This is a genomic window from Lentisphaera araneosa HTCC2155 (genome assembly GCF_000170755.1).
Lineage (GTDB): Bacteria > Verrucomicrobiota > Lentisphaeria > Lentisphaerales > Lentisphaeraceae > Lentisphaera > Lentisphaera araneosa.
Genome location: NZ_ABCK01000017.1, coordinates 1 through 115,343, shown reverse-complemented (window position 1 = coordinate 115,343; position 115,343 = coordinate 1). Strand labels below are relative to the sequence as shown.

Annotated in this window: 91 protein-coding genes, 3 tRNA genes and 2 pseudogenes (1 of these 96 running past the window's edge); 43 read left to right on the top strand and 53 right to left on the bottom strand. The window is 42.1% G+C overall.

Annotated features, from left to right (window positions below; all coding sequences use genetic code 11):
* Positions 1 to 361, top strand: partial view of a type II secretion system protein gene (locus LNTAR_RS28365; RefSeq protein ID WP_007279893.1) — the 3' portion only. The gene continues 26 nt to the left of window position 1, outside the view; only the last 361 of its 387 coding nucleotides appear in the window; its start codon lies off the left edge, out of view; its stop codon occupies positions 359 to 361.
* A 210-nt stretch (positions 362 to 571) separates the two neighbouring features.
* Complete coding sequence (locus LNTAR_RS16565; RefSeq protein ID WP_007279892.1) at positions 572 to 1,864, top strand: Gfo/Idh/MocA family protein; 1,293 nt, start codon at positions 572 to 574, stop codon at positions 1,862 to 1,864.
* Here LNTAR_RS16565 and LNTAR_RS27265 read toward each other — a convergent pair whose 3' ends face one another.
* From LNTAR_RS27265 to LNTAR_RS16540, 6 genes are all read right to left on the bottom strand, one after another.
* A complete protein-coding gene (locus LNTAR_RS27265) occupies positions 1,865 to 2,035 on the bottom strand; it encodes a hypothetical protein (RefSeq protein WP_007279891.1) in 171 nt (56 codons plus the stop codon).
* A 159-nt stretch (positions 2,036 to 2,194) separates the two neighbouring features.
* On the bottom strand, positions 2,195 to 4,519 hold the full coding sequence (locus LNTAR_RS16560) for a discoidin domain-containing protein (RefSeq protein WP_007279890.1): 2,325 nt from the start codon (positions 4,517 to 4,519) through the stop codon (positions 2,195 to 2,197).
* 55 nt (positions 4,520 to 4,574) lie between these two features.
* On the bottom strand, positions 4,575 to 5,117 hold the full coding sequence (locus LNTAR_RS16555; protein WP_007279889.1) for a discoidin domain-containing protein: 543 nt from the start codon (positions 5,115 to 5,117) through the stop codon (positions 4,575 to 4,577).
* A 48-nt stretch (positions 5,118 to 5,165) separates the two neighbouring features.
* Positions 5,166 to 5,864, bottom strand: a complete 699-nt coding sequence (locus LNTAR_RS25965) for a type II secretion system protein (RefSeq protein WP_083800069.1) — start codon at positions 5,862 to 5,864, stop codon at positions 5,166 to 5,168.
* 38 nt (positions 5,865 to 5,902) lie between these two features.
* Positions 5,903 to 8,182 carry an FAD-dependent oxidoreductase gene (locus tag LNTAR_RS16545; RefSeq protein ID WP_007279887.1) on the bottom strand — a complete coding sequence of 760 codons (2,280 nt, stop codon included), beginning with the start codon at positions 8,180 to 8,182 and terminating at the stop codon, positions 5,903 to 5,905.
* 4 nt (positions 8,183 to 8,186) lie between these two features.
* Complete coding sequence (locus tag LNTAR_RS16540) at positions 8,187 to 9,908, bottom strand: sodium:solute symporter family protein (RefSeq protein WP_007279886.1); 1,722 nt, start codon at positions 9,906 to 9,908, stop codon at positions 8,187 to 8,189.
* A 119-nt stretch (positions 9,909 to 10,027) separates the two neighbouring features.
* Here LNTAR_RS16540 and LNTAR_RS16535 point away from each other — a divergent pair, with 119 nt between their 5' ends.
* Positions 10,028 to 10,912, top strand: coding sequence for a helix-turn-helix domain-containing protein (locus LNTAR_RS16535; RefSeq protein WP_007279885.1), 885 nt, complete (start codon positions 10,028 to 10,030; stop codon positions 10,910 to 10,912).
* A gap of 758 nt (positions 10,913 to 11,670) precedes the next feature.
* Here LNTAR_RS16535 and LNTAR_RS16530 read toward each other — a convergent pair.
* On the bottom strand, positions 11,671 to 12,480 hold the full coding sequence (locus tag LNTAR_RS16530; protein ID WP_007279884.1) for a transposase: 810 nt from the start codon (positions 12,478 to 12,480) through the stop codon (positions 11,671 to 11,673).
* Between LNTAR_RS16530 and LNTAR_RS16525 the strand changes: the two genes are divergently transcribed.
* From LNTAR_RS16525 to LNTAR_RS16450, 16 genes are all read left to right on the top strand, one after another.
* Positions 12,379 to 12,993 (top strand): NAD(P)-dependent oxidoreductase, encoded by a 615-nt coding sequence (locus LNTAR_RS16525; RefSeq protein ID WP_083800068.1) that lies wholly within the window; start codon positions 12,379 to 12,381, stop codon positions 12,991 to 12,993. The two genes, LNTAR_RS16530 and LNTAR_RS16525, sit on opposite strands and share 102 nt — an antisense overlap.
* Positions 12,993 to 13,838 (top strand): sugar phosphate isomerase/epimerase family protein, encoded by an 846-nt coding sequence (locus LNTAR_RS16520; RefSeq protein WP_007279882.1) that lies wholly within the window; start codon positions 12,993 to 12,995, stop codon positions 13,836 to 13,838. The genes LNTAR_RS16525 and LNTAR_RS16520 overlap by 1 nt, the downstream gene beginning before the upstream one ends.
* A 149-nt stretch (positions 13,839 to 13,987) precedes the next feature.
* Complete coding sequence (locus tag LNTAR_RS26710) at positions 13,988 to 14,788, top strand: type II secretion system protein (RefSeq protein WP_007279881.1); 801 nt, start codon at positions 13,988 to 13,990, stop codon at positions 14,786 to 14,788.
* A gap of 62 nt (positions 14,789 to 14,850) precedes the next feature.
* On the top strand, positions 14,851 to 15,888 hold the full coding sequence (locus LNTAR_RS25960; protein ID WP_007279880.1) for an SGNH/GDSL hydrolase family protein: 1,038 nt from the start codon (positions 14,851 to 14,853) through the stop codon (positions 15,886 to 15,888).
* 26 nt (positions 15,889 to 15,914) lie between these two features.
* Positions 15,915 to 19,841 carry an FN3 associated domain-containing protein gene (locus tag LNTAR_RS16505; RefSeq protein WP_007279879.1) on the top strand — a complete coding sequence of 1,309 codons (3,927 nt, stop codon included), beginning with the start codon at positions 15,915 to 15,917 and terminating at the stop codon, positions 19,839 to 19,841.
* Between the two features lie 14 nt (positions 19,842 to 19,855).
* Positions 19,856 to 24,550: an SGNH/GDSL hydrolase family protein gene (locus LNTAR_RS25955; protein ID WP_007279878.1), complete on the top strand. Its 4,695-nt coding sequence runs from the start codon at positions 19,856 to 19,858 to the stop codon at positions 24,548 to 24,550.
* 86 nt (positions 24,551 to 24,636) lie between these two features.
* Positions 24,637 to 25,767, top strand: coding sequence for a sialidase family protein (locus tag LNTAR_RS16495; protein WP_157473635.1), 1,131 nt, complete (start codon positions 24,637 to 24,639; stop codon positions 25,765 to 25,767).
* Between the two features lie 46 nt (positions 25,768 to 25,813).
* The gene (locus tag LNTAR_RS16490; protein WP_007279876.1) at positions 25,814 to 26,323 is read left to right on the top strand and encodes a dihydrodipicolinate synthase family protein; all 510 of its coding nucleotides are present in this window, start codon (positions 25,814 to 25,816) and stop codon (positions 26,321 to 26,323) included.
* The gene (locus tag LNTAR_RS16485) at positions 26,320 to 27,444 is read left to right on the top strand and encodes a sialidase family protein (RefSeq protein ID WP_007279875.1); all 1,125 of its coding nucleotides are present in this window, start codon (positions 26,320 to 26,322) and stop codon (positions 27,442 to 27,444) included. The genes LNTAR_RS16490 and LNTAR_RS16485 overlap by 4 nt, the downstream gene beginning before the upstream one ends.
* A 253-nt stretch (positions 27,445 to 27,697) precedes the next feature.
* Positions 27,698 to 27,871: a hypothetical protein gene (locus LNTAR_RS16480; protein WP_162026416.1), complete on the top strand. Its 174-nt coding sequence runs from the start codon at positions 27,698 to 27,700 to the stop codon at positions 27,869 to 27,871.
* Positions 27,872 to 27,921: 50 nt separating this feature from the next.
* Positions 27,922 to 29,280: a sialidase family protein gene (locus tag LNTAR_RS16475; RefSeq protein ID WP_007279873.1), complete on the top strand. Its 1,359-nt coding sequence runs from the start codon at positions 27,922 to 27,924 to the stop codon at positions 29,278 to 29,280.
* Positions 29,281 to 29,337: 57 nt separating this feature from the next.
* Positions 29,338 to 29,895 carry a glycoside hydrolase family protein gene (locus tag LNTAR_RS16470; RefSeq protein WP_007279872.1) on the top strand — a complete coding sequence of 186 codons (558 nt, stop codon included), beginning with the start codon at positions 29,338 to 29,340 and terminating at the stop codon, positions 29,893 to 29,895.
* 335 nt (positions 29,896 to 30,230) lie between these two features.
* Positions 30,231 to 30,812, top strand: a complete 582-nt coding sequence (locus LNTAR_RS16465; protein WP_007279871.1) for an RNA polymerase sigma factor — start codon at positions 30,231 to 30,233, stop codon at positions 30,810 to 30,812.
* 179 nt (positions 30,813 to 30,991) lie between these two features.
* The gene (locus LNTAR_RS16460; protein ID WP_007279870.1) at positions 30,992 to 33,316 is read left to right on the top strand and encodes a PSD1 and planctomycete cytochrome C domain-containing protein; all 2,325 of its coding nucleotides are present in this window, start codon (positions 30,992 to 30,994) and stop codon (positions 33,314 to 33,316) included.
* Positions 33,317 to 33,326: 10 nt separating this feature from the next.
* Positions 33,327 to 34,760: a DUF1501 domain-containing protein gene (locus LNTAR_RS16455; protein ID WP_007279869.1), complete on the top strand. Its 1,434-nt coding sequence runs from the start codon at positions 33,327 to 33,329 to the stop codon at positions 34,758 to 34,760.
* A 2-nt stretch (positions 34,761 to 34,762) separates the two neighbouring features.
* Positions 34,763 to 36,160, top strand: a complete 1,398-nt coding sequence (locus LNTAR_RS16450) for a c-type cytochrome domain-containing protein (protein WP_007279868.1) — start codon at positions 34,763 to 34,765, stop codon at positions 36,158 to 36,160.
* 15 nt (positions 36,161 to 36,175) lie between these two features.
* On the opposite strand, the gene LNTAR_RS16445 is transcribed toward LNTAR_RS16450, so the two are convergent.
* A complete protein-coding gene (locus tag LNTAR_RS16445; protein WP_007279867.1) occupies positions 36,176 to 38,824 on the bottom strand; it encodes a DEAD/DEAH box helicase family protein in 2,649 nt (882 codons plus the stop codon).
* A gap of 28 nt (positions 38,825 to 38,852) precedes the next feature.
* Positions 38,853 to 40,796 carry a BRCT domain-containing protein gene (locus LNTAR_RS16440; protein ID WP_007279866.1) on the bottom strand — a complete coding sequence of 648 codons (1,944 nt, stop codon included), beginning with the start codon at positions 40,794 to 40,796 and terminating at the stop codon, positions 38,853 to 38,855.
* 210 nt (positions 40,797 to 41,006) lie between these two features.
* On the opposite strand from LNTAR_RS16440, the gene LNTAR_RS16435 reads away from it, so the two are divergent.
* Together LNTAR_RS16435 and LNTAR_RS16430 are read left to right on the top strand one after the other, a co-directional pair.
* Positions 41,007 to 41,951, top strand: a complete 945-nt coding sequence (locus tag LNTAR_RS16435) for a serine/threonine protein kinase (protein WP_007279865.1) — start codon at positions 41,007 to 41,009, stop codon at positions 41,949 to 41,951.
* Between the two features lie 184 nt (positions 41,952 to 42,135).
* Positions 42,136 to 45,324: a phosphorylase b kinase regulatory subunit alpha/beta gene (locus LNTAR_RS16430; RefSeq protein ID WP_040915156.1), complete on the top strand. Its 3,189-nt coding sequence runs from the start codon at positions 42,136 to 42,138 to the stop codon at positions 45,322 to 45,324.
* On the opposite strand, the gene LNTAR_RS16425 is transcribed toward LNTAR_RS16430, so the two are convergent.
* The 3 genes from LNTAR_RS16425 to nagA are packed head-to-tail and all read right to left on the bottom strand — an operon-like array spanning position 45,321 to position 49,304.
* Positions 45,321 to 46,772, bottom strand: a complete 1,452-nt coding sequence (locus LNTAR_RS16425; RefSeq protein ID WP_007279863.1) for a hypothetical protein — start codon at positions 46,770 to 46,772, stop codon at positions 45,321 to 45,323. The genes LNTAR_RS16430 and LNTAR_RS16425 overlap by 4 nt on opposite strands.
* Complete coding sequence (locus LNTAR_RS16420) at positions 46,769 to 48,106, bottom strand: class II 3-deoxy-7-phosphoheptulonate synthase (RefSeq protein WP_007279862.1); 1,338 nt, start codon at positions 48,104 to 48,106, stop codon at positions 46,769 to 46,771. The genes LNTAR_RS16425 and LNTAR_RS16420 overlap by 4 nt, the downstream gene beginning before the upstream one ends.
* Positions 48,099 to 49,304 (bottom strand): N-acetylglucosamine-6-phosphate deacetylase, encoded by a 1,206-nt coding sequence (nagA, locus tag LNTAR_RS16415; RefSeq protein WP_007279861.1) that lies wholly within the window; start codon positions 49,302 to 49,304, stop codon positions 48,099 to 48,101. Before nagA ends, LNTAR_RS16420 begins: the two co-directional genes overlap by 8 nt.
* Positions 49,305 to 49,610: 306 nt before the next feature.
* On the opposite strand from nagA, the gene dnaA reads away from it, so the two are divergent.
* The 4 genes from dnaA to LNTAR_RS16395 all read left to right on the top strand — a co-directional run bounded on the left by dnaA (position 49,611) and on the right by LNTAR_RS16395 (position 51,785).
* Positions 49,611 to 51,023, top strand: a complete 1,413-nt coding sequence (gene dnaA, locus LNTAR_RS16410) for a chromosomal replication initiator protein DnaA (RefSeq protein WP_007279860.1) — start codon at positions 49,611 to 49,613, stop codon at positions 51,021 to 51,023.
* Positions 51,024 to 51,145: 122 nt separating this feature from the next.
* Positions 51,146 to 51,219 (top strand) — tRNA-Ala (locus LNTAR_RS16405).
* Positions 51,220 to 51,242: 23 nt separating this feature from the next.
* A tRNA-Ala gene (locus LNTAR_RS16400) sits at positions 51,243 to 51,316 on the top strand.
* A 106-nt stretch (positions 51,317 to 51,422) separates the two neighbouring features.
* Positions 51,423 to 51,785 (top strand): putative quinol monooxygenase, encoded by a 363-nt coding sequence (locus LNTAR_RS16395; protein ID WP_007279859.1) that lies wholly within the window; start codon positions 51,423 to 51,425, stop codon positions 51,783 to 51,785.
* Here LNTAR_RS16395 and LNTAR_RS16390 read toward each other — a convergent pair whose 3' ends face one another.
* The 3 genes from LNTAR_RS16390 to LNTAR_RS16380 are packed head-to-tail and all read right to left on the bottom strand — an operon-like array spanning position 51,786 to position 54,414.
* Entirely contained in the window at positions 51,786 to 52,991 is a 1,206-nt protein-coding gene (locus LNTAR_RS16390) for a cytochrome P450 (RefSeq protein ID WP_007279858.1), read from the bottom strand.
* 5 nt (positions 52,992 to 52,996) lie between these two features.
* Positions 52,997 to 53,608 carry a PhnA domain-containing protein gene (locus tag LNTAR_RS16385; protein WP_007279857.1) on the bottom strand — a complete coding sequence of 204 codons (612 nt, stop codon included), beginning with the start codon at positions 53,606 to 53,608 and terminating at the stop codon, positions 52,997 to 52,999.
* Positions 53,609 to 53,640: 32 nt separating this feature from the next.
* Positions 53,641 to 54,414, bottom strand: a complete 774-nt coding sequence (locus LNTAR_RS16380; RefSeq protein WP_007279856.1) for a sulfite exporter TauE/SafE family protein — start codon at positions 54,412 to 54,414, stop codon at positions 53,641 to 53,643.
* 315 nt (positions 54,415 to 54,729) lie between these two features.
* Between LNTAR_RS16380 and eno the strand changes: the two genes are divergently transcribed.
* Positions 54,730 to 56,016, top strand: a complete 1,287-nt coding sequence (eno, locus tag LNTAR_RS16375; RefSeq protein WP_007279855.1) for a phosphopyruvate hydratase — start codon at positions 54,730 to 54,732, stop codon at positions 56,014 to 56,016.
* A 60-nt stretch (positions 56,017 to 56,076) separates the two neighbouring features.
* Here eno and LNTAR_RS25950 read toward each other — a convergent pair whose 3' ends face one another.
* From LNTAR_RS25950 to LNTAR_RS27260, 7 genes are read right to left on the bottom strand one after another with little or no spacing between them, the layout of a single operon-like run.
* Complete coding sequence (locus LNTAR_RS25950) at positions 56,077 to 58,191, bottom strand: protein kinase domain-containing protein (RefSeq protein WP_007279854.1); 2,115 nt, start codon at positions 58,189 to 58,191, stop codon at positions 56,077 to 56,079.
* Positions 58,184 to 59,665 carry a sensor histidine kinase gene (locus LNTAR_RS25945; RefSeq protein ID WP_007279853.1) on the bottom strand — a complete coding sequence of 494 codons (1,482 nt, stop codon included), beginning with the start codon at positions 59,663 to 59,665 and terminating at the stop codon, positions 58,184 to 58,186. The genes LNTAR_RS25950 and LNTAR_RS25945 overlap by 8 nt, the downstream gene beginning before the upstream one ends.
* Positions 59,662 to 60,231: a SpoIIE family protein phosphatase gene (locus LNTAR_RS16360; RefSeq protein ID WP_007279852.1), complete on the bottom strand. Its 570-nt coding sequence runs from the start codon at positions 60,229 to 60,231 to the stop codon at positions 59,662 to 59,664. Before LNTAR_RS16360 ends, LNTAR_RS25945 begins: the two co-directional genes overlap by 4 nt.
* On the bottom strand, positions 60,228 to 60,623 hold the full coding sequence (locus LNTAR_RS16355) for an ATP-binding protein (protein ID WP_007279851.1): 396 nt from the start codon (positions 60,621 to 60,623) through the stop codon (positions 60,228 to 60,230). The genes LNTAR_RS16360 and LNTAR_RS16355 overlap by 4 nt, the downstream gene beginning before the upstream one ends.
* Positions 60,610 to 60,969 carry an STAS domain-containing protein gene (locus tag LNTAR_RS16350; RefSeq protein WP_007279850.1) on the bottom strand — a complete coding sequence of 120 codons (360 nt, stop codon included), beginning with the start codon at positions 60,967 to 60,969 and terminating at the stop codon, positions 60,610 to 60,612. Before LNTAR_RS16350 ends, LNTAR_RS16355 begins: the two co-directional genes overlap by 14 nt.
* A gap of 7 nt (positions 60,970 to 60,976) precedes the next feature.
* Entirely contained in the window at positions 60,977 to 61,603 is a 627-nt protein-coding gene (locus LNTAR_RS16345; protein WP_007279849.1) for an STAS domain-containing protein, read from the bottom strand.
* Positions 61,604 to 61,625: 22 nt separating this feature from the next.
* Complete coding sequence (locus LNTAR_RS27260) at positions 61,626 to 61,769, bottom strand: hypothetical protein (RefSeq protein WP_007279848.1); 144 nt, start codon at positions 61,767 to 61,769, stop codon at positions 61,626 to 61,628.
* Positions 61,770 to 61,926: 157 nt separating this feature from the next.
* Between LNTAR_RS27260 and LNTAR_RS16340 the strand changes: the two genes are divergently transcribed.
* The 4 genes from LNTAR_RS16340 to LNTAR_RS16325 all read left to right on the top strand — a co-directional run bounded on the left by LNTAR_RS16340 (position 61,927) and on the right by LNTAR_RS16325 (position 65,202).
* Positions 61,927 to 62,535, top strand: coding sequence for a 2'-5' RNA ligase family protein (locus LNTAR_RS16340; protein ID WP_007279847.1), 609 nt, complete (start codon positions 61,927 to 61,929; stop codon positions 62,533 to 62,535).
* Positions 62,536 to 62,668: 133 nt separating this feature from the next.
* Positions 62,669 to 63,904 (top strand): argininosuccinate synthase, encoded by a 1,236-nt coding sequence (gene argG / locus LNTAR_RS16335; RefSeq protein WP_007279846.1) that lies wholly within the window; start codon positions 62,669 to 62,671, stop codon positions 63,902 to 63,904.
* Between the two features lies 1 nt (position 63,905).
* Positions 63,906 to 64,565 carry a phosphopantothenoylcysteine decarboxylase domain-containing protein gene (locus tag LNTAR_RS16330; protein WP_007279845.1) on the top strand — a complete coding sequence of 220 codons (660 nt, stop codon included), beginning with the start codon at positions 63,906 to 63,908 and terminating at the stop codon, positions 64,563 to 64,565.
* A 202-nt stretch (positions 64,566 to 64,767) separates the two neighbouring features.
* A complete protein-coding gene (locus tag LNTAR_RS16325; protein WP_007279844.1) occupies positions 64,768 to 65,202 on the top strand; it encodes a hypothetical protein in 435 nt (144 codons plus the stop codon).
* 75 nt (positions 65,203 to 65,277) lie between these two features.
* Here the strand turns inward: LNTAR_RS16325 and cimA are convergent.
* Together cimA and LNTAR_RS16315 are read right to left on the bottom strand one after the other, a co-directional pair.
* Positions 65,278 to 66,838, bottom strand: a pseudogene (gene cimA, locus LNTAR_RS28470) (citramalate synthase).
* Between the two features lie 99 nt (positions 66,839 to 66,937).
* The gene (locus LNTAR_RS16315; RefSeq protein WP_007279841.1) at positions 66,938 to 67,660 is read right to left on the bottom strand and encodes an AraC family transcriptional regulator; all 723 of its coding nucleotides are present in this window, start codon (positions 67,658 to 67,660) and stop codon (positions 66,938 to 66,940) included.
* A gap of 143 nt (positions 67,661 to 67,803) precedes the next feature.
* Between LNTAR_RS16315 and LNTAR_RS16310 the strand changes: the two genes are divergently transcribed.
* The 9 genes from LNTAR_RS16310 to pheT all read left to right on the top strand — a co-directional run bounded on the left by LNTAR_RS16310 (position 67,804) and on the right by pheT (position 78,593).
* Positions 67,804 to 68,946: a Gfo/Idh/MocA family protein gene (locus LNTAR_RS16310; protein WP_007279840.1), complete on the top strand. Its 1,143-nt coding sequence runs from the start codon at positions 67,804 to 67,806 to the stop codon at positions 68,944 to 68,946.
* A gap of 19 nt (positions 68,947 to 68,965) precedes the next feature.
* Positions 68,966 to 70,003, top strand: coding sequence for a sugar phosphate isomerase/epimerase family protein (locus LNTAR_RS16305; protein ID WP_007279839.1), 1,038 nt, complete (start codon positions 68,966 to 68,968; stop codon positions 70,001 to 70,003).
* A gap of 120 nt (positions 70,004 to 70,123) precedes the next feature.
* Positions 70,124 to 70,282: a hypothetical protein gene (locus tag LNTAR_RS27255; protein ID WP_007279838.1), complete on the top strand. Its 159-nt coding sequence runs from the start codon at positions 70,124 to 70,126 to the stop codon at positions 70,280 to 70,282.
* Between the two features lie 39 nt (positions 70,283 to 70,321).
* The gene (locus LNTAR_RS16300; protein WP_007279837.1) at positions 70,322 to 71,080 is read left to right on the top strand and encodes a DUF805 domain-containing protein; all 759 of its coding nucleotides are present in this window, start codon (positions 70,322 to 70,324) and stop codon (positions 71,078 to 71,080) included.
* A gap of 174 nt (positions 71,081 to 71,254) precedes the next feature.
* Positions 71,255 to 72,373 (top strand): recombination-associated protein RdgC, encoded by a 1,119-nt coding sequence (gene rdgC / locus LNTAR_RS16295; RefSeq protein WP_007279836.1) that lies wholly within the window; start codon positions 71,255 to 71,257, stop codon positions 72,371 to 72,373.
* On the top strand, positions 72,374 to 72,829 hold the full coding sequence (gene dtd / locus LNTAR_RS16290) for a D-aminoacyl-tRNA deacylase (protein WP_007279835.1): 456 nt from the start codon (positions 72,374 to 72,376) through the stop codon (positions 72,827 to 72,829).
* Positions 72,830 to 72,837: 8 nt separating this feature from the next.
* Entirely contained in the window at positions 72,838 to 74,865 is a 2,028-nt protein-coding gene (locus LNTAR_RS16285) for a tetratricopeptide repeat protein (RefSeq protein ID WP_007279834.1), read from the top strand.
* 266 nt (positions 74,866 to 75,131) lie between these two features.
* Positions 75,132 to 76,154 (top strand): phenylalanine--tRNA ligase subunit alpha, encoded by a 1,023-nt coding sequence (gene pheS, locus LNTAR_RS16280; RefSeq protein WP_007279833.1) that lies wholly within the window; start codon positions 75,132 to 75,134, stop codon positions 76,152 to 76,154.
* A 12-nt stretch (positions 76,155 to 76,166) separates the two neighbouring features.
* Positions 76,167 to 78,593 (top strand): phenylalanine--tRNA ligase subunit beta, encoded by a 2,427-nt coding sequence (pheT, locus tag LNTAR_RS16275; protein ID WP_007279832.1) that lies wholly within the window; start codon positions 76,167 to 76,169, stop codon positions 78,591 to 78,593.
* 59 nt (positions 78,594 to 78,652) lie between these two features.
* Here pheT and LNTAR_RS16270 read toward each other — a convergent pair whose 3' ends face one another.
* The 4 genes from LNTAR_RS16270 to LNTAR_RS16255 are packed head-to-tail and all read right to left on the bottom strand — an operon-like array spanning position 78,653 to position 84,344.
* The gene (locus LNTAR_RS16270; RefSeq protein ID WP_007279831.1) at positions 78,653 to 80,617 is read right to left on the bottom strand and encodes an alpha-1,4-glucan--maltose-1-phosphate maltosyltransferase; all 1,965 of its coding nucleotides are present in this window, start codon (positions 80,615 to 80,617) and stop codon (positions 78,653 to 78,655) included.
* Positions 80,586 to 82,916, bottom strand: a complete 2,331-nt coding sequence (locus tag LNTAR_RS16265; RefSeq protein ID WP_007279830.1) for a serine/threonine protein kinase — start codon at positions 82,914 to 82,916, stop codon at positions 80,586 to 80,588. The genes LNTAR_RS16270 and LNTAR_RS16265 overlap by 32 nt, the downstream gene beginning before the upstream one ends.
* The gene (gene hemW / locus LNTAR_RS16260) at positions 82,913 to 84,040 is read right to left on the bottom strand and encodes a radical SAM family heme chaperone HemW (protein WP_007279829.1); all 1,128 of its coding nucleotides are present in this window, start codon (positions 84,038 to 84,040) and stop codon (positions 82,913 to 82,915) included. The genes LNTAR_RS16265 and hemW overlap by 4 nt, the downstream gene beginning before the upstream one ends.
* A gap of 1 nt (position 84,041) precedes the next feature.
* A complete protein-coding gene (locus LNTAR_RS16255; protein WP_157473629.1) occupies positions 84,042 to 84,344 on the bottom strand; it encodes an FtsB family cell division protein in 303 nt (100 codons plus the stop codon).
* A 111-nt stretch (positions 84,345 to 84,455) separates the two neighbouring features.
* Between LNTAR_RS16255 and LNTAR_RS16250 the strand changes: the two genes are divergently transcribed.
* From LNTAR_RS16250 to LNTAR_RS16235, 4 genes are all read left to right on the top strand, one after another.
* Complete coding sequence (locus LNTAR_RS16250) at positions 84,456 to 85,121, top strand: hypothetical protein (RefSeq protein ID WP_007279827.1); 666 nt, start codon at positions 84,456 to 84,458, stop codon at positions 85,119 to 85,121.
* Between the two features lie 79 nt (positions 85,122 to 85,200).
* Complete coding sequence (locus LNTAR_RS16245) at positions 85,201 to 88,503, top strand: protein kinase domain-containing protein (RefSeq protein ID WP_007279826.1); 3,303 nt, start codon at positions 85,201 to 85,203, stop codon at positions 88,501 to 88,503.
* A 135-nt stretch (positions 88,504 to 88,638) separates the two neighbouring features.
* On the top strand, positions 88,639 to 92,232 hold the full coding sequence (locus LNTAR_RS16240; protein WP_083800062.1) for a protein kinase domain-containing protein: 3,594 nt from the start codon (positions 88,639 to 88,641) through the stop codon (positions 92,230 to 92,232).
* A 192-nt stretch (positions 92,233 to 92,424) separates the two neighbouring features.
* Complete coding sequence (locus tag LNTAR_RS16235) at positions 92,425 to 92,991, top strand: transposase (RefSeq protein WP_007279824.1); 567 nt, start codon at positions 92,425 to 92,427, stop codon at positions 92,989 to 92,991.
* A 72-nt stretch (positions 92,992 to 93,063) separates the two neighbouring features.
* On the opposite strand, the gene LNTAR_RS16230 is transcribed toward LNTAR_RS16235, so the two are convergent.
* The 25 genes and pseudogenes from LNTAR_RS16230 to tuf all read right to left on the bottom strand — a co-directional run bounded on the left by LNTAR_RS16230 (position 93,064) and on the right by tuf (position 115,278).
* On the bottom strand, positions 93,064 to 93,921 hold the full coding sequence (locus LNTAR_RS16230) for a DUF1670 domain-containing protein (protein ID WP_040915133.1): 858 nt from the start codon (positions 93,919 to 93,921) through the stop codon (positions 93,064 to 93,066).
* 140 nt (positions 93,922 to 94,061) lie between these two features.
* Complete coding sequence (locus LNTAR_RS16225; RefSeq protein WP_157473611.1) at positions 94,062 to 95,042, bottom strand: IS3 family transposase; 981 nt, start codon at positions 95,040 to 95,042, stop codon at positions 94,062 to 94,064.
* A 35-nt stretch (positions 95,043 to 95,077) separates the two neighbouring features.
* Positions 95,078 to 95,383 carry a transposase gene (locus LNTAR_RS16220; protein ID WP_007279822.1) on the bottom strand — a complete coding sequence of 102 codons (306 nt, stop codon included), beginning with the start codon at positions 95,381 to 95,383 and terminating at the stop codon, positions 95,078 to 95,080.
* A 68-nt stretch (positions 95,384 to 95,451) separates the two neighbouring features.
* Positions 95,452 to 96,318, bottom strand: coding sequence for a DUF1670 domain-containing protein (locus tag LNTAR_RS16215; protein WP_007279821.1), 867 nt, complete (start codon positions 96,316 to 96,318; stop codon positions 95,452 to 95,454).
* 330 nt (positions 96,319 to 96,648) lie between these two features.
* Entirely contained in the window at positions 96,649 to 96,918 is a 270-nt protein-coding gene (gene rpsS / locus LNTAR_RS16210; RefSeq protein WP_007279820.1) for a 30S ribosomal protein S19, read from the bottom strand.
* A gap of 3 nt (positions 96,919 to 96,921) precedes the next feature.
* Positions 96,922 to 97,749 (bottom strand): 50S ribosomal protein L2, encoded by an 828-nt coding sequence (gene rplB, locus LNTAR_RS16205; protein WP_007279819.1) that lies wholly within the window; start codon positions 97,747 to 97,749, stop codon positions 96,922 to 96,924.
* Between the two features lie 13 nt (positions 97,750 to 97,762).
* Positions 97,763 to 98,044: a 50S ribosomal protein L23 gene (gene rplW / locus LNTAR_RS16200; protein WP_007279818.1), complete on the bottom strand. Its 282-nt coding sequence runs from the start codon at positions 98,042 to 98,044 to the stop codon at positions 97,763 to 97,765.
* A 1-nt stretch (position 98,045) separates the two neighbouring features.
* A complete protein-coding gene (rplD, locus tag LNTAR_RS16195; protein WP_007279817.1) occupies positions 98,046 to 98,693 on the bottom strand; it encodes a 50S ribosomal protein L4 in 648 nt (215 codons plus the stop codon).
* A 15-nt stretch (positions 98,694 to 98,708) separates the two neighbouring features.
* Positions 98,709 to 99,341: a 50S ribosomal protein L3 gene (gene rplC / locus LNTAR_RS16190; protein WP_007279816.1), complete on the bottom strand. Its 633-nt coding sequence runs from the start codon at positions 99,339 to 99,341 to the stop codon at positions 98,709 to 98,711.
* 12 nt (positions 99,342 to 99,353) lie between these two features.
* Positions 99,354 to 99,662: a 30S ribosomal protein S10 gene (gene rpsJ / locus LNTAR_RS16185; RefSeq protein WP_007279815.1), complete on the bottom strand. Its 309-nt coding sequence runs from the start codon at positions 99,660 to 99,662 to the stop codon at positions 99,354 to 99,356.
* A gap of 37 nt (positions 99,663 to 99,699) precedes the next feature.
* A pseudogene (gene fusA / locus LNTAR_RS16180) lies at positions 99,700 to 101,755 on the bottom strand (elongation factor G).
* Between the two features lie 41 nt (positions 101,756 to 101,796).
* A complete protein-coding gene (gene rpsG / locus LNTAR_RS16175; RefSeq protein WP_007279812.1) occupies positions 101,797 to 102,267 on the bottom strand; it encodes a 30S ribosomal protein S7 in 471 nt (156 codons plus the stop codon).
* Positions 102,268 to 102,272: 5 nt separating this feature from the next.
* Positions 102,273 to 102,650: a 30S ribosomal protein S12 gene (rpsL, locus tag LNTAR_RS16170; protein WP_007279811.1), complete on the bottom strand. Its 378-nt coding sequence runs from the start codon at positions 102,648 to 102,650 to the stop codon at positions 102,273 to 102,275.
* Between the two features lie 97 nt (positions 102,651 to 102,747).
* Entirely contained in the window at positions 102,748 to 107,019 is a 4,272-nt protein-coding gene (gene rpoC, locus LNTAR_RS16165; RefSeq protein WP_007279810.1) for a DNA-directed RNA polymerase subunit beta', read from the bottom strand.
* 8 nt (positions 107,020 to 107,027) lie between these two features.
* Positions 107,028 to 110,819 (bottom strand): DNA-directed RNA polymerase subunit beta, encoded by a 3,792-nt coding sequence (rpoB, locus tag LNTAR_RS16160; RefSeq protein ID WP_007279809.1) that lies wholly within the window; start codon positions 110,817 to 110,819, stop codon positions 107,028 to 107,030.
* A gap of 105 nt (positions 110,820 to 110,924) precedes the next feature.
* Positions 110,925 to 111,323: a 50S ribosomal protein L7/L12 gene (gene rplL, locus LNTAR_RS16155; RefSeq protein WP_007279808.1), complete on the bottom strand. Its 399-nt coding sequence runs from the start codon at positions 111,321 to 111,323 to the stop codon at positions 110,925 to 110,927.
* A gap of 12 nt (positions 111,324 to 111,335) precedes the next feature.
* On the bottom strand, positions 111,336 to 111,851 hold the full coding sequence (gene rplJ / locus LNTAR_RS16150; protein WP_007279807.1) for a 50S ribosomal protein L10: 516 nt from the start codon (positions 111,849 to 111,851) through the stop codon (positions 111,336 to 111,338).
* A gap of 2 nt (positions 111,852 to 111,853) precedes the next feature.
* Complete coding sequence (gene rplA / locus LNTAR_RS16145; protein ID WP_040915132.1) at positions 111,854 to 112,546, bottom strand: 50S ribosomal protein L1; 693 nt, start codon at positions 112,544 to 112,546, stop codon at positions 111,854 to 111,856.
* Positions 112,540 to 112,965, bottom strand: a complete 426-nt coding sequence (rplK, locus tag LNTAR_RS16140; RefSeq protein ID WP_007279805.1) for a 50S ribosomal protein L11 — start codon at positions 112,963 to 112,965, stop codon at positions 112,540 to 112,542. The genes rplA and rplK overlap by 7 nt, the downstream gene beginning before the upstream one ends.
* Before the next feature lie 37 nt (positions 112,966 to 113,002).
* A complete protein-coding gene (locus tag LNTAR_RS28465) occupies positions 113,003 to 113,152 on the bottom strand; it encodes a hypothetical protein (RefSeq protein WP_420798221.1) in 150 nt (49 codons plus the stop codon).
* A complete protein-coding gene (locus tag LNTAR_RS16135) occupies positions 113,113 to 113,565 on the bottom strand; it encodes a transcription termination/antitermination NusG family protein (RefSeq protein ID WP_007279804.1) in 453 nt (150 codons plus the stop codon). The genes LNTAR_RS28465 and LNTAR_RS16135 overlap by 40 nt, the downstream gene beginning before the upstream one ends.
* 49 nt (positions 113,566 to 113,614) lie before the next feature.
* A complete protein-coding gene (secE, locus tag LNTAR_RS16130; RefSeq protein ID WP_007279803.1) occupies positions 113,615 to 113,803 on the bottom strand; it encodes a preprotein translocase subunit SecE in 189 nt (62 codons plus the stop codon).
* Positions 113,804 to 113,830: 27 nt separating this feature from the next.
* Positions 113,831 to 113,906: transfer RNA gene (locus LNTAR_RS16125), tRNA-Trp, on the bottom strand.
* 13 nt (positions 113,907 to 113,919) lie between these two features.
* The gene (gene rpmG, locus LNTAR_RS26705; protein WP_083800061.1) at positions 113,920 to 114,072 is read right to left on the bottom strand and encodes a 50S ribosomal protein L33; all 153 of its coding nucleotides are present in this window, start codon (positions 114,070 to 114,072) and stop codon (positions 113,920 to 113,922) included.
* Positions 114,073 to 114,081: 9 nt separating this feature from the next.
* Positions 114,082 to 115,278 carry an elongation factor Tu gene (tuf, locus tag LNTAR_RS16120; protein WP_007279802.1) on the bottom strand — a complete coding sequence of 399 codons (1,197 nt, stop codon included), beginning with the start codon at positions 115,276 to 115,278 and terminating at the stop codon, positions 114,082 to 114,084.
* Positions 115,279 to 115,343 lie beyond the last annotated feature (65 nt).

Sequence of the window (115,343 nt, the reverse complement as noted above, 5' to 3'; positions counted from 1 at the left end):
GCTGGTAGCCATAGCTATAATTGGCATCTTGGCCAGTCTCCTGCTGCCGACCTTGAATAAGGTGCGGGGTACAGCCAAGCGGATCACATGTGCCAATCAGCTTAAACAATTCGGGATGGCATCCGTAATGTACGTGGGTGACAATGAGGGTTTTAACACCTGGAAAGTTGTCTGGAAACCGACGGAAAAAGGTTACGGAACTGTTGAAATATTTGTCGGCAACGAAAAAATTGCCGGACCGATCAATTGTGCTAAGTCCCGCAGTAAAATTCCGCACATTGCAATTGGTTCATTACTCCCTCACGGGAAAAAGCGCACAGGTAAAATAACAGTTAAGAATTTGTCGCTGAAAGCGACTTAAATAAGTACATTGATTTCACATGCATTACAGCCTTGCAAGTAATCACAGGGCTTATTTTTTTATTTTTTCACATTTATGTATAATATTAAATCAGATGAACATAAGAGGACATATGTTGAGTTTTGAGTGACCTGAGCCATTCGCTTTATCAAAAGATATAACTCTTGCTGAGAGTAAGTACTTAATTTATAAATATAAGGAATTAGAACGATGAAAAAACTTAAACTTGCTTGTATCGGTTGTGGCTCGAGAGGGCGCACTTATCTGGGGCTAGCTTCAAAAATGGCTCAATATTATGAGATCGTAGCAGCGGCAGAGCCATCAAAAGAGAGACTGGAACATGTAAAAAATCTCAGTCATAATCCAGACTTTCAAGGGTTTGAAAACGATGATGAGATCTTTGCACAGCCAAAGCTTGCCGATGTAATGATCATTGCGACTCAGGATTCGATGCATATTAAATCCTGTTTGACTGCTCTTGAAAAAGGTTACGACATTCTTGTTGAAAAACCTATTGGTACAAATTTGAAAGATATTATTAAGGTTGAAAAATGTGCAGAGAAACTTGGACGTAAAGTTCTTGTTTGCCATGTTCTTCGTTATACTCCTTTTTACCGCAAGGTAAAGGAACTTGTTGAGAGTGGTGTGCTGGGTGATATTGCGAGTGTGAATATGTCCGAGGGAGTTGGTGCTTTTCACCAATCTCACTCTTATGTGAGAGGTCATTGGGGTGTTAAGGAAAAATCATCACCAATGCTGATAGCAAAAAGTTGTCACGACTTGGATATCCTGTGCTGGTTGGTTGGACGCTCATGCAAAGAAGTTTCCAGCTTTGGCGATTTGATGCATTTCAATAAAAAGAATGCTCCTGAAGGCGCACCAGCCAGATATACTGATGGTTGTCCTGCAGGTATAGAGTGCCCTTATAATGCGACTAGATACGCATCGTCAGAGCGTAGCTGGTTACCACATGTTTGGCCTGTATATGATGAAAACAACCCGGCGCCAGATGAAGATGTCATTGAGTGGCTGAAGGAATCTCCTTGGGGAAGATGTGTTTATCACTGTGATAATAATGTTGTTGACCACCAGGTGGTTAATATGTTGTTTGAAGATAATCTCACCGCATCATTTACTATGACGGCATTTGACCATGGACGTAATATCGAGATTTTCGGAACGAAGGCATGTTTAAGAGGCGGAGAACTTATAAAACAGGCAACAGGATCGGATATCATTATAAAAAGTCAATTCGATAGTGAAGAGTCATCTTATGTAGTTGATCCAATGGTTGGAGGTTATGGCGGACATGGTGGCGGAGATCCTGGTTTAGTTAATGCTCTTTATGATGAGATGGGTAAAGATGATCCAAAGGATATGTATAGTTCCGTACATGTATCGGTTCAAAGTCACCTTATTGGATTCGCCGCTGAAGAATCTCGGGTCAGCGGGAACACTATTGATATTGAATCATTTTATCAGAGCAATTTGCCCAATGATTAATTAGTAGGGATGGATGTTAGGCTCTTCATACAAATGATTTGGCGCCTTGACTAATTTTTTTGATATAACGACACTCACTGCAATCATTATCGCAATATAAGCGGCAAACACTGTTAAAAATAAAGTAGGATTTAAGCTTGCCGATTGGCTCGCAGAAAAGAGTGCACTCATTATTTTTTAGTCCCTAAATTTCTTCTGATTAGCATCTATATGGTGTAGATATCATAGCCCCTGTACTCAGAAGTAGGAAATGTCTAAATGCGCATTTTAATTGCCATATACGCAAGTATATAAAAAATTTAGTTTTACGCTTTAGTCAAATATTTGCACTCATTTTATTTTTATACTTGCCGTAGTCTCCATGTAACCAAAACCATAATTTACTTTAAGTGTATCTCCAGGCTTCAAAGCTAAGTCACTAATTTTTAACTTAGCGATATAATAAGGTGATTCCGCCGACTTTTCTGTAAGCGTAACTACTTTTGAAGTCTTGCCATGAACCGTCAGAGTAATCGCTTCATTTTTTGTAATATCAAAATTCAGTGGTGCTCGTAAACTGATCGTAATCTCATTTGATTTCTGAGTGAGTTCGATTTTGGAATCAGCTTTCGCCATATAGGCCAAGCTGACATTAAAGGCTGTATTAAAATTGACCCAGCCTTCACTCCAGCCATAATTGCCTTTTTCGGGATGGTAGGGATAATGAACATGCTTGGGAGCGCCATCAAAAACGAATCTCGCATTTGCAAGCATGCCTATACCACCTTTATAATAAGAAAACCAGCCGTGTTCTACACCTTCAATTTCACGCGGTGCATCATACGAAAAATGGCGCCCTACAGGATTACGGCCAAAAGAATTATCCATATGGCTCCAAGCAAGTTCATGTAAGCGTTCTTTGCTAGCAGAATCTTCGATGAAGGGTTCCGCCGCTAAAACTGCTGCAGGAAAACCGACCACATTACCAACTTCGTTCCACATTGTGCGCTTTTCTCCATTCGGAGTCCAGATGCCATCGTCAGTCAATTTTCGAAAATCCCACATATTATTGGAACGTCTAATCATAATTTTGGCCCATTGCTGAATCTTGCTTTTAAGTCCTTTGGGAGATTTAGTCGGACAAAGCTGTAAAAATGCAGCTAAACTCGTCATGGTTAAATGCTCACTTAAGCGTTGGCCCTTAGTGTTTACAGGGTTTTCCCAATCGAGATTTTTCACTATCCAGTCCACCTGCTGATAAGCCGCATCAAAGTAATGCTCTGCGTTCTTTAATTTATCGCGTTTTGCCACTTCATACATCAATAAATTAGGCATAATACTATGACCAGGTGGCAACTCACCTTTTGCACTACCAATCTTTATTTTGAGTTCAAATAAGTTATGATTCCCTGATTTATCATAGGGGTACTTACGATTGGCCACTTCTTTTGCCCATGTACTTTCAACAAAAGCTAGAACCGCATCGTAATTTTGCTGGGGAAGCCATTGTTTAAGCATTGGCCAAGCATAGAGAAAAAAAGCTAATTCACCTTTGAGAAACTCATGATCAGTTTTTTGTGTCACATTGACATCCGCACCCCAATGAATCAATTTTACGATATCTGGAGCATTATTTTTATATGGTTTTAAAGCACCCCAAAAATCAATTTCTGAACTCTCATACTTGATCTGCTTTGGCATGCGATCATATGCACTGGGATTCGACAAATACTGGGGAACTAAGGTACGTAGTGCCCAAGCGAAATGATGATCATCACGCCAACCGAAAGAACCTCGACAAGCTTTTTTATAATTGCCCACATAATGACGACTATCTACCATGAAATCAATTGAATTCTGATAGGTAATTCTTTCGAACTGCCAAAGACCGATAGTAAAAGGTACTGATGTGTGATCGCCAGCTTTAATAACATATTCATGATTATCATTGGGTTCAAAAGCTGAAAAATCCCCTATTTTTTTATTGATAAGCCCATTAAATAAAGCTGGTCCACCTTCGGCAGAATGAATACTAAAGACTGTATTGTCATTGAGCGTTGGAACCGTAAAGCGTTTAGGTTTAGTAGTATTAAAACCACTTTGATTGATATAAATTTTGGGTATAACTACTTTGCCATTAAGTTCTGAGGGCGGCGTAATTTTTTTCACTGGGGGCATAGGCTCATTTGAAGCAGGCCAAATAACTACTTCCTGAACACGTGCGATACGACCTTTTGTGTTGGTAATTATAATACGTAAAGCATTTGTTTTGACATCGATGGTCGTATCAAACGGAATGTCGAGAGCCGTACTAGTATTAGCTTCAATTCTAGCAGAAGGCACAGAAACCCATTCACCATTCTCTTGACGAAATTCAATAGTTAAACCTTTAACGGGATCTAAACCGGCATAAGCACTATAGAGATGAATGCCTTGGATTGACCTTATTATATCCCACTCTAACTGTAACCAAATATCACCTTCCTGTGTAGGGGCATTAAGCCAACGTGATTGATCCGTTATCTTATTGTCCACTGCATTTTTTGCTAAGTTTGTTTGGTATACAGAAGAGGCACTCACCTTGGTGACTTTGATAGGTCGCAGACTTGCCGCGCTTAAAGTACTGGTTAGATACAAAGCCATTAAGAGGTAGATCAGACTTGAATTGAAATTCATGGGTTTCCTATTGTATAAATAATTGATTAGCTTGAAATAAAAAGGGTCGCAGTTTTCAAATGTAAATATAATTGCCTTCTTTGACAGGCTCCGTCACTTTAACTTCGCTAGGTAAAATCACTACTTCTTTAATACGTGCAATACCACCCTCTGTCTTTGTAACTGTAATCCGTAAAGCATTTGTTTTAATCTCATTTTTTGAGTCAAAGTATATTTTGAGCGCTGCATTAGTATTTCCCTTCACCATGGCAGATGGAATTGATCGCCAAGTTCCATCAGGCTCGCGAAATTCAATACCTAAAGCACTGACTATACTCTCTTGCTCCTTTTGGAAACCACTGAAAACTTGCACACTATGCAGGGTGCGAACCTCGTCCCACTCCAATTGTAACCAAATAGCCCCTTCCTGTGTAGGGGAATTAAGCCATCGCGAGTCATCTGTAATTTTATTGTCGACAGCATTCTCAGCTCGATAATGTTTAAATACTGAAGAGGCACTTACTTTTGTTACTATAATGGAGTCAGTATTTTCAGCATGCAAAAGCGATGTGAAAAATAAACTCAGACAAAGATAGATGGTACTAAGAAATAAATTCATGTTCTTCCTATGTTTAGAATAGTTAATCAATATCAAATGAAGCGAGTACTAATCTACCGGTAAATAATATGTACTATTATAAGAATAGGTGGGTGTAGCTCTAAGTTTGCTCGACCACCTCGCATGGCCATCCATGTACACACCGTGCACGCCCTCTGCATAGCCATCGGCAAACATGGCGAGGGAAGGGTTGAATGAAAAGGGAGTCCATAAACGTCCGCCTAGTGAATGATTAGTACGCCAATCACTATTCCAGGTGTATGCGGAATCAGTCATTAATAGATCTCCTCCATCGTTTTCATTTAATTTTCTAGCAGTGTCCCCTACTTGTTGACTGCCCGGTAAATATAAATAATTAAAGCGCCATTCACTCGTGTTGGCGGGGTCGTTTATGGGCGTGCTAGTTGATACAGAGGGACACATCCACGTTTCAAAATTATCGTTCAAATATGATCCTAGTTGAGTGCGTAGGTCGTAGCCTGGATTAACGTGATTAAACCTATCCGGCGACGCAGAGCTCCAAGTTTTGGCTGCCGAATAATCATTATCCTCTGCATAGATATGAATAACTGTTGCACATTGTTTTAAATTATTAATACATAAAACACGTCGAGCTGTTTTTCTTGCCTTAGATAGTACGGGGAGCAGCATTGAAGCTAATATTCCAATTATTGCAATAGCTACTAATACTTCGATAAGGGTAAACGCTCCCCTAATTTTTTTTACTTTATTGCCATGCTTAGGCATTAAGGATTTTAATTTTTCCATGAGTTCTCTTTTCCTAATTAGCTATACACATTAATTGAATTGACTGCTACTGCAGCCCCGTGGCTCTCTAATAATTCTAAGATCAGACCATCTGTTTCAATACTTTTCTCCAAAGTAATAAGGATATGATCATGATGATTATTGGCATCTTCTTTTAAAATATTACCTGAGAAATCGAGCAAACGGTAGGACTTGATACAAAAAGGCATCGCTCGATCAAAGTGGCCAAACTGCACACTCTCCATAGCGTGATCAAAATCACTATCAAAACTCAAGGTGATTCGGCTAATAGATTGTTTTTTATTCCACTTTAAGATGAGCTTGGCTTCTGGGTCATTTTTGTCTGCGACCCAGGTATTTGATTCAATAAAGGGACGTCTATAAGGACTGATAAGTTGATCTTTAGAGTAGACCTGAAGAGGTGGATTAAAACTAACTGCTGGCAATTGCCCCCCAGGGCGACGCTCTGGAATCCAAAATTCAAAACTATCGAAACCGCTTTCTTCAGGTGCGTATTGCACTGCATTTTTTGCAACTTTTGGATCGGCAATATGGGAAACGGTCATCAGTCCACTAATTAATTCATCACTAAGAGCCAGTGAAACTCCTTCGCAGGGCATGACACAACAGAAAGCATATTGAGCCTGATCAAATTGATGATCAAATTGAACTGTAACTTGCTGATTTTGACCCGCTGTGATCAAAATACACTTACTTTTTAGTTTCGTGTCTGGAGTAAAATTGCCGAATACTTGCGATGTTCGCAATTGGAACTCAAGTTCACAATCATTATCCGCATTGACAACAAAACTCATTTCAGCTAATTCACCTTGTGGTGCGGGGAAGAGCAAGGCTCTCGCAGCATTCAAGTCAGCCTTTTTTGAGCCAGGAAGGAGAGTGTCTAATTCACGAGTACTCGATACTTGAAGCTCTGCTTTTAAAGCCAAGTTTTCACAATCGCTGATTTGATGGTGAGGAATAAAGTGCCCGGTACGTAAAAGACGAGTTTGCAGTGTGCTCATTTTATCTTCCAACAAAAGATCTCGAGGATTTAAATCCTGCTCGTGACAAATGGCCGCGGCCATACCCACTGCTTGAGCATTATGAGCTGTGGTCATCATCACGCGAGTTGAACCAAAGGCAATATGTGAAGCGGAAATCAAACGTCCCGCAATGAAAAGATTATTGATATTGCGACTATACATTGTACGATATGGAATCTGATAGACACCTTTTGAGTGATATTGAGTACATCCAGATTTTTCACTATAAACACCATCTGAAGGGTGTAAATCGACCGCCCAACCACCAAAAGAAACAGCATCCTCATGTCTTTTTTGTTCAATTACATCCGATTGACTAATCATGTAATCACCTTCAAAACGACGACTCTCGCGTTTGCCTGGGATATTGCCCATCCATTCCAGAGTATGATTCACCATTTCTGGGAACTTCCCAGAGTTCTTCAGATAATTCCATACACCGTAAGCCACTTTCCATAATTCCCATTTAATCGCTTCGGTATCGTCAATTGTATTAAGCCGTCCACCGTATTCCAACCACCAGAGTGAGCAACCGTGGGATTTGGAAGTGATTTGATCATAACGTGGAATTTGGGTGATATCTTTCAACGCAAATTCAGGCGCTACAAAGTCTACGGGCTTTCCCGTATCTTTCGAATAAAAATAAATTGTGTGACCCAAGAGTTCACCATAATCTTGGTCTGGTGCAAAAGGCTCCCCAAATTCTTCGGCACCTTCCGCACCCACACGAAAGGCCGCACCCGAAAGGTAGCCCAGAATGCCATCTCCAGAGGCATCACAAAAACGTGGTGCACTCACATCATAGAGAATAAAATCTTGTGTACTATAAGCACGTAGGCCTGCAATCGTGTTTTTATCCTTTTTGTTCATACTAATAACACTCGTATTCAGCAAAAGGGTGATATTTTCTTCGAGGCGTACTTTCTCTAAAAGTAAGGCATCAAAAAGCAGTGGATTACCTTCTTTATTTCGCCAAGTATTTTCTATCATAAGTTCATTAATGAAACCGCCTTCACGAGCCCAACGGTTATTATTACCTTGATGAGATGTCGCTCCTAAAGCCCATAAGCGGACTTCTGAAGAAGCGTTACCTCCAAGTACGGGACGATCTTGGACCAACACCACTTTTAACCCATGACGTGCAGCAGTTATCGCTGCACTTACTCCGGCCAGACCACCTCCGACCACAGCAAAATCTGTTTGTAGTGCAATTGTTTTTAAAAAACGTTCGTTTGTTGCATCAACTTTAATCATCGCCTTAAGCCTGCTTCTTTTTAAATTTCAAAAATGTAAATATACCGCCAGCGATCGTTAAGAGTATGATGCCAAATGCTGCTAGGAGTCCCCGGTCAGTCTTGTTATACATAACTAAGCCAAACATCATGATGCCTAAAATAGCTAGGCAAGCAGAGACTATTTTTGCGGGGAGATCACTTGCTTGAGTTACTTTGGATTCTTCTTGAGTTGTTTTATATAAGCTCTCAACTTTGTTCCATCCCTCGGCAGTCGATTTCTCCAGTTGATTCATAATGATGAGTACTATAATGGGGACAATAACGCCAATGATTAAGTCGACTGTTTTACCGTTATTATTTGCCCAATCCGCAATAGCTTGAGTCGACTCACTCACTAAAAATCCATCCCCAGCTAAACCTATTTTAAAAATCACGCCCAAGACAAAACTGATTCCCAAGGTTACCCAAACGGCTGTAATATTAATTTTTTTGGTAAACAGTCCCCAAATAGTCGGTGCCAGTAAAGGTCCCACCATCAAACTCGTAATTGAGACCACCACTTTTTCAGCTCCTCCAAGATAGGGAATCGCCAAAGAAACAGCCACAACTATTGCCCCTAGCGCGATCGTAAATATGCGACCAATTCGAACGAGTTGACTCTCCGATGCGTCAGGTTTAAATAAGCGCTGATAAAACTCTTCGGTCAACACTCCCGCAAATACATTGAGCTGAGAACTCACCATACTCGCAGTTGCCGAGAACATGGCAGCTACCATAAGACCGAGCATCCCGGCGGGAAGTACTGCTCGACAGGCTAGAATATAAGCTTCTTGAGGGTCCGCATTAGGATCGATGACGCGATATACCAAGGGGGGCAAGAGCCAGAAGAAGGGGCTAATTAGATAAAGCCATCCAAAAAGGTAGGTACTCTTTCGGGCATCTTTTTCGTTGGGTACGCAGATAAAACGTTGGACAAAAGCCCATTCGGCACCAATCATGAAAAAATGAATCAGAACCCAGCCTAGCATGAAAAACCAACCATACTTATCATTGGTCAAGGCAAAGAAACCATCTGGTGCACGTTCAATAAATGCACTGACCCCACCCGCTTTGTTAAATATAAGTGGGATTATAAAGAGTACGGCTAAATTCAGAACAATAAACTGTAGGACATCCGTCATTAATACCGCCCAAAGGCCACCCGCCATCGTGTAGATTACCACAATGCTACCAAAAATAATAATCGCCCAAGTCAGAGATAAATTTCCTGTAGCTGCATCACGTAAAAAATTGCCTTCTTCGAGGGGCATCATCGCTACTAGAACTACTGATAAGGCATAGAGTGAGACGGCTACGCCAACAATACGAAAAACCATCATTGCCCAAGTGTAAAATTGTACGGCAGCACTCCCAAAACGCAACTCAATAAACTGTGCCGGTGTATTCACTCCCAAAGCTTTCCATTTGCCCGCCACATAGTAGCCAACGGCCAAGGCCGCTATGCCATAACAAAAGTTGATGACAATGGCCACTACTCCGTATTTGTAGGCAATCCCACCCCAGACTACAAAGGTGCCCGCTGAGAACATCGTCATAAAAGAACTCAAGCCAGACGTCCACCAAGGCGACTCACCGCCGGCCGCAAACATATCTTCGGCACTATTGTTTTTACTCGAGAGAAAAAAACCTACGGCAAAAATACCCAACATGTATAAAGTAAGAATAATGTAATCAATAGGAGCCATGACTTGTCCGAATTATTTTGAATATGCAAGACTATATAATGAGCGTCATGCCCTTGCAAGATTCTATACTTACATTATTTATATATAAACTTATACAATATCATTAAGTCACTTATTTTATGAACCGCCCTACTGAAACTCGAACAACTTTATATGATGACTGGCTTAATCTTCGTCTTCACCTTTTCTGGTGCTACGAAAATAAAATTGGGCAAGATCAATTTCCTAGTAATAGCGTTCAAACTTTCAGTCAGTATGATAACAGTGGGGCATGGTTAATCCGTAAAGGTTGGGCTAAAGTTGAATACGATGGCCAGCAATTTATTGCTATGCCTGGACAGTGGATGATCTTAAAGCCCTGTAAACGAGTACAAAGTTTTGCCCCGGGAACTGAAGGCATTTCCATTTCTTATCAAGCTTGCTGGCCAGACGGATCTCATCTATTTGATAAGGGTTTATGCACAGTTATTGATGCCGATGATTTCCCTTCTCTTGAAAAAAAGGCACGCCCTATAGCAAAAGCTGTCAAAAAATTTGCCCCCAATAGTTGGGATGCTCGCACCCATGTCACGGATCTCAAGGGCTTTTTAAATATCCAAGCACTCTTGTCTAATTGGCTTATTGAACTAGAAAAATGCTTGAAAGACAAGGCTATTGAACATTCAGGTCAATTTGGTATTGATGAGAGAGTCATGAGCGCTGTACGAATTCTTAATACCCAGAAATTGAGCCAATCATTTAATATCAATGATTTAGCTGAAGCCGTTTTCTTGAGTCCAAACCACCTCATTCGATTATTTCATGAAAATCTTCAGAAAAGCCCCGCTCAATATTATGAAAAAATCCTAATTGAGGAAGCAAAAAACCGCCTTCAGGTCCCTGATTCTCGTATTAAGGAAATATCTATCGAGCTTGGTTTCCGCCATCTATCCCACTTCTCAAAATGGTTTAAAAAGCATACAGGTCAATCACCACGAGAATTCAAAAAGCCGTTAAGTCAGTAACTTTCGAATGATTTGATCTTTGTATTTGTCATCATTTCAATCAGAATTGAAATCTCCAATATAAGCTTTCAAACTCAAAGATTGAGTCTTCACAGTCAAAATATTATACACCTAGCTATAAAGTATCTATTTATTAAGTTCGGAGCGATTAACAATTGCGTCTTTTGCGTGATTAATATACTTATTGCGTGTTTTGAGCATTAGTTTTAATTGCTAAAGCGCACTAGGATTATAAGGGTACTGCTCAAGGCTAAGCACATTAACATATTCCGAATGAGATAATAATTTACACGATTAACCATCCATTTAGCCATATTTGTCAAGTAGACAATAATCTATTGTATCCGTTTTTTGTTATTTTTGCTTAAAACGAAGTTTTGTATAAGCTGTTTACCTTGTGCCTATCTTGATTTCAACTCTGCGGGTGTGGGTCTTCACAAAAGTGAAGCCCTCCAGCCATCCATATAAGGTCTACGGTTTTAAAGGAACCGTGTTGATCTGTCCAGCTTTTTCTTTTAGCTGCGCTCAACGCCTTAGAAACTCCTAACGGTCATATCCTTGCCGTCCCATTCATAGGATGTTAGGGCTCAGTTCTTATTTCTTGAACTGTCCAGGGTTTTACGGGCTCGGGAAGGAGTGGGTCATCATCAGTAAATTGCTTTGATTAAAGGTGTACACTCTCCCATGTCCTAATCATACTAACTGACTCGACGGTACAAGGGTAATCACTAGGTTCATGAGAGAGGTACGAAAGTTATTTAATGAACTTTTTGTGTGAGTCGTTCATATTTTTGTCTGCCGAAAAACTCGATGTGGTCAAAAGGTTGTTTTCGCAAAAGCATAAAGTAAATCGACCGGCAGATTTTATGAGTGAAGATGGATCTGCCTTTTCGTTTACCGTGACGTTGCTCAAGATCATCTGCAAAAAACTTCATTACTGGATCTGATTTAGATAATAGAGCAATTTCTCCAAAGGCCCATTTTAAGTTAGGGTTACCCATTTTTGTGCCACTGTAGCCATAATTTTTACCTGCACTTTCCTTTTTGCACTTAACAACACGACAATAACTTGCATAATCACCAGGGGTTTTAAACCGCGTAATATCATGAGTTTCATAAACTAAAGTCATCCCCAAAATATCACCGATGCCTTTCATTGATTTAACGATTTCAAACTCTTCTTTGAATTGAGAGTCAAGAGTGAATTTTACGAGATCTTTATCGATTTGTTTTAATTGGTCTGTAAATAATTTTAGTAAATCAGCGTTGAGTTGATAGTTTCGAGCCATGGCAGCATCTTCAGGAAGGAAGCTTTGTAAATCCATGAATTGTAGTGACGATTTGACATTTCTCCGTAAGTCTGCCGAACTATGTTTTAAGTTATTTTGGTCTTCGAAGAGATTAAGATAAATTGAAATACCAGAACGAATACTCACCAATTTGATACGTCGACGAAGTAAATCTCTATGTGCACGAAATTGACGTGGCAACAAAGTCAAATGACCGTAGGGAATGGTGTTTATGGAGAAACCATTGCCCTTATAGGGCTTGGTGCTGTAAGTAAACATTTGATTAAATTATTGAAGCCTTTTAACCTCAAGATTATTGCTTGTTGTAACTATCACGATAATAGTACTGAAGAGGCAAAAAAACTTGGTATAGATGAGTTCGTGACTTTAGAGCAAGCGTTTAGCAGGGCTTATGTCGTTAGCAATCACTTAGCTGATAAAGAAAATAATAAAAAAATTATAAGTAAATTTCTTTTTAATTCCATGCGTCAAGGAGCGACTTTTATCAATACAGGTAGAGGTGCTCAAGTAAATGAAGACGATATGGTAGACGTTTTTGAAACAAGAAAAGATTTAACCGCATTACTCGATGTACAATATCCCGAACCGCCCGCTCTTGGCAACCCTCTCTATACCTTAGAAAATATACACATGACGAGTCATATAGCAGGCAGTGCTAATGATGAAGTTAGACGTTTGGCCGATTTTGTTATAGCCGATTTTCAGCGCTGGTCACGTGAAGAAGCCCTACTTTACTCAGTTGAGCCAGCTTCTTTAGCCTGGAGAGCCTAATGATTAAGATAGGCTTATGTTCCATTACGCTCGCAAAACATAGTGTAGAGGAAGTTGTCTCTTTAGCTAAAAGAACAGAGCTAGCCTGTGTCGAGTGGAATGCTAAATGCCACGTCAAACCCGGTGATTATGAACAAGCTCTGTACGTAAAAAAGCTTAGTAAGGAAGCTGGTTTAGAGATCGTTTCTTATGGAAGCTATTACAGAGTGGGTTCTACAGATGTTAATCAAACAAGTTTTTCAAAAGTACTCTTGACTGCGGAAGTTTTAGAAACTAGAAGCATACGAGTTTGGGCAGGCACAAAAAACTATGAAGATTCTTCACAAGAGGAGATAGCATCTATAGTTGAAGACACACTCAAAATTGCTGAAATGGCTGCCGAAAAAAACATCGCAATTTGCTTCGAATTCCATGATGGGACTCTGACAAATAATAATTATTCGGCACTCAAATTCTCCAACTTAGTAGTCCACCCCAATGTCTTTTTCTCGTGGCAACCACCTCATGGCTACAAAACTTCATATGCCCTGCAGGGTTTAAAAGAATTACTCCCACGTTTATACACAGTCCATATCTACCACTGGACAGTCGGCTCAAAAGATAAAAATAAGGTCAATGGAACTGTGAGAGAATTAATTTACCCAGATGATTATCATCGTCATCCCTTATCGCAAGGAGTGTCCGATCTAGATTTATATTTAAAATGCTTATTAAATGAAGGAAAAGAAATCCCCATCTTGATAGAGTTTGTTAAGGGTGATTGCCCTGAGCAGTTTATCGAAGATGCTTTATTTCTAAGTCATCTCGTTAAAAACATAAGTATAGACCTATCCCACATTCGATAATTTCCAATAAATACAAAAATCGTAAATACTTTATTTACATTACTTTATATTAATGTATTCATAGATGATAACAAAGCAATATTGTGAAATAATCAAGTGATAATATAATAAATAAGATCGTTAAAATAAATACTTTGGAGATTGCTTAAGTGAAAAAATTTACACTAATAGAATTACTGGTAGTCATAGCTATTATTGGCATCTTGGCTAGCCTGCTGCTACCTGTGCTGAGCAAGGCAAGAAAAAGGTCAAAACAAGTCGTCTGTATAAACCAAGTCAAGCAAATTGGTTCAGCGACTTATATGTATACTTCCGATAACGATGGCTATTATCCGCTAAATCCTCCCCAGCATCGTTTAGCAACTTATTTGGGAGGGAACCCTACTGATGCGGACATGACCAAAATGCAACTTAGAAAGTCCGTTCCTTCCGAAGTGGCAAGTGCTAGCCGTTTGGCCGCCCAAGTATGGGAGTGCCCCACCGATATCTTCAACAACAATAATCGCAAGCAATTTGGCAACAGTTATTCTTTAAATGGATTTTATAACGCCAATGGCCCCGAAACCGGTGGTACCGATGACCAAACTATTATCTATGGCGGGTATAACTTACCTTGGTATACGCGCCAAGTTACTGATGTAGCCGGGCCCACTATCCTACTTGGCTGTAATATCTATTCAGGTCCTTCTCCTATGCGTTTCAATTCATATCCATCTTCAGCTTATATCGCTGTCCGACGCTGGAGAGTAGTCACTGGCTTACTAGGTGGAGCCCCTTGGGATGCAGTAAAAAGCTCTTGGTCCAAAAGTTATCATAATAAGAATAGCTTTAACGCAGTATTTACCGACGGCCATGCCGAAAATCTTACTGCGCCTAGTACCGTCAATGGCAACATCAACATTTGGGTACGTGGTGGTCGGCAATACTCGATGTGGGCCATTAATAAGTAAACCATCAAAAATTAAAAACTATAAATTACTGAGATAAGATATTGATTTATAAGGATATTGAATTGCATAATGCCCTTGAACTCCTACCGACAATTGGTGGTGGAGTTCATATGATCCGGATCCCGGAAGCCGTGCGTAGCACCTTGAGTCCTTTAGGTCGTATGGTGGCTCAAGAATCTGCTGGTTGCGAAATCCGCTTTGTAACGCAAGCTAAAAGCTTTCGGGTGGCATTATCGGTGCTGCCATCGACACTATTTCCCTATGAAATCCATAATTTAAACATACAGATTTTCAAAGGCGCTTTCTTTCACTCAACGGTACAGCTGGAAGCCGGTAAAATAAATCACATCAATATTACAGACATTATTGAAAGTACTCATAATAGTTTTCAGATGCTCAAACCCGAAGTACGTGATACGGATTATTTTGATCATACGGTATGGCGTATCATGCTTGGTCGTTACCCCACTGTGTTCCACGAAATCGATACTTATGGCTACCCAATAAGACCTCCAAAGCCGGAAGAGGTTCCGTCAAAAAAGATTTTGTTTTATGGTTCGTCAATCACTAATGGAGCCAGTCCGACTTCATACCATCTCTGCTATGTTCAGCAGGCGGCACGTTATTTAAAAGTTGACCCCCTCAATCAGGGACTTTCCGGTTCATGCCGCATGGAAAAAGAGATGGCTGACTACCTAGCTAATCGTGAAGACTGGGATGAGATATGCCTAGAACTTGGGGTGAATGTCAGACTCGATTACTCACCGGAAGAGTTTAAAAAGCGTAGCCGTTATCTGATTGAACAGCTTATAGCTAAGCACTCGGAAAAGCCCGTTTATTTAATTACTATTTATCCGAATGGACAGAGCCCAGCTAATGCACTGGAAGTGTGTGATATACAATGCAACCAGGAGGCATTTTCGCAGGTTCTTCGCAATCTACTTGCTGAATTACAGCATCCACATCTTCACTTGATTGAAGGTGCTGATATTTTAACAGACTACACAGGGATAACAACAGATCTTATTCATCCCGGAGACTACGGTCACTCAGAAATGGGGATGAACCTCGCACATATAATTAATACTATTAGAAAATAAATATATTTAAAGGACATGACATTAAGATGAAAAAAGGGCTTTTGAACTTGGCGTTATTTGGCGCACTAATCTCTACTGCATCAGCGCAGATTACGCTTAATGGGAATACAGACCACAGCGAGCAGGGGTGGGAAAAATATGGAAAACAAGAGCTTTCTATTGCTGAAGGTGTAGTCGGTATAAATGATCAAAGCACTGAAGATACGGCATCATTGTCACACCCTATTGATCCTGCCTTGCAGAGTTTAATTAGGAAACACGGTTTTGAACTCGCATTTACCTCAAGAGTTAGTGATGCTAATCCCAGTGGGACTGGGATTGAACTGCATGTAGCCAAAGCCGTGCGGCTTGTGTTAGGGCTCAATTCATACCAGAATAAGCAGAATATCTATTTCTGGGATCCAGTGGCAAAAAAGCAGCGATCGCATCAAATTGATAGCGAAGACTTTGTCCACTACCGCGTTGTTTGGACTCCGGATGCTGACGGCGGAAAAGTGTCCGTGTTTACTAACGGAGAAGAAGTTATTTCTCAATCCCACGCTATCAAACTTCAAGGTTCTGCCTCCAGTATAAAAATAGGTGGTTTGAGAGCGGGCAAGGCGCGAACTGGTAAACTTGAGCTTAGAAAGCTGACCCTCAAACCACTGGGTGGCAATTACGAAGTAATGCTCAAAGCATCCAAACCAACTGTTAAAACGGCAAAACTCAATAAGCAGGCTTTTGCTCGAGAATTCCTCGACGGCTTGTACAGCTCATTTGAGGAGATGCATTTTAACGGCTTGAGAGGTAACAAAGATTATCAAAAATTAATAAAGTTGAAGAATGATGGGGATTATGATAAAGCCTTGACTGCATTTCGTGATTATTTCCTGACAAAGCTTCGCAATCCACAAAGCTTCGGGCTTACCACAGCTGATTTAAGTGTCTATTCCAACGGAAACACAGGACTTGGTGCATGGGCCGGACCGCAATTTGATGTGAGAAGTGAGCCAGCAAGTATTTTAAAACTGGCTGATCAAATATTGGCAGGTAAGTTAGCCGGAAGAGATATTGGGAAACCAGGAACCGTCAACTGGAATTATCCGCATAAAAAAGGTGCCGTTCTTGATTACATGTCTGTACCGGATAGAGGACTTTACGATTTTTCCGCTTTTTCTCCACTAGTTCAAGCTTACCTCATCAGTGGAAACAGGGATTATGTAGAACAATACATGGCATATCTAAGTGATTGGACGGATAATGCCGATTACCTCATCAATCAACATCCATGTAAAATACCGCACTCGACCAAAAATGATCCGACAAGAGCCTTTATGCGTTTATTCGCAGCAATCGTCAATACTCCAAATAGCGACGAGCTTATAGAACCGGAACTGTTTGCTCGAGTAATTGACAAGTTACTCAAGTACACTTATTCACAAATGGCCTACCTACGCAGTAACACTCATAACTGGACTCCATCCATGGCCATTGTTATTAAAGCTTTATTATTCAATGAGTTCAAGATCTCCAGATCCTTATTTCGTGAAGGTGTTCGCCGTAATGTCGAGGACAATGCCGTTACTCAAAACCTTCGGGACGGTACTGAGAATCAACAGTGCCCGTGGTATAATGATAATTACCTACAGGTTTATCAATTCCTGCGCCTAATCGAAGCACGCTCAAACTTACCGATCTGGCGGGAAAACCTTTGGCTAAAGGAATGGCGTACCAACCCGCGCCGGCAGAACGATATTCGCGAACATCTGATGGCTAGAATCAACTACACAATCAAAAATCGTACACCCCAAAACCAATGGCCCTCACCGTGGCGTGGTGGCGATAAACGACATATGCATTTGACAGAAACCCGCATTGCCATGAGTCCGGAGGCCTTCAACGAACCGGAAAATGCCAAGATCTACCAGGCAATGACGAATCCGGGATCAGGTGTGCGGCCAGATTTAAAAGCCAACTGGTTCCCGTACGGTGGTTATAATACAATCTGGGAAGGCTGGGAAAAAGATAGCGCTTACGGTGCTCTGTTTTGCTCCCCTGTTCCAGGAGCATACGGGGCTTTTCGCAGTCGTTCCAATAATAATGTTTTTGGCCTTTCAGCATTTGGAGCAGATTTGCTGATCGATGATACAGTGGGTCACTATATGTACCCGTCAAGTCCGGTACAAGTAGATGGTAAGGATCAGTATTTCCACAAAGGGATACACAGAGTCAAGCCCCCATCAAGTCACAAGTCCTATCAGGTAAAGGCCTGGCTGGAGCCTTCTGATTTCCGTTGGCACAGTTCAGAAAAATTCAACTTGATGGAAGGTGTTTATCAGGGCAACTGGTATTCTGACGCTAAAGTTAAACACCAGCGCTTAGTCCAGTATATCCGCAACACTCCCATCTGGATTGTTACCGATCGCATGCACTCGCTAGACAACAAACCCCATGAATATAAGCAAATATGGCACATCCCCACAAAGCCGTCAAAATATGCAGCATATGCCAATGAAGATATAGTTGTTGACGCAAAAAACAACAAAATTACAGCTACCGGCAAAGGTGAAACCAACGAAACCGGCACGATGATCAAACAACCTTCGTTCTCTCTGTACACATTTAGCAATGAGCAACTTAAGTATGACAGCAAGCTGCTTGCAAATAACCCCAAGAACCACTATCAGATCTGTGCGCGCAAAGAGGTGTACCTGCGCTGGAAGGGAACTGATAGTTCCCAGCTTGTCAGCCTGCTTATCCCTCGCCAGCAGGGTGTAAGTGAAGCTGAGGTCTTTTCAGAACTGAAAATGATAAAAAACGTCGACTCAACGGGCTTCAGTGGGAAATTGGCAGACGGGCGCATTGTGGAGTACCTCTCTTCTGCTGATGACACTGTAGAGCTCTCATTGAGTAATGTCGTAGCAAATGCTAAAAGTCTTCTTGTTGTACGTACCGACAACGGATCCGTCAACCTGGTGGTTTTGGATTGTAAGGCTCTGTCTGTCAATGGGAAACTAATTGCTCTGAAAGAGAAGAATGTAGAAGTATCTGTATCTGATGACAAAACAGAAATCATCAATATCTACCGCCCAATTAAGCCTGTGGAAATATTCCCGCAGCGCAATGTGTTTATGGATTCTCTTGAAGTATCATTGCAGAGTGAAACACGAGATGTGGAAATCCGTTATACCCTCGATAATTCTGAACCAACACCTCAATCGACCTTGTACACAGTCCCATTTACGATAAAAGCAACGACAACTGTTAGAGCCCGCGCCTATCGCAAAGGTGTGAAGAATAACCCAGTAGTACTCAGCGGAACATACGCTACGGTTGTGAGCAAGGCTCATTTTGATAAGAAGACAGCTGTGGAGCCACAGGCAGATGGGGGCACTACAGTAGGGCTAAAATGCAGTTATTACGAAGGACAATGGCAACAGCTATGGATGAATCTGAATGCACTTAAACCAAAGCGAACTGGTATAGCCAAAGATGTTTTTGACTTATCTTTGATTCCGGAAAGTAATCCTAAGCTTACCACGGCGGAAGCCCCGCGTCAGAAATACTATGCTCTGAAATATGAAGGGTATATTGAGGTCCCGGAGGATGGTGTTTATACCTTCCATGCTCCAAGCGAGTATATTTACCCTAATGTTGATCAAGGATATGAATTAAATGTTTCCGTGGGAAATAGAATGCTTCCTTTTGGATGGAATAGCACAAGGAAATCTGGTCTCAACTTGTGGTATCCAGCCACAAGCCTTCATGCCTACGGGAACTGGTCAATTGCCTTAAAAAAGGGACTGCATCCAGTGAAAGTAACCTACGCCGATTGGCGCACCAATGCATCTGAACTTCTCAACGAACCCAATACAAATAAATATATCTGGGACGGAGTAAAACCCAAGCTCCTCTTTTCCGGTCCGGGCTTGAACAAACAAGCTATTCCAGCCGAATGGTTGAAGCATAAATAAAGGAGAACTTAATAGTGAAGAAACTCATTATAACAATCATATCAGGTCTGATTTTTGCGACAGCTTTGTCGGCAAAAGAGACCCCTGTATTTAAAGATGGGGAACGGGTGCTCTTCCTCGGTGACAGTATTACCCGGGCGGGCGGTTGGCATTCGCGGATCGCGCTGTTCTACGAGACACGCTATCCGAACCGCCGTGTCAACTGGCTTAATGCCGGCATCAGCGGCGACACCTCGGCCGGCGCGGTGAAGCGCCTGCAATGGGACGTATTCGAGCGTAAGCCGAACAGCGTCGTGATCATGCTCGGTATGAACGATGCGGCACGAGGGGACCTGCCCAAGGAACTCGGCATGGGCGAGATTGGCAGTGACAAGCGGGTCGCGGAGTATGCGAAGAACATGCGTAACCTTGTTGAAAAGCTTCAGGCCGCCAAAGTGGGCATCATCCTCTGTACGCCGAGTCCCTACGACTCCACCGTCAAGCTGAAGACGCCGGGCAATCCGGCCGCCAACGAAGCACTCACCAAGATGGCTAGCTTCTGCCGCGAACTGGCGAAAGAGTTTGATCTACCCCTGGTCGATTTTAACGGTCCTATGAATGCCATCAATACAGCCTACCAGAAGACAAAACCGACCTTCACGCTGATAGGTGGCGATCGTGTCCATCCCGGGGCACTGGGCTGCACAGTCATGGCTCACCTTTTTCTTAAGGCGCAAGGAGCTTCTGGTCTCATTAGCGAAGTGATGATCGATGCTGCTGAAAATAAGGTCACAAAGGAGGAAAATGCCAAGGTCGCCGACTTGAAAGTCAAGGACGGTGCGGTCTCATTCTCCTTAACTGAGAAAGCCTTGCCAATGCCGTTTGAAGGGGATTCCCGTCAGGCCCTGAAACTTTCCCCGGAGAATGAATTACTCAAGGCTATGGCCAAACTCGAGCGACCGGCTGATGCCCATACCCGCATGGGGGCAACCCTCGGCGCTGCCAAAAACGGGGTGGGGCTTGAGTTTGATCCGGCCAACAGTACTGCTTGGGACGACATCTACTGGCGCGACCACCTGCACCGGCAACTGTTCTCCGTACGCGGGTTGCCGGAGGGCGAATACGAACTGAGGATTGATGATAAGCTTATTGGTCGTTGGTTCAACGACGATCTGGCTATGCGGATCAACCTTTCCGGTCTGCGCACGACACCACAGTATCAGCAGGTGAAAAAGGTATCGGAATTTCACGACAAGCGTCATAAAACAGCTTCCTATGCCCCCCGCATGATAGCCTATACCCGGCACTTTGCTCTTGACCCATTCAATATTGACACATCTAACGCGGATGCAGTTAAAATCTATCTTGAAAAGCTGATTGCTGATCCGACAGCCAAAGACCGCGTCGAGCTGGGTGGCTACACCCAGTCCATGGCTAAACAATACCTAAAACACAAGCCTAAGGAGGAGAAAACCGTTAATGAAATAGCCTCCGTCGACGATGAAATTTACAGGCTGAATACGCCTACCATTCATCGTTACGAGTTACGCCCTGTGACCCATCCTATTAGTTCTGAAGCACGTCAAAAAACCTTTGATCAACGTCGCACACCTGAGCAACTTGCGAAGCTTGCAAAGGACTTTTGCAAGCTTCTAGTTCTTGACAATGCTGGATTGCTGCGTACCAACCTACGCCGCAGACCTGGACTGCAAAAAGTAGCTAAGCTGGCCAAGGGTGGAAAACCCGTGGAAGCGCTCAACTCCTATCGTGATTACCTTTTCGATAAACTACGCAACGCTGCCGCCTACGGACTACCTGGCGAGTTATTGGATCCATACAAGAAATTGATCAAGCTCAAGAATAAAGACAAGGTTGTGGCTCGAGCTCAGGAGTTACTGGCAGGCAGAATTCTGCCCGACACGGCTCCGATGCAGCCAGGAAGCGTCTGGCTACCACGGCCGAAGGAAGCGGGGACCGGTGCTTCTAATCCCTGGACGCCCAAGACATTTCAACCCCTGGCTGAGGCTTACCTGATGACCGGTGAGGCCCGTTACCTTCAAAAATGGATTGACTACCTCGACGGCTGGGCCATGTTCGAAGACACGGACGACCATATTCGGGGCACCGACATCTCCGACTCTGACAGCCATTCCATAAGTCAAGTTCTGGCCATCTACAAGATCCTCGGCGGCATCGCCCGGATGCAACCAGCGGCTCAAACGGAGTTTCCCGCCGACAGTCTGGCCCGGATCCTATCCAAGTGCATCCGTGTTTATCTTCCGCTCTCCATTGTCTACCACGATAGCAATCCACAGAACTGGACACCGGGAAATACAGCTTACCAGATGAAGGTCGCCGCGCTCATGGATGAATTCCGGGCCGCAGAAACCATCTTCAACCGCGCTCGCCATCGCCACGAAAACTACGGCACCATCCAAAATCTGCCCGATGGCGGCGAGACGGAGCATGCCCTCTGGTACAACGCGCACTACTTCCATGGCGCCATAGAACCGATCAAACTTGTTGATTCGCGGCGCCATGCTACGGCCATCAACAAGGCTTTCTGGGAAGCACCAATTCTCTCTGCCGATTGGAAGTTCATGCAGAGAGACAAAATCATTCAGCGCGCCCGTTATTTTCTGCAGATGTTAAGCCCCCAAAGCAAATACCCCATCGGCAACCGTAGTGATAACCGTACATTGCCTGACTGGATGTCTGCAGCACTGGTGGAATACGCCCTGCTCAACGGTGCACCCGACCTTCAAGTGTTACTGAATACCTTTCGCGGCAATACCGCCTCTGGCCTACCGGACTTCACCATGTCCGGTTTCCCCTACAGCGGTAGCTGGATCATGCGCAAGGGCTGGGGCAAGGAGGACGGCTACGCCCACTTCTTCTCTTCACCCTATCCCGTTGGCGGCCACGCTATGCGTGGCATGAAAAGCAATAACGGCTTCTGGCTCTCCGAAGCAGGGCAGGACCTGTTGGTGTCCGGTAGTTTCGGTGCTTATAGTAACGATCGTTCCCCCCTACGTGTTGACGGCAGGGAACAGTTTGCTCTCGCCGGCATCGGCAACCCCGGTATCAACAAAAATCACAAGGGCTTCAGCGTTGCCTACATCGACCCCCAGCCCGCTGACTGGCGCTCGCACTCGAGTGTGAATTTCGACTTCGCCGAAGGTGTCTATTCAGGGCCCTACGGAGATTCCATCGATGACCATCACGACAACAAAGACTACCGCTCCGGATTTCTCGCGGAGCGTGCCCGGGAGGTCATTACCGGGGTTACCCACCAGCGCCAGGTCTTCCACGTCAAGAACCCCGACCTGTGGATTGTGGTTGACCGCCTGAAGAGCCAAGGTCCCCACGAATACACCCTGGACTGGTATCTGCCGGCTCCCTTGACCCAGAAGAGCAAGAACCGCTATAAGCCCAAAACCTTTGCCGCTAGCAACATCTTCATTGATGACGCTTTGCAGACCGTGACTACCAGCGCAGCAGACATGCCCAACCTGCGTATCCGCCACTTCGGCCCAAAACTTAATTTGAGCAGAAATCTAGTGAATGGCGAGGCCGTTAAGAATGACTACACCTACAAGTACAGAATGTATGACCTCTGGCGCCTCAGCGGCACTTGGCAAAGCAGTGGCAACGACGTCATCATTTCCCTGATTGAAGCTTTGCCCAAAGGTGGTACCACGAAGATTAAAAATGCCCAGAATACAGAGTCTGGTTTTGAAGCAACATTAGCAGAAGGACAACGGCTGCAGTTTAACGCTACTGAAGCCAATGTAACGCTGACTATTGACGGCCGAATGCTGGTACTTGGTGAGGAGAGCTTCGAAGCACAGGGCAAGCAGCGCACTCCGGTTTACCGCCCGATCGCACCGGTCCGAATCGACCCGGTCCGGAATGTCATCGCCGGCGCCACGCCCGTTACGTTGGCTTGCCCCACGTCCGGAGTGGATATCCGCTACACCCTCGACGGTTCTGAACCGACCATTCACTCGCCACTCTACACTGCGCCATTTACCATCGACAACAGCGTCACCGTCAAAGCCCGCGCCTTTCGTAAGGGGTTAACCGCTACCCCGACGAACCTGGCCGGCACGCACGCTACCGGCACGCGAGTTGCGCATTACAAACTTGTTAAAGCGCTCGATCCAGTCGCACCACTTAACGATAAGCGCTACAAAACGGGGCTCAAGGCCGACTACTATGAGGGCGACTGGAAGGATCTGGCCTTCTTTCCGGAACGGGTGAAACCTAAACGAACCTTTAACGCCCGTTGGCTCTTCGACCGCTGCCAACCCAGCACCGACAAGACCTTCGGCTGGACTTATTCGGGATATATCAGCATCCCTGAAGACGGCATTTACACCTTTTATGCTCCGGAGGAGATGCTCACTTCGCCGCAGGAACCGGGTTATAATCTTCGCCTGTTTGTCGGCCAGGAACTGCTCTGGAACAATCGCCCCAGCGGCCAGCTCAACGAATGGTATCCGGCTACCACCCGACATGCTTACGGCACCTGGAGCATCGCTTTGAAGAAAGGGCTGCACCCTGTCAAGGTCAGCTATGTCGATTACCGACAGGATGCGGTTGAACGCCTGAACCACCCAGGTTTAAGGCTGAACACTATTTGGGTTGGCTCACTTCCTAAACTTAAAGTTTCCGGTCCGGGATTAGAATTACAGCCTATACCAAACAACTGGTGCTTTAAAAATTAGTTCTCTGAACTCAAACAAAAATATTTTAATAACAAAAAAAGGATAAAAATATGAACATTTATTTTACCAGTTTTAAGGAGATCAAGATGAATAAAGTTGAGTATCGTAGTAACAGATTGAGTCATATGAAATTATTAAAGATATTATCATTATGGATGTTTATTGGAACAGCATCATATGGTCAATCAACCCCTGTTTTTACAAGTGGGCAAGAGGGATATAAAAGCTTTCGTATACCAGCCATTATTAGTACTCATTCCGATACATTATTAGCTTTTTGTGAGGGACGTGTGAATGGCCTTAGTGATACAGGGAATATTGATATGGTGATGAAGCGCTCAGATGATGGTGGTAAGACCTGGTCTAAGCTTGAGGTGCTCTGGAATGATGAGTCTAATGTCTGTGGAAATCCATGTCCTGTCGTTTTGGAAAGTGGTGAAATTTTATTACTAATGACCTGGAATCATGGTAGTGAACATGAAGGGCATATAAAGAGTGGGACGTCAAAACATGGCGGGCGAGTTCCTTATGTTATGAGTTCCAAAGATAATGGTAAGACCTGGTCAAAACCACGTGATATATCAGTCATGGCAGACAAAGATAGTTGGGGCTGGTATGCAACAGGACCTGGTAATGCAATTCAAATGCAACATGGTAAATATAAGGGGCGTATAGTCGTGCCATGTGCAGATTCGGATCTTAAAAATCATTATGATGCACATGCAATTTATAGTGATGATGATGGTAAGACCTGGAAATATAGTGGCCAAGTTGGAGCAGGAGCAAATGAGAGTTGTATTCTTGAACTAGGCGATGGAACACTGGTTTTGAATAGTCGTCAACAGACTAATAAATCTGGTAGTCGCGGTCAGGCAATTAGTAAGGATGGTGGGGTAACTTGGATTAATTTTACTAACAAAACACCGTTAAAGGACCCAACTTGTCAGGCAGCATTCATCAGCTATGATCATAAGAATACATTATTATTTATGAATCCACAGGGCAGGGGACGCAGTGATGGTATTGTTCAACTCAGTAGTGATGCAGGTAAAACCTGGAAACCACTGCTGGTATTACCCAAAGGTTTCTTTGCTTATTCCAGTATGACCGTAATGGGCAATGGTGATATTGCACTGATCTATGAAGCAAGTGGCTATCGGACTATTCCATTTACACTCATTACTGCAGATCAAGTTAAGCAGGTTCTAAGTAAATAATAAAAATTAAAGCAATTTGCGATGGTATAATGAAAGGTAAAAAATAATGAAATTGTCAGGATTAATATCAGCACCTTATACGCCAATGGATAAAGATGGAAATATTTGTTTTGATCGGATACCAGCCTATGCAGAATCACTCAAGCATAATGGCATTACGGGAGTATTTGTGAATGGCACTACAGGAGAAGGGATGGATCTGTCCCTCGATGAACGAAAAGCAGCCGCAAAATGCTGGATCTCACATAAATTACCTGATTTCAAAGTAATCATTCATGTTGGTGAGAACTCTCTTTTAAATGCATGTCATTTAGCAAAACATGCGAATGAATCTGGGGCTGATGCAATCGGTGTGATGATGCCTTTGGAGTCAGGCAAAATGACTTTAGAAGACTCTCTTCAGACCGAGAGCTCCCCTTTGAATGGGATGGAAAACAAGTGCCGGTGGAGGTTCCCGTTGAGTTGTGCTCTTCGTTTGGGGATATTGCGGCTGTTGAATTTTCTGAAGCGCATTTCATGTCGCGAACCTGCAGTGAGAAAGGAGAATAACCTATGAATTATCGTCATTTTTGCATTGGAATGGTGTGTTTGCTGTTTTTAATGCCAACGAGCGTTTATTGCCAGCAACCATACGAGCCGTATCTTGACTTTTCCAAAGATACATCAAAACATGTGGTGATCGCGGCGGGAACACCCACGGTTTATCAGGGGCATCCCACCAGTGTGCTGCTTGCGGACGGGAAGACCATGTTCTGTGTTTGGTGTCAGGACCACGGCGGCAACTGTGGTCCATTTGCCTTGAGTAAGGATGCCGGAAAAACATGGAAGCGGGTGGACGATCGCCTGCCGAAAGAATTCAGGAAATCCAGAAACTGTCCTACAATTTTTCGCATGCGGGACATGCGGGGAAAAGAGCGTCTGTTCATTTTCTCACAGGGGAATTGGAATAAAGAGAAACGTCGTTATACTGAACTCATACGGGTTATGAGTGAGGACCAGGGAAATACCTGGAAGATGATGCCGACCATTCCCCTAACCGCGGTTATGCCGTTCACCACAATGATAAGGCTGAAAGACGGTTCATACCTTGCCCAGTACAACGACCGTCATTGGGAGACTGGAAAGCTATGGAACCGCATCTTCCAAATCAAGTCTTCAGATGGCGGAATTACCTGGGGCAAGTCACGTTGCGTTGCCCAAAGCAATAAGATGAATCTTTGTGAACCCTTTCTACTGCGTTCACCGGATGGGGAAGAAATATGTTCGATACTACGCGACAACGTAGGTGGGGCTTTGAGCAAACTAATTTTCAGCAAAGATGAAGGCAAAAGCTGGAGTCCTATGGAGGAATCGTCCTGGGGACTTACCGGTCACCGTCATCATGGTGTGCAGCTGGAGGACGGACGCTGGATAATCGCTTTTCGGGACAGAGCTCCACACAGTCCTTCAATGAATAACTTTGTAGCCTGGATCGGAACCTATGATGATATAAAGAACAAGCTACCCGGTAAACGCATCAAGCTGTTGCACAGCTTTCAACATAGTGATTGTGGATATGCATCACTTTCCCTTCTGCCGGACAAAGGCATTTTTGCCGTGACCTACATCAAGTATAAACCGGACAGGGATAAGCATTCTATTGTCGGCGTACGATTGAGTCATACTGATCTCAAATAGAAGGGCTGGAAGGTTCCCGATATTCGCATCTCGGGTCCAGACCTCGGTAAACAGGAGATTCCCAGAGAGTGGTACCATCAACCACGCTCTTGAACCCTAACCCTTGGAACTGAACTCGGGACGGTTCACACTGGCAAAATGTTGAAACAAGACTAAGTAAGTTATGGGGGACAGGATACTTTTTAAGTTATGGGGGACAGGATACTTTTTGAAAATGATGAGTGTTTTTGGGTTTTCTTTGACGATCTTAGTTATGGGGGACAGGATACTTTTTGATGTCGACTACCGCCAAGATGCCGTCGAGCGCCTGAACCACCCAGGTTTAAGGCTTAACACTATTTGGGATGGTTCTCTTCCTAAACTTAAAGTTTCAGGTCCGGGATTAGAATTACAGTCTATACCAAACAACTGGTACTTTAAAAATTAGTTCTCTGAACTCAAACAAAAATATTTTAATAACAAAAAAAGGTTAAAAATATGAATATTCGTATGATAACAACACTATTAGCGACCGCACTACTGTCAAGCGTCTCCGCACAGGTATCTTTGACCGGATCTAAGGACTTGGCAAAACAAGAAGGGGATATCACCATGGATGAAATGGTCGCCAGAACACTGGTCATCTCCGCAGCCGAAAAGGAACGGCTGACCGACTTGGAGGTCAACGGCATCCTGACGGTAAAGCCTGTCGCACTTCCGGTAGGCCCACACCTCAAAGGAAAGAATCATCATCTTGGCTGGCCGGTCGGAATCAAGATTGGCAAGACACTGCTATGTGCCTACCATCAGACGCTGAGACATCATGGTGGTGGGCCGAGTCAAGATGCCAATAGTAGTGATGCGGTAATTGTTCGTTCAACTGATGGCGGCAACACATGGTCGGATCCCATCGATATTAGACAATTCGGCACAAGTGAAAAGGCAATGGTTCTGAACTTTGGAAACTGCTTCGGTATTCTAGATGGGAAGATCTTTCTCGCCACCAAGTATGGTTTGTACCGCTCAGAGGACGAAGGCAAGAGTTGGACGCTCCTCCCGGATGCTTTGACCCAGGATCAGACGGGACACAAGTACACGGAGAACTTCGGGCCGCGCATGATTGTTCATCCGGACAGAGGGCTCGTCATACCAGTCGGAGTCGAGCGATCTCCGTACATCGACATGTACTCCTCCAAAGATGAAGGCCTAACTTGGACCCATGAGAGGGTCACACTCTCTGACAAAATACATCCGCTGGAGCCAACAGCCATCTATCACGACGGCCGGCTCATCTTCCTCACAAGGAATCATACACTTCCATTCAAGTGGCATCAGCAATTAAGAGAAACCCAGCGGCCTGCCATGCTGGTCTCAGACACGGGCTGGTTCCCGATGACGCATCAGCAGTTGACCAACATATCTTCCTACCGTTGGCCTGACACGACCGATGTCGATTTCAACCCCGTGACCAAGCGGTTCGAGGCAGTGGTTACGAACAGGAGCGGCGGAGCCGAGAAGGATGAGAAGAACGAGAGGCATGAACAAACGGTTAACCTGTGGTCGCTCTCGCAGGAAGACATGTACGCAGGACGTGCCGACAAATGGCGGTTCGAAGGAACACTCCTGCGATTAAAGTCGGGTATGCTTGGCATCGCTGCTGACGATATCGATGCCGCTCACCCTGGCGGAGCAGTGATTGACGAAGATGAAGGCGTGCAACACATATTCATCTACTGCGGCCGGTACTCAACTCCTGCAGGGATCTACAGGATTTCACGGACCCTTGACACCAACAAACTCAGAGAAGCCATGAGCCAACAAGGATCTGAAGGCGACACGGTAAACCGCGCGCCTTAGCTCAGGCGTTATATTTTATAAAATTTTGGAAATATTCATACAAAACGGACAGTACTAATGAAAGACATGACATTGAACTATCACTTGATGCATCCCGGCGGAGACAGTCGCCCGGGCGACCCCAACGCAGCCTTCTACCTTGATGGAGTTTACCATCTGCATTATATTCTCAGGCACCCGTGGCAGGATGACTATTCCTTCAGCTTCGTGCATGTTACCAGTCCCGATATGCTGCATTGGACTTGGCAGACTACAAAACTCCAGCCCTCATTCACAAGGCATGGAATGTTCAGTGGAACCGGATTTATTACTAAAGAAGGACAAGCGGCAGTCATATACCACGGGCAAGGGTCGGAGCGGAACCATATTGCTATCGCAAAAGACCAGGCCCTTTCTGAATGGGAGAAACCCTATCCGGTCGAGGTGCGCAATCCCGACAGCAGCGAAGCAAAGATCGACAGTCACTGGGATCCTGATTGCTTTTTAATCGGCGATACCTACTACTCAATCTCTGGAGGACAAATGCAAAATTTTACCTGTCCCCCAAATCTTCTAAATCTTCTCCGTCCCCCAAATCTCCAGTCCCCCAAATCTCCCCAAATCTCAAAAATATAAAAATTGTTTTTTATTAAGCTAGATACGACGACCACGGCTAATCACGTGGATGAATACACAATCTTGCCACAAGGAGATTATTGTGAATATAATAAATCGCTCTTAATAAATCTCTTTCATCACGCAGGAAACGAAACCAATTCTCATGATTCCATAAATCATTCTCGCTTAATAGAAGGGCTATCGATTGTAAACCGGCGGACCAGTTTGATAGTTAAAAAGAAAAAATAATAATTTTTATTGTTTAGTGAAAGATTTCATAAGCAGGCCCGTTGATAATAGTATAAGCCCTAAAAAAAGTCATTATAAAATTAGACTAAAAGAAATTTTGAAATATGAACAATACATTACACACACACGAAACTTTGCTCATGCGTCTGCAAAAAAACATGGATTCATGGGATGAATTTACACTGGCCTACGAACGCTATATTTACCTCATCATTCGCGCCATGAGAATCAATCATCACGATGCCGAAGACCTTACACAGAATGTTTTACTCAAAGTTTGGAAAAATATTTCTGAATACCAGTACAACCCTGACCACGCTCGCTTCCGGACATGGCTTTCCAGAATATGCCGCAACCAAGTTATTGATTTTATCAGAAAACAAAAAACTGAAAAAACGAAGCGCGAAAAAAACTATTCTGAGATCGAAGAAATCACTCAGCCTCAAGTAGAAGCACTCGCAGAAGAAGAATGGAAAGCCCACGTCAGTACTGCTGCTTGGGATAATATTCAAAAAGACTTCAAGAGCGAAGCCACCACCTGCTTTGAAATGATCAATGACGGTCTAGCGGTTGCGGAAATCGCAAAAAAACTCAATCTCTCCGAGAGTTCAGTCTACGTCTACTCAAAACGAGTTCGTGATCAACTTGTCTCCGAAGTTAGACGCTTAAACAACTCCTGGAATTAAGCGCTCACAAAAATAAAATTTACAAAAAAATCAAAATACAAAAACTTCAATCAATGAAAAAATGTCGCATTTCAACAATTCATATTGTTTAGAATTAACAATCTAATCTCAGAAATGAAGTAATATCATCCTCAACTCCGCACTTATAAGCTTAACTTAAAAAAATAAATCTAGAACTTATGAATAAACTCTTCAATCACATTTTAATAACTACAAGCCTTTGCTTGAGTGCTTATGCAGAAATTGACTTCAACCGCGACATACGTCCTATCTTTAACCGTTCCTGCACAGGCTGTCATGGAGGAGTCAAAAAAGCTGGGGGGCTCAGTCTCATCACCAAAGAAGAAGCTTACGGCAAAACCGAGCATGGCATTGGCATTGTTCCCGGTAAAGCTGAAGAAAGTATGCTCTACAAACTCATTACTCACGAAGATCCCTCCAGACGCATGCCCTTTGAAAAGACTCCTCTCACAGCAGAAGAAATCACCCTCATCCGTGACTGGATCAACGATGGGGCTCAATGGGATGAACACTGGTCCTATATGCCTATTAAAAACTTCACTCCTCCTGCGAACTCCGCAAAAACTGATATTGATAAATTCCTTAAACGCAAACTCGACGAAAAAAAGCTTCTGATTAATACTGAGGCAGATAAAAATACACTCATTCGTCGTACTTTCCTCGACCTCATTGGCATGCCTCCCACTGAAGAGGAATTTTTGCGCTTCCAGCAAAGTTCTCATAAAGAGATGGTGGACTACCTCTTGGCTTCTCCAAAATATGGTGAAAAGTGGACTTCTATGTGGCTCGATCTCGCACGCTATGCTGATACCATGGGCTACGAAAAAGATCCCCACAGAAACATTCACGACTACAAAAGCTGGTTGATCAAAGCCTTTAACAAAGACCTGCCCTATGACCAGTTCATTACTGAACAACTTGCGGGTGACATGTTAGCAAATCCTAGTAACGATCAACTCATTGCCACCGCCTATCACCGCAATACCCAAACCAATACCGAGGGTGGCACTAGTGACGAGGAATTTCGTACTGCAGCCGTCATGGACCGAACCGTCAATACTTGGGAAGCCCTCATGGGAACTTCATTTGGATGTGTGCAATGTCACAGCCACCCCTACGATCCCATTGATCACAATGAATATTTTGAGTTCATGAGTTTTTTCAACAACACCGCTGATAATGACCAGCAAAATGACTTCCCCACCTTGCTGCTTCAGAGTCAAGAACAAAAAGAACTCGTGGCTAAACTTCAGCCAGAGCTCAATGCCATGCGCCAGAAAGAAAAAGAACTTGATAATAAGATCAAAAGCTTGGAAGTCGAAAAAGCTACAGAGAAAAATGACGCGGCAACAGCTGCCCAAAAGGAAAAAGTCGACAATCAGAAAGATCTCCTTACTCAACTCAAAAAAGAGCTCGCTGAACTTAAAAAGAAAAGCAAACAGGTTCAAAACCGTATTAATCATGCGAAGCGAAATAAAGTTCCGATTATGAAAGAGCTTGATAAGCCAAGAGAAACACACGTTTTCATTCGTGGCAACTGGGAAGATCATGGCGAGAAAGTTTCCCCTGGAGTTCCAAAAATCATGAATGAATTTCCTAAAGGTGCTCCGAAAAATCGCCTCGGTTTAAGCCAATGGCTTACTGCACCAGAGAATCCCCTCGTCAGTCGAGTTGCCGTTAATCGCATCTGGGAGCAACTCTTTGGCTACGGTATCGTCGAAACTTTGGAGGACTTTGGTTCACAGGGCAAAAAGCCTTCACACCCTGAATTACTCGATCACTTGGCCTATAATTTCATGGATCAACATAAGTGGTCAATAAAATCTCTTATCAAAGAAATTGTCAGCACTGAGGCCTACAAAAGAAGCTCCCATGTGAATCCACAGGACTTAGAGAAAGATCCGCGCAATATGTACTTGGCCCGTTTCCCTAGAGTGCGCTTAACCCCAGAGCAAATTCGCGACCAAGCTCTTCGTGCTTCAGGTTTACTCAGTGAAAAAATGTATGGTCCTTCAGTGATGCCCTACCAACCCGACGGCGTCTGGCAAACTGTCTATAGTGGCCACAAATGGCAAACTCCACAAAATGAAGATCGCTATCGCCGCGCGCTCTACACCTACTGGAAACGCACAAGTCCTTACCCGGCCATGGAAACCTTTGACATGACTCCTCGCGAGAACTGCACAACTCGCCGCATTCGTACCAACACTCCTCTCCAAGCTTTGGTCACACTCAATGACCCTGCCTTCATGGAAATGGCTACTGAATTGGGCAAAAAAATGGGAGCTCAACAAGGTGATTTCTCGGCTAAAATCAACAAGGGCTTTCACTTACTCCTAGTTCGTCAAGCGACGAAACAAGAAATTGAAATTCTCCAAGAAATTTTCACAGAGACAAAAAAATCCGGCAAAAAAGATCATGAGTGCTGGGCCGTCATTGGCAACATCATGCTTAACCTCGATGAAACAGTCAATAAAATTTAAGGAGTCAATGATGAATAAAAAAACGACTTTAAACCGCCGCTCCTTTCTTGGAGCCTCAGCAGGACTTATGGGCGCCAACTCCCTCATGGGTCAATCCATTGCCGATGGCACACGCAATACAAATAACCCGGGTGGCACTCGCGCCCCTCATTTCCAAGCAAAAGCCAAGCGCGTTATTTTCCTGCATATGGCTGGTGGCCCTTCTCATTTAGAAATGTTCGATTACAAACCCACCCTCAAAAAATTTGATGGCAAGCCCTGCCCGCAAGAACTCCTAGAAGGTAAAAAACTCGCCTTTGCCAAAGGCACGCCGAACATGCTAGGTCCACAAGCTGAGTTCAAGCAATATGGCCAAGATGGAACTTGGGTTTCTGAACGCCTACCCTACTTCAGTAAAATTGTTGATGAAGTCACCATGATAAAATCCATGACTACGAGTCAATTTAATCATGCTCCTGCTCAAATTCTCATGCATTCAGGTTATCAACTTCTTGGTCGACCTAGTTTAGGTTCATGGTTATCTTACGGCTTAGGATCAGAAAATAATAATATGCCTGGCTTTGTGGTTCTCACTTCCGGCGGGAAAAACCCCTCTGCAGGTAAAAGTGTTTGGGGGAGCGGTTTTCTCCCAAGTGTTTATCAAGGCGTAAAATGTCGCAGCACTGGGGAACCCGTACTCTTCTCCAAAAACCCGAAGCATATTGACGATATCTTACGCAAAAAGACCATAGGCACCATTAATCGCCTTAACAAACTTCAATACGATCAACACAATGACCCCGAGACTCTCACGCGCATGGCTCAATACGAAATGGCCAACCGTATGCAACAAGTCGCGCCTCAAGTCATGGATCTTAAACAAGAACCCCAATACATCCGTGACCTTTATGGCATTCAAGAAGGAAAAGCTTCTTTCGCCAACAACTGCCTTCTCGCTCGTCGCCTCATTGAAAACGACGTACGCTTTGTTCAACTCTACGATTGGGGTTGGGATACCCATGGCAATGCCAAACAAACTGATTTACACAATGGCTTTGTCGACAAATGTCGTGATATTGATCGCCCCATTTACGCCCTACTCAATGACCTCAAAGCTCGTGGACTTCTAGAAGACACCCTCGTCGTTTGGGGTGGTGAATTTGGTCGTACTCCTTTCCGCGAAAATCGCGGTGGTAAATATGGCCAATGGATCGGTCGAGATCACAGTCCTAACGCTTTCACCATGTGGATGGCAGGCGCCGGTGTTAAAAAAGGTTTCAACTACGGAGAAAGTGACGAAACGGGCTACAACACCGGATCTGATCCCGTGGAAGTCTACGACCTTCAGGCAACGATACTCCATCTCATGGGTTTTGATCACGAGCGACTCACCTACCCCTTCCAAGGACGGGACTTCCGTCTCACCGATATCTTTGGTCGCGTCATCCATAAAATTTTGGCTTAATCATGAAGAATTTACTTTTTACCTCACTCATTCTCGGTATCAGTTCATCTCTTTTTGCCAGTAGCGAACATTCCAATCGCAAGCTCACTTATGGCGATGACCTCATCCCCCTCTTTGAACAAAATTGCATCAAATGCCACGGGGGTCCTGACTTGCGTCGCAAAGGTCGTATCATGAAAAAAGGTGGCCTCGATCTCACCAAAATTGATTCCGTCAAGGAAGCAATCGAAGCTGGCAAACCCAAGGACAGCTTACTCTATTCGCTTACAGTAACTGATGACGAAGACGAAATCATGCCTCCCAAAGGCCGCCACCTAAGTACTTCAGAGGCTCAACTCATCTATAAATGGATTGAACAAGGTGCGGACTTCGCAAACTTTGTCTACGTTCCCAAAGAACAATCCCGCTATGCTATCCTCGTGGATAAGGCCAAACCTGCCCCAGAGGAACTGCTTAGCGAACTTAGCAAAACTGGAGCTATTATCACACGAGTAAGTGATCAAGGAGCTTTATTGCGCGCCAACTTAAGAACATTAAATCTCAGCGAAAATTTAAAAGTCCTTTTAAGCAAAGCAGCTCCTTACATTTCTGATCTCGATTTAAGTCATATTGATGGAGAAATAACTGACTTAAAATTTTTACATGAAGCCAACAACCTTACTGAAATCAATCTAAGTTCATCTAATATTTCAAATGAAGCTATTCAGTCCATTAGCCATTTGCCAAATTTAGAAAAAATTAATCTTTATAAGACTAAAATCAGTGATGCAAAAATGTTTACGGACTTCGCAGCCTTAAGAACTCTCAACCTTTCCATGACTCAAGTACGCCAAGCTGAAGTCAAGACTTTAAAGGAAAGTAAGCCTCAACTTAATATAAATTATATGAAGCTACCACGCTTAGCTCCCGTTAAACCATTGGCGAGCCCCGCTCCTAATAAAGCGGTAAACCCAATTAAAAACACAGTCATTACTGCTGACTGGTCATTATTACGAAAAGATGATTTTGGCACAAAGCAATCCAATACTCTAATAAATAGCTCATTTGAAAATTACACCTGCCCCAAACACTTTGTGAAAGACCCCAGAGTCAAAGATCATGACTTCCTGATGATTTTTGATCCTAAATCACTCAGTATCACCTACGATAAACTTGACCAAAGTAAAGCTCATAAGCTCACCCTTCATCTTGTTTCGCCTGGGGGTAATCGCAACATAAACGTATTGATCAATGGCCACACTATTGAGCAAAACTTTGATCTACCTAAAAATCAGCTCATCATCAAAGATCTTTACATAAAATCAGAACACATCAAAAATAATCAAATCAAACTCGAAATCCAGAAAAACAGCGGTGCCAACGCCGTCCTATCTTACACAGAACTTTACGAGAAAAAATGATCGCCTCTAGCTAAGTCATTGCCACAAGTCTTGGCGCTCAACTTCTTCGCTAAAGTTGGATGAGAAAGTTTTGGTCTTGGCTTTCAAGAGGCTTCTTTGTCCCTCGGAAGTACGAGTATAAATCAACTCACTTGTGCCGAGATATTTCTCCCAACTCTCCAAAAAGCTGGTTGCTAGGTTTTTTCTTGTTGCTAACTTCAATGGAACCGTATGATAATCAACTCGATTAAAAAATAAGAACTTTTCTTTTCTAGATATGAGATACCTAGGATTATCAACACAAGAAAAAATTTCATTTAAGGCATCGGCAAATAAGGAAGACTCATAGAAACTGACGCCTTTTAAAGCCATCGTAAAACTCCCATCAGGTCTCTTATTGACGCTAATAACTTGATCTTGACTTGGTGTTTTTATAAAGCTTTCTTTACTTAAAGCTTCAGCTAAAGCTTTTCCAATTGATTTTAAGGAACCATCAACGGGTAGATGATAAAAAAGAACCTTCAATATTTTCCAAGTTTGAGGAAGTTTCCACAAGAGTGCTCCGATAACAACAAAAGCTATAAAGCCCTTGAAACCCAACTCTCGTTCCAATAGCATGCGACTTTCGTATAATGCCCAAAAAGCTGCACTTATTTGAGTCAATAAATAAGCAAAACTATAGCGTAAATGATATGTCCTTATTTTAGGAACTTGAGTAAAACGGAGTGATGGCACCACTCGTGCAGCTTCGTGCGTATCCAAGGCTTTCTTCCAACGTTCAGCTTCACCTTCAATATTTTCTAGCGCCTGAACCATCTTGCGGTTACTAAGCTTTAAATTCCATGATTCTTTAAGACCCGTCGCATGATTGAGCGTAAAAGCGTTTAACCTGCCAAAGCCAGTCTCAATTTTGAGTTCCTTACTATTTAAACCTGGAAATGTTTTAAAGCGCTCCTTTAAATCGAAAAAATCACTCCAACCAGAATAAGATTTTGGGTTAATCGCCACTAGGTGCCAAATAGAACTGATTTTATTAGGAGCTTTTAAATCGCGCCTTATGGCTCGACCTCGCATTTGATTAGTTTGCATAAACGAACCCACCGTACTGGCTAAAACAAGTGAATTCACCACTGGTGCATCCCAACCTTCCCCCAATAAAGAGCGTGTTCCAATCAAAACTTTAATCTGTCCCATCATTAATAAATGGGTGTAGATTTTACTTATTGTTTGTAGATTTGTTGTGAGCTCAAAGAAATCAGCTGCTAAGCTACTTTTTTGATAATCACCCTCGCCAAGAGAAAACTTATCTTTGAGAAAATCCATTTTTGTCATGTGGACTAAGTTCAAACGTCCACAGATTAAAGCCAATTCATTCGGGCAAGGGCTGCTACTTAGTAAGTCCTTAAACAGGGGCACCACCCCCAAACAGGGTTCAGCGAACTTTTCTCCATTCGCTAATTCCTCATCTCTAATAAAGTCACAGAGGATAACTTGCCTCAAGTCATTCCCTCGTTTATTAAATTCAATTTCATGAATGCGACGAACCCCTTCTACTTTTGCGGAACTTAATGATAATGAACGCTTTAAGTCTTGAGAAAATTCAATGAATAATGTATTCCTTTGTAAAAGTCGGTGCGAGCGTAATAAACGCTTTAATTCAGATCTATACTGATCTAAATGGGAACTCTCTTTTATATATTTTGAAAAAAGCAGTGTATGGATCAACACTTGCCACCACTTCCTCCCTAACTTAGGTATGAATTCTTGTTTTAAATCCAAGGCTAGCAAAAATTCTTGATCTATGGCTTGTCCTTTAGAATTCAAAAAAACGAGGATAGCGATCAATTCTTCTGGCACTCGAAAAAGCCCCTCCCAATCAGCTAGATCATGAAACATTTGATGGTTTTTAAGTAAGGCTTCAAATTGACTATCGTCGTATAAACTTTTGCACAAGTCTTCCACGCATTTGTCGTAGGCTTGAATCTTTTCACTCTCACTCTCGGTCGCATCACATGCCCAAACAAAATCCTGATGAGGACATAGCGTACCCGCTTTCACTAATTCAGGAATCGAGATTTCTTCATCTATGGTTCCGCAAAGCGATTCATACCTTATCCATTCATGTCCCTTTGAATCGTAAGGAGGCGTTGCCGTCAAAGACACAATTGTCAGATCTTCTTTAAGTTGCATAAGCTCATCAAGAACTTTGTACCACTCAGATCTTAAATGATGTGCCTCATCCAAAATAAGAGCGCCAATTTTATGTTTCTCTAATAAATCAACAAAATCCTTTACAGCAGTTTCTGTGAGTTTTATTGCTCCATCGACTTCTGAACCTTCTTCTCCTGCACCTCGCAGCTTACTGTAGAGAGCTTGGTAAGTTACGGAATTAAAGCTCGCCAATTCATCAAGTGAACGACTCAGCCAAGGTAGATCCATAGAAAAGTCACAGAAATCTTCTAGTCGATTAAGCCATTGATCTCTAATAATTCGCGTTGGAGAAAGAACTAAAGCGTTTTTTTCCAACTTTCTAAAAACTTCAATTCCCAAAGTTGTTTTACCTGCACCAGGAGCTGCCACAATATGCAGTTTTTTGTCATCAAGGTGCTCTTCTAAAGCGTCAAGAACCCGTTGCTGATATGGTCGCCATGTAAAACGAAACTCTAATTTAGGAAATCCCTTCATCTCACCTCTCCTCCTCTAGAAAACTTGTCTAAAACAAATCTGGTTGAATGAGCTCACCTTGTTCTTCTGGATCTGAGGGAGCTTCGATGCCGATCATTTCTTCTGGCTCATCTTCCGCGGAATTGAGTTTATTCTCTAAATCATCGCGTCCCCAAACTTCTACACCTAGGTCTATGGCTTTTTTCTCTTTTGAAGAACCCGAACCCTTGGCTTTCACCACGAGTACAGAAGTTTTTTTACTCACTGAACTACCGATCTTGCCACCTTCAGTTTTCACTTGTTCTTCTAGCTCAGGTGAACGAAAGCCAGTAAACACCAAGGTTTGCCCCGCAAACATACCACCCTCATTAACGAGAACTTTTTTGTACTTGAGCCCAGGTAATTCAGCTGCAAACTCCCAGTAAGCATCAATCGAATCTAAGTAGGATTTGGCGCTAATTTCTGAATAGCCGTCAACCTCAAGTAATTCTTCAAAACTCGGCTTAATCCCAGCTTGATCATATTTCTGTAAGAGTTCGAGTTTCTTTTCTCCTAGCCCCTTAAATAAATTGCTCGCATGTTGCAAGCGTGGCAAGGGAACGTCAACAACTGAAATCTTAATCGAATCAAGGACTTTTTTAGCTTTACGCTGCTTAAACCCTTCGAGTTTGAGCAGGTCTTCCATTGTTAAATTAAGCAGGTTTTTCACACTCTGGTAACCGGCATCCCACAAGGAAGTGATAATCCCTTCTCCGACTTCATCTGCTTTAAGTGTCGAAAAGAAATCAATTAGTGCAGCCTTATTCGTCGCTGGACAGAGCTTGTTTTCACAAACTATATCAACGCGATTTTCATTCCAGACTAATTCCGATTCACAACTGGGACATTGCTTAGGCAAATCAACATTTTCAATTGCATTGGGCACACCGATTACTTTAGGAATCACATCGCCTGAACGTATAATTGTAACTGTTGCGCCTTTCGCAATGCCACTATCTTCTATGAAACGTGCATTAATCCCGGTAACATTAGAAATCGTCACCCCTGCTAAGTCGATCGGCTCAATGCGAATCACTGGTTTAGCTGCACCATTTTTTGATATTTGCCAAACCACCTCTTTTACAATGGAAGGCAATGAGTCGTCGCTCTCGGGCTTCCAAGCACGAGCGGCACCAGGATTAAGAGAGTTGGTTTCTTTACCTATTTGGTGGAATAAGTCGCTATCATTAATTTCGAGTACTAAACCATCACATTGAAAACGAGTTTCTGAATCATAAACTTTTTGTAATTCCGCATCTTTTAAATCTTCTAGTTTATACAGAGGGCAAAGAACTTTGTACTTCCATTGAGCATTAATATAACGATTACAGAATTCAACCTGATCTTGTTTATGCGCCATTTGCGCACTCCGCACTCCATACGCCACATAGCAGACATCCGCCAATTCTCGACTCAGAGTCTTACGGCTTAAAAGTCCTGCCACCATATTGCGAGGATTCTTAAACTTTTCGCTATACTTCGTCTGAAATTTCGCTTCGTCCATAATACATTCGCCGATGAGGTAACCTGTGAAATCTTGCGGAAGTCGCAAATCACACAAAGGGTTCACTGTGAAGTGTTCACCCACATCTTGACCGAACATGCCGTCCCCGCGGGTGTAAGCGCCTTTATAAATTCCATCGACAAAATATACCAGAAGTGATAGCCCATCATATTTTGGAGTCACACAAATCTCAGTATCTAAGGGAATGCTTTTGGATTTACTCCAATCAAAAACTTCGGCCTGAGTTTTAATCTTATTTAAACTGCCCATGGGCACAGCTAATTCGACTTTATTTTTTTCGATTTCGTAGCCCACTTTATCGCGAAATTTTTGATCGTTCACTTGCTCTAATAAGTAATCGTACTCTGCATCACTTAAAGGACTCTCTCCCCCCGTTCGATAGAGTTGATTTGCTTGATCCAATTTTGCTTTGAGAGCGTCGATATCCATAGTTTGTAGGGTCCTTAATTTTCTTTAATCCTATACTACACCGAGCTAATTTTTATGAAAATGTTAGCAATTGATAAAAAACTTAGAATAATCGTTAAATTTTTATGAATAGTGTGAGCATTCTATACTTTGACTGCATTTAGTACTTACAGAGGGATTAGATTTTAACTACACTTATCTACTGAAAATGGGTTAAAAGGAAGCGTCATTATGAATAAAAAAATGCCAAAAGTTTTGAAGTCGAGTACTAATTACAAGATTTTAAAACTCATTGCTGCTGGCGGTATGGGAGAAGTTTACGAAGCAGATATACTCGGTGCGGAAGGCTTTTCGAAAAAAGTGGCGATCAAAACACTTCTCGCAGAAATGGATGCAGACCAACGCTTTATTGATATGTTTATTTCAGAGGCGAAATTGGTCTCCAACTTGGTTCACGAAAACATTGTGCAAATTTATCAACTCGAACGCGCTCCTTTCGGACACTTTATTGTAATGGAACTTGTCGAAGGCATTGGCCTACACGATATGATTGACCGCTTGCGCGAAGACAATCTCGCATTGCCTTACCCACTCGCAGTCTTCATTGCAAGTCGTATTGCTCGTGGATTAGCTTATGCCCACAACCGTTGTGACAATGAGAAAAACAACTTAGGTATTGTTCACCGCGACATTTGCCCCAACAATATTTTGGTAACTAAAGAGGGCTTGCCAAAGCTCACTGATTTCGGTATTGCCAAAGCTCTCTCCAATTCCATCACCAGTAACGATCAATGCCTTATGGGTAAGCTGGTTTACATGGCTCCCGAGCAAGCACGTAAAGAACAAGTAGATAAACGCGTCGACATTTATGCTTTAGGCATGGTTCTCTTTGAGCTACTCTCGGGTAACTTTAGTCGCGATGCCGAAAATGAATCTGAACTTTTTGAATTAGCTTGTGCAGGCGCAGTTAATATGGATGCCCTCCCCGACGATCTACCACCTGAACTCGAAAATATCCTCTTCCGTTCCATTCAAGTTGAACCCTGTGATCGTTTCCAAACTGCCGACGAGATGTGTACAGCACTTGAGTACTTCATCTACAAAGACGGCTATGGCCCCACAATTGTTTCTCTAGAAAATTTCATGAAGAAGTTCTTCCCTGATCTCTACGATTAATATTAATTCATAGCTTTTTTCTAATGACGAATTTTGTAAAGAAATTCGTCATCTTTTTTTCTATCGAGCAGGCTTGAACACAAGCTTCAAAAAAAGCTTTTATTTTTGTAAAATATTCATACCCAAAACACAAACCTCATCTATCATTGATAAAATAATTTTAGTTAATAACCCACTGCGAATCATGAGTCAACAAAACACCGAAGAAACTCTCGACAAATTCTACCAAGAAGTCTACCAAACAATTTTAGTCCGCCAAGACCCTCTAACTGGCCTCTTCCCTGCTAGTACCGACATTAATGAACACGGGGATTATACCGACGCTTGGGTAAGAGATAATGTCTACACTATCCAAGCCGTTTGGGGTTTGGCCATGGCTTACCGCAAATCTAATATCGACAAATCTCGTGCCTATTCGCTTGAGCAATCAGTCGTCAAGCTCATGCGCGGTCTTCTACAGGCCATGATTCGTCAGTCACATAAAGTCGAAAAATTTAAACATAGCCAAGACCCACTCGATGCGCTTCACGCAAAATACGATACTCAGAGTGGCCAAACCGTAGTTGGTGATGATCAATGGGGGCATTTACAACTTGATGCAACGTCAATCTTTTTATTGATGATTGCCCAGATGACCAAATCGGGGCTCAGAATCATTTTCAGTCACGATGAAGTCGACTTTGTTCAAAACCTTGTTCACTACATTGGTCGCGCTTATCGCACACCTGACTTTGGCATTTGGGAACGAGGTCACAAAATCAATAATGGCATGGCAGAAGTCAACGCCAGCTCTGTAGGTATGGCGAAAGCTGCCCTCGAAGCTATGGATGAAATGAATCTCTTTGGCGAAGATGGTGACCAATCATCTTTAATCCACGTAATGGGAGACGAGATTGCTCGTTCACGTAGCACACTGCAAGCCCTTCTTCCACGCGAGTCCTACTCTAAAGAAGTGGATGCCGCAGTCCTAAGTATTATTGGTTACCCTGCTTTTGCCATCGAAGATCGTGAACTTCGCGACCGTACTCGTACTGAAATCATTGAAAAACTTGGTGGTCGTTATGGTTGCAAACGCTTCCTACTCGATGGTCACCAAACTGTCATGGAAGATGAGCACCGCCTTCATTACGAAACGAGTGAACTCAAGAACTTTAAAGATATTGAGTCGGAGTGGCCCCTATTCTTCACTTACTTAATGCTCGATGCACTCTTCCGAAATGATCAGACTGAAGCCCATAATTACCAAGAAAAACTCGAAGGCTTATTAGTCGAAAAAGATGGCTTACAGCTCCTTCCTGAACTCTTCTTTGTGCCCTTTGATGCCGTTGAAGCTGAAAAAGCTGCACCTCACTCACAAGAACGCGTGGCGAATAATAACTTGCCACTCATTTGGGCTCAAAGTCTTTTCTTGCTCGGCCGAATGATTAAAGAAGATCTTTTAAGTCTTAGTGATTTAGATCCATTAAATCGACATGAAAATTGTGATACACAAAAGCCCAAAGATGTTCAGGTCTGTGTGATTGCCGTTTCTCAGTCAGTCAAAGATCAACTACAGGAAAAGGGAATCCCCAGCCAAACTTTAGACGAAATTGAGCCAACCAAGATCATGTACCCAAATGAACTTGCACAGGTCCTCCACAAAATGGGTGCCAACGATAAGCTCGGACTTAGTGGTCGCCCCAAACGCCGCTTACGTGCCATGGCTACTTCGCGACTTTATCATATCAATGGTAAACCGGCCTTATTTCTGCCTCAATGTCAGAATTACCAAGATTTTTATCTCGAATTAGACAACCGTATCTTGATCGAAGAAATAAAATCAGAATTCTCTTATATTAGTCGTCACTGGACCGACGAAGGTCACGCCATTCAAGCGCTACTCGTTCGACAAAACATGCTTGATAATGAGAACTCCTCTGAGCTCTTCGAATTCTTACGCGATTTAAACTCTGGACAAATAGATTTTGCTAAAGCTACAAATTTTAATGAAGCGATCCAAAACACCAGTATTAAATCAATTGTAAATGTCCCCGACCTTCCTTCCTACTGCCCAACTTTAAATTCAAAAGTTAAACCGACTTTCTTCCTCAATAATAGTCCCGAAGAAACTGTTGAGCTGTCACAAAATATTATGGAGCGCTTGGCACAGGACCCACATGAAGATGAACTCTTAGATGAACTTTGTTTGAGCCGTAACCTTTATCGACAAGCCAAGATATTAGTTCATCTAGCGAAAAAACACCCCCTTTCTTATTCTTGTTACTTGAGTAAATACGATAAATCGCTTGCGCTCGAAGTCCTCCTTGAGGAAGTTTATCAAGATGCTGGCGAACTTCGCAAATGGTCCATTGTGCGTAGTATTGCGGGAATCTTAAGCAAATCACATTTTGGTCTCGATGATGCCGTGACCGAGCTCATTGTACGCCGTAAAGTCGTCATTGTAGGTCGATCCTACAACAAAAATGGTCTGATTCAGCAATCGACCAACAACCAAGAAATTATTCAAAAAATCAAAGAATCTTGCGGGGACGACACTCGTGAAGAACTCATTCACCAGGAAGTCCTCATTTTCCTCAGTTACGCTTTAAAACAAGACCCCGAGCTCTTCAACAACATGATTTCAATTCGAACGAGCGAATTCATCCATTTGATTGTGGCTCAAATTGCATCGGAATTAGAAATTTCTCAAGGTCAAGCCTTCGATCTCTTAGTCGCCATGTCGCCTCAAGCTATTCAAGAACGTCTTAAACTCGTGCTATCGACTTATAAAGAAATGAAGAGCAATATGCAGAGTCTGGAATTCATCAAAAATACTTCTGGAAGTTCAGATGCTCATTTTGTTGAAGGTGAAATTGATCAGGAATTCCAAACACGCGTCTCTAACTGGAAGAAATGGCGCTTACAAAATGGTGCCATCTGCCACCTACCTAAAGACTTTTATCCAAAAATTCGTACTGTTTTGAAAAGCTGCAAAGGTATCATCCTAGGTGATAAGTTTAATAGCTCGAATTGCATCGATTCGTCTTTAGTTTTAAGTTCTATGACCACAGGCGAGCCCGCTTTTGAGTTCCTCACCGAGAATTTGCTCAACGATATCCCCGCAGCAGACTATCGTCATTTATGTATCGAGGCCTTAAGTGCGATTGGTGCTTTTACAGTAGCTAACCCCAATCTGAAAATTGATGATTACTTTGTTATGGATGTCATCATTGGTCACGCCGTTCGTCTCAACTGGTTACATAAATACCCTGCACAAGCTCAACATTACCAAGAACGCAAAGCGCAAGCCTGGGAACTGATTTATCAAAGTTCACCTCAACGCGTTGCTGCAAGTGTGAGTGATGCGCTTAAATTCTTATTGGAACAGAATTAAGCTTTGAGGGCCTTTTCGAAGGCCTTAATTGTTTGCTCTAAAACTTGAATACGGGCATATTTTTTATTATTGCCCTCAATCACGTTCCATTTAGCACCTTTGCGTGAAGTACGAAAAATCATTTCGTTAACGGCATCATCGTATAGTTCCCACTTCTCACGATTACGCCAATCTTCTTCGGTGATTTTCCAACTTTTGTGTTCCGTTTTTAAACGTAAATCAAAGCGTTCTTTTTGAACCTCTTTATCTATATCAACCCAAAATTTAACGAGCACAACACCTTCTTCATTAAGGTGTTTTTCTGTTAGAGCAATTTCATCATAGGCTCTTTGCCATTCTTCCTCTGCGCAAAAGCCCTCCACTCGCTCAACGAGAACACGCCCATACCAAGTACGATCGAAAACGAGTAAATTTCCTAAATCGGGAAACTGAGTCCAAAAACGCCACATATAATGATGTTTCTTATCTTCACTACTGGGTGCCGCAATGGGACAGACTCGGTAATTTCGTGGATCAACGTAGCGTAGAAGACGCTTTATTGCCCCGCCTTTACCTGCGGCATCCCAGCCTTCAAATAAAATAATGGCCGAGCGCTTTTTCTTATAGAGTTTAAAGCTTAATTCCTGTAGGCGTTTCTGCAGCTTGGGCAATTGCTTTTCATAATCTTTTTTACTTATATCCAAACTTTGTAAGTTAGGACGCTTTGGTATTTCACAGCCATCTAATGATGAAGAAAATGATAAGACTTGCTTGTGCTCATTAATAAATTTACTGATCGAATCAACTAAGTATTCCGACGCTTTTAAAAAGGCATAATGAGGATTATCCGCAGGAATAATTGCCCAAGGTGATTCAGGAAAATCGGATCGTTCAATCATCTCATCTGCTGCATTTTGGTACTTAGTAAAGTTTTCATTCTGTTCAAAATCGTGCTTATCGACTCTCCAAGAAAGTTTCTTATCATTTTTTAAAGAGGCTAAGCGTTCTGACTGAGTATCATGTGAAATATTTAAAAATATTTTAATCACAAGCGCGCCATTAAGCAGGTGTTTTTTCTCAAACTCGAGCGCTTCGTCAAAATAAGTGCGACCACCACCTTGCTCAGCAATTTCCTTTCTAAAGGGAATTCGATACCAAGAACGATCAAAGAAACTAATACTGCCTTTTGCGGGTCCCGCATCCCAGAAGGGTTGCAACCATGAAATTTGATTCTTTTTCTTAATCCCAGAAGCAACTCTGTAGAAACGCGGATCAAAGGCTTGTACTAAATGACTAATACAAGCGCTTTTTCCCGCAGTTGAGAGGCCGTCAATAAGGATGAATACCGGTATGCCTTCATCGGCAATTTGCCTCTGCAAGTTTATTAACTGAAGCTCGATCGATTTAATTAACTTTGCGAGTTCCGCGGAACTCAAGTCAAAGAAGGTATCTCGCTCGGCTAATTTCATTTTTGCAACATCTCAGCTATGTCGTAGGCCAACTCTAGACTCTGTTGACAATTGAGGCGAGGGTCACAATTCGTTTGATAATTATTGCCCAAATCTAAATCAGAGATCTTTTGAGCTCCTCCACAAATTTCAGTTACATTGGCACCGGTAAGTTCAAAATGTAAACCGCCAGGCACCGTTCCTGCTTCACCATGTGTATCAAAGAAACCTTTGATTTCATCTGTAATGAATTGGAAGTCTCTTGTTTTGAAACCTGAATCAGCTGTGAAAGTATTCCCATGCATAGGATCACAACTCCAAAGTACATTGCGACCTTCATCTCGTACGCGCTTCACTAATGGAGGCAACATCGATCCAATTTTCCCATGACCGAAACGACTGATTAAATTGATTCGTCCTGCTTCATTATTAGGATTGAGGATATCTAGAATCTTTATCAACTCATCTGGATCCATAGTCGGACCAACTTTCATGCCCACGGGATTATTGATACCACGGAAAAACTCCATGTGTGCTGCATCAATTTGACGAGTTCGATCACCAATCCACACCATGTGTGCCGAACAATCATACCAACGCCCCGAAAGTGTATCTTGACGCGTCATAGCTTGTTCGAAAGGGAGAATCAAAGCTTCGTGTGAAGTATAGATATTTGTTCTCTTCAACTGAGGAACTTGCGTTGAGTTAACCCCACAAGCTTCCATGAAGGAAATCGCCGAGTCAATCTTCGCGGCAATTGATTCATAACGTTGACCTTCAGATGAGTTGGCAACAAATTCTTTATTCCATACGTGAACTTTATGTAAATCTGCATAACCGCCCTGCACGTAAGCACGCAACAAATTGAGCGTCGCCGTAGAATGGAAGTAAGCTTGCATGAGGCGATCTGGGTTTGGCGTGCGCGCTTCTAAAGTCGGCTCTGGACTATTGACGCAATCACCCCGGTATGATGGAAGCTCTAAACCATTGACCATTTCTGTATAAGATGAACGAGGTTTTGCGTATTGACCCGCAATCCTACCAATTTTAACGACATTTTTATTGGCCCCAAAAGTTAGAACTACCGCCATCTGCAAGAGGACTTTCATGGTCTCCCGAATATAAGTTGCATTACATGAACTGAAATCTTCTGCGCAATCTCCACCTTGTAATAAAAAGGCATCTCCGCGAGAGGCCGCAGCCAACTGTTCCTTCAAGGATTCAATTTCGCCGGCAAAAACTAAAGGTGGCAACTTAGCGAGTTTGGCACATGTCTCATCTAATTTATTGACTGGCCACTTGGGTTGCTGAAAAATCTCTTTCGTTCTCCATGAGTCGGGTGTCCATTCAGTCATTGATCTTCCTCAAGTTATCTTGGTTTTTAATGTAGGCGATATCGCCATTAATAAGTGTTGCTTGTAATTCATGATCTTTATTGAAAATCGCTATATCGGCTTTTAAACCTGGTGAAAGTTGGCCTCGATCACTTAGACCCAAAGATGTGCTCGGTGTCGACGTAAAACAAGCGATGGCTTCTTTAGGGTGCATATGAGTAAAGTTAATTACATTCTGCCAAGCCTGCTCTAAGGTCAACATTGAGCCTGCAATTGTCCCATCAGGCAGGAGCAAATGCTGATTTTCAATAATGTATTCATTATCATCAAATTTATATTTCCCGTCAGGCAAACCAGTCCCCTGATTTGCAGAAGAAACGGCCGCAATGCGATCTCCACCCTTGGCTCTACAAGCTAGGTCTAGCATTTGTGGGTGAATGTGGTAACCATCAAAAATGAGCTCACAAGTTAAGTTCTCATCCACTAATGCCGTAGATGACAAACCCATTTCTCTTTGGTGAAGTGGCTTCATACAGTTATAGAGGTGAGTCACATTACGTGCTCCCACTTTCATAGCGCTCTGTACTTGTTTTTCATCGGCACTACTATGTCCCAAGGAGGCTTGAATCCCATGCTGAGTCAGTATTTCAATAATTTCTTCCGCTCCTTCTACCTCAGGGGCGAGAGTCATCACCTTCAAAGTTCCCTGAGCTGCCTCAATAATTTTCTCTAACTCTTCCTTAGTATAGGGACGAATGCCTTCATCTCGCACTAAACCATTGAGTTCTGGATTAATGAAAGGACCAACTAAATGAATACCTAAGGCTTCAGCTCCACCATCTTGATTGAGTATGTGATCGCTTGTGCGTTTCAGAGCTTCAATCAATTTGGGGCGATTTGTGGATTGTAAAGTTGCTAGAAAACTACTAACGCCATGTGCAGGGAGTTCCCGAGCCATAACACCTAAGGCATTTATATGTGTTGTATCTAACAAAGAAATTTTACCAAAGCCATAGATATGGCCATCCAAAAAGCCAGGGACGGCATAACAATCTTTTAAATCTAAGCAATGCTTGTAGACAGCTTCTCTAAATGATGATGCACCACCAATAGCATATATTCGTTTATCGCGACACAATATGGAACAGTTATGGATCACCCGCCCGTTCGTAAGACCGTAGTCCACATTGATTAATAAATTATCCGTTTTAATCATCATTTTCTCTCAATTTTTTGACTCTTGATCAATTTAATCCTCGGCTCGCTTTTTTTCATGGCTCAGTTTGAGAAAAGCATCATAAAAAGGGATAAAAAGAAACAAAATAAAATTAAAATGTCTATTTGAATATTACAATTTTGAAAAGCTCCTGCGTGTCAAGAGCTGAATGAAAAAAAAGCCTGAAAATTAACTTCAATTTTTCTCGTTTTTTTCACTTGAAGAGCGCTTCTCACGAACCTAGTGTAAAAGCCTAGCTAATGATGGCTCGACACTTAAGAACAACGAACGAGAGAGTAAGAAACACTTATGGAAACTATTGAATGCCAAGCGGTTTGGGATATTTTATACCCCGTAATCAGCGCTCGTATCAGCAGCCCCGGCTTCAATAAATTCTTCCAAGAATCATTTGCATCTATCGATGAATCAGGGACTTTCAAAATCAGTCTCAACAAAGGCTACAACGTCTTTATCGATCACATCCGTGACAACTACTTAAATTTACTTCGTGAAAGCCTAAAAGAGTGCAAACACGACCTGCCTGAACAAATCAAGGATATTTCCATTGATGCACTTGGTCAAGGCGAAGCTCTCTATACCGTTGAGGGCCAAAAAGAAGATAAAATATCTCTCAAACCCATCATTGATAAAACAAGACGCAGAAGCACCGAAACTCCAAAAGAGTTAAAGGCTCCTAACAATTTTCCTAGCTCTGATCGTTATTCATTTAAAAACTTTGTCGTTGGCGATTCTAATCGTTTAGCCTTTGCTACTTCAAAAGCTGTTTCTGAATCTCCTGGCTTTAGCTTCAACCCACTTTTTATCTATGGTAGTTCTGGACTGGGCAAGAGTCATTTGCTTCACGCAATTGCTCAAGAAACCCTCTCTCATAATCCCTACCATAGAATCGAATACTTGAGTGCCGAAGAATTCTCCAACATCTTTATTGATTCAATTAAAAATCAAGACGGCCATAACTTCAGAAAGAGATTTCGCAATGTCGACATTCTCTTGCTTGATGATGTCCAGTTCTTAAAGAACAAGACAAAAACACAAGAAGAATTTTTCCACACTTTCAATGCACTCTACTCACTCAATAAACAGATCGTTTTAACTTCCGACTGCCAGCCACATGAGCTCGACGGTCTCGAAAAACGACTTGTTTCTCGCTTTGAGCATGGACAAATTGTCGATGTCTTAAAACCTGAGTTCGAAACTCGTGTAGCGATACTTAGATTAAAGCGCGATTCGATGAATGTGCATATTCCAAATGAAGTTTTAGATTTCATTGCTTCCAATATTAAATCACACATCAGAAAACTAGAAGGCGCCCTCGTTCGCTTAGTAACTTACGCCTCAACAATGGGCTATGAAGTCAACGTTTCTCTTGCTCGTGAAGTTCTTGGTGGCCAACTTGAAAACACTTCTGACCGCAATTTAGACATCACCGTGATTTTACGTCAAGTAGCTGAATATTTTGATGTTGGCATCAAAGATATTTTAGGTAAAAAACGCACGCAATCCATTGTCACACCACGACAAGTTGCCATGTACTTAAGCCGTAACTTAACGGAAGAGTCATTCCCCACTATTGCTGATCAGTTCCGCCGTACACACGCGACTGTGCTCCACTCCTGCAATGCGGTTAACGAACAAATGGAACTCGACCAAGACTTTAAAGATAAAGTCTTTTTCCTCAAGAAACGTTTAGAAAACCTCTAAACTTCAAGGCTCTTTCTCTAAAAGAGCTTCCTTGTACATTTCTCCCCTCATTATTTTGACTTTTCAGTTTATTTACCTCTTGCAAATCAGCTATCACTCTCTAAAGTGAGCACATTCAAAAAGGGGCATTAGCTCAGTTGGCTAGAGCGCGTCGCTGGCAGTGATGAGGTCAAGGGTTCGAGTCCCTTATGCTCCACTTTTTGAATCACCCTATAAAATGGGGCATTAGCTCAGTTGGCTAGAGCGCGTCGCTGGCAGTGATGAGGTCAAGGGTTCGAGTCCCTTATGCTCCACTTTTCTTCCCTTACATGACTCCAATTCCCTATGCGAGATTGAAATTACTTTCAAGTTTAATACATTAGTTGACTTACTAAACAAAACTAATATGGAGTCATCCTCATGGCCACTACTGATAAATGCTGTTCAATCGTCCCTTACTTCAAAGTCCAAGATGGAAAAATGAATGACTTTAAAAAAGTCTGCGAAGAGTTCGTTGCTCGTACCAGCAGTGAATCTGAGTGCCTCTACTACGGCTTTGTATTTAATAAGGATATTGCCCATTGCCGCGAAGCTTACACGAATGCCCAAGGCGTTCTAGCACATATCGCAAACGTAGGGGACATTATCGAGAAAGCTCTCACACTATCGGAACTCGTTCAGTTTGAAATCCATGGCCCCAAAGAAGAGCTAGATCAACTCAAAGAACCTCTTAAAGATCTCGACATCACCTATTTCGAGCTCGAATACGGTTTTAGGAAATAATTAAGCTTTGAGTATGAGGCTTTCCATTTGTCGGAAAGCCACATTGCGCACCCATTCCACCTCTTGCTTCTCATCGGCAAAACGTAAATCAGGAAAAGCCTGCAAGAGCTTCTTTACCGATACGGCGCCCTCCATGCGAGCTAAGTAAGCCCCTGAACAAAGGTGCTTCCCGAAACCAAAGGCAAGGTGCTTATTGGGGCTTCGATCAATCCTAAACTCATCTGGCTCTTCGAAAGCTTTCACATCTCTATTGGCGGCATTCACAAAAGGCACCAATTTTTGGCCTTTTTTAATTTTTACACCACCTAAAACATAATCCTTTGTCGCAACTCTGGCTAAATTCTGTACCGGTGACTCATAGCGCAAGACTTCTTCTACGGCACTTTCTATCAAGGAATAATCGCTTGTTAATTTTTCCTTCTCGCGCGGGTGAAGCAATAAAGTATAGATCGTATTGACTATCAACTGTGTCGTTGTTTCATGACCTGCCACAAGCATGAGAGTCATAGTTGATATGATTTCTTTTTCATTTAAATCACTGACCACTAAACTCTTAGCCAATGTCCCCTCAGCTAATGCCTCTGGCTTAGATAAAATATCTTTTAAAAACGCGGTGATCTCCAAAACGGCAAGCAAACATTTTTTCGCACATTCAGGATCGGGGTTACTCGCTAGATTAAAGACTTTGCTTATATCTCCCGAAACACCTTTAAACCACTCAATCTTATCCTCTGGAACACCTATAACCCAAGCTATCAATGTAGCGGGCAATGGATAGCCAAAATCCTCTACCAAATCAAAACTTTCTTTTTTCTGCATCTCAGTAATCAGCTCATCACATATCTCTTCGATACGTCCACGCATACTTTCACTAAAGGCCGCCGTAAACGTTTTATTGAGAACCGTACGAATACGTTTATGATCATCGCCATCCAACATAATCGCCCAATAACGCATATTCTCCAGCATGGGCGACATCGCCTCCTGCTGCTCAGCACTCAAACGATTAAAAAGTAAATTAAGCTTATCCGAAGAAAACACATTCGACATACTCACTTCTTTAACTAAGTCATAGGAAGTGATGACCCAACCATCGAAAGCATCACTCCAATGCACCGGCTCATTTTCTCTCAGACGATCAAAGAAAGGGTAAGGATTATCAAAGAACCCCTCTTCCCAAGGGCTAAAACTCTGCAGTTTCATCATAACAATTAATTACTTTTCTTTAAAAAGCAGGTCTTCAACACAATCTTTGTTCCATTCACGCGACCTTCTATATGCTCGGGATTACTACATAAATGAATATTTTTAACTGCCGCTCCTCGCTTGGCAGTAAAACCTGCACCGCGAACATCAAGATCTTTTATCACATGAACTGAGTCCCCCTCAAACAAAGGGTCCTTATTACTATCAAAGTGCGTGGCTTTTTTGTTTGTGCCGTCATCTTCAGCCCATTCAATCACATCTTCTTCTAAGTAGAGCTGATCTTTTAAATCCTGTGCCCAAGCTTCCCCTTTTAAATGATTGAGCATGCGCCACACTAAAACCTGCACTGCTGGCTCTTCAGTCCAAGCCGTTTCGTTGAGACAGTGCCAATAGTTTACATTGATGCACTCAGGATTCTCGAGCTGACTTTTGCATACTTCGCAAATCATTGCGCACTTCGCAAATTCGGGATCGGCAACTGGAGGAACTTCAAAAATCTCTAAGCTGGTACTCTCTCCGCACAATTCACATTGAGATTTACAGCGACGCGCCAAATCTTTCCCAAATTGACTGACAATTGCTTTACGAGCTTCAAACTCATCTTTTCCTTTAGCCATGTGAACTATCCTTTAATAATTTTTCTTTGAATCTAAGCAAAGATTAGTTTTAAACAAGAGGCAAACACAAGTATTTGAACCATGATACGGAATTTATCTTCAGGGATAATATTCACCAAGCGCACACCTAAAAAGCTCCCCAACAAAATAGCGGGAATAAGTTTAGCATTCAGCATTAAGGTTTGTTGATTAATTGAATTGGCACCCACAATCATCAAGGGGATTTTAACATAGTTAATAATCAGAAAGAACCAGGCTTTTGTTCCTATAAAAGTCTTCTTAGGCAACTTCATCATAAGTAAATAGATAGCCATAATCGGTCCGGCAGCATTGGCTAACATACTGGTAAAACCCGCTGCCACACCAGCAATCCCAGCTGAGGTCTTCCCCTTCGGAACTTCTTTATGATTTCTTCTCCATAAGCCAAAAGCCTGTACCAACAAAACAATAATACCCATAGTGGGTTTCATGCTTGTCCGTATAAAATCGCCCATCATACTTCCTTCTTGGCGGCCGAAATAATAAATTAGCGTGGCACTTAATAAGCCCACGGCAACCCAAGGCATTAAACGCCAAATCTGCTTCCAGTCGGCATGATTTCTATAATAAAACACCGCTACCAAGTCAGCGACGCACAAAACAGGAAGCAAAATCCCAGCTGATTTTTCAGCGGGAAATACCATCGCAAAGAGTGGCACTGCAAGGATCCCGATACCAGTAATCCCTGTTTTGGCAAAGCCCACAATTAAAGCACTTATATAAAGCAAGGCCCAATCAGTGCTTGTTAAACTTTCAATAAAAGACATAAATCCCCATTTTTGATCCCCATAATGACTTCGCCTAAGATTTTTTCAATTGATACTTATTATGAGAAAATATTTATACCCCCCTAACCATAAAACATCGAGGATCAGCCTATTTTTAATAGAAGGCCTATAGCTTTTTTTTTGTAGTGCAGCGCTAATCAACAAACTTTAAAATTTTTATCGTAATATTCATAAACTTACGCAAGAAAAGCTTCTTTAAGACACGCTAAGCGGACTGATCAACACGACAATTTATAAATGAGCTCTATTATAAGGCTGATTTTAACAAAAAAACTAGATTAAGGAATAATAATTATGTCAACTATTATCGACATTATTGCTCGCGAGATCCTCGACTCACGCGGTAATCCTACAGTAGAAGTAGAAGTTATCTTAGAAGATGGAACAGTTGGCCGTGCCGCTGTACCTTCAGGTGCATCAACTGGTGAACACGAAGCTATCGAGCTTCGCGATGGCGACAAAAGCCGTTACCTCGGCAAAGGCGTTCTTAAAGCCGTAGAAAACATCGAAGACACTATTGTTGAAGAGCTCGTAGGTTACGACGTAACTGACCAAGCTGGTATCGACAAAGCAATGATCGACCTTGATGGCACACCAAACAAATCTAAGCTTGGTGCAAACGCTATCCTCGGTGTATCACTCGCTTGTGCACACGCTGCAGCTAACTTCCTCCAAATCCCACTTTACCGTTACATCGGTGGATCTAACGCCAAAGTACTCCCTGTTCCAATGATGAATATCATCAATGGTGGTTCACACTCTGACGCGCCTATCGCTTTCCAAGAGTTCATGATCCGTCCTATTGGCGCTAAAACTTTCAGCGAAGGTCTTCGCATGGGTGTTGAAGTTTTCCACAACCTCAAAAAAGTTCTTCACGATCGTAAGCTTTCTACTGCTGTTGGTGATGAAGGTGGTTTCGCACCAGCTCTCGACGGTACTGAAGATGCACTCGAATCAATCATCAAAGCTATTGAACTCGCTGGGTATAAAGCTGGTCGTAAAGAAGATGGTGCTGACGTATCAATCGGTCTTGACTGTGCTGCTTCTGAGTTCTTCGTTGATGGCCAGTACAACTACGCTAAGTTCGAAGGCGAAGGCGGAGCTATCCTCTCTTCTGAAGAACAAGCTCAATACCTCGCTGACCTCGTTGCTAAATACCCAATCGATTCTATCGAAGATGGTATGGACGAAAACGACTGGGATGGCTGGAAAGCCGTTAACAACCTTATCGGCGACAAATGTCAGCTCGTAGGTGATGACCTCTTCGTAACAAACGTTGACTACCTTGCTAAAGGTATCGAACTTGACTGCGCTAACTCAATCCTCATTAAAGTAAACCAAATCGGTACACTTACTGAGACGCTTGACGCAATCTCTATGGCTAACCGCAATGGTTGGACTGCAGTTGTTTCTCACCGTTCTGGTGAAACAGAAGACACAACTATTGCGGACATCGCAGTTGCTGTTAATGCTGGTCAAATCAAAACTGGTTCAGCTTCACGTTCTGACCGTATTGCTAAATACAACCAACTTCTTCGCATCGAGCAAGAACTTGGTGACCTAGCTGTTTACGGTGGCTAAGAGCTAGAAGCTTAAAGCCCACAAAAAAGCCACTTCATTTTGAAGTGGCTTTTTTATTGTCTATTCAGAATCAATCAACATAGTTTTGAAGTTTTCTGACATCGTCTTGCTAAACTTCTCATTCTTATCTAAATCGACATGAGACACCCACCAATCTTGCGCTTCTTGGCAACCCCATTCATTCTCAAGTTTATCTAAGCGTTGATACAAATCCAATGCTGAACTCGGACGATTAGCAGGCTCTTTGTCCATACAGGACATCAAAACATCTGCAAAGCCCTTAGGGGTATCAAACTTAGCTACTTCTTGAATATTCGGCGCCTCATCTTGAATGTGCTTTAGCATAACCGCCATAGGTGTCGGTGCATCAAAAACATGCTCCCCAGTCAAAGCCATATAAAAAGTACAAGCAAGTGAGTATATATCGGCCAAACCAGTCAGTTCTTTACCCATAGCCGTTTCGGGAGCCATAAAACTAGGCGTACCAATCGGCTGACCCTTGGTTAAGTCTATATCTTCTGCCTGAGAATTTGAAACGATACCAAAATCAAGAATTTTTAAGAAGTCGTATTCAGCGCCTAACTTCGCTATAAATAAATTATCTGGCTTAATATCCCGATGAACCATTCCTAAATCATGTGCCTCGGCCAAACTACGACAAGCTTGCTTCATGAGGTAGAGCGCACGACTTGGTTGCAGAGGTCCAAAATGCTTAATAAGCTCGCCTAAACTCAAACCATCCAAAAGCTCCATCACATAATAAAACTCTCCTAAATCAGTCACGCCGTAGTCATAGAGCGTCACGGTATGCGGAGACTGCAGATTTGCCGTGGATTTTGCTTCACGATGGAAACGTTGAGTCAAATTATCCTTACTCAGAAGTTTAGAATCCAAATTCTTTATCAATTTAATCGCTGCTGGACGAGCTAAGAGCTGATGCATTCCGCACCAAACCTCACCCATGCCTCCATCGCCGAGCATGCCATCTAGTTGATAGGCTCCAATTGTCTGTTGTCCTTCTAAGCTCTGTCGGCTAATTTCAAGGATCTGAATATCCGTTTTAAAAACTTCTCGTTCAATTAAGTTCTCTAACTCATTGAGATCTCCAGGCCAAGAATACTGCTCAAGGTTTTTGACACTCGCTTCGCTAATCCCATCAATGGTTTTACTGAGCTTAAGAGCGTATTTCTGAGCATAATAATGCGCAATATCACCTATATCTGCACTGCGTTCATGGAGGCGAGGAATTTGAACAACATTTTCACAAAGAAAATCCAAGAGGCCAGCATGCAGTTCATTTTTCCCATAGTCTCTATTGGCGTGAAAAATGACCAATCCATCTTCCTTACCATCGGTCGACCAATGTGCCTTAATATAATCAACAATTGTTTCTTGCTTATCTAAAGCCAACTTATTAAGCTGCTCAAAATAAAGACAACCACCTCGCGCTAAATCGAACTTCTCAATCAATTCATTATCACTCTTTAAAACATCTGCGTGATTTTGGTAGAGAAGTGCACAATTCACCTGTACGAAAGCGCGCTCACTAAATCTTGAAGCTTGATGTATCTCTCGTGCCACAGCTCCCTCACCACAACCTGGTTTACTGAGCAACATTAAAGGTTTTGCCATCACTCCTGAATGTTCAATCTTTTCTTGCAAAAGATTTAAAGAATCACTGGAACCGAGCAGTGGTCCACTCATTTCTCGCTTGGCTTCTTCTCCCAAATACTGAACTTTTTTAAGTTCAGCTTCGAGCAATGCATTTTTGTCTTTTAAGCTTTCACTCAAGCGCTTTAAACGAAGCTGAGTTTTCACCCTAGAAACAACCTCTTCTGCTTGGAAGGGTTTAGTAATAAAATCCACTGCACCTAGATCTAAGCCTTTAACTTTATCCTGTACTTGCCCTAAGGCCGATAAAAATATAATGGGAATATCTTTGGTCTCTTCATTCTCCTTAAGCTCTGCACAAACTTCATAACCATCTTTATCTGGCATCATAATATCCAAGAGAATCAAAGAAGGCTTTCTTTTTTCTACTGTGACTAAGGCTTGAAGCCCACCTTTTGCCACCAAAACTTTCGCATCTAAAACCGCTAGAGTTTTAAATAAAACCTGTAAATTATTCGCATTGTCATCGACAATTAAAATTAGGTCTTCACCGAGCTCACTCACTTTGCACCTCGTTGTATTTTTCGATTAATTGCTGAACTCCAGAGAAATCAAAAGCGTTCGCTTTATCCAAAATTAAATCTTTCAATTTCAATTCATCTGCTTTACCACCAAGCTCATTGGCTAAACTTTCCAATTCACTAAAATCGCCCAAGTCAGCTGCATCGGCCAAATCTTTCAGCCATTCTTCATCCAGAGTTAATTCCTGCCATATTATCTCGAGCGACTGCTCACTAGATACCGGCTCTGATGATTCTGCCGTTTCCACTTTTTCTTGAAGCTTCACTTTCACGCCATCAAAATTTGCGGGATGAGTGAACCAAAAAGTACTTCCTTTACCCTCTTCACTTTCCAAGCCAATCTCGCCACCAAAAGCTTCAACAAGTTTTACACAAATGGCGAGTCCTAAGCCCGTCCCACCTTCTTGTCGACCGCCTTCATCTTGACGAAAAGCTTCGAAAACGTGACTTTGCTTATCTTTAGGGATACCAATCCCCGTATCAATAATTGAGAATTTAATCATATCCCCAGACTTCTTTAGCTTTAATTCCACACCACCAGATGCCGTATACTTCACCGCATTTCCCACTAAATTTACAAGGATTTGACGTAACTTTGTCGGGTCTGATTTAATTGATTGAGGGATTTCTGGATCAAGTGAATGATTTAAACTCAAACCCTTTTCCAAAGCTTTGTATCGCAAAATATCTTCTGTGTCACTCACGACTTTAAGCACATCGACTTCGTCATAAACTAAATCGAGTTTTCCCGCTTCAATTTTAGATATATCCAAAATGTCATTAATCACCGTAAGCAGGTGCTCCCCGCAGTTCATAATCCCCTTGAGACTTCCCTTATATTTATCTTGAAGATCAGAAGCATTTTGAAGAACTTGCGTATAGCCAAGCACCCCATTTAGCGGAGTTCGCAATTCATGACTCATGTTTGATAAAAATTGGCTTTTTGCCACATTTGCTTTCTCGGCATCTTCCCGAGCGCGTTCAGCATCTCGTGTACGTCGAATGACTTTTTCCTCTAGCAAGGTTCCGTGATTGGCTAGTTCTTCGTTTTTTAATTCGAGCTCATGCAAGAGTTGCTCAACCGTTTTCTCGCTAAATTTATGCCGCATATTAGTAATATCTTGATTGCTAAAATTGAACTCATTCACTAAGAAATCTTTGAGAATCAGCTTTCCATCTAGTTCCGCAACTTCCGTGAAATAATCTTTTAACACTAACGGAAGCGACATATCTCGACTCAACTCCAACCGTAAAAAGGTCCCTTCAAATTGTTTTTCAATTTTGATTTCAACTTCACTATTACAGTTTAAGGAACGCAACAACTCCGACAAAAAACTCACTTTTCGTACGCAGACGACATCGTCTAATTCGAGCATTTTAAAAAAAGCATAAAACTTCTTACGCAGTGCCAAAAGACAGATCTCGGACTTTACTTTTATATGGCCTAATTCAATCATATTTTTATCCCCAGACATCCCATATCATCAGTCATTTTTCCACAATCGCGCACGAGCCGATGTACTATTGAATTTATGTTCTCATGCTCTAAAAAAAACAGCTCTTTTTTACTAAAATCACTTAAACCATCAGTGTGCATCAAAACCAAATTCTTTGGCTCCAATTGATATTCTTGTTTGAAGTAGCTCCCTTTTCTCACACCTAGCATACCGTCCTTAGACACTAAACTTTTACTTTCGTTATTTCTATAAATGTGGCACAACACATTACCGACTCCCGCGTAAGTAAAGCGATTATCAGTACTAATTTTCACGACTCCAGCCGCACAACCAATTTCACCACGGCAAATTTCGTTAACGACATCGAGATAGGACTCAACTTCCTGATCTTCTTGAAAAACGAGTCGAGATTCAATTTTCTTAGCTAAACGGCCTGCTTCATCTCCATGCCCCGTCACATCCACAAGAATGGCTAAAAGGCTTCCATTATTAAATTCTCTATACAGCCCCATATCACCACAGTGACGCTCACCTAATAAAGCCTGAACTTTTATCGCCACATTCATAAGTATCTAAACGTCCTTACTACGGTCCCCACACCAAGTTCCGACTCAATCTGAAACTCATCCATAATGCGCTTAATCCCTGGGAGACCTAAGCCCAATGTTCCCGATGTACTAAAATTCTCACTCAAAGCATCTTCAATCTTCTCTATGCCGGGTCCATTATCTTTTGAACAAATCATCACACAGTCCTTACCCTCAAACTTTGTACACTCCAATAGTATCTTCCCTCTGTTAGCATATTTAATAATATTTTGTGCTAACTCCGCAAATACTGTCAGCAACAGACTTTTGACTTGTTTATCACTCATACACTCGTCCAACCATTCGCGAGCTTCTATAATCCCCGTTGAGACTGACACGTCATTATAGATATAGCAATTAAGTGCTTGCATTCTTACCCACAAGCGCCAACGCCGCCTCTAAACTCCCCGCAAATTCCATCCCTTGAAAATCATCAACTAAATCGACAAGCGTACTTACTAAACCTGCATTTAAACCGTGATTAATGACTCCGACCCCCATGATTTGAACTTTTTTAACGAGCCCACAGCACCTTAGATAATCAGTTCTATCCATAATTCGATAAGCCGAGTAATCTAAAATTAAATACTCGACATGTTTCTTAGTCACTTCATTTAAAAGAAATTGGCTAAAGTCTAAAAACTCTTTCTCAGGCAATTCACTTGGCATTGCATAGAGTAAGTAATTCTCTATAAAATGTCCGGGTACATGATTCATAGAAAAATTAACCTTTCACAATACCAATGCCTTGACTGACAAAGGCGTGATTTAATGCATCTTTCAAATTTGAGTTAGTACGAATAGAACCCACATCAATCCCAAGCTCTACAATAGTTTGAGCAATGGCTGGAGAAATCCCAGAGAAATTACATTCACAGCCCATAAGACGTGTGGCTTTACTGATTTTTATCAAGTGGTTGGCCACGGCTGTATCAACCACTGCCACACCACTAATATCTAAGATACAAATCCTTGCTTGGGTCTGAGCTATCTTGCTCAAAATGGAATTCATTACATCTTGGCTTCGTTTGGAATCAATGATCCCAACTAATGGCAACATCAGAATGTCATCCCAAATTTCCGTCACTGGAGTCGACATTTCCATGAGCGCTTGACTCTGTTTTGAAATTGTTTTGTTAGTCATGAAGCTAAACGCTTCGACCACTATCATTGTATCCAAATGAACTAACTTGGTGAAAGCACGACAAATCGCATCTAAATCATGCTCGCATTTAGAGGATAAAATCCTTTTGATCCAAATAAATAAACTGTGGTCAACAGCTACAAAGTAAGCCGAAAGCGACAAGCCAATGCGAGCATGAGTTAAACCAACCGTCTCTCGGCTCAGCACATAATCTTCATCAATACTAGCTTTAAGAAACTCCTCCCAATAGACTTTCTGAATATTCTTCCCCAGCAGCTTGAATTAATTCAATATCTTCCGAACTTATTTGAAAGAGATCGAGCAGTTTTTCTGCTTTGTAGTTGCAGATTGTTTCATTATTTTTGTAATTCATTTTTATCCCTCAACAATTAGATTTATAAAACTATATGACCTAGCCATCAAGACAAAGAAATAATTGCTAATTTACATAAGAATAAAACTCTTTTTTAACAAAAAATCAGAATCTGAGCCAGTGGCTCTATAAACCCTAAGCCCCATAAGAAACTCAAATGAAAACTCAAGCAGCAAAACATCAGCCTTTTTTAGCTTGGCACCGCGGCAGACCCACCTACACTGTTTGGATGTACCAGTTTTCAGACAGTCCCCTAAAAACCCTCGTTAAAGAATATCAAGATCAGCTGAAAAAATTCATTAAATATCATCCAGTAGAAAACCTTCATCTTACAATTGCTCCACAAGGATTTTTAGTTGAAAATATCGAACTAAACGACGAAACGACTCTTCATCAAATAAATGAGCGCGCCAAAGAGCTCCAAAAACTCGACTTAGCCCCACCCAAAATCTACATACAAAACATAGATTCCTTTCCGCACTGTCCTTACATCCGCTGTAGCGATGCTAGCAAAACAACAAACTACTTGCAAAAACTACTCGATCCAGAAAACAAAAACTTCACGCCCCACATCACACTTGGAAACTACTTACAATCTAAAAATTTTACTGCGCTAAAACCTTTCTTTGAGTCTGCCATACCTCAAATCACTCTATACCCAAGCTCACTTGATTGCGTGGCTTATTCGACTCATCCAAAAAACAGCGTCCCTGTATGTCCTGAAGACTTTCAAACTCTTGCAAAAGTCCACTTCTCCAAAGCCTGAGAGGCTTTCTTTTCCCTCAATATTTTACGTATTTTCACATTAGAATATTTAGTGCAAATTTGGTGTTGATAATCCTTTGCTCTTCATTACATTGTGCGGATACAAAATGATATACTTTAAAGGAACAAAAATTATGTTACTCAAAGACTTAAAAGGTAAAAAAATCGGCATCTGCGTTTCAGGCGGTCTCGATTCAAAAACCGTTACAAAAAGACTCATGGAAGAAGGCCTCGACGTAGTCTGCTTCAGCGCTGACCTCGGTCAACCTGACGAGAAAGACATCAACGACATCGTTAAAAAAATGGAGCCTTGTGGCGCGCCAACTTACATCGTTGACGTTAAAGACGACATGGCAGAGATCTGCTTCGAAACAATCAAAGCTTCTGCAACATATGATGGCGGCTACTGGAACACTACTGGTATCGCTCGTGCAGTAACTGTACGCGGCATCATTCGCGAAATGCAAAAGCATGGCGTTGACGTTCTTTGCCACGGTGCAACTGGACGTGGTAACGACCAAATGCGTTTCGAACGCTACACGCGTGCCCTTGCACCTGAAATGGGCGTTTACGCTCCCTGGCGTGACCCTGAGCTCCTCGAGCAATTCCCTGGTCGTACTGAAATGGCTGACTACCTCGCTCAATTCGATATCCCTGCTGTTATTGGCATGAAGAAAAAATACTCTACTGATGCGAACCTCGCAGGTCTTTCTCACGAAGCAGAAGACCTCGAAGAACTCGAAACATCTTGCCTTATCGTTGAGCCGACTATGGGTGTTTGGCCTGCTGATGCGCCTGACAAAATTGAAGATGTCACTCTTACTTTCCAGCATGGTTACTGCACATCAATCAACGGCGAAAAATTATCACCACTCCAAGCTATGGAAAAAGCTAACGAGATCGCTGGTCGTAATGGCATTTGGATGAAGAACGCTTTAGAGAACCGTATCATCGGAACTAAATCTCGTGGCGTTTACGAAGCACCTGGCATGGAACTCCTCCACGCTGGCCTCGAAAACATCTTACAAGCCACTCTTGACCGTAATTCATTTAAGCTCTACAAGCAAATGGGGGAACTCATCTCAAACCTCGTTTATGATGGTCGCTACTACGACAAAACTGTTCAAGCTGCGCGTGCTGCTATCGACACACTCACTGAGTCTGCCGAAGGCGAAGTTAAACTTGGCCTCTATAAAGGCAACGTATTCTTCCAGAGCATGACAGATATTTACGCTTCACTCTACAACGAAGAAGATAGTTCAATGGAAGCTTCCGATGGTTTAAATCCTGCTTCTAGCCAAGGTTACGCAGATATCATTTCTGTAGAAACTGCGGCGCTCGCAAAAGCTGGTCAATTCGACGACTGCTAATATGAGCTTAGTCGGAAAAAACATCCTCGTTACTGCAGGTCCAACCTGGACTGCCGTTGATCGTGTACGAGTTCTCACTTCTGTTTTTTCCGGCGAAACTGGCTTGCGCATTGCCCGCGCCTTTAAAGAGCAAGGCTGTAAAGTCACCCTCTTTATGGGACCGGGCCGCGCTAAGTTCCAAACTTCTGACTGGACTGAAATGAATGTCCAGCAGTTTTTTTACTATGATGACCTAGACCAACTCCTCAAGACCACAGACTTGACGCAATTTGATGCTATCTTGCACTCCTCTGCAGTTTCTGACTTTAAATCAGATGATGTCTACCAAGGTAAAAAAAGTTCCAAAGACGGATTCAACATCCCCCTCATCCCTACAGAAAAGTTAGTGGACAAAATTCGCCTAGCAACGCCAGAATCTTTCTTAGTAAAATTCAAATTGCAAGTAGGCCTTCCCCGTGAAGAGCTTCACGACATTGCTTTAAACTCATTAAAAGCGTCAAGTGCTGAACTCATTGTTGCCAATAATTTAGATGAAATGGATGGTGAAGCCCACCAAACTTATATCATAGATCCTGCAGGCGAGTCAATCCCTGCCTCAACAAAAACGGATCTTTGTAGCGAGCTCATTTCACAAGTAAACTCAGGTTTAAAGAGCAAATAAGTCTCTCCTAATTCCTAAACGAAATCAGGCATTAAAGCTCAGCTCACTGATTCACTTTATCTATCCCCACAAAATGTTGAACTAGCTCTCAGATCGACTTGAAGCATCGAAGTGCAACCCTTATCATAATAAGCAAATTAGAATGAATTTCATTCCCTACTTATAAGCTAGAACGATCAAAACCTATTGGGAGGATCACAAAATGTCTAACGAAAAAATTTACGTTGGTGGTGCCAAGGAAGTTAATGGTAATTTCGGTGCTTTTCACCGCATTTCCTTTAACAAGCAAGACCTCGAAACTTTAATGAATAACCTCAACGCCAAAGGTTATGTTAACCTCAACATGAATAAGCGTCGTCAGCCAAGCCAATACGGTCAGACTCATAGTCTCACAATCGACACTTGGGAGCCGAATCAAAATCAGGGTGGCTATCAGCAAAACGCTCCACAAGCTCAGAACTTCCAACAAGCTGCACCTCAAGCCGCGCCGCAAGCTCAGAACTTTCAACAAAACACTCCACCCCCATTTCAACAAGCTCCTGCAAACGATATGGCGGATCTCAACAACACACGTCCACCAGTGAGCGATATGCCTAACTTTGACGACATTAACGATCCAGAGGATTGCCCGTTCTAAGTTAGATAACAACAGCATGCACAAAAAAAGCAGACCGTATGGCCTGCTTTTTTTATTGGCTAGAAACTATAAGTTTTAGCCTTTGAGTAATTTATATTCGATTGCATCAATCAGTGCTTTCCAAGTGGCTTCAATCAAGTTGGCTGATACACCAACCGTGCCCCAACTTTTCTTACCATCTGTCGTCTCAATTAAAACGCGCACGTTAGATGACGTGCCCTTCTCTGAGTTCAGTACACGAACTTTGTAGTCGCTAAGAAACATGGTACTCAATCCAGGGAAATGAACTTCCAAAACTTTACGCAGAGCTTTATTTAAAGCATCTACAGGACCTTCACCTTCCGCAGCTGTGTGGTAGACCGTCCCATTGACATTAACTTTCACAGTGGCTTCCACAATCACCTCTTCATCATGACCGCGTTTCTCGTCAATCACACGAAAACCTAAAAGCTCAAAAGAACGATCAAATAAACCAAGTTTACGGCGCATCAACAATTCGAAGCTCGCCTCACCTTCTTCGAAAGTAAAACCCATTTTTTCGAGTTCTTTTGTGCGCTGTACAAGTGATTTAATATTGGGATCTTTGGGATCGATTTCGATGCCAAATTTCTCGGCTTTATAAATTAAGTTAGAAAGACCACTTTGATCTGAAACTGTGACTTCCTGCTTATTACCCACTAACTCTGGACGAATATGTTCGTAAGTCTCTGGGTTTTTCAAAATTGCTGAAACGTGAACTCCACCCTTGTGAGCGAACGCGTTCTTACCCACATAAGCTTGGCTATCACTTGGCGATAGATTGGCAATCTCATAAATATGATGCGAGTGAGACGTCATTGCCTGAAGCTGTTCGTCAGTGACTAAATCTAAGCCCATTTTTAATTTGAGCGAAGGTATGATCGAGCATAAGTTTGCATTGCCACAACGCTCGCCAAAGCCATTAATTGTTCCTTGCACCTGCACCGCGCCATGTTTTACGGCCGTCAAAGAATTGGCTACCGCTAACTCACAATCATTATGAGCATGTATACCCAAAGGAGTTTTCAACTGAGGCTTAATTTTTCGATTATCTCTGCGACTTCGAAAGGCATCGTGCCACCATTTGTATCACAGAGACGAGAACTTCTGCACCGCCTGCTTCGGCAGCTTGTAGACATTTTATGGCGTATTCTGGGTTGCGTTTATACCCGTCAAAAAAGTGTTCCGCATCAAAAAAAACTTCGAGCCCAGATTTCTTAAGGAAAGCAATTGAGCTTTCGATCACATCTAAATTCTCTTCTAAACTAATCTTTAAAGCTTCGTGGACGTGTAAGTCCCAACTCTTACCAAAAATACAGGCTACGGGGGCACCTGACTGAACAATCTTATTGAGAAAAACATCATCTTCTGCAGAGTTACTTGCACGGCGTGTCGAACCAAAAGCGACCATCTTGGCATTTTTGAGTTCGACATTTTTAATTTCTTTAAAAAAGGCTTCAACTTTTGGACTCGCACCAGGCCAACCACCCTCAATGTAGCTCACGCCATTCTCATCCAAGAGTTTAGCGATCTTTATCTTGTCTTCTACAGTGAAAGAAATCCCCTTCCCCTGCTGGCCATCTCTAAGAGTGGTGTCAAATATTTTTACGTCGTGCATAATCCTGTGCCTAAAATTTTTGCGGAGTCCGCGAAAGTTGAAATTTTGTCGCGTATAATAGCATCATTTCACAAAAGGGCGAATAAAGACGGAGCGCGCCTAAGTGAACTTTTTGCGATACGCGCCTGGGGTTAAGCCCTGTTGTTTCTTAAACTGTCTTGTAAAAACACTTTGATCATAAAAACCGACTTTTAAAGCTATTTCAGAAATACCCATTTTTGATTTTAATAGGTAATTACAAGCATGCTGAATACGCGTCTTCATTATATAGTCCTGTGGGCTCGTGAGGAAAGTCTTCTTGAACTTACGCTCAAATTGACGCACTGAAAGATGCGATAAGTCAGCGCATTTCTCGACTGAGAAACTCTTCATGTAGTTATTCTCCATGTACTCAACACCTGGAGCTATATCCAAGTAAGGCTGTAAATTCTTTTGTGCACGGCCAAAGTTTTGACTCGTCCCCATGAGACCCATGAGTTCGCCTTGGTGATCAAAAAGTGGAATTTTTGTTGTCACAACCCATTCCACACGACCAAAACGATTGCGAACCAACTCAATAATATTTGTTTGAGGAACTTTTTCACGAAAGAGGTCGGCATCAGATTTTACATAATTTTCTGCTAATTTTGGCCCAAAAACTTCATGATCCGTCTTACCGAGTATATCTTCCATCTTTGACGCACCGTAAGCCTGAAGAGCCTCGTCATTTACATGAGTGAAACGCCCTTCTAAATCTTTAACAAAAACTTGTACGCCAGGTAGATTATTGAGTAAAACTTGGATTGACGCATCTAACTTTACTTCTTCCCAAAAACTATTCATTTTCGCTCGCTTTAAATTTTTATGTAGAAAAAACTTAACACTTTGTCGAGATATTACAAAAGAATGCCTCATTAAAACAATCTTATGACTCACTTATGGCTTAAAGTCTTAACATTCAAAAACCTTAATTAGAGGAGAAATACATGAGAAAAATTCGCATGGGCATGGTCGGCGGTGGCCGCGGTGCATTCATCGGTGCCGTACACAGAATTGCAGCGGCTATTGATCAACAAATCGAACTCGTATGCGGGGCATTTAGCTCGACACCGGAAAAATCAAAACTCTCTGGACAAGATTTTTTCCTTCCTGAAGAACGTTGTTATGCCAACTATGAAGAGATGATCCTTACGGAAAAAACTCTCCCTGAAGGCGAGCGCATGGATTTCGTCGCTATTGTCACTCCTAATCACATGCACTTTGCACCAGCAAAGATGGCTCTCGAAAATGGTTTCCACGTTCTCTCTGACAAGCCTGCATGCTTCAATACTGAGCAAGCCGAAGAGCTTGAAGGCATTGTAGCTGAAACAGGACTCCTCTACGGACTCACTCACAACTACACAGGCTACCCACTCGTTAAGCAAGCTAAAAAAATGATTGAAGAAGGTAAGCTTGGCAAAATCCGCAAAGTCATTGTCGAGTACCCACAGGGTTGGTTAGCCACGAAACTTGAAGACACCGATCAGCAACAAGCTGCTTGGCGTACAGACCCCACAAAAAGTGGTGCTGCAGGTTGCGTTGGCGACATCGGCACTCACGCAGAAAACCTTGCCGAATATATTACAGGTCTAAAAATCCAAGAACTGGCAGCAGACATCACTGCTTTTGTCGACGGTCGTCTTTTAGATGACGATGCCAATGTCCTCTTGCGATTTGATAATGGCGCCAAGGGTGTTTTGACTGCTTCACAAATTTCAGTTGGTGAGGAAAATAATCACAACATCCGTATTTATGGCGAAAAAGGCGGTTTAGAATGGCGTCAACAAGAGCCCAACACAATGATTGTAAAATGGCTTGAAGATCCCGTCCAAGTTTACCGCACTGGAATGGGCTACCTCTGTGATGAAGCTGCTGCTGCCACGCGCACGCCGGCAGGTCACCCTGAAGGTTACCTAGAAGCTTTTGCCAATATTTACCTAAACTTCGTTAGCCAAATTCGCGAATTCCAAGCAGGCAATAAAGAAATCAAATTTGACTACCCGACAATCTCAGATGGTGTTCGCGGCATGAAATTTATCGATGCCGTAGTAGGAAGTTCTAAAAATAACGCAGCATGGACTGCACTTTAATTAAGATAGGAGTATAAACATGGCTAAAACTGTTTTTCACGCCAGTATTGAGGGTGCTCAACACGGAGCAAAAACTCTCGAAGAATTCGTCATTTTCGCTAAAGAATCAGGTGCTGCAGGCGCAGAACCTTCTAACTACCACATCGAAAGCGGTGATGGTTTCATGTCAGCTACAGAAATTAAAGCTGTATTTGATAAGCACGGCATGAAGCTCGACGGTATTTCTTGCCACTGCCCTTTTTGGGTTCACACCACCGCTTGGACTGGTTCAAAAACTATTCGTCCTTTCCTTCCTAAAAGCGTTTGGGAAAAATCTCCTGAAGAAATCGAAGCTTGGTGTGAAGATTATATCCTCCGTTTCCTTGACCTTATGGCTGAACTCAATGTAAAAATCATCCCTATGTTCTGGGGTATTTCTCACGGCTTCGAAATGGCAACAGGTTATCCCTTTGGCTTCTTCTCGGGCCCTGAGTATGACCTCATCAAAGAAGGTAACGAGCGCTTTGCTGAAAAAACAGCTAAGCTCCGCGCTAAAGCTAACGAGCTTGGCATTTACCTCTGCCACGAAATCCACCCGAATTCAGCCGCACTCTGCGCTGATGACTTCCTCGAGCTTGTAAAAGCTTGTGACGGCGACAAATGCCTCGGCGTAACGGCTGACCCGTCTCACTGTTGGGAAGGCGAAGACTTCGAAACTCGTTTCCGTAAAGTTGGTGACCGCATTTATGCTGTAGCCATTAAAAACTTCTTTGTTCGTCCAGGAATCAATCTCCGCTCTATGACGGGTGACTGGCGCAAACGTGCTATGCAGTTCTGCGATATCCCTACAGGCGATATGAATATGATGCGTTTCACAGAGCTAATGATTGACCTTGGTTATGTTGAGCGCTACAACAAGATCATGGGTACCGACTCAGCTCCTCTCGTAACTGAAGCTGAATCGGCTTACCGCGACCTCGATGCAACAAGCGCAAATGCTATTCAATACGCTGCGAATCACTTGGTATTCCCAGTTGCTGAAGGCTCATTTGAAGACGGCATGGGTTCCGAAGACTAATTCGCGAACTCCATAAGTTTCACAAAAGGCCGAGATTTTTATCTCGGCCTTTTTGCATTCTCCCAAAATCAAACATAAATTTCCCAAACATTTATTATCTACCATTTTAAGGACTTTTTGATGAAACTCATCATGGCTTGCCTCTTTATCGGCTCATTCATCTCATGCGCTCATGCCCCAAACGAAACCAGTGCAGATCCAGACAAAGTTGAGAAGAAAGCTGATACGGAGACAGACAACATTAAAACGCAACCGTCAAATGGCGGCTTAGACCTTTAAATGTATTATTATTTTATTTTTGAGTCGGAGGAGGACTGAATGGAACAATCATCGAGTGGACGACTTAAAAAAATGGGTTTTGAACCCAAAGCGACGAAGACCCTAGACTCAGAAACGCCTGAAGAAAAAGAAGTCGAGGCTAGAGAAATCTCTGATGTCTCAGAAGAAATAAGCGAAACTGCCAAACTACGCTTAGCGCGCACCCCGACTCAAGTCGAAATAGATTTCCCCAATGGCATGGAATGCCCTTCGTGTAAAGAAAACTTAGGCTTAGGCGCAATCATCTGTATGGCGTGTGAAATCAATGTTCAAACAGGGAAAAAACTTAAGAGCAAAGTTAAAAAGGGACGCAATGCCTATGCCGCTCCCAAAGATTCCACTAATGATCTACCTGATGATATCGACTGTGGTGGAATCGGCCGAGGCCGTTATTGGTTGTACCTTTTTTTAGCGAACCTCGTATTTTACGGGATAGTGATCGCCTTAGCGCTTGTAACTGAAGGCCAGATAAATAATGCACTCTTATCGGGACTGTATATAGTTTATCTAGGCGCCTTAATTTACACAATCATTAAACGTCTTCGCAACCTTGGTTCATCTGCATGGTTATTCTTACTCTCCTTTGTCCCACTCATCAACATCTGGCTAGGCTATCGACTGAGTTGCTGCCCTGCGGGATATGCAGACCATAGGCAATTGGATTCAACTGGTAAAAAAATTGTCTTTTTCGTATTTATCCTACCAATCTTATTAGCTTTTTGTGGTGGAATCGCTGCAGCCGTGTTAACAGCTAAATAAATTTATTAAACGCATTAGAGTACCGTCAAGCCAAACAAATCCACCTATCTATTTCACTCTGCTTTTTTCATCCCCAAAAGTCTACTATACTCTTTAATAGAGTTGAACTTTAATCGAAAAAGTGTCCCTTAGCGAGATTAATTTTTTCTAATTTCAACTATAGGACATATATTTATGGCTTTTGATAATGGCCCCCTTTCATTCTGTGTTTACAGACTTGACGAAGATTTACCCGAAAACATCCTCGAACTCTTTGCGGAAAACGCAGCACTCCCCCTCAATCAGGTAAAAGACGAAAGCTCTAATGGCTGGACAGCACGCCACCTCCTCGAGCGTAACTTCACTGAAGAAACCTGCTTAATCGAGGATTATGTCCAAGTTCATTTTCGTGCTTCTGAACTCAAAGTTTCGGCTCCCATCCTCAAGGCCAAATGTGCTCAGGTCGAATTCCAAACTATGCAGGAAGAAAACCTTAGTGGCATTAACCGCAAGCGTAAAAAAGAGATCAAAGAAAATATCATTGACGAACTCCTCGCGGAAACTCAGCCAACAATCAAAGGTTTCCCACTCGTTCTCGACCCCACTAACAAACTACTCTACGTAGGCACTTCGTCTGCTAAGAGTGCGGATTCCGCATTGGCATTATTAGTGGAAAGCACGGGCCTCAGCCCCATTCCTTTAACTCCACAGACTTACATGACTGAGCAGCTCGGCTCAATGGCATCATCTTACGATTCCATCAAACTTACAGATAGCCAAGAAGATGCGGGCGAGACTTGGCCTGGCAGAGATTTCCTTACTTGGTTATGGTACCTCAGTGAATACGAAGAAGCTGAGTTCACTGTGCCTGATCTCGGTGTTTTCGCTTTTTCAGTCGACGGCCCGCTCAACTTCATCACTGAACTCAATGGCGCTCGTGAATCAGTTGTCAAAAAGGGTATCCCGACTCTTAGTCCCGAAGCTGATTCAGCCCTCAAGGATGGTAAAAAACTTAAGACGGCAAAAATTGCCATTGCTCGCGGCGATGATACTTGGACTTTCACCCTCGATGCTGACTTCTTCTGCTTCAAGAGCATGAAGCTACCTGACGGAACTGAGTTCCAATACAAAGCACGTTTCATTGAACGCCTCGAATCCCTCTTTATCTTTCAAGAAGCTTTCTTCTCTTTATTTAAAGAGTTCCTCAATCGTTTCACAGGTGATCAAAGAAACGAGAACATCGAAAAAATGCGTGCTTGGCTCAGCGAACGTGACGCTAATGTCATTAGAACCGAGGTTTTCGACGTCAAGTAAATGAAAGCTCTGATTCAGCGTGTGAGTTCGGCTTCCGTAAAAAGTCAAAATGAGACCTTGGGAGAAATCGACCAAGGACTCGTGGTACTTTTGGGTGTCGAACAAGAAGACGAGAAAATTGACGGCGAAATTCTTGCCAAAAAACTTGGCGATCTTCGCATTTTCTCCAATGAAGAAGGCAAATTTGATCTATCTCTCCGCGATGTAAAAGGAGAGATACTCGTTATCTCACAGTTCACTCTCTGCGCTGAATACAAAAAAGGGCGTCGTCCCAGCTTTACGCAAGCAGCAAGGCCTGATAAAGCCAATGAACTCTATGAAGAATTTATAACACTCTTTCAAAACGATGCAGATATCAGCAAGGTCGCCACCGGAAGGTTTGCCGCTGATATGCAAGTCACAATCAATAATAACGGCCCTGTCACGATGCAACTCGACAGCGCACAACTTAAATAGGACATCAAATGGATTTTCTAAAAAAAATGTTTGGTCGCCCGGAAGAGAGTCCGGTAAGCACCAATCCCGAAGCTAGCGATTTTATCCCTGAGCCAGTTTTCAACGATAAACTTCTTGAGAACGCAGAAAAACTTAAAAGCAATATACCCGAAACAATCACTACTTTTGATAAACTCGGCCGTCGCATCGAAATAAATCGTGAAAAATGGGCCGAGGGTGCACTTCCCGAAATGCTCAAAAAAGCTTGGGATCAACCTGGACCACTCTACAAAGTCATCAGCATGGGTATTGACGCCGCTTGCTTCACTGAAGTACTCGAAGCCGCAGAACACCTCTCAAAAACTGACACCAACCCCGAGCGTGGCGCCGTAGTCTATTCAACCGCACTCAGTCTCACTGGCGATTACAAAAATGCTGTTGCTGCACTCGAAAGCTATATCAAAGATGATGAACACTCACCCGATGCTCTCACCGCACTCGCACGTATTCAGTTGATGGCAGAAGATAAAGAAGCTGCTGCTGGCTTACTCGACAAAAGTATCAACCTCAATCCCAACCAAGAACAAGCCATGGCTTGGCACCTCGACCTCATCAAACAAAAAGATGGCGAAGAAGCGATTGATAAAGAACTTGAACGTCTAGCTGGCTACGATGATAGTTGGTTCCCGCAACTCATCCTCGGCCAACGCTTAATTAAAGCTGACAAAGCCCAAGAAGCGATTAGCTACTTCGAAAAGGCGCTCGATAAGTCTGAGAATAATGGTCAAGTTTTAGCGACGGCTACTGGTGACTTAGGCAACAAAAAGATGACCAAAGAAATCATCAGTATCTTTATGCCTCGCTACAACCCCGAAGCCCAAGGACCTCTTCCTGGCCTCAACTTTGTCCAATCTCTCATCGTTGAGGGACAAATTGACGTGGCCAAAGACTTGCTCCACCGCATTGCACTCTTTGACCAAGCCAACATTCGTCAGCACGTGCTTAAACTCTCTGCGCAAATCGCAAATATTGATCGCAAGGTTTTTGGCAAATCTCGCGCCGAACAAGCTCCTACGAGTGCACCTGAAGTCGAGTTCATGAAAATCAGCATGCCACTTTGGTTCTATCCTTTAGGCGAACCCTACTGGCTCGAACCCGCGAAGAATGAAGATGCCAAACGCGTTTACTTTTCTGCTTTGCACATTGAAAATGACCCCAAAGTTCAGCTCCCACCCGAGTTACAAAATGTCGTTGCAGGTCTTTGTACTGCAGTCCCCCTCTTCTTTAAAGAAGCCGTAACTTCGCGACTAGATATTCGTACAGCAACTTTTGTTCCTGTGATGAAGGATCAAGGCCCCGTCATGAGACGTGGTGATTGGCCCCAAGAGCAAAAGAAAAAGATTGCTAACTTAGACGAAGTTAACCCCGATTACTTGATCACGGGTGGCATCAAATTTGAGGGTGTCGATAAAGTTGCACAACTCAATCTCTACCTCAACGACCTCGAAGGTAATGTGGTCAAAACGATCACGGAAAAAGCACCTGCTAAAGATTTACACTTAGTTGTTACGCGTGCTTTCAATCGCCTCTATGTTGAAGTGACTGGCAATGATGATGAAGCTATCTTCCCAAAAGATATCCAAGCTCCCCTCATTCAGGGCTACATCCAAGCTCTTGGCCACCAACTCGCTTACTTCATGACTTGGAAAGGTATCCTACCTGTGGAAGCCCTCTTTAATCGTCGTGAATTACTCGAATCACTCTACGCTTTTGCAGTGAACTCTGGCCCTGCTGAAATGCCGAAGATTTTCTACTTCGCTGCTTTAGCTTACGATCGTTACTTAGCTGGCAATGCTTTCATGGAACAAGCTCCCCGCGCCTTCGCCCTTGCGCAAGCCGCACCACAGGGAACTGCTTTCCACCAAGCCGCTCCAGTCATCCTCCCAATCTTTAATCGTCTCGATCAACTCGAAGAGATTGTTAAACAGATCCCAAAAGATCAGGCTCCAGCTCCTTACATCAATTGGATGGAAGGCATCAAAGACCTCTTCAAATAAGCCTCGCTTAAAAGCAAAGCAGACATAAGCCCTCACTTAGTATTTACTAATGGAGGGCTTTTTTGTTTGGCCCTAGTAATCAGATAGTTAAGCCCTATTTGAACATAAATTTCTCCCATCATTTTTTCAGAGCTAAAATCACTTGCCTTAGATGCTTTCATTTCACGTGTATAAAGCTGAGTTTTACTGGCTTAATTTGTAGTTATTTACGAAGAGCGCATTATATTCCGCCGTTTATAAAAAATAATTTAATCTGAGCAAAACTAATGATCGAAGACATCAATAAAATTGTCGCCGAATTCACCGAGAAAGTGAATGCCGAAGGTGACTTGCAGGCACTTGAGCAGATCAAGGCTGCCTACATGGGTAAAAAAGGCCCTCTTACTGGTATTCTCAAAAACCTTCGTAACTTGAGTCCTGAAGAAAAATCTGAAGTTGGCCAAGCTGCAAACAAAGCCAAAACTGCCATGCAAGAAGTTATGGAAAATCGCCGCCAGGGTATCATCCGTGCACAAATCGATGAGAAAGTTGCGAGCGAATGGGTGGACTTCACCCTTGATGAAGATGCAGAAAAAATTGGTGCACTTCACCCCGTTTCTCAAATGCAGTACGAAATTGAAGACATCTTCAGTGGCCTCGGCTTCACAGTTCAAGATGGCCCTCATTGTGAACTCGACTTCTACAACTTCGAAGCACTCAATATTCCTGCTGATCACCCGGCTCGTGATATGCAAGATACATTTTACTTTGAAAATGGCGCTATCCTCAGAACACATACTTCTGCTATTCAGGCACGTGCTATGGAACGCATCAAGCCTCCTTTCAAAATCATTGGCCCAGGTAAAGTTTTCCGAGTTGAACGTTTAGATGCTTCACACGAAGCGGCTTTCCACCAACTCGAAGGCATGGTGGTAGACGAAGACATTTCCGTTGCCAACCTCATTCACACAATGAAAACGCTACTCTCTGAGATCTTCCAAAAAGATATTAAAGTTCGCCTCCGTCCTGGTTATTTCCCCTTCGTTGAGCCTGGCTTTGAACTCGACATCAATTGTCAGATTTGTAATGGCAAGGGTTGTTCAGTCTGTAAGCAAACTGGCTGGCTCGAGCTCATGCCTTGCGGTATGGTTCACCCCAACGTTCTTAAGGCAGGCGGAATTGACACAGAAAAATTCACGGGCTTTGCCTTTGGACTTGGACTCGACCGCCTCGTTATGATGCGCCATAAAATTGAAGATATTCGCCACTTGCATAGCGGTGATCTTCGTTTCTCATCTCAGTTCAAATAAGGACCCTCGACTATGAAAATTTCACTTAATTGGATTCAAGAATTTGTTGATTACAAACTCGATCGCGACGCTCAAGCTCTCGGCGACTTCATTTCACTCTCTGTAGCTGAAGTAGAAGAAGTTGAGCAAGTTGGTGCTGCACTCGCCCAAGTAAAAGCGGTAAAAGTTCTCTCTTGCGCGCCTCACCCAGAAGCTGATCGCCTCCAACTCGCCACCATCAATACGGGCTCTGAAGAACGCACGATCGTTTGCGGAGCGAGCAATTGCCGCCCGGGCATCACTGTTCCTTTCGCTGATCTCGGCGCTAAACTCCCCATTACTGACAAAGAAGGTAAGCCGGCGATTCTCGAAATTAAGAAAGCTAAAATTCGCGGTTTCGAAAGTACTGGCATGCTCTGTTCTGAAGCTGAGCTCGGACTTGCGGATAGCGCAGAAGGCATCCTCGAGATGGACGATGCTATTGCTGCGGGAACTTACCTCAATACGCTCGAGCAATACTCTGGCATCGAAGACATCATTTTTGAAATTGATAACAAATCATTAACTCACCGCCCTGATCTTTGGGGCCATTACGGCTTCGCACGTGAATTCAGTGCGATGTTTGACCTTGATCTCAAAACTTACCCAGGTACAGCAGTTGAGCAAGCAGACAATGGTTTCGCTATTGCCATCGATGCAGGAGATTGCCGCCGTTACTCATCACTAAGAGTTAAAAACATTAGTGTTGGTGACTCTCCTCAGTGGCTCCAAGACCGTTTGACTCAATCTGGCATCAACTGCATCAACAACATCGTTGACCTCACTAACTTCATCTTACTCGAACTCGGTCAGCCCATGCACGCCTTTGATACTGAAAAGCTCAAAGGGCAAGACATTGTGGTGCGCACAGCTCAAAATGGCGAAACGTTTAAAGCTCTCGACGAGAATGATTATACACTCACAGAAGAAGACATGGTCATTAGCATTGGTGCCCAAGCTGAAGCTCTCGCTGGCGTAATTGGCGGTGACACCAGTGCGATTGATGAAAACTCAACTGAGATCCTCATTGAATGCGCATCCTTCAACGCTTCTGCAGTGCGTCGTTCAGCTACGCGCCATGGTATTCGTACTGATTCTTCGAGTCGTTTCGAAAAATCTCTCGACCCAGAAAATACACCACTTGCGCTCGCACGTATTTGGCAGTTGATCAAAGAGCTTTGCCCCAAGGCTGAACTAGTAGGTGGTATGGGTGACTTATACACGCAAGCATACCCAGCAGCTCACATTGACACAAGTATTGACTTCATTGAAAAAGCTCTTGGTTGCGACATTGGCAAAGACTTCATCCTCAAGCGCCTCGAACGTCTTGGCTTTGAAATCCAAGGTGATTTAAAACTCGGTATTCCTTCTTGGAGAAACACCAAAGACGTGGCCATCCCAGAAGATATCGTAGAAGAAATCGGCCGCCTCTATGGTTTCGATAACATCACACCAGAAGTGCTTCATACCGCAGACAAAGTTCCTGCTGTTAACAGTGCTCGTACTCTGGAACGTCGATTTAAAGACATTCTCTCTAATGGTTACAGCTACAGTGAAATCATGACTTACCCTTGGTGTGGTGATGACGAGCTCAAAGCTTTCGGCCTCAGTTCTGAAGGACTCATGAAATTGCAGAATCCTGTCAGTGAGGATGCGACTTACATGAAGCCAAACAACATGCCAAAGATCATCAAAGCCGTGGCTGAAAACTTGAAGCACTTCAACTCTGTGAAGCTTTATGACTTCAACCGCATTTACGATACAAGTCAAATGGTGCAGGAACTTCTCCCCACGGAGAGATTCCAATTTAGTGGTGCACTTGTCCCTGCTCCTGCGGGCAAGAAGAACTTACAAACTGAAGCGTTCTATGAACTAAAAGCCACCGTTGCCAACTTGCTCGAAGTAGCAGGCATCAAAACTTGGCAGCTCAGCGAATATAAAGATGCACCGGAATGGGTTCACCCAGGTATTTCCTGCCAATTCCGCCGTGGACGTGTCGTTTTAGCTGAAATCTTTAAACTTCATCCCGCCGTGGCTGAAAAGAATAAGATCAAATCAAACGCCTACCTCTTCTGCATCAACTTTGATGAACTCGCTAAGAGCAAGCGTAAGCTTAAATACGAGCAGATCTCTAAATTCCCTGCTGTCCCCTTCGATATTACTGTGCAAGCGCCTAAAAAGGCTCTAGCAGGCGATATTCAAGGCCTTATCCGCAAGGGTGGAGGTAAGAACCTACTCGATGTGGAAGTCTTCTCTGTCTATGAGCGCGAAGAAGATAAAACAGTTTCTTTCCGTATGCACTTTGCTGCGAAGGATCATACCTTGGTTCACGACGAGATTCATCAACTTCAAAAGAATGTCGTTGCAGCAATCCTCAAAGGAAAATACGAGATACCAAATCTCCCAGATGATTTAAAGTAATCATCATAAAAAAAGGCCGAGTTTAAAAACTCGGCCTTTTTTATTGATGGCTGAAAGTCTTAGAAAACTCTGAAGACATGCACTGGTGCAGCACGATCAGAGAGTTCAACAAAATTATCAGGCCCAGACCAATCATAAACTTGGTCAGTCATGAGGTCATGCATCTTATATTGATGATGCTGATCAAAACCTAATTCATGAAGTGGCAAGTGCACCATTCCACTTTGAGTGTGCAGAGGATCAAGGCTGACTACGATCAGTAGTGTATTGCCCTCAACTCGCTTTATATATGCGATAAGCTTTTCATTATTCACACTACAGAATTTTAGATTATTCTGTACCTGTAAAGCTGGGTTCTCGCGGCGAATCATATTTAATTTTTTGACAAATGGAGCAATGCTTCCCGAGTCTTCATAATTTCTAACTTTGAGTTCATACTTCTCTGAATCCATCAGTTCATCACGTGGCCCTACTGGGATATTTTCGCATAATTCATAGCCCGTGTACATACCATACATTGGCGAAAGGGTTACGGCTAAGGCATGGCGAATCCTGAACATTTGCGCAGAAGAAAACTGTAAGTGCTTAGGTAAGATATCCGGAGTCGTTGCAAAAATATTTGCCGTCATGTATTCAACTGCTTCAGAATTGTGCAGGTAATTGAAGTATTCAGTCAATTCTTCTTTGCCCTCTCTCCAAGTAAAGTAGCTGTAGGATTGAGTGAAACCATTTTTGGCGAGCAATTCCATGAGTCGCGGACGTGTAAAAGCCTCTGACAAAAAGATCACATCTTCGTATTCTTTGTGAACTTCTGCAATACACCAGTTCCAAAAACTAATTGGTTTTGTGTGAGGATTATCAACACGGAAAGTTCGTACGCCATGACTCGCCCAGAAGAGGAAAATATCGCGAATTTCAGCCCATAAATTTTTGCGATCTTCGCACTCAAAATTGAGAGGATAAATATCTTCGTATTTCTTTGGAGGATTTTCGGCATACTTGATCGAGCCATCAGGGCGACGGTAGAACCAATCGGGATGTTCTTTTAAATAAGGGTGGTCAGGCGAACAGTTTAAAGCAAAGTCCAAAGCAATTTCAATATCTTTTTCCGCACAGGCTTTAACTAAGTGATCAAAGTCATCCATTGTACCTAATTCAGGGTGCACAGCAAAGTGACCGCCAGCTTCAGAACCGATAGCATAAGGACTACCCGGCTCACCTTTTGCCGAAGTCAGTGAGTTATTTTTACCTTTTCGTTTTGAAAAGCCAATTGGGTGAATAGGCGTAAAGTAAAGAACATCAAAACCCAAATCATCAATATACGGCAACATTTTTTCAACATCACGGAAAGTGCCGTGCATGCCCTCTTTACCTGAGCATGAACGTGGAAAAACTTCATACCAAGAAGCAAATTCTGCACGACGGCGATCACAACGAACTGAATAAATACTACTCGTCGCCGTATTAAATGACTCCTTATCGGGAAGCGACGCAGCCAAATCTTTTAATTCACCTTCCATCATACGATAGAATTTACGGCTCATGTCTTTTTCAGCTTCAAGTTCTTTAACTATTGAAGCTAAGTTCTTAGCGACTGTTTTGTTTGCTCGTGATTGACAATCCTTGAGTAGTTCAACACCTTCGATGAGCTCAGAAGCAATATCTTCGCCAACGTTAAATTTCTTCTCTACTCCATGGGCCCAGTTATCATAAAAATCCGCGTAAGCAAAAATCTTAAATTCATATAAGCCCATGTTTTCGACAGTAAATTGAGCTTTATACAGATCGAGACCTGCATTTTCGCAATCCATAGGAATGCTTTGCCAACGTCTTTCACTTTTATGTTTAAAATGTAACTCCGCCGATAAGCCATCATGACCTTGCTGAAGGATTTCAGCACTCACGTTCACTTGGTCGCCTTGGCGTCTTTTAATGGGGTATATACCGCCATCAATCGACGGCTTTACATTCTGAATATAAACGTAATGACTATTATAATCCGTTCTCAGTAGCTCTTGACTCATAGTTCCATCCTTCTCCTAAAGTTCTATCCAATTTTTGTTGAATCATGTTAATTTTACTTGGAAAAAGTTTTGCACCTTGCAAGAGTTTAAGTCCACTCTCACGTGCTCGACTTTGAAGATTGCTTTTCAAATAGTTATTAATTAGTGTAAAACGATTATGAACGTAATGATCAAAAACAACTTCACTCATATCAGTATCAACTCCGTTCTCTACCGCCTCGGTGAATTTTAAAGCGCAAAGTGCATAAGTTGCATAAAGCTCATTGTCCGTATTACCTGGATACATTTCGTCATAAATATACTTTTGTTGAACCATAGGCAGTTGCGGAACCTTATACGTCTTGCCATAACTATCCTTTATTTCGATCTCTTCTTCATCTACCGAATAAACAGTGAGCGAGATATCAGACAGTTCACCGCCTGGCAATAACAAAGATTCACCTTCAAGTGTTCCTAAACCTTTGATAAACTTAAGCTGAAACTCTTGAGCAATGCCAATCAATTTTTCTAAATCATTAACTTCTGCTAAGTACGAACCATAAAGTTCAGATTTCTGTCCCGCAATAACCTCTAAAGCATTACTTGGCTTCCAAAGGTAAACTTCTTTAAAACTCGTCATCAAAATTTTTGTTTTTGCATCCAACCAAAGCTTATCTAACATGAAAGCATCATTGAAAATCAGCTGAGGTACTTCGTTTTTCTGTTGCGCCTCAAGTCCTGTCTTTGCAATCGCTTCTTCAGATTGCGTTAGCTCTTCCAAAGTACGAGCAAAAAGACTTTCTTGCTGGCCTTCTTCTTTCTTCTTTTGCTTCATGGTATTGATTAAGAGAGCTTTTTCACGAACGACACTGGTTAATTTTTCTGAATTCTTCTCCAACTGAAGTTGCAAGGCTTGTTTTTCCTTCAGCTCAACTGAGTTCAATACCGTTAATACTTTAGCTCTAAGAGTCATTTCTCTTACGTTACCTTCTTCGGGAAGTTCCTGTAAGACTTTTCCAAGCTCGACTTTACTACGTTCGAGCTGTAGCTCACCTTGCATAATTCTTTGTAGCAAACTCTCTGCTTCAACTTCATAAACTTTCTTTGACGGACTCGAAAAGACTGACACCACAAGTGCTGCAGCCACGGCAGTTATTGCCACCAAGTTTGTCCAAAAAATATTTGATGTAGAAGTGTGACCGTCACTCATCAATAAAGCTTCCGCATCTTGATAATCATCACTCGCACTTAGGCTACGGACTTTCTTTCTAGGCAGAGATTCTAATGAATTAGCCTCTTTCTTCTTTTTACTACCAATTTTGAGTTCGCCAATATCTTTACGACTAAAGGAGATTGTATGAATACCTGGGACGAGGCTTGGATCTTTACTTAAAGCTTTCCTTACCTTAATCAGCTCTTTAAGTAAGGCTTCATGATCGAGGAAACGCTTCTCTGGGGACTTCTCCATCATCTTAGTGATGAGTTTTCTCACATCTATCGGTAGGTCCACACGACGGTTGTTAAAGATAACGGGGTCTTGAAGATGCTGGCGTGCTAATTCGCTAACGTTTTCCGAATCAAAAGGCAGTGCACCTGTAATTGAATGATATAAAACAACGCCCAAACTGTAAATATCTGCACGACAATCCATGGGGTCTTTCAAAAACTGTTCGGGATTCATATAGGCTGGCGTTCCAGAAACTTCTTTCACGTCTTGTAAATCTCTTTGTTGACGAGCCAGTCCCATGTCGGTGAGTTTCACCCAACCATCAGCAGTGATCATTATATTATCAGGTTTGATGTCGCGGTGAATAAGAGAATCTTTTTCCCAAGCGTAATGCAAGCCTTCAGTCACCTGTTGAACAACACCTAGAGCATCGATTACGTCTATCTTGCCGTTCTTCTCAATGCGATCCCCTAAAGTATCACCTTCTACGTATTCCATTGCTAAGTATAAGTCACTCTCATCAACACCAAAGGCAAAAACTTGAACCAGATTACCGTGAATCATCGAGGCAACTGATTGCGCTTCTCGCAAAAACTCTTGGCGGAATTTACTATCGGCAGAATAACGACGTAGGAGGACTTTAAGCGCTATTGGACGATCTAAACTAATTTGGCGAGCCAAAAACACTGTACCCATGCCACCAATACCAACGACTTTTTCAATAACAAAATCGTTACCGATCACTCTACCTGGATCATAAATCTTACGTGGTACAACAATTTTCTTAGAGCATGTAGGACAATTTTTACTCGTTCCTAGCTCCAAACTTTCTGCTTGATAAGTCGATTTACATAATACGCACTGGAACTTCATGAGCTCATTGTCTCCTGAGAATAATCAATCAAAACAGATGCAATTTCATCAGCAAAAAGCAGGCCCTGCTCAGTTGCGCGAATGTAGCTCGCTGTCTCTTCTAATAATCCCTGAATCACTAGCTTATCCAATATATCTTTATACTCATTTAAAACTTCACTACCGTATAATGAATGCAGTAGCTCTTTTTGCCACCCCATTTTGGTACGGAATCCAAAAGCTAAGACCTCTGCGACCCGCTCTTTTAAAGGAATTTCATCGAGCTTAGCTTTTTCGCCATTTAACCAAGCTTTTAAATCGGCTTTTTGCGTCCATCGCAAAAGCCCATCAAAAGAGGCGGCGGCAGGACCTAAACCTAAATATTTGGCTCCATGCCAGATCCCTAAATTATGGCGACATTCTTCGCCTGGCACCGCATAATTCGAAACTTCATAACGCTCTAAACCAGCCTCTTTTAAAAGGTCTTCGCAAAGGTGGTACATCTCCACAGCTAAATCATCGTCTGTTTCTTTAATTCGCTTGGTAATCTCTGCACCCTCTTCTAAGATGAGACTGTAAGCCGAAAAGTGACGTATTCCTTGGCTCAAAACTTGTTGGACATCATACTGCCAATCTGCAAGCGTTTGACCTGGCACCGCATAAATCAAATCTACGTTAATTCTTTTAAATCCGAATTTTTGTGCCAAATCAATAGCTTTGAATAATTCAACATCACCCGTTCTTCGCCCCAGTGCCTTACGCGTTTTACGTGAGGTAGATTGTCCTCCAAAACTCAAGCGATTGACACCATAATTTTGCATCAATTGCAACTTCTCTTCCGTAATGCTTGCGGGGTTACATTCCACCGTAAATTCAGATGGGATTTTGAGCGCCTGAATGGAATGCAAAAGTTGCTCTAGCTCATCGGAACTAAGGGCATTGGGAGTCCCCCCACCGATAAAGATAGTTTTTAAATTATCTAATTGCTCAAGAGAAGCATTAAGTTCATTCTGAATTTTTGATAAGTACTGCTGACGAATTTCTTTTGAATTCTCTACGACAGAATACAGTGTGCAGTAATCGCAAATATTTTTACAGAAAGGGACGTGGATATAAAGTGAGTCGAACTCAACTGCGGAAAACATTTTAGTTGGTCAATCTCTCACGATACAAATCTTCATCTTTAAAAATCACAACTCGTTCACCTTTGCGGCACAAACCGAACTTTTCTCGTGCAACACGTTCAATTGCTGAGGGCTTTACGGTTAAGTCATGGAGTTCTTCTCGATGTTTTTGAACATCAGACTCTAGGCGAATCACTTCTCTTTCAGTTTTTTCTAAATCTGTTTGAGTACGATTGTATTTAATATACTTGGGCACCATGACATACGTTCCGCTCACAACGATGATCAGAAAGAACAATACACCTGTAATTTTAGCAAATCCCACGAGGCTACAACCAATTGACTATTTATAAAGATAATATATTATAATTAACAACTATTTATTAACAACCCCCATTTCTTACGATTTACGTAATATCACGAAAAAAGTCCCCCAATGTTTAAGGTTTTTTTTAAAAACATACTTTTAGCGCCACTGTTCATACTCGCTACAGGCTTAAATCTCTTTGCTATTGTACTTATTGTAAAAGACAAAAGCTTATCTTCGGATTCTGTGTGGTTTCTAGCTGGTTTTATCGCTGGTTTTATCACTTTTAAATTTCTTTGTCGATTCGAAGTTATTTATGTCTTCGGCCATGAAATGGCTCACTGGTTAGCCGCCAAGATCTGTCGTAAGAAAACGGGTAAGTTTAGTTTTGGTTTCAAGTCAGGCTCTGTTGAAGTCGAAAAACCAAATACCTTTGTCATGTTAGCACCTTATTTTTTCCCAACGCTAACAGTGGCCCTTCTACCTTTATTTTTTCTTTTACCCCTTCTTAAACACCAAGATCAAGCCAGCATTGTTTTTACATTTATAATCGGAAGTTCATTCGCACACCACATCTACATGAATGCTCGTTTGATAATCAAAACTAAGCAGAGTGATTTTGATAAACCTGGCCATTTTTTCTCAGCCACCTTATTGGCCTACATAAATACTTTTATCGTCTTTTGTATCTTTGTATTTTTCACTCCTTCCTTTACGAACATCAACACTTATTTCGTCGCTGCAAGCTCAGCATACGAGAATTTTACTCAACTGATCTCCTCTATTCGTGGATGAATTAATAAAATTTTAATCCCGAAACCTTTTTTTCCTTCGTTCTAGCTCATAGCTTATAGAAATAGTGTAGGAAAGTAACGTGAAATTTATTCTAACTTGTAAACATTGCCTTTATCAAATTACATTAGATTCTGCTGAAATCAACGAGCAGTATCCATGCCTTAATTGTCAAAGTGAAATACAAATACGCCCCGACAGCATGGCCGAGGGTGTTGACTTAAATGAAGACCTAACGACTGTTTATGAAATCAACGATGATGGTTTCAGTAAACTTTTCGTTAGTTTTGACAAGAATGAAGGTCAGCTCTTTTTAACTCGAGTGTTTGATAAAAGTTTTTACTCTGCAGTAAGTTCGCCAAATGATGTAAAAGACATTATGGAAGCCAGTTCAACTAATGCTTCAGATAATCACTTAGCAATTTTACACTCTGCATATTTTGATCAATACCTCTATCAAGTCATGCCCTACATGAAGCTCGAATCAATTGAAGAGATCATCGATAATGATTTTTTATGGAGTCCCCTTCAATCTTTAGACCTATGCTATGATATTTTAGAGTCCTTAGACCACGCATATTCAATTACTGGCAGCGGACACTTTAACCTCACTCCCCATAATATATTCATTGATAATGATGGTTTAGTAAAATTCTTTGATTTCTCTTTAGCTCCGCAATTGCTACAGGACTCTAGATTTGCCTCATGCGGGTTTAATATTTTTGACATCTACTACACTAGTCCAGAACTCGTCCAAGGCCTACACTACCCCGACCAGAGTAGCGACCTCTACTCCCTTGGTCATTGTATCTACTACATGGTAACGGGACTCACCCCTTTGGGGCCGGCTGAAGATAAAAGCGAAATCCTTAAACAAGAACTCACCTTTCCAAATACAACCTTAGAGTTGTTAGATGAAGAATTCCTGCAAATCATCAAAAACATCACACATAAAGAACGAAACCATCGCTTTCAGTCCTACCGGCAACTCATTAATGCCATTGACCAGTACTATAACTCTATTGGCCATGTAAGACTCAAACAAATGGAAGGCGAAAAAACACTTCTTTATCAATCACAGCATTTTATTCAGCACGTTTTACCACAAGTCAAAAAGAAGCCTAAATCACTAACTATCAAAAGTAAGGCGAACTACAACTCTGAGATTATAAGGCAAAAAATCTCAACCCAGGCTTACTTACCAAAAGAGTTTAAAACAAAAATAATCCACCCTCATCAAACCAAAAAAAGACGCCTGCAACAACGGCCTCATAGCCAAATGCTCAATCGCTCAAAAACTGCCGGTAAGGCAAAAAAGAGACGCTCACTTTTAACTTACATCATTGTAGCGGCAGCAGTACTCACCATCTGTGCATTTTTACTTATTCATGAAACTAAGCAAATCCCCCCTTACACACCTTTAAATTCTAAACCTATAATTATTTCTCAAAACTCAAATGAAAACCAAGCCAAAACTAATGCGTCAGTTGATGATATTAAAAATGGTAACACCAATCTACAAGTACGACCCAAAGAAAGCTCAGTTAATTTTTCATTTTACAAAGAAGAATTGAATAAAGAGCTCCCTAACTTTGATAAAATCCTCCAACAGATGACCCATGATTTACAGGTGGCGTCAGAAGACGACGCTCAAAAATTAATGCTCATACAAAAAACAAGTCACCAGAGATTGAACGAACAGAAAAAAAGAGTCCTCAATCGACTTGAATCTAAAACTTTACCCCTAATCAAGGAAAACAAAAAATCAGCCGCTATAAAAATTGTCGACAACTATTCCGATTATCTCGCTCAAAAAACATCTTTGGAACGTCAACAAATATCAAATAATATTCAAAAAGCACAACCCAATTTAGAAACTCCAAAGGAAGATAAACTTCAGCTTCTTGCCCTACAATTAGTCAATAATGATATTGCAGGTGCAATAAAGACATCTGCCAAATTAAAGATACCTGGCAAAGAAAAAACTCTTCAAAGCCTAAACAAATTAATTCAAGAGTCAAACAAGTCACATTTATTGAAAAGAATTTTTACTGCGATCCTAAGCTCGAATGACCCCATCATCCCGATCAATTACCAAGGGGGAATGATAGACGCTGAATTCAACTCCTATAATTTTGATGCTGAGCATATTTCCGTAAAGGTTTATCATGAAGCTAACAATCTAAATCTAAACATACCCTTTAAAAAACTTAATCCCCGCTATCTAGTCACATGGATTGAGCAAAATAATACCGACGAGCAAGCTTTCTTAAGGTTCATCTTTCTTTTACAAAACGACGATTATACCGAAGCGTATCGCTATCTAACTCCGTATCAAGGACCTCTCGCACAATCTCTAAAACCTCTCGTTCAACAACTGCTAAATTCTGAACTCGAAATGGCCTATGAGATCCTTTTTAAGAATTTTCACCAAAAGTTTGGTTCTGAAATTAATTTTTCAGGCTTTAGCATTGATAACCAAATAGCTTTAATAAAGTTAATCAAAGAACTTCAAAAACAATATCAACTAGCCGATTTCACACTAATAAAAAAGGATTTGATTGCCAAATACCTTACAGAGCTAGAATCAAAAACACTTCCTCCCATACAACATGAAATCATTGTCGGAAGTGACTCTCAGTTCAAACTCCCCCGATTAGCACTCGCATTAAATAATAAAAACACGACAATCAGGCTACTTCCAGGCATATATAAAACGCCAATAGTCATCAAGCAAAACAACATTCAGCTCATTGGGTGTAATGGTGTACAAATCCACACTGACATCCTAATCCAAGCAACAAACTGTGAACTCAAAAACTTAAATCTTCATTCCGGTAACATTATCATAGACCAAAATATCCAATCAATAAAAATATTAAATACAAATTTAAAAAATGGTAGCTTTAAACTCTCCCCTAATACTGAAAATATCGAAATCAACAACTGTATCTTCAATGGAATTAGTATTGCTGATTCCGCAAAAAAAATTAACATCCAGAATTCATTAATCTTCCCAAATAACAAACTAAAATCAAGTGTATCTGGTTCACCCAAAAGAACTCAATTTTTGAATTGTATCTTTATCGCAGATAACACTCCAATTTTTACAAATCTTCAAAAATATAATGATTTTAAATTACGTTATTGCTTATTTTCTAGCGATTACTACTTAGTTAAAGACCAACACCATAACATCGCTATACTTAATGAATTAAAGCCAATCTTCTCGCAAATAAATTTTTGCTTGAAAGATCAATCAAAATTTATGAATCAAAGACAAGGTGACTTCAGGTTAAGTCCAAAATCTCCTGGATATTTAAAAGGTTACCAAAGACTTTCTATTGGTGTTCAGATGAATGATACGCTTATTTTATTATACTGATATCAAACTTAATTCTAAAAATATGAGGTAAGTTATCATTAAAACGTCTATATTAATGTAATTAAAACATACATTATCAATTCTAATATTTTACAATTGTAGTAAAAATACATTGTATATTAAATAAATACACACATGAACTTCTCTCTCACCTGCTTAAGCTGTAATAGCAAAGTCAACATAGATGCTAATGCATCTGTTGACAGCTTGCGTTGTCCTAATTGTAATGATACAATTCAGCTTAGACGTGGACGTATGTCTGCAGGAAATACCATTCAAAAGAGGTATAAAGCATTATATAAAGTATCCGATGATGGCTTTAGCTCGTACTTTGCTTGTTTAGATACAAAATCAAATAAAATTAAACTACTCCGAGTTTTTGACAAAACCCTTACATACTCACTTCAACAACCTGAAGTTTTCCTCGAACTTGCACAAGATTTAAGTCCGCATGGAGGTAGTAGTCAACTCCCCATTCATAAATCGGCAATTGATGACGACTTTATTTACCAAGTCATGCCCTTTACAAAAATTGAAAGCCTTGAAAAACTCATCGATTCAGGCTACATATGGGATCCTATTCAAGCATTAGATCTTATATATGAGCTCTTACTCTCCTTAGATGAAGCCTATATTGCAACGCGCAGTGGACACTTTTCTTTAACGCCTAGAAACATCTTTATCGATGATAAAGGCAACCTTTTATATAACGATTTTGGTATTGCAGTTCATCTACTCCAAGATGTGAGGTTTGTAAAATCACAGATGCAAATCTTTGATATATATTATATAAGCCCTGAGATAACCTATAGCTCAAAATTTCCCAACGAAGCTTGTGATATCTATTCTTTAGGAATGCTTCTCTATTACTTAATCACGGGTATCACACCGCACAGCACACCTTCTGGAGAATTTAATCCTTCAGAATTAATCATCCCAAAACGCGTCGAAGTCGAACTTGATGAAGACTTCCTATTTATTCTCAAGAATATGTCAAAACGTGAACCGATACAGCGAATGAATTCATATCGTCAAGTCATGAAAATGATTGAAACTTATTATGAGAACATCGGGCACTCCTTGACTAAACAAATGTCAGGCACCAAAACTGAAATCTATGAGAAAAACGATTTTGTAAAACTAGTCAGCCCACATTTCAAAAATGTCAGCTCCGCTGCTTCAACTGCATTTAACCTCAAACCTTTATCCAAAGAAGTAATACAAGACAGAATCAAAACTTCTGTTGATATTGGTATCTCGAAAGATGTTCATGAAAAACTTAGCAATCCAAAGCGAGTCCATCGCAAAAGAACAAATACCGGGCTTCAAAAAGATCCACAAGCAAGTAATACTCAAAAAGAGTCCTCTCGAGAAAAACCATCAAGAAGTAAACGTAAAAATAAACATGAAGCACCTCCGGTCATTGAACAATCTATTCAGTCGACTAGCGAGATACGTCGAGCAACTCCTCGTCCAATAGCAAACAATAGAGCACGACGCACTCAACAGAAAAAGAAAGATAGCCCTGTAGCTGCCATCATATGTTCAATTATTTTTCTCCTAGCCATAATTTCAGGTGGTATATTCATTTATGCGAAACACTCAACAAAAAAACAAGAGCCAATTGTAGATACCCCCACTGCTGACGATAAATTGGCTAACACTGATAAGTTGGCCGACACAAAAGAAGAGGCAGTAACCGATAAATCTAATGATCTTAAGAATGAAAATGACACTAATAAGCCTGACTTGAAAATCACAGGTGCGAAGGAAGGCACTGACACAGCTTTAGCTGAAGAAACAAAAGAAGAGACAATAAAAGAGCCTGTCATTATTGACAGAACTTGGTACTCAGAAGCCTTGAAAGAAGCAGAGCCAGATTTTGCCTCTATAGGTGAAAAGTTTAACAATGACAAAAACAATGCTGCTGACGATCAAATAAACCTCATAAAATCCATTGATAATGACATTAAAGAAGCTAAAGAAAATGCCGTTAGACGTATTATCATTGAACTTAGAAGTGAAGTCAACACTCTAATGTTTAAAAAACAATACACTGATGCAATTGAGGTCTATAAAAACTATGATGGCTCTTTGGCTACAGAAAGCCTTGAAACACGTAACAGTCTCATGGAAAACTTAAAATCTATCATTAAAGATAAACTTGCATCAGGTGACACTGCCCTACCTCCTACTGTGACTGTAGAAAATTTAAAAGAACATGAACTTACTGAGCAGAAAGAATTCTTAGCTCAAGCTATTTATAAACTTGACACCATTCAAATTGATGGCCATTTACAGAGGCTTTCCGGATTAGCTAATATCGCTGAAATTAGAAAGCTTATTGAACTCATTAATCATGATCTCTTGAAGAATAGTATTTTAAATAATTTAGCGCTTTCCAATAATGAAGTATATGACTTACTAATCAACGGGAAAAATATCAAAGCAAAAGTTCTAAGTTGTGATTTAGATGAGAAAACAATTCAAATCTCTAGTTCCTTTCAAGGCAAGGTGCTCAAGCAAAGTGTAGATTTATCCAACTTTAATTTTGAAACTCAAATTAAATACCTGACTTTCGACTCGGAACAAGAAACAAAATTTGCACGCTTTTTATACTCTTTACTTAATGAAAATACAGTTGCTGCCGCTGCTCAACTAGAAACATATAAAGGCCCTCTAAATAAGGAATTAATAGAGCAAAGCCATAATGAAATTGACCGAGTAGTTGAGGCAAAATCTCTCGCCATTTTCAATCTATATAATATTACAAGTCTAGATACTATTTCACTCAACACCATTTCTGAAGATGACGCTATATGCCTACGCCTTCTCTTATCTAATTTAATTAAAGATTTTAAGAACTCACGTTATCTAAATAGCGATGACTCGATCATCTTGGCAGTTTACGACACATTAAAAAACTTGATTAAAATTGATTATAAAAATGATATTTTTGTCGGCCCCAATTCTCAGTCGAAATATCCAAACTTCGAGAGCCTAGTCATAGCAAATAATCGTACCATACGCCTCCTCCCAGGTTCATACAATGATAGTATTATTTTAAAAAATAAGAAGGTAAAACTCATTGGTGCCCTAGGCGTCAAACTACAGAACTCAATTGTTCTTAGTGGAGACGATCTTACCGTTAAAAACCTCACCTTTTATGATGGCGACATTAATATTGAAAGTGACTCTAGTAAAATCAATATTATCAACTGCTTCTTCCATAAAGGCGGTGTGAATTCAACTGGAAAATCTTCCGATATTCTTGTTCAAAATTCTTTTATAAGATACTTCAAATCAAACACCACCACACAAAAAGTAATCATCAATCACTCAACAATTTTTGCTAAAATAGACAAAACTGACCCCATACTCGTCAACCTCAATAAAGCGATTATTGAAGACTCAATCTTACACTCTGAAAAAGGGCCAATTATCAACTCATCGACAAAAAAAGCTAACGTGAAAATCAAATCGTCACTGCTCTCAAATACAGGCCCACTAGCTGTCATCAATAAACTTCAGATCTATTCATTAGATGAACTGGATGATCATATCTCAGATCTAAAGGACTGCCTTAAGGACAAAGCAGGCTTCAAAGATATCAAAAACCAAGATTATCGTATCAAAGACTTCTCCCCTGGCTTTAACGCTACGAGCGACAGTAAATCCATGGGTGCCTTCTTCAACGAAGTTCTACAGTTAAGAGACGATTTACGCTAAAACTAAACACCCTCCTCCCCCTAGAAGCGCGGGCATCCCTGCCCCCTTAATTGCTGGACTCAAGCCAGTCCCATAAGTCACGACGCATTCCGTACAAACAAAAAAATGCATCTAAGAAAACTTAGATGCAATGAAAATGCGGCTCGTAGTTCAAACTTTAGTTTAGAGTTCCCCACATACTAAAGAGACTGTGTGAAAAACACACTACAGAATGATTTATTCTGTTTAGCGCTTATGGGGATTATCCCCTACTTACCAATAGTTAATAAGTCATCAAATGTACAACAAGGAATGTATCGAAAAGAAGCCATTATTTATGATCCACAAAAAGATACTTATCTGTGCCCCCATAAAAGTACTTTAAAGAAAATTAGAACTACCTCTCAAAGGGGCCGATTATTTAATCAATATGCTAACAAAAATGCATGCGATACTTGTTCTATAAAGCACCGTTGTACGACAGCAAAAAAACGCATTTTATCACGTTGGGAGCATCAGCAATATCAAGAACGAGCAACACCAAGGATTCTCGAAAACAAAGTGATGATGGCTACACGTAAAGGAACAGTTGAGCACCCATATGGGACAATTAAAACTCAGTTTCTTACCAATGGTTTTTTAGTTCTCGGTAAGGAAATGGTCCTGGCTGAATGCTCACTTGCACATTTCGCTTATAATTTAAAACGAGTTTTAAAGATTATAAAATTTGATGATTTAATGCAAGCCCTTGACGAAAAGGTGGGTACATATTGCAAATGAATGGCCTTATCAAAGCATAATAAATAAGGTCATTTGTCCGTGAGGTGTATTTGTCCCCTTACGTACAGATATTTAGTTTTTCTGAGAGTTCAAGTCATTGACGATGGTTTCGTATTGTGAGTCCACCTTTGCGTCCGTATTGATGATTTGCTCTAAAACAAACCCTCGGTCTTTGTACTCCAAGATGATAGCTTCATATTCTTTGATTAACCGGGATGTATTTCCAATAACTTTGGCGATCTCATTGATATTCATGCCCTTCTTATAACAGATAAGAACCTGTTTAAATTTGCTGATATAACGCTGGATAGCCTGGAATGAATGATAAGTCTCACGACTTACTTGTTGAACGCTGAGTTTCTTTATGAAAAGTTTTTCAATTATAATTTTTTTGTGCGTGAGAGTTGGCCCCATATCATGTATTGAACCTCTTCGAGGTAAGACCTCATTGTGTTCCAGTTCCCATTCTTTAATATACTTACCCACAGTTGGTGGAGAGATCTTTAAAAGAATGGCTAATTCAACCGAGGTCATACAGCCACCTTGCTTATAACTTTGTTTGAGCACCCTTGCAACAGCTTCCTTTTTTATGTCTCTGAGCTTCTTACCGTCTTTGCGCTCTTGAATATCTTCTGCTCGTACTAAATCTAGGATAACACTCACTAAAGGTGTTTGATTGATCTTTTTTCCGTATGATTTAGTCGCATTTTTGTCAGTGGTCACCCATGGCGTCTGACCCTGTTTTAAATGAGAAGTTTCGGGATAGAATTTATTGACCATAGAGATAATAGTTGAGCTCAAAACTTGCCGAGTCCTCATTCCTCCCAGTTGCGGACACTCCTCTGAGAAAAAAGCTGTTAAAGCTCCAGCAAAAGTTTTATATTGTTGTGGTCCGTAAGTTGCTTCATTCGCTGAAATATGCGTCTTCATGCTCTGCTCCATACGGGATTTGATAGATTTGTCTTGGTTCATCTAAAACTTCTCAAAATGAAATCGATTTTAAGCTGGGTGGTATAGACCTATCATAGGCGATTAAAAAATCAATAACCGATAAGTCCTTAATCATTCATTTATCCCCGCATTCCACCAACCTCCCCCTCCATTGAGGTGTTTTTTGAGAAGTGTGGCTGCATTGAGATTATGGAATTGCTTTCCATTCTCTTTTGTTTAGCCAGTTTTAATTTTTGATCTCTCTTGTCAAGAATCTGTTGCGTGAGACCATTAAGCCTGTCATGTGGAGCGATATAGTAAATAGAGCTGTGAAGCCTCTGGGTATTGTAATACTCAATATATTCGCCGATAAGACGCTTAGCATCAGCCATACTCAAAGGGCAATTAACTCTGATACATTCCTTTTTCAGAGAGCCGTGAAAACGCTCTTGCTTGCCATTACTTTGCGGATAATAAGGCGATGTGCTTGTATGTGAATATTCATTGCGGGTAATGAATTGTGAAAACTCCTTACATTTGTATTGTGAGCCGTTATCACTGATGCACCGTGGTCGAGCCTCAGGATAAAGTTCCTTAGCTTTTTGAAAAACGATATTAACATCTTGCACTTTCATACTTTCCCTTAATTCCCAGGCAATAATGGAGCGGCTATATCCATCGAGAATACTGATTAGATAATACACCGTATCACCAGCAGTGATGTTAGTAATATCGGAATGCCATTGTTCATGAGCCTTTAGCGGCTGTACAAAGCCTGTACCTTTTTTACTTTCTTTGGCGTTACGGTTTCTCATAACGCCAGCTTTGCTTAAGACCCTGTATACGGAAGATGGTTGAACGTAGGCAATATCCTGATCAATCATCATGTAAGCACAACGACGATAGCCATCCGAAGGGTGGCATAGATAGAAATCAATAATAGCCTCTTTCTCTTGATTCGTAATCATATTCGTCCGTATAAAGTTATCAGAGTATTTCCGAGGTTCTCCATGAGCTTGTTTCCAGTCATAAAACCTCCTTCGGCTAATGCCGATATATACTAGTAGGCGTTCTTCGCTTATTTTGCATTGAGCCTTCTTATCAGCTACGAAATCAACGATCTCATCGCGTAAATCAGGCTCAACCCAAAGTTTATTTAAAGTTCCCCAGCTTTTTTTTTGGCTTCGATCAGTTCGCTGGCAAGTTCTACGACGACTTGATCTTTTTGACGAATTTTTGACTCTAAAGTTTCAATCTTTTTCTTGACCGCTCGCGATTCCTTTGACGGTGTTAACGCTTCTGATCCATTGCTAAAGAGCTTACTTTGCCATTCATAGAAACGATTTGGGTTGATATCTAACTCTTCACAAATTACCGATACCTCGACTCCTTCGAGTAAATGACGTTTAACAGCTAACACTTTCTCTGCACTGCTAATATGGTTTCTTGCTTTTTCAGACATAGCTTATTCCTTGCTTATTTTCTTGTTTTATTATAAGCTGAAAATCTGACATCCAAAATTGCGAACCTTTAAGTGAGGCAGGACAGATTCGACAGTAGTGAGTCTTTTTTTTCGCCAACTTCCTTATAGTATTCATCTCCTGTAAGCAGGATTTCATCCAGACGATGTTTGAACATATCTTTATTCTTAAACTCGTCGTAAATCTTAAGGAATGTCTTCACGCCGCGTTGTGAGATTCCTGCAACTACCGCGATTTCATGGTCAGTGAAGCTCTTCCCTACCCGTAAGTAAACCGCAACTTTAAACTTTTGAAGGTAACTCTCAACGGCGCCCATCGAATGTTTTGTAGCACTCGCAACTTCAACTTCTTCTTTGCCTTCCACCCAATGACGAATGACCAATTCACGGTGTGTAACTCCAGGACCAATATCTTTTTGTTGGCCACGCGTCGGAATGACAATACCTTCCTCTTGTAAGTGTTTGATATCACATCGGATCGTTTTTGTATCGCACATCAACAGCTTGGCCAAATCCTCCTGGCTTAATAGACCTCCTTGATCGCGAGCCTCTTCGCTCAAACGTATTAATCTACGCTGACGGCGAACAACTTGCCGTTGTTTATTTTTTCTATTGGGCAACTCTTCTTCGTCAAAATCACTGAATACACTTAGAGTGACGCTTATCATTTCACAGTCTTTGAGTGCCTTACCTGCACCTTCCTTGGTCGAGACGCAGTTGTACTTGAGTTGACCTTCTTTAAGTTCCTTTTGGCTATAGGAAAAATAGACCTCATCTATCATGCGAACCAGTTCTTTGGCTTCCCAGGGACTTAGGCCCGCTCCATGAACCGCCAAGTGACTCATTTGCTGGTTCATTGTTTTTAAAGATAAGCGACGACTTTGATTTTCTTGAGAGTTCGCTATTTGTATACTCATGGTGTAGTGCTCCTTATTTTTTGCTTTTTGGTAGAACAATTTATAAGGGGACACTACACTTTTTTAGTATCTAGCGATACTTACCGGACAAATGACTGAATCGTAAATACATTACCTTCGCTTTGGAGGTCATTTTTGATAAATGTAAAACACAATTAATTTGCTTTACAAAATTTAGCTGGAAATAGAGTACGACGCTTGTTTTTCACACAGCCTCTAAAGCGTGGACTACATGCCTTTTACAAAGCACGTCAGTTCTAGAAAATCAGACCAAAAAAAAAGAGAGTCCGAAGACTCTCTTTTTTTTATAAATAACTGAAAAAGATCAGATTATTTACCGGACATAACACCGTGAGTTCTGAAAGCACGAGTAAGTGCGAATTCACCGAGCTTGTGACCAACCATATTGTCAGTTACAAAAACGGGAATAAACTCTTTACCGTTGTGTACTTCGAAATTCAAACCTACGAAAGTAGGAAGAATCATAGAACGGCGCGACCAAGTTTTAATGGCCTTGTGGTCACCTGAAGCAGTAGCTTTTTCAACTTTTGCTGCGAGGTGTGCATCCACAAATGGACCTTTTTTAATTGAACGTGGCATAAGTTATTTCTTCCTTTTTTCGATAATGAATTTAGAAGAGTTCTTACGAGGGTTACGAGTTTTGAAACCCTTCGAAAGTTGACCCCAAGGTGATACTGGGTGAGAACCACCAGAAGTACGACCTTCACCACCACCCATTGGGTGATCGACCGGGTTCATCGCTACACCGCGAACGTGAGGACGCTTACCTTGGAAACGCTTCTTACCAGCTTTACCAATTTTAGCTTTACGATGATCCGCATTACCAACAACGCCGATTGTAGCCATGCAGTTGAGGTTAACGAGACGAACTTCGCCAGAAGGAAGTTTGATCTGAGCAAAGTCAGTTTCTTTAGCACGCAAGATGGCCTCTTGACCAGCTGAACGAACCATTACTGCACCTTTACCAGGCTCAAGCTCAAGATTGTGAATAACAACACCCACTGGGATATCTTTGATTTTAAGCGCGTTACCAGGCTTAAATTCAGCTTTTTCACCACTCATTACTGTGTCGCCTTTTTCAAGACCAACAGGAGCGAGGATGTAGCGCTTTTCACCATCTGCATAGTGAAGAAGTGCGATATTCGCAGTACGGTTTGGATCGTATTCGATCTCTGCAACTTTAGCTGGGACACCAACTTTGTTACGTTTGAAGTCGATAGTACGGTACTTACGCTTAACACCACCACCACGGAAACGAGTAGTAATACGACCAGCGTTATTACGACCACCAGTGCTCTTCTTACCTTTAGTAAGTGATCTTTCTGAGTTTGAGCGAGTAATAGTCTCGTCAATTACAGTCACCATATTACGGAGAGAAGGTGTTGTCGGTTTATATGTTTTAATAGCCATGTTTCACTGTCTCCTAGTAGAGGTTAATAATCTCACCAGACTTAAGAGTAACGATCGCTTTCTTCCAGTTGGCTTTTTTACCAGCCATGGCAGTGCGCTGACGCTTCTTCTTACCAGTGTAGTTCATAGTGTTGACAGATTGTACTTTCACATTGAAGATCTTTTGAACTGCGTTAGCAATCTCGATCTTGTTAGCGCTTGAAGCTACTTTGAAAGTGTACTTGTTTTGATCTTCCATTGCAGCGGAAGACTTCTCAGTGAGAACAACAGTTTTAATTACTTTATAATTGCTCATCTTAAGCCTCCGCAGAAATACGTTGACCAACCTGCTCGAGAGCAGCTTTGGTGATGATTACTTTCTTACCAGAAAGGATATCGTAAGCATTAACTTCTGAAGCCGTCATAACAAGAGAAACGTTGTTGAAAGACTTTGCAGTATTTTCAAGATTCTCAATGTTTTCAGTAAGGTCATCGCTAAGGATGATTACTGGACGATCAGCAGCATTAACGCTTTCGAGGAAAGCAATAGCAGTTTTAGTTGAAGGTTTTTCAAATGCGAATGAGTCAACTACGATAAGTTCTTCAGCTTGGATACGCTCAGCGAGTGCGCGACGTACAGCTAAACGACGAACTTTCTTGTTAACATTTTTTGCATAAGAACGAGGCTTAGGGCCGAAAGCTACACCACCACCAGTCCAAATAGGAGAGCGTGTTGAGCCAGCACGAGCATTACCCGTACCTTTTTGACGCCAAGGCTTTCTTCCGCCACCACGCTTTTCAGAACGAGTTTTAGTATTAGCACTACCTGAACGAAGGCTTGCGAGGAAAGCTACAACAGATTCGTGTACAGCTTGCTCACCTTTTTCGAATTCAAGCCACTTGGAATTGATTTCTAATTCACCGGAAGCTTGACCCTTTGAGTCTACAGTATTTACTTTAGTCATGATTCAATACTCCGATTACTTCTTGATTGCTTTCTTAACAACGACAACGCCGCCATTAAAACCAGGAACAGCACCTTTCACCATAAGGATGTTTTCTTCAGGACGAACCTGAATAACTTTTAAACCTTGTGAAGTACGCTGAACACTACCCATGTGACCAGGCATTTTTTTGCCTTTAAATACACGTCCGGGCCAGTTACACATACCAATGGAACCACCTTTACGTTCCCAGTCACCACCGTGAGATGCACGACCGCCACCGAAGTTCCAACGTTTTACAACGCCCTGGAAACCACGACCTTTAGTCGTACCGATAACATCAACGTATGCAATATCGCTGAATTCTTCGACAGTGAGAACTGAACCGACTTCTTTATCAGAATCAGCTTCGAGGCGGATTTCTTTGATAAGAGCAGGAGGGTTCTCTTGATTGTTAGATTTAGCAAGATGTCCGAGAACAGCTTTAGATACATTCTTAGCGCGCTTAGAACCGAAACCGATTTGAAGTGCTGAGTAAGAATCTTTGTCGTTAGTTTTAACGTCGAGTACTGGGCAAGGACCAGCTTCAATAACTGTAACAGGAACGAGGCGACCTTTATCGTCGTATACCTGAGTCATACCCAATTTTTTACCAATAATACCAGTCATAACAAACTCCTATTATATCTTAACTGCGATGTCTACACCAGCGGGGAGGTTGAGCTTCTTGAGCTCGTCTACGCATTTGGGTGTAGGCTCCACAATGTCAAGAAGACGCTTGTGAGTTCTGATTTCGAATTGATCCATTGCCTTTTTGTTCACGTGGGGAGAGCGGTTTACAGTGAAACGCTCAACTCTTGTGGGCAGAGGAATAGGACCGGCAACACGAGCACCAGCACGTTTTACAGTCTTGACGATATCTGAAGCAGATGTATCAAGCACGGCGTGGTCGTAAGATTGCAATCTTATTCTAATGGTTTGCTTAGCCATATGTTTTTACCTTACTTATTAAGTTAAGTTATTATTATTAATTTTCTGCTACCTCAGTGAAGTGCGAAAGCTCAATCGACGCAGAAGCGCGACCTTTAGTGAGCGAACGCAAGTCCGTGGTGTAACGGAAAAGCTTTGCTAGCGGAACGTGAGCTGAAACTTTCGAGAAGTTACCAACACTTTCCATGTTGAGTACTGAACCTCGTCGAGATGAAATATCGCCAATGACATCGCCAGTATTTTCTTCGGGCGTATCAATTTCCAGTTTCATCATCGGTTCGAGTTTAACAAGTTTCGCCTTGAGAGCTGCATTGCGAAGAGCAATTGAAGCGGCGGCTTTGAATGCAATGTCGCTGGAATCAGTCGAATGATGAGCTGCTCCAACTACAGAAACTTTCGTATCCGTCAAGGGGTAACCGTGTTCAACACCGGTTCGAGAAGATTCGTTTATACCCTCAATTATAGAATTTTCAAGCTCTTCTGGAATAATTCCCGGAGAAAGTCTGTTGTCAAGCACAAAACCTTTGCCTCTTTCGAGGGGTTCGACTCGGAGTGAAACTTCGGCAAATAGATTACCATTAGGCGTTTCACGAACGAAGGTTTCGGTATAGTCGGCTGAATCCACTACGGCTTCACGATAGGAACTTGTGGATTACCAGTATTTGCATTGACTTTGAATTCTCGATGAGACGATCCGCAATAATCTCTAAGTGAAGTTCACCCATGCCAGAAATAAGAGTTTGGGCGGTCTCTTCATTGAAAGAAATATTGAAAGTAGGATCTTCGTCTGAAAGAGCTTTAAGCGCGACTTCGAGCTTATCTTTTTCAGAGCTCGATTTTGGCTCGATGACCATGGAGATCACCGTATCAGGGAAAGTCATTTCTTCGAGCACACAAGGGAAGTCTTTCGTGGAAAGAGTATCACCCGTTGTACAAAAACGCGCTCCGACAATAGCGACGATATCACCGGCTTGAGCCGTCTTGATATCTTCTTGTGAATTGGCGTGCATTTGTAGAAGACGAGATACTTTCTCATTTTTGTTATTACGGAAATTCTCTACCTTGTCACCCTTTGAGAGTGTACCAGAATAAATTCGTGCGTAAGTGATGCGACCCACATAGGGATCCGTCATGATTTTAAAAACGAGGGCTACGAGTGGGCCCTTAGGATTTGCTGAAACAATGACCGCTTCATCCTTTTTAGGATCGAGACCTTCTTTATCGGGAAGCTCATTGGGCGCAGGCAAAATTGCGAGAACCGCATCGAGAAGACTTTGCACACCCTTGTTCTTAAATGCCGTACCGCATAAAACGGGAACGACTTCATTTTTAATTGTATGTTCACGTAAAACTGAAATGATGAGTTCTTCGGGGATCGCTTGTTCTTCGAGGTAGAGCTCAGCAATCTCATCGCTAAACTCGGAAAGAGAATCAATCATTTCAGTACGTGCAAACTCAGCATCTTCTGCTAAGTCAGCGGGGATTTCTGATTCAACAACTTCTTCACCTTTCTCACCATTATAGGAGAAGGCTTTCATCTTGATTAAATCAACAATCCCGGAAAATTCTGCTTCAGCGCCAATTGGCAACTGAATCGGAACGGCATTGGCTTCTAGTTTGCTGCGAAGTTCGCTAACAACATTTGCGAAGTCCGCACCAATGCGGTCCATTTTATTTACAAAAGCAATTGTGGGAACGTTATATTTACGCGCTTGACGCCAGACAGTCTCAGATTGGGGCTGAACTGCGCCAACGGCACAGTAGACGGCAACTGCGCCATCTAAAACGCGAAGAGCACGTTCAACTTCCACTGTGAAGTCAACGTGCCCAGGGGTGTCGATAATATTGATCTTGTGATCATTCCAAAAGCAGGTCGTGGCGGCCGAGGTAATCGTAATTCCGCGCTCTTGTTCCTGCTGCATCCAGTCCATCGTGGTATTACCATCGTGAACTTCACCGATTTTATAATTCTTACCGGTGTAAAATAGAACTCTCTCTGTGGTGGTTGTTTTACCAGCATCAATGTGAGCCATGATGCCGATATTTCGAACCTTGGAAAGAGAGTTAATACTACTTGACTTAGTGCCGCTCATATGCAACTCACTGTTCTAAGGTTCGATCTATAGTCTACAGACTACCAGCGGTAGTGAGCAAAAGCCTTGTTGGCTGCTGCCATGCGGTGAACTTCATCTTTCTTCTTAACAGCACTACCAGTGTTGTTGAAAGCATCGATGATTTCAGACGCAAGTGCTTGATCCATTGGCTTACCCTTTTTGTTTTGGGCAAACGTGATCATCCAACGCATAGCGAGTGATACTTGGCGATCAGGAGCAACTTCTACAGGTACTTGGTAGTTAGCACCACCGACACGGCGACTTTTCACCATTACTTGTGGCTTGATATTTTCTACTGCGCCGAAGAAAACTTCGATTGCATCAGAATCTTTGATTTTTGAAGTTACAGTAGCTAAAGCTTTGTAAACAACAGCTTGAGCCGTTGATTTCTTACCGTCTTGCATCACCATGTTGATGAGGCGAGAAAGAAGCTCACTATTGTATTTTGCGTCAGGAGTTACAGGACGCTTAGGTGCACGATTTTTTCTCATTAATCTTATCCTTTCTTAGGCTTCTTAGCGCCGTATTTAGAACGACCTTGGCCACGCTTGTCTACACCGAGGCAGTCAAGAGCACCACGAACAACGTGATAACGTACACCTGGAAGGTCACGAACACGGCCACCGCGAACAAGTACAACGCTGTGTTCTTGGAGGTTGTGGCCTTCGCCACCGATGTATGCTGAAACTTCTTCACCATTAGTGAGACGTACACGAGCTACTTTACGTAAAGCCGAGTTTGGCTTCTTAGGCGTTCTGGTCATAACCTGAACGCAAACTCCCCTACGCTGAGGGCAGTTGTCAAGAGCGCGTGAAGTACTTTTAGTAACTTTACGTTTACGCCCTTTTCTTACAAGTTGGTTAATAGTAGGCATTAACAATTCCTTAATTCGTATTTAAACTTATTTTTCAAAAAAAAGTTCGATAGGTTAGCGTAGGTGTCGGCTTTTGCAAGCCGACTCCCATAATTTATTAGTCGAGGCTGAGCATCTCGTTTGTTGACTGTAAAAGGCTGAACTCGTCGTCGGCGTCTTCGTCAATATCAGCGACGATTTCAACATGACCAACTTTAACAACTTTAATGTCGCGAGCTTGCTCAATACCAGTGCCAGCTGGAATGAGGTGACCCATGATTACATTTTCTTTAAAGCCTTCGAGAGTATCCACTTTACCGAGAGTTGCTGCATCAGTTAAGATACGAGTTGTATCCTGGAAGGATGCTGCAGAAATGAAACTATCGGTTTCGAGAGATGCTTTGGTAACACCGAGTAATACCGGTACACCTTCAGCAGGCTGTCCACCTTCGGCAAGAACGCGCTCGTTCTCTTTTTCGAAAGCTTTCTTATCAACCTGTTCACCAGCGAGGAAAGCAGTACTACCAGAATCGGCAATACGGATTTTTCTAAGCATTTGACGAACGACAATTTCAACGTGTTTGTCATTGATCTCAACACCTTGAGTACGGTATACATCTTGAACTTCGTTAACGAGGTATTCCTGAAGTTCTTGAGCACCACATACTTCAAGCATATCTTGCAGCACAGGAGAACCATCAGTGATAGTTGAACCTTTGCGTACAAATTCACCATTGTGAACGATGATACGTTTAGTAGTTGGAATCAATATAGATTCTGAAAGATTATTTTCTGGATCGTTAAGCGTAAGCTGCTGCTTACCTTTGCTAACGCGACCGAACTCGATGTAACCATCGATTGGTGCGATAACAGCTGGATTCTTTGGAAGACGAGCTTCAAAGATTTCAGCAACACGTGGTAAACCACCAGTAATATCTTTCGTTTTTGCTGATTGACGTGGGATTTTAGCAAGTACTTCACCAGCTACAACATCAAAACCTTCTTCAACGATAATGTGTGCACCGTTAGGCATTGAGTAGTGAGCGAGCATATTGCCTTCCGCGTCAACAATAGATAATTGTGGGTGAAGGTCATCACGGTGTTCAAGAACAACGTTTTCTTCTTCACCAGAAGCCGCGTTAATTTCGCGCTTCAAAGTTACACCGTCAACGAGGTCAATGAAGTGTACGCGACCTTTAGTTTCAGTGATAATCGGAACATTGTACGGGTCCCACTGAGCGATCATTTCGTCAACTTTAACCGAATCACCCTCTTTCTTGAATACTTGTGTACCAGGGACGAGTTGGTGCTCTTCTTCATAAACGCCGTTTGCATTAACAATGGCAAGTTTACCATTTTTATTAACGACAACGTGGCTACCATCTTCTTGGCCGACCAAACGCGCGTCAATATAGGTAACAGTACCAGCAGACTTAGGCTTAATCATGGGTTGCTTATAGGCAGTCGATGCTGTACCACCAACGTGGAATGTACGCATAGTAAGCTGTGTACCAGGCTCACCAATTGATTGCGCTGCGATAATACCAACTGCATCACCTTTCTGAGCAATGTTAGTGCTAGCAAGAAGGATACCATAACATTTTGAGCAAACACCACGATCAGATTCACAAGTCAGTACTGAACGAATTCTAACTTCTTCAATACCGCGGTCTTCGAGGTCTTTAGCAATGTGCTTATCAATAACTTCACCAGATTTAACTATGAAAGCGTCTTTGTCACCTTCAGCGAGTGGGTCGTGAATATCATCTACAGATACGCGACCTACGATACGGTCAATGAGAGAAATCTTCACTTCATCACCTACGCGAATTGCAGCAACTTGGATACCTTTAGCAGTACCACAGTCTTCTTCGGAGATAACAACATCTTGAGATACGTCAACAAGCTTACGAGTCATGTAACCCGAGTCCGCAGTTTTAAGTGCAGTATCGGCAAGACCTTTACGAGCACCGTGAGATGAGATAAAGTATTCGAGTACAGTTAAACCTTCACGGAAACTTGAAAGAATTGGACGTTCAATAATTTCACCTGATGGTTTAGCCATAAGACCACGCATACCTGCGAGCTGACGGATTTGGTCTTTAGAACCACGAGCACCTGAATCCATCATTGCGAATACAGAGTTAATCTCGTCTTGACCATTATTAAGTTCGATAGTTTGGAAAAGCTTTTTCGCAACTATTGAGTTACAGTGCGTCCAAATATCAATAATTTTGTTGTAGCGTTCGTTATTGGTGATAACACCTTTTTTATACTGCTGACGTACTTCTTCAACTTCAGCCATTGCTTCGTCAACCATGCCCTGCTTTTCATCAGGAATAATCATGTCATCTGTAGCTACAGAGAAACCAGATTTAGTTGCGTAAGCGAAACCGTTCTTTTTGAGCTCGTCAATAACTTCTACAGTTTTTGCACGACCAATGATTTCGAAAGCGTCGTTAATCATGTCGGAAAGAGTTTTCTTAGTAACAGTTTTATTGAGGAAACCAAGTTTGTCATCCCAGATTTGGTGGAAGACACAACGACCAGGAGTTGTAACGAGGAATTTAAGATCCTTGTCACCCCAAGTAGTTTCAGTACCAAAATCAGGGTTTTTGTACTTGATAATCTCATGTAATTTGACGCTACCTTTTTCAAGTGCCCAAAGAACATCACTAAATTTATCGAAGTATTTAACTGTTCTCATGTCACCGAGGAACTCGTCAAAAATTCTCTTTTCTTTCTTAGTGTGCTTAGGCGCTGCGTAATAAGCTTTAGCTGCTGCATCAAACTCACGTAAGTGATTGGCGCGCATCTCTGCTGCTTTTGATAAGTAAGAAACGTAGTAGCAACCAAGAGTCATATCTTGAGTTGGCGTACAGAGTGGCTTACCATTGGCAGGGGAAAGAATATTATTAGGAGAAAGAAGCAAGAGTTTACACTCGAGCTGAGCTTCGTTTGAAAGCGGTACGTGTACAGCCATCTGGTCACCATCGAAGTCGGCATTATATGCAGTACAAACGAGTGGGTGAATACGAAGTGCTTTACCTTCGATCAACACAGGGTCAAAAGCCTGGATAGAAAGTCTGTGAAGAGTAGGAGCACGGTTAAGCATAACTGGGTGACCTTTCGTCACTGACTCAAGTACATCCCATACTTCAGGAGCACCGCGCTCAATCATTTTCTTCGCTGCACGTACTGTGTGTGCTACGCCATTGTCTTTCAACTTACGGATAATGAAGGGCTCAAAAAGAACCATAGCCATTTGCTTAGGAATACCACACTGGTGGAGTTTAAGCTCAGGACCAACAACAATTACAGAACGGCCAGAGTAGTCAACACGCTTACCAAGTAAGTTCTGACGGAAACGACCTTGCTTACCTTTAAGCATATCTGAAAGCGATTTAAGCTGACGGTTAGAAGCACCTGTTACAGCACGACCATGACGACCATTATCAAGGAGTGAGTCAACCGCTTCTTGTAACATGCGCTTCTCATTACGAACGATAACGTCCGGAGTACGCAAGTGAAGAAGATTCTTCAAACGGTTATTACGGTTGATAACACGACGGTAAAGGTCATTCAAGTCAGATGTCGCAAAACGACCACCATCGAGTGGCACGAGAGGACGTAAATCTGGTGGGATTACTGGGAGTGTTTCAATGATCATCCACTCAGGACGTGAGTTGTTTGCAATGAAACCTTCCATGAGACGCATACGCTTAGCAATCTTTTTGTGATTAGCTTTTGAGCGAGTCGCAGCCATTTCACCCTTAAGTTGCTCGAGGAGATCTTCTGGAACGATTTGTGAAAGAAGTTCTTTGACTGCAGATGCACCCATTGAAGCTTCGAAATCATCGCCGTAAAGCTCTTTACTTTCGCGGTATTCCGCATCAGTAAGAATTTGCTTTGGAAGAAGTGGCGTATCGCCAGGATTAGTTACAATGTAATCCTCGTAATAAATGATTTTCTCGAGGTTACGTGCAGTCATATCGAGAACCATACCAAGACGTGAAGGCATACATTTGAAGAACCAAATGTGTGTTACAGGCACAGCGAGATCGATGTGACCCATACGCTCACGACGAACGCGAGCCTTAGTGACTTCAACGCCACAACGGTCACAAATAATGCCCTTGTGTTTGATACGTTTAAATTTACCGCATGAACATTCCCAGTCCTTAGTTGGACCAAAAATCTTTTCGCAGAACAAACCGCCCTTTTCAGGCTTGAATGTTCTGTAGTTAATTGTCTCAGGGTTTTTTACTTCGCCTTTACTCCAGGAAGTAATGGTGTCCGGATTAGCCAAGTTGATTGTCACCTGGGAGAAATTGGTACCACCACGTGATCCGGCATCAGCGAATAATTTCCTACGAATATCGTTTTCCATATTATTTCCTATTCCTTTCTAAGACGAATATCAAGACAGAGACTCATCATCTCTTTCATCAATACATTAAATGATTCCGGCAAGCCGGCTACTAAACTATTGTCACCGCGAACAATTGACTCATAGATACGAGTTCTACCTTCAACGTCATCGGATTTAACTGTGAGCATTTCCTGAAGTGTGTAAGCGGCACCGTAAGCTTCGAGTGCCCATACTTCCATCTCACCGAAACGCTGACCACCGTGCTGTGCTTTACCACCAAGAGGCTGTTGTGTAACGAGCGAGTAAGGACCAACCGCACGTGCGTGAATTTTGTTAACCACAAGGTGATCAAGCTTAAGCATGTAGATCATACCGACAGTAATACGTTGGTCGAAAGAATCACCTGTACGACCATCATAGAGACGTGCCTTACCATCGCGATCGTAACCAACTTCTTCTAGCATGTCGTTGATTATAGACTCTGGGCAACCATCGAATACTGGAGTAGCAATTTTGATACCCATACGATTAGCAGCCATACCTAAGTGAGTCTCGAGGATCTGACCAACGTTCATACGTGATGGTACACCGAGCGGGTTAAGTATGATGTCAACAACTGTACCGTCTTTCATAAATGGTAGGTCAGACTTTGGTACGATATTAGAAATAATACCTTTGTTACCGTGACGACCGGCCATTTTATCACCTACAGAGATCTTACGCTTAGAAGCGATGTAGACTTTTACTGACTTTATAACACCGCGCTCTTGACTGTTTTCGTCAGCGAGTTGATCGATTTTCTCTGAGTTACGGAGACGAATGTCGTTGAGACGTGGTTTGAAGTTACCCATAACTTCGTCGATCTGAGCTTTTGCAGGTGAGTCAACCATTGTGTAGTTGTCATGCTGAGCAGAAAGTTTTCTAAGAAGAACTTTCGTGATCTTACGATTAGCTGGGACAATAATTGTTTCTTTGCCATCTTTAGAGACGATGTCGTTTGAAAGCTTAGAACCTAAGAGGATTGCACCGAGTTTCTCAGCGAGATCTTCGAGGAACTCATTGTACTGAACTTTGTATTCAGCATCAATTTCTTTACGCTTACGCTTAAGATCACTCTTAGTTACAGCCGCTTTAGTTGGATCGATTTTGCGGTCTACGCGAATATCCATCACGATACCAGAAGTACTAGAAGCAACATAGAGTGAAGAATCTTTCACATCGGCAGCTTTGTCACCGAAAATTGCACGGAGAAGACGTTCTTCAGGAGCAAGTTCAGTTTCTGACTTAGGAGTAATTTTACCTACGAGGATATCACCAGGTCCAACTTCAGAACCAAGACGGATAACACCTTCTGGACCGAGGTTGCGGAGCGCTTCTTCACCAACATTTGGTGTGTCGCGAGTGATTTCTTCTGGGCCCAACTTAGTATCACGTGCTTGAATACTCGCTTCAGCAATGTGAATAGAAGTGAACACGTCATCTTGAACTAGACGTTCAGAGATAATGATCGCATCCTCAAAGTTGTAACCACACCAAGGCATGAAGGCAACGAGTACGTTTTGACCGAGAGCAAGCTCACCGTTATCAGTACCGAAACCATCAGCAATTACATCGCCAGCTTTAACGACGTCGCCAGCTTTAACAAGTGGCTTTTGGTTCATACAAGTTGAAGAGTTTGATCTCATGAACTTGTAGAGGTTATAAATATTTTCAGGCTTAAGGTCTTCTTCGTCTTTTAAAACGCCATCTTTAGTGATGATGATTTTATCAGACACAGAACTCGCAACAATACCATCAGCCTTAGCGGTAAGTACGGCTCTAGAACCTTTAGCAACCAATGCTTCCATGCCTGTACCAACGAGTGGTGAATCTGGCTTGAGGAGTGGCACGGCTTGACGTTGCATGTTTGACCCCATGAGTGCGCGGTTCGCATCATCGTGTTCAATGAAGGGGATACAACCTGTAGCAGGAGAGATCAACTGCTTTGGACTAACGTCCATGTGAGTAATTTTATCTTTCTCAACTTCGACTGAGTCACCATCTGTACGAGCGAGTACGTATGCTTCGGCAACTGTGTTGTCATCATTGAGTACTGTATTTGCCTGAGCAACTACGAAATCTTCTTCAATATCGCCCGTTACGTATTCGATCTCTTCAGTCACTTTACCGTCAACGAATTTGCGGTAAGGAGTTTCTAGGAAACCGTAAGGGTTGATTTTTGCGTAACACGCAAGTGAAGAAATAAGACCAATATTTGGTCCCTCTGGAGTCTCAATAGGACAAATTCTACCGTAGTGAGAAGAGTGAACATCTCGAACTTCGAAGCCAGCACGTTCACGACTTAATCCACCTGGACCTAATGCAGAAAGACGACGCTTTGCAGTAAGTTCTGAGAGTGGGTTAGTTTGATCCATGAACTGAGAAAGTTGTGAACGACCAAAAAAGTCGCGAACAACACTCTGAAGTGCTTTAGGATTGATAAGCTTAGAAGGCATAATGGCCGTGCTATTCTTATCATAAAGAGTCATACGCTCACGAATAAGGCGCTCTGTGCGGCTAAGTCCTGAACGGAATTGATTTTGTACGAGTTCACCAACACTACGAACACGACGGCTACCCAAGTGATCAATATCATCAACTCGCCCGTGAGTATTTTTGATTTTCATCAGAGTAATTGTAGCTGCAACCATGTCGGAAGGCGTTAATGTACGCTCCTCAGTCGGTAAAGGTAAATCTTTAGATTTGAACTGATCGCCATCAAAAGCATTGCGTAAACGCTGCTGAATCTTATAACGACCAACTTTGCCCAAGTCATAAGATTTGAGGTCAAAGAAAAGACGGTTGAGTAAACCTTGTGCATTCTCGATATTAGCTGGATCACCAGGACGCATTTTCTTGTAGATGTACTTAAGTGCATCTTCGCGATTAGTCGTAGGATCTTTTTCGAGGTTAGTGATGAAAGTCGTACCGAGCTCGTGAGTATCAACGATATCGAGCTTTTTAACGCCTGCATCTTTAACAAGGTCAAGAATTGAAGATGAAAGTGGCTCTAAAGTCTTAGCAATGAGCGTACCATTTTCATCTGTGATATCGTCAACGAGAATCTTTTCTGCAAGAGTACTTTCGTCTTTTGCGAGTGACGCAACAGTGACGTTTTGTACACCGTACACACAATCGAGAAGATCGTAATTGCTTTCGCTATATACAGCGCGGAGGAAAGTACTAATTAGGAATTTGCGACGTCTACGACGACGATCCATGAAAATATAAATGAGGTCATGGTTGTCATATTGGACTTCCATCCAAGAACCACGATCTGGAATAATTCTGAAAGAATAAAGTGTTTTGTTACTTGTAGATTTGCCTGCTTCAAAGCAGATACCAGGCGTTCTATGAAGCTGGGAGATAATTACACGTTCTGCGCCATTAATGATGAAAGTGGCACGGGGGGTCATTACGGGGATATCACCCATAAATACGCGCTCTTCAAATAATTCGGATTTGCCGTTTTCATCTTTAATTTCTAATTCGAATGTAACGTGAAGTCCAGCTTGGTAGCTTTCGCCATCCTTTAGGCAATCATACATGTTCACATTTGGGGTGCCAATTTCATATTTGACAAAATTTAAAATACAGTTTTCATCGAAGCTCTTAATCGGGAAAATTTCGTTGAAAGCCTCTTGAAGACCTTTTTTTTCACGACTATCAGGATTGGTAGTTTCCTGTAAAAATTCTCTGAATGATTCAAGCTGAACAGAAATCAAGTCAGGTGTATCGATAACTTCTTCAAGTTTTCCAAAGTTTTGACGAATTGCCATAAGTTGTAACCTTGCACGGGCTTAAAGGATTAAAATAAGAAAAGTAGGAACCGGAAATAATCCGGTCCCTACTGTGAGTTTTTTTATGCTATGTTTAAACTTAAATTACTTAAGTTCAACAGTTGCACCAGCTTCTTCAAGATCTTTCTTGATTTTGTCAGCTTCGTCTTTTGCAGCCGCTTCTTTAACAGTTTTAGGCGCGCCTTCAACGAGATCTTTTGCGTCCTTAAGACCAAGACCAGTTGCAGAACGTACAACTTTAATTACAGCGATTTTCTTGTCAGCAGGGTATGCTGCAAGTACTACATCAAACTCAGTTTGCTCTTCTGCAGCTTCTGCAGGAGCAGCAGCGCCACCAGCAGCAGCAACAGCTACTGGAGCAGCAGCAGATACGCCGAGACGGTCTTCGAGAGCTTTAACGAGTGTAGTGAGTTCAAGTACTGACATTTCTTCGATAGATTTGACGAGTGCTTCGTGTGCTTCTGATAATACAACTTCAGACATTTTATTAATCCTTTATTTATTTTTTTCGACAATTGCGTTAAGAACGTAAACAATAGTAGCTGCTTTCTCATTAAGAACTCTAACAAGGCTTGTAGGCACTTGATTGAGAAGACCGAGCAACTGAGCACGGGCTTGATCTTTCGTGAGCATATCCGCAACGGTAACGGATGTTTCTGCATCTAATACTTCACCATCAACAAATGCTGCTTTAAACGAAACTACTTCGTTAGCTTTAGCAAACTTCTTGATAGTTTTGGCTACATCAGCGGGTTCGCCTGAACCACATACAATTGCTGTGCCGCCAGTAAGTTCTAAATTTGATAGGTCACTGTAAGGCTTGCCTTCAGCGGCTTTCTTAATGAGCGTATTTTTATGAACCTGTAGTGTAGCTTCATTAGCTTTCAACTCAGTTTTGAGTTCTTCGAGCTGTGAAACATTCAGTCCCATATACGAGATAAGAAAGAAATTATTAGACTCATCCAAAATCGTTTGGATATGGTCAACGAGAATAGTTTTTTCTTGTCTCATAATTACACTAAGTCCTTAAGATCAATTTTTAGACCAGGGCTCATTGTGCTACTTACAGTGCAGCTTACTACGTAAGTGCCTTTTGTAGCTGATGGACGAGCTTTAACAATTGCTTCAACAATTGCTTGCGCGTTTTCAGTGAGTTTGTCAGCGTCGAAGGAAAGTTTTCCAACGAGAACGTGAGTTGCTCCACCTTTGTCTGCACGATATTCAACACGACCACCCTTAGAAGCTTTAACAGCACCAGCTACATCATCTGTAACAGTACCAGTCTTCGGATTTGGCATTAAACCGCGTGGACCTAAAGCGCGACCAAGAGTACGTACTTTACTCATTGCTGCCGGAGTAGCAATAAGAACGTCGAAATCAAGCCAGCCATCTTTAATTTTTGCAATCAGCTCATCGAAACCAGCATAGTCAGCACCAGCAGCTTTTGCTTCGTCTGCACTGTTTCCGTCTGCGATTACCACAACTGTGACATTTTTACCAGTACCGTTTGGAAGCGAAAGAGCTCCACGAACGTTTTGTTCTGGCTGTCTAGTATCAATACCCAATTTAAAAGCGATATCAACAGATTCATCAAACTTTACAGCTGGAAGTGATTTGAGAGTCTCAAATGCTTCTTTGATGCCATAAGCTTTGTTCATATCGACTTTTTCGAGTCTTGCATTATAAAGTTTTGAACGCTTCATGATACAACCTCCACACCCATGCTACGGCAAGTGCCTTCGAGCATTCTAACGGCTGCTTCTTCTGTGTTTGCTTTCATATCTTTCTTTTTAATCTCATAGATTTCTTTGAGTTGATCTACAGAGATTTTACCTACAAATCCAGAACCGGGTTTTTGTGAACCGGAAGCTAAACCAGCGTACTTTTTAATAAGTACAGGAGCGGGAGGCGATTTGGTGATGAATGTGAATGAGCGATCTTGAAAAACTGTAATCACAACAGGAATAATCATTCCCGCTTCGCTCTGAGTTTGAGCGTTGAACGCTTTACAGAATTCCATAATATTCACACCCTGTGCACCAAGCGCAGGTCCCACTGGAGGAGCCGGGTTCGCCTTGCCAGCTGGAATTTGAAGTCTTATATAACCTTTTACTTTTTTAGCCATATCCTTCCCTTAACAGATAATAATTTGACTAATGGACCTAGTCGAAGTCATTTTTTTCTACTTGATCGTATTCAACTTCTACTGGAGTTGAACGGCCAAATATTACAACAGATACCTGAAGCTTGCCGCGATCGATATCAACCTCAGTTACAGTCCCTTCGAAACTTTCGAACGGACCTTCTTTGATTTTGATAATCTCACCAACAGTGTATTCAACTTTTGGCTTAGCAACATCTTCGGTTTTCTCAAGCTGACGCTTAATATCTGAATCTCATCATCTGAGAGAGGCACAGGTTTATCTCCACCGAGGAAGTTGATAATGCCGTATGTATTTTTGACAAAATGCCAGACATCTTCTTTCATAGTCCCGTTCTCGTCAATCAGGTCAACATTGACAAATAGGTAACCGGGATAGAACTTTCTGTTTTGGGTAATTTTCTTACCCTGGCGCACAGTAGTCACCTTCTCCGTAGGAAGCAAAACCTCGAGGACTGAATCTTGCATTGAATCTTGTTCAATGCGACGTTCTAAGTCCTGACGAGCTTTATTTTCTTTTCCGGAGAGAGCTTGTAGCGTGTACCATTGACCGAGCTTTTCCATTTTTTATATGATTCCTTTATTACCTTAAGTTACCGATGAAAAAGACGGTTTAGATTGCTTCAATAAGCTTCTGAAGAATGCCATCAGCAAACTGTACAAATATTGCAAGTAAAATACAGGTGATCAGAACCAAAATACTGGACTGAACCAACTCTGATTTACCTGGCCATGAACAGCGTTTAAGCTCTTCAACGACATCGATTGTATACTTACTAACTTTTCTAATTGGATTAGACATTTTATTCCTCAGATTAACTTAAAAAACTGGCAAGAGAGACAGGGTTCGAACCTGCGACCCTCGGTTTTGGAGACCGATGCTCTACCAGCTGAGCTACTCTCCTGCAGTTTTGAATTTTACTTGGTCTCTCTATACAGTGTGTGTCTACGAACTTTGGGATTGTACTTCTTCTTCTCAAGACGACCAGGAGTGTTGGTCTTATTCTTAGTAGTAGAGTAAGTTCTTTCGCCAGTTTCAGTACACTGTAGAGTTACAATTTCGCGTGCCATTGTAACGACCTATGCGATGATTTTTGTAACAGCGCCTGCACCTACAGTTCTACCACCCTCACGGATAGCGAAACGAAGTTGCTCTTCCATAGCGATAGGCTGAATGAGCTCGGCTGTAATTGTTAGGTCATCACCAGGCATAACCATGTCGCGACCTTCTTCGAGGTTGATAACACCTGTTACGTCAGTCGTTCTGAAGTAGAACTGAGGACGGTAACCAGCGAAGAAAGGCTTGTGACGTCCACCTTCATCTTTAGAGAGGATGTAGACTTGACCTTCGAATTTTGTGTGAGGAGTTACAGAACCAGGCTTACAAAGGATCTGACCACGCTGTACGTCTTCTTTTTTAACACCACGGAGAAGTGCACCAACGTTTTCACCTGCACGACCTTCGTCGAGAAGCTTACGGAACATTTCAATACCAGTGATAGTAGTTTGTGTAGTGTCAGCAAGACCAACAATGTCAGCTGTGTCATTCACTTTAATGATACCACGCTCAACACGACCAGTAACAACAGTACCACGACCTTCAATTGAGAACACGTCTTCAATTGGCATAAGGAAAGGCTTGTCAGCAGCGCGCTCAGGCTCTTGGATGTATTCATCAACAGCAGCCATTAGGTCCATGATGCATTTTGCGTCATCAGAAGATGAGTCAGCAGACTCAAGTGCTTTAAGAGCAGAACCAGGAATTACTGGGAGATCATCACCAGGGAATTTGTACTCAGAAAGAAGTTCACGAACTTCCATTTCAACGAGTTCAAGCATCTCTTCGTCGTAGTCAACTTGGTCAGCTTTGTTCACGAATACTACGATGTAAGGTACACCAACCTGACGTGCAAGAAGGATGTGCTCACGAGTCTGAGCCATAGGACCATCAGTCGCAGCGATTACGAGGATAGCGCCGTCCATTTGTGCAGCACCAGTGATCATGTTTTTAACATAGTCAGCATGACCTGGGCAGTCAACGTGTGCATAGTGACGGTTAGCAGTTTCGTACTCTACGTGAGAAGTGTTGATAGTGATACCACGTGCTTTCTCTTCTGGAGCGTTATCGATTGCAGCGTAATCCTTAGCTTCACCACCACCTGCGTGAGCAAGGATAGTGCAGATAGCAGCAGTTAAAGTTGTTTTACCATGGTCAACGTGACCAATTGTACCAATATTAAGGTGTGGCTTTGTTCTTTCGAATGTTTCTTTAGCCATTATAAGTTTTCCTTACCTAATGTTTTTTTCAAGTGGAGCCTTCGAGCGGATTTGAACCGCCGACC

Bases quoted from the DNA above. Each gene is read 5' to 3' on its own strand.
- LNTAR_RS16420 (WP_007279862.1), bottom strand. From the start codon at position 48,106: ATGACTGAATGGACACCCGACTCATGGAGAACGAAAGAGATTTTTCAG.
- pheS (WP_007279833.1), top strand. From the start codon at position 75,132: ATGATCGAAGACATCAATAAAATTGTCGCCGAATTCACCGAGAAAGTG.
- rpoC (WP_007279810.1), bottom strand. From the start codon at position 107,019: ATGGAAAACGATATTCGTAGGAAATTATTCGCTGATGCCGGATCACGT.
- LNTAR_RS16440 (WP_007279866.1), bottom strand. From the start codon at position 40,796: ATGGATATCGACGCTCTCAAAGCAAAATTGGATCAAGCAAATCAACTC.
- LNTAR_RS16460 (WP_007279870.1), top strand. From the start codon at position 30,992: ATGAATAAACTCTTCAATCACATTTTAATAACTACAAGCCTTTGCTTG.
- argG (WP_007279846.1), top strand. From the start codon at position 62,669: ATGTTACTCAAAGACTTAAAAGGTAAAAAAATCGGCATCTGCGTTTCA.
- tuf (WP_007279802.1), bottom strand. From the start codon at position 115,278: ATGGCTAAAGAAACATTCGAAAGAACAAAGCCACACCTTAATATTGGT.
- dnaA (WP_007279860.1), top strand. From the start codon at position 49,611: ATGGAAACTATTGAATGCCAAGCGGTTTGGGATATTTTATACCCCGTA.
- rplK (WP_007279805.1), bottom strand. From the start codon at position 112,965: ATGGCTAAAAAAGTAAAAGGTTATATAAGACTTCAAATTCCAGCTGGC.
- LNTAR_RS16380 (WP_007279856.1), bottom strand. From the start codon at position 54,414: ATGTCTTTTATTGAAAGTTTAACAAGCACTGATTGGGCCTTGCTTTAT.
- eno (WP_007279855.1), top strand. From the start codon at position 54,730: ATGTCAACTATTATCGACATTATTGCTCGCGAGATCCTCGACTCACGC.
- LNTAR_RS16270 (WP_007279831.1), bottom strand. From the start codon at position 80,617: ATGAGTCAAGAGCTACTGAGAACGGATTATAATAGTCATTACGTTTAT.
- LNTAR_RS16285 (WP_007279834.1), top strand. From the start codon at position 72,838: ATGGATTTTCTAAAAAAAATGTTTGGTCGCCCGGAAGAGAGTCCGGTA.
- LNTAR_RS16455 (WP_007279869.1), top strand. From the start codon at position 33,327: ATGAATAAAAAAACGACTTTAAACCGCCGCTCCTTTCTTGGAGCCTCA.
- LNTAR_RS16485 (WP_007279875.1), top strand. From the start codon at position 26,320: ATGAATTATCGTCATTTTTGCATTGGAATGGTGTGTTTGCTGTTTTTA.
- nagA (WP_007279861.1), bottom strand. From the start codon at position 49,304: ATGATGATTAAAACGGATAATTTATTAATCAATGTGGACTACGGTCTT.
- LNTAR_RS16560 (WP_007279890.1), bottom strand. From the start codon at position 4,519: ATGAATTTCAATTCAAGTCTGATCTACCTCTTAATGGCTTTGTATCTA.
- rpoB (WP_007279809.1), bottom strand. From the start codon at position 110,819: ATGGCAATTCGTCAAAACTTTGGAAAACTTGAAGAAGTTATCGATACA.
- LNTAR_RS16300 (WP_007279837.1), top strand. From the start codon at position 70,322: ATGGAACAATCATCGAGTGGACGACTTAAAAAAATGGGTTTTGAACCC.
- LNTAR_RS16385 (WP_007279857.1), bottom strand. From the start codon at position 53,608: ATGGCTAAAGGAAAAGATGAGTTTGAAGCTCGTAAAGCAATTGTCAGT.
- LNTAR_RS16240 (WP_083800062.1), top strand. From the start codon at position 88,639: ATGAACTTCTCTCTCACCTGCTTAAGCTGTAATAGCAAAGTCAACATA.
- LNTAR_RS16315 (WP_007279841.1), bottom strand. From the start codon at position 67,660: ATGAATAGTTTTTGGGAAGAAGTAAAGTTAGATGCGTCAATCCAAGTT.
- LNTAR_RS16305 (WP_007279839.1), top strand. From the start codon at position 68,966: ATGGCTAAAACTGTTTTTCACGCCAGTATTGAGGGTGCTCAACACGGA.
- LNTAR_RS16395 (WP_007279859.1), top strand. From the start codon at position 51,423: ATGGCCACTACTGATAAATGCTGTTCAATCGTCCCTTACTTCAAAGTC.
- LNTAR_RS16390 (WP_007279858.1), bottom strand. From the start codon at position 52,991: ATGATGAAACTGCAGAGTTTTAGCCCTTGGGAAGAGGGGTTCTTTGAT.
- rpsJ (WP_007279815.1), bottom strand. From the start codon at position 99,662: ATGGCTAAGCAAACCATTAGAATAAGATTGCAATCTTACGACCACGCC.
- LNTAR_RS16230 (WP_040915133.1), bottom strand. From the start codon at position 93,921: ATGAAGACGCATATTTCAGCGAATGAAGCAACTTACGGACCACAACAA.
- LNTAR_RS16565 (WP_007279892.1), top strand. From the start codon at position 572: ATGAAAAAACTTAAACTTGCTTGTATCGGTTGTGGCTCGAGAGGGCGC.
- LNTAR_RS16530 (WP_007279884.1), bottom strand. From the start codon at position 12,480: ATGTTTACTTACAGCACCAAGCCCTATAAGGGCAATGGTTTCTCCATA.
- rplB (WP_007279819.1), bottom strand. From the start codon at position 97,749: ATGGCTATTAAAACATATAAACCGACAACACCTTCTCTCCGTAATATG.
- LNTAR_RS16330 (WP_007279845.1), top strand. From the start codon at position 63,906: ATGAGCTTAGTCGGAAAAAACATCCTCGTTACTGCAGGTCCAACCTGG.
- LNTAR_RS16520 (WP_007279882.1), top strand. From the start codon at position 12,993: ATGATTAAGATAGGCTTATGTTCCATTACGCTCGCAAAACATAGTGTA.
- LNTAR_RS16425 (WP_007279863.1), bottom strand. From the start codon at position 46,772: ATGAAATTAGCCGAGCGAGATACCTTCTTTGACTTGAGTTCCGCGGAA.
- LNTAR_RS16450 (WP_007279868.1), top strand. From the start codon at position 34,763: ATGAAGAATTTACTTTTTACCTCACTCATTCTCGGTATCAGTTCATCT.
- LNTAR_RS16265 (WP_007279830.1), bottom strand. From the start codon at position 82,916: ATGAAGTTCCAGTGCGTATTATGTAAATCGACTTATCAAGCAGAAAGT.
- pheT (WP_007279832.1), top strand. From the start codon at position 76,167: ATGAAAATTTCACTTAATTGGATTCAAGAATTTGTTGATTACAAACTC.
- LNTAR_RS16545 (WP_007279887.1), bottom strand. From the start codon at position 8,182: ATGATTAAAGTTGATGCAACAAACGAACGTTTTTTAAAAACAATTGCA.
- LNTAR_RS16535 (WP_007279885.1), top strand. From the start codon at position 10,028: ATGAACCGCCCTACTGAAACTCGAACAACTTTATATGATGACTGGCTT.
- rplJ (WP_007279807.1), bottom strand. From the start codon at position 111,851: ATGAGACAAGAAAAAACTATTCTCGTTGACCATATCCAAACGATTTTG.
- dtd (WP_007279835.1), top strand. From the start codon at position 72,374: ATGAAAGCTCTGATTCAGCGTGTGAGTTCGGCTTCCGTAAAAAGTCAA.
- LNTAR_RS16445 (WP_007279867.1), bottom strand. From the start codon at position 38,824: ATGAAGGGATTTCCTAAATTAGAGTTTCGTTTTACATGGCGACCATAT.
- rpmG (WP_083800061.1), bottom strand. From the start codon at position 114,072: ATGGCACGCGAAATTGTAACTCTACAGTGTACTGAAACTGGCGAAAGA.
- LNTAR_RS16355 (WP_007279851.1), bottom strand. From the start codon at position 60,623: ATGCAAGCACTTAATTGCTATATCTATAATGACGTGTCAGTCTCAACG.
- LNTAR_RS16555 (WP_007279889.1), bottom strand. From the start codon at position 5,117: ATGAATTTATTTCTTAGTACCATCTATCTTTGTCTGAGTTTATTTTTC.
- LNTAR_RS16525 (WP_083800068.1), top strand. From the start codon at position 12,379: ATGTGCACGAAATTGACGTGGCAACAAAGTCAAATGACCGTAGGGAAT.
- LNTAR_RS27255 (WP_007279838.1), top strand. From the start codon at position 70,124: ATGAAACTCATCATGGCTTGCCTCTTTATCGGCTCATTCATCTCATGC.
- LNTAR_RS27260 (WP_007279848.1), bottom strand. From the start codon at position 61,769: ATGAATTACAAAAATAATGAAACAATCTGCAACTACAAAGCAGAAAAA.
- LNTAR_RS16435 (WP_007279865.1), top strand. From the start codon at position 41,007: ATGAATAAAAAAATGCCAAAAGTTTTGAAGTCGAGTACTAATTACAAG.
- LNTAR_RS16340 (WP_007279847.1), top strand. From the start codon at position 61,927: ATGAAAACTCAAGCAGCAAAACATCAGCCTTTTTTAGCTTGGCACCGC.
- rplC (WP_007279816.1), bottom strand. From the start codon at position 99,341: ATGACTGGTATTATTGGTAAAAAATTGGGTATGACTCAGGTATACGAC.
- LNTAR_RS16220 (WP_007279822.1), bottom strand. From the start codon at position 95,383: ATGTCTGAAAAAGCAAGAAACCATATTAGCAGTGCAGAGAAAGTGTTA.
- LNTAR_RS27265 (WP_007279891.1), bottom strand. From the start codon at position 2,035: ATGAGTGCACTCTTTTCTGCGAGCCAATCGGCAAGCTTAAATCCTACT.
- rpsS (WP_007279820.1), bottom strand. From the start codon at position 96,918: ATGCCACGTTCAATTAAAAAAGGTCCATTTGTGGATGCACACCTCGCA.
- rpsL (WP_007279811.1), bottom strand. From the start codon at position 102,650: ATGCCTACTATTAACCAACTTGTAAGAAAAGGGCGTAAACGTAAAGTT.
- rpsG (WP_007279812.1), bottom strand. From the start codon at position 102,267: ATGAGAAAAAATCGTGCACCTAAGCGTCCTGTAACTCCTGACGCAAAA.
- secE (WP_007279803.1), bottom strand. From the start codon at position 113,803: ATGTCTAATCCAATTAGAAAAGTTAGTAAGTATACAATCGATGTCGTT.
- LNTAR_RS16505 (WP_007279879.1), top strand. From the start codon at position 15,915: ATGAAAAAAGGGCTTTTGAACTTGGCGTTATTTGGCGCACTAATCTCT.
- LNTAR_RS16480 (WP_162026416.1), top strand. From the start codon at position 27,698: ATGGGGGACAGGATACTTTTTGATGTCGACTACCGCCAAGATGCCGTC.
- LNTAR_RS16250 (WP_007279827.1), top strand. From the start codon at position 84,456: ATGTTTAAGGTTTTTTTTAAAAACATACTTTTAGCGCCACTGTTCATA.
- LNTAR_RS16350 (WP_007279850.1), bottom strand. From the start codon at position 60,969: ATGAATCATGTACCCGGACATTTTATAGAGAATTACTTACTCTATGCA.
- LNTAR_RS16475 (WP_007279873.1), top strand. From the start codon at position 27,922: ATGAATATTCGTATGATAACAACACTATTAGCGACCGCACTACTGTCA.
- LNTAR_RS16430 (WP_040915156.1), top strand. From the start codon at position 42,136: ATGAGTCAACAAAACACCGAAGAAACTCTCGACAAATTCTACCAAGAA.
- rdgC (WP_007279836.1), top strand. From the start codon at position 71,255: ATGGCTTTTGATAATGGCCCCCTTTCATTCTGTGTTTACAGACTTGAC.
- LNTAR_RS16215 (WP_007279821.1), bottom strand. From the start codon at position 96,318: ATGAGTATACAAATAGCGAACTCTCAAGAAAATCAAAGTCGTCGCTTA.
- LNTAR_RS16465 (WP_007279871.1), top strand. From the start codon at position 30,231: ATGAACAATACATTACACACACACGAAACTTTGCTCATGCGTCTGCAA.
- LNTAR_RS16360 (WP_007279852.1), bottom strand. From the start codon at position 60,231: ATGAATGTGGCGATAAAAGTTCAGGCTTTATTAGGTGAGCGTCACTGT.
- LNTAR_RS16490 (WP_007279876.1), top strand. From the start codon at position 25,814: ATGAAATTGTCAGGATTAATATCAGCACCTTATACGCCAATGGATAAA.
- LNTAR_RS16470 (WP_007279872.1), top strand. From the start codon at position 29,338: ATGAAAGACATGACATTGAACTATCACTTGATGCATCCCGGCGGAGAC.
- LNTAR_RS16135 (WP_007279804.1), bottom strand. From the start codon at position 113,565: ATGGAAAAGCTCGGTCAATGGTACACGCTACAAGCTCTCTCCGGAAAA.
- rplW (WP_007279818.1), bottom strand. From the start codon at position 98,044: ATGAGCAATTATAAAGTAATTAAAACTGTTGTTCTCACTGAGAAGTCT.
- rplL (WP_007279808.1), bottom strand. From the start codon at position 111,323: ATGTCTGAAGTTGTATTATCAGAAGCACACGAAGCACTCGTCAAATCT.
- LNTAR_RS16540 (WP_007279886.1), bottom strand. From the start codon at position 9,908: ATGGCTCCTATTGATTACATTATTCTTACTTTATACATGTTGGGTATT.
- LNTAR_RS16495 (WP_157473635.1), top strand. From the start codon at position 24,637: ATGAATAAAGTTGAGTATCGTAGTAACAGATTGAGTCATATGAAATTA.
- LNTAR_RS25945 (WP_007279853.1), bottom strand. From the start codon at position 59,665: ATGATTGAATTAGGCCATATAAAAGTAAAGTCCGAGATCTGTCTTTTG.
- rplD (WP_007279817.1), bottom strand. From the start codon at position 98,693: ATGACTAAAGTAAATACTGTAGACTCAAAGGGTCAAGCTTCCGGTGAA.
- hemW (WP_007279829.1), bottom strand. From the start codon at position 84,040: ATGTTTTCCGCAGTTGAGTTCGACTCACTTTATATCCACGTCCCTTTC.
- LNTAR_RS16310 (WP_007279840.1), top strand. From the start codon at position 67,804: ATGAGAAAAATTCGCATGGGCATGGTCGGCGGTGGCCGCGGTGCATTC.
- LNTAR_RS25965 (WP_083800069.1), bottom strand. From the start codon at position 5,864: ATGCCTAAGCATGGCAATAAAGTAAAAAAAATTAGGGGAGCGTTTACC.
- LNTAR_RS16325 (WP_007279844.1), top strand. From the start codon at position 64,768: ATGTCTAACGAAAAAATTTACGTTGGTGGTGCCAAGGAAGTTAATGGT.